A 112,782-nucleotide genomic window follows, 5' to 3' on the forward strand; every position below is an offset into this window, starting at 1 on the left:
GCGCTCGCCGACGCGATCGAGGAAGCCCGGGGCCGTGGCCTGATCCGCAAGGACGCGCAGCCGCTCACCGGGTCGGTGGCGGCGGTCAGCGTCGGCATGATCGACGGCCGGCCGGTGCTCGACCTGGACTACCCCGAGGACTCCACGGCCGGCACCGACATGAACGTCGTGATGACCGGCGAGGGGCAGTTCGTCGAGGTGCAGGGCACCGCCGAGGGGGAGGCGTTCGACCGCGCCGAGCTGGACGGACTCCTCGACATCGCCACCGCCGGCATCGCGGAGCTGACGAAGCTGCAGCAGGCCGCGCTCGCCGGCGAGGCTCGCGAGCGGGTGCTGTGATGGCCGACCGCCTCGTGCTCGCCACGCGCAACGCCGGGAAGGTGCGCGAGCTGCGCGGCCTGCTCTCGGGAGCGCCCGAGCTGGCGGGCGTCGAGGTGGTCGGCGTGGGCGACCTCGAGGGGTGCCCGAGGTCGCCGAGACCGGCGTGACCTTCGAGGAGAACGCCCGGTTGAAGTCCCAGGCGGTCGCGCGGGCCACGAATCTGCCTGTGGTTGCTGACGACTCGGGGCTCGTCGTGGACGTGCTCGGCGCCGCGCCCGGTGTGTGGAGCGCGATGTGGTCGGGGCGCACCGGTGACGACCAGGCCAACATCGACCTGCTGCAGGCGCAGCTCGGCGACGTCGACGAGGAGCGGCTGACGGCCTTCTTCACCAGCACGGTGGTGCTGACCCTGCCCGACGGGACCGAGCGGGTCGCGACCGGACGGGTCGACGGCCGGCTGACCCGGCAGCAGCGGGGAGCAACGGGTTCGGCTACGACCCGATCTTCCTGCTGCCCGACGGGCGCACCCTCGCCGAGCTGACCGACGCGGAGAAGAACGCGATCTCCCACCGCGGCAACGCTTTTCGCGCGTTGCTCCCCGCGCTCGTCGAGCTGCTGGGCTGATCCCCGTGGTCTGGGTGCTGGGCGGGCTCGCGGCGGGGGCGATCACGGCCGGCCTCGCCGAGCTGCTGGCCGGCCTGCTGACCCGGCTGGGCTGGGTCGGGGGCGAGCCGTCGCCGGTGCTGGCCGTGGGTGCGGCGTTCATCGACCTCACGCCGCCGTGGCTGAAGGACTTCGCGATCAGCACCTTCGGCACGCACGACAAGACCGCGCTGCTCGTGGGCATGGCCGTGGTGCTGGTCACGGCGTGCGTCGTGGTCGGGCTGCTGCTGCGCGCCCGTCCGCAGCTGGCGCTGGTCGTGCTCGCGCTGCTCGGGGTGGTCGGCCTCGCGGCCGTGCTGACGCGCCCGGGCGCGCAGCCGCTGGACGCGGTGCCGACCGTGCTCGGAGTGGCCGCCGGGCTGGCGCTGCTGACGGGCGTACGCCGAGCGCTGGTGCGCGAACCCGTCGCCGAGTCATCAGGCGCCACAAGGCGTTCCGCGCTCACCCTGGTCGGTCTGGGCGTGGCCGGTGGGGCGCTCACCGCGCTCGGCGGTCGCGCCCTCGCGGCGGGTCAGCGCACGGTGCAGGCCGCGCGCGAGCGGTTCGTCGTGCCGCGCGTCGCGCGTCCGGTGACGGTGCCTGCGGGCGCCGAGCTGGGGGTCCCCGGCATCACCCCGTTCGTCGTGCCGCAGCGCGACTTCTATCGCATCGACACCGCGCTGGTGGTGCCGCAGGTCGACCCCGCGACGTGGCGGCTGCGCGTGCACGGGATGGTCGACCGCACCGTCGAGATCGACTGGGAGACACTGCAGTCCAAGCCCATGCAGGAGGCGATGGTCACGCTGATGTGCGTGTCCAACGAGGTGGGCGGTGATCTCAACGGCAACGCGATCTGGACCGGCTGGCCGGTGCGCGAGCTGCTGCGCGAGGCGGGGTGCGGCCGGGCGCCGACATGGTGCTGTCGACCAGCACCGACGGCTTCACCGCGGGCACGCCGCTGGAGGCGCTCACCGACGAGCGCAACGCGCTGATCGCGATCGCGATGAACCGCGAGCCATTGACTCCCGAGCACGGCTTCCCGGCGCGGCTCGTCGTGCCGGGGCTGTACGGCTACGTCAGCGCGACCAAGTGGGTCACCGACCTCAAGGTCACCCGGTTCGCCGACGACGAGGGCTACTGGACGCCGCGCGGCTGGTCGGCGCGCGGCCCGGTCAAGATGTCATCGCGCATCGACGTGCCCGGCGGGGGAGACCGCATCGCGCCCGGCACGGTCGCCGTCGCCGGGGTGGCCTGGGCGCAGCACACGGGGATCCGTGCGGTGCAGGTGCGCGTCGACGACGGACCGTGGCAGGCCGCCCGGCTGGGGGCCGACGCCACGGTCGACGCCTGGCGGCAGTGGGTGTTCTCCTGGCGTGCGACGCCGGGGAGCACACCCTCGCCGTGCGCGCCCAGGACCGCACCGACGCCTGGCAGACCGAGGAAGAAGCGCCCCCGGCTCCCGACGGCTCCACCGGCTACCACCGGATCTACGTGGTCGTGCAGTGACCACGGAGCCCGCTGGTCGAGTAGCGGTGACCACGGAGCCCGCTGGTCGAGTAGCGGCGAGGGACGAGCCGCGTATCGAGACCGCCCGAGCCACGCTGGTCGAGTAGTGGCGAGGGACGAGCCGCGTATCGAGACCGCCCGAGCCACGCTGGTCGAGTAGCGGCGAGGGACGAGCCGCGTATCGAGACCACGACGACCGATCAGCGACCCTCCGGGCTGCCTCCGGCTCGCGGTGTGTACGCGACCAGCCGCTGACCGGGTGCTGCCGCCACCTCGAGGGTGACCCAGGCGAGCTCGATCTCCCGGTCGTCGAGGAGCAGCCGCTTGCACCCGTTCGTCCGCCGGCGCACGTCGGCACCAGCCCAAAGCCGGGCGAACTGGTCGCTCGCCGTGCTCAGCTCGCCGACGAGGGCGACCAGGCGCGGATGGCGTACGTCCGTGCCGCCGAGGGCGCGCAGGTTTCCCACCACTTCCTCGGCGATCTCGTCGTGGTCCTGGTAGACGTCCGTGGCGTGCTCGCCGAGGAAGAACGCCCGGGCCATGTTGTCGCCGGGGTGCAGACCGAGCGCGTCGTGCAGCCCGCGGCCGGCGTCGTTGACGGCGAGCAGGTCGAGGAACCGGTTCATCACGATGGCTGGGTGCGGCCAGGTGTCCATCAGCTCCAGCAGCTCCGCGGGGACCACGTCGGACTCGTCGGCCAGGTCGGCGCGCAGATCGGCCAGGGCGGCGAGGTGGGCGCGCGCGTCGTCGTCGAGCAGCAGCGCCCGCGACAACGACTCGACGACCGCGGGTGAGGGATGCCGGTCGCGGCCCCGCTCGAGCCGCACTAGGTACTCGACGCTGATGCCCGAGAGGGTCGCCAGCTCCTCGCGGCGCAACCCGGGCGTGCGTCGCAGCCCCACCGGGCGCAGCCCCACCTGCTGCGGCTCGACGCGCTCCCGCCTGGCTCGGAGGTAGGTCCCCAGCGCGTTCTCGCTCATCGTCGTCAGCGTAAGGCGATGCGCTGGGGCGTGACAGGTAGCCGCACTACCCCGGACTCGCGCGGTCTCCCGACCCTGCTGCGACGGTGCGGACAGTGGTGCCATGACGACGACATCGAGAGCACCAGACGAAGCATCGAACGCCACCGCGCCCCTGCAGGGCCGGACGGCCGTGGTCACCGGGGCGGGCACCGGAATCGGTGCAGCCACCGCGACGGCGCTCGCCGAGCGCGGCGCCCACGCGGCCGTGCTGGGCCGACGCCCCGAGCGGCTGGCGGCGACGGCGCAGTCCTTCGACGGGCTGGTGGTGCCGGCCGACGTCACGGATCCCGACTCGATCGTCGAGGCGGCCGGTCGCGTGCGAACAGCCTGGGGGCGGGTCGATCTGGTGGTCGTGAACGCTGGCTTCATGGCCGCCGCGCCCGTCACGGAAGCCGATCCGCGAGAGTGGCGGCAGATGCTGGACGTCAACGTCGCCGGGGCGCTGGAGACGACGCGCGTCTTCGTCCCGGACCTGTTGGCGGCGGCAGCCGACGGGCACGCCACCGACCTCGTGCTCGTCAGCTCGATCGGCGCTCACCTGGCGATGCCTGATCTGAGCGCCTACTTCGCGTCGAAGGCGGCAGTGACGCAGTTCGGTCGGTGCCTGCGCGCGGAGCTGGGGCCGCAGGGGGTCCGGGTGCGGGTGGTCGAGCCGGGCAACACCGCCTCGGACCTGGGCCAGGACATGGGGAACGGCGCCGCGCGAGGCCGGCTGGTGTCGTACGTCGAGCAGGCCCCGCCCATCCCGGCGGCGTCGGTCGGCGAGGCGATCGCGTGGTCCTGCGCGCTCCCGGCTGGCGTCAACCTCGCAGCCCTGGAGGTCCTGCCGACCGTGCAGGGCTGACGAGGGAGCGGCCGTGCGCGAGGCGGGACTTGAACCCGCACGCCCTCGCGGGCACCAGGACCTAAACCTGGCGCGTCTGCCGATTCCGCCACTCGCGCGCCGGGCCAGCGTACGGGGCGGGGCCCGCCCGGCCGGCGCGGCCGTGCGCCCCGGGCAGCCTCAGGCGGCGATCTTCAGCGCCTTGCTCAGCGAGGCGACGTGGCCGGTGGCCTTGATGTTGTAGCGGGCGAGCTCGACCTTGCCCTCGCCGTCGAGCACGATCGTCGACCGGATGACGCCGACCACCGTCTTGCCGTAGAGCTTCTTCTCGCCGTAGGCGCCGTACGCCTCGAGCACCTTCTTGTCCGGGTCGGACAGCAGCGGATAGGTGAGCGACTCCTGCTGCACGAACTCGCTCAGCTTCTCCGGCGAGTCGGGGGAGATGCCGACGACGGCGTACCCGGCCTGCTTGAGCGGCTCGAGCGAGTCGCGGAAGTCGCAGGCCTCCTTGGTGCAGCCGGGCGTCATGGCGGCGGGGTAGAAGAAGATCACGAGGCCGCTGCCGCGGAAGTCGGCGAGCGAGACGTCGTTGCCGTCCTGGTCGGGGAGCGTGAACTCCGGTGCGGTGTCGCCGGTCTCGAGTCGTGCCATGGGGCTGCCTCTCTACGCGCTGCGGGTGTGCTGGTGCTCGCCCTGCCTACGTTAGGGTCGCACCCAGGTCACGACACGAAGGAGACACCCCATGGCCGAGCAGCGTGCCCGGACTGCCAAGGAGATCGAGGCTGATCTCGCCGCTTCGCGGAACCGTCTCGCGGGGACCATCGACGAGCTGGCGTTCCGCGCCCAGCCCAAGGAGATCGCCAAGCGGCAGACCGAGAGCCTCAAGCTCGCGGTCAACGACGCGACGCACGACCCCGACGGTGAGCTCAACAACGAGAAGGTCGCGACCGTCCTCGGTGGCGTGTCCGGCTTCCTGCTCCTCCTGGGGTTGATCCGCCGCGCCCGTGGCTGAGCCCGCGACATCCGGCGACCTGCCGGTCCGGATGCTGCACGACCGGGTGCTCGTCTCCCAGGAAGGTGAGGAGGCGAGCGCCGCTCCGGTGGCGGCATCGTCATCCCCGCGACGGCCAGCGTCGGCCGGCGCCTCGCCTGGGCCAAGGTGGTCGCCATCGGCGCGCACGTACGCCAGGTGCGGCTCGGCGACCGCGTCCTGTTCGATCCCGAGGACCGTGCCGAGGTCGAGCTGCAGTCGCGCGACTACGTGCTGCTGCGCGAGCGCGACATCCACGCCGTCGGCGAGGACCGCCGCGCCGACTCGGGCAACACGGGCCTGTACCTGTAACCCCCGGGCGTCGCCCCGTCCTCGCCGGTCGCTACCTCGCGTGACTGTGCAGGACACGCGGTGCCGACGAGCGCGCGCACCGCGTGTCCTGCACAGTCACGGATCAGTTCCGGCTGCCGTGAGGTCGGCGACGAGGCGCCAGCCGTCGGAGTCGCCCTCGAGGACGGCGTACGCGCAGTTGCTGATCTCGGTCGTCTCGGCTCGCCGTCCGACGAGGCCGGCGAGCGTGGCGATCATGGCGGCGCCGTGGCTGACGACCAGGATCGCCTCTCCGCGGTGCACGTCGGCGAGCTCGTCGAGCACGCCGCGCACCCGGGCCACCACGGCCGTGCCCGTCTCGCCCTGCGGCGCGCGCCGCGTCAGGTCACCGGCGCTCCACGCCTCCATCACCGGACCCACGACCTCCAGGCTCGCGGGCTGTCCGACGAGGTCGCCGAGCCCGAGCTCGGCCAGGCCCTCGCGCGCCGTCGCCTCGGTGCCGAGCGCCGCGGCCGCCAGCTCGGCGGTCTGCACCGCGCGGGCGAGGGTGCTGGAGTAGACGTGCGCGATGCGCTCGTGCCGCAGCTGCTCGCCGAGCGCGCGCGCCTGCGCCCGGCCCGCCGGGGTCAGCGTGCCGCCGTGGTCGAGGAAGCGGTCGGTCTCGTATGCCGCCTCGCCGTGCCGCGCGAGGAACACCCGCACGGGGCACTGCAGATCGCTCACGCTGCCACCGTACGTCCGCGCCGGGGTCTCGATATGGCCGCTCGTCCCTCGCGGCCTACTCGACCAGCGTGGTGCCGACGCCATCGACCAGCGTCGGCCTACTCGACCAGCGTGGTGCCGACGACCTCGCCGCGCGCCGCCACGAACGCGTCGACGCACGCCCGCACGTCGTCCTCGCTGTGCGCCGCCGACAGCTGCACGCGGATGCGCGCCTGCCCCTTCGGCACGACCGGGTAGGAGAACGCGATGACGTAGACGCCACGTTGCAGCATCGCGTCCGCGACCTGGCCGGCCTGCCGAGCGCCGTCGTCGCCGGGGAACATCACCGGGACGATCGGGTGGCTGCCGGGCAGCAGCTCGAAGCCGGCCTCGGTCATCAGCGACCGGAAGAGCTCGCTGTTGCGCCGCAACGCATCCCGCTGCTCGGTCGAGGTGCTCGCCAGCTCGAGCGCCTTCAGCGAGCCCGACACCACCGACGGCGCCACCGCGTTGGAGAACAGGTACGGCCGCGACCGCTGACGCAGCAGGTCGACGATCTCCTGGCGCGCCGCGATATACCCGCCGGACGCGCCGCCGAGCGCCTTGCCCAGCGTCCCGCTGATGATGTCGATCCGGTCGAGCACACCCGCGAGTTCCGGTGTGCCACGGCCGTTCTCGCCGACGAACCCGACCGCGTGCGAGTCGTCGACCATCACCAGCGCCCCGAACTCCTCGGCCAGGTCGCAGATCTCGGCGAGCGGGGCGTAGTAGCCGTCCATCGAGAACACGCCGTCGGTCACGATCACCGTGCGTCGCGCGCCCCTGGCCGCCTCGAGCTGGGTGCGCAGGTCGGCCATGTCCGCGTTGGCGTAGCGGAAGCGCTTGGCCTTCGACAGGCGCACGCCGTCGATGATGCTCGCGTGGTTCAGGGCGTCGGAGATGATCGCGTCGTCGGCACCGAACAGCACCTCGAACAGTCCGCCGTTAGCGTCGAAGCACGACGAGTAGAGGATCGCCGCCTCCTGCCCGACGAACTCCGCGAGCCGCCGCTCGAGCTCGGTGTGCTGGGTCTGCGTGCCGCAGATGAACCGCACCGACGCCATGCCAAAACCCCACTGCTCTAACGCATCTCGCGCCGCGGCGAGCACGTCGGGGTGGTCGGCCAGGCCGAGGTAGTTGTTCGCGCAGAAGTTCAGCGCCTCGCCCGCCACGGTGCTGACGTGCGCCGCCTGCGGCGTCGTCAGCTCGCGCTCTCGCTTGAGCAGGCCGGCCTGCTCGATCTCCTCGAGCTCGCCCCGCAGGTCGTCCTTGATCGCGTACGTCATCGCCGGCTCTCCTCGGGGTCGCGTCCTCGTCGCTCCAGTCCATGATCACCTTGCCGCACTCGCCGCTGCGCGCCGCGGCGAACGCCTGCTCCCAGTCCTCGGCGGGGAAGCGGTGGGTGATCACCGACCGCACCGCCTGCTCCAGCTCGCGCGACGAGGCGAGCATCGCGCTCATGGCGTACCAGGTGTCGTACATCTCGCGGCCGTAGATGCCCTTGATCGTGAGCATGTGCGTGATGACCTTGCTCCAGTCCACCGGGAACGGACCGGCCGGCAGCCCGAGCATCGCGATGCGCCCGCCGTGGTTCATGTTGGCGATGAGTTCGTCGACGGCAGAAGGGTTTCCGCTCATCTCGAGGGCGATGTCGAAGCCCTCGACCATGCCGAGGCTGCGCTGCGCGTCGGCGATCCGCTCGCGGGTCACGTTGACCACGCGGTCGGCGCCGGCGGCCTTCGCGAGGTCGAGCCGGTAGTCGCTCACGTCGGTGACGACGACGTACCGAGCGCCGACGTGCTTGGCGATCGCGGCCCCCATCACGCCGATCGGGCCGGCGCCGGTCACGAGCACGTCCTCGCCGGCGATCGGGAACGACAGCGCCGTGTGCGTCGCGTTGCCGAACGGGTCGAACACGGCGCCCACGTCGGGGTCGAGGTCGTCGGGCTGCACCCACACGTTGCTCGCGGGGATCACGACGTAGTCGGCGAACGCGCCGTCGCGGTTGACGCCGAGCCCGATCGTGCGGATGCACAGGTGGCGACGGCCGGCGCGGCAGTTGCGGCAGATGCCGCACACGATGTGTCCCTCGCCGGACGCCTTCTGACCGACCCGGACGGACACCACGTTGGCGCCGACCTCGACCACCTCGCCGAAGAACTCGTGGCCGATGATCTGCGGCGGGTCGACCGTCGCGGCGGCCCAGGAGTCCCAGGCCTCGAGGTGCAGGTCGGTGCCGCACAGGCCCGCCCGGAGCACCCGGATCTTCACGTCGTCGGGACCGCACGTCGGCTCGGGAGCATCGATCAGCTCCAGACCAGCGGCGGCGGTGGTCTTGGCAAGGGCACGCACCCGGCCAGTGTGCCGGGTGGGGTGGTGGGTCGACCAACCGCCTGCCTGAGGCAGCGAGAAGCCCCTGGCGGTGAACCGCCAGGGGCTTCTAGGTGGTGCGCCATCAGGGACTCGAACCCCGAACCCGCTGATTAAGAGTCAGCTGCTCTGCCAATTGAGCTAATGGCGCGGAAGGTGGCTGCCTCGCGGCAACGAGAGGAAACCTTAGCAGCGGGGTGGCGAAGGTACGAAATCGGCGGACTCCGGTGGCGCGGGTGCTACCTGGCCACGCCGTCGTACGTCACCACCGGACCGCTGAAGGTGGACAGCTCGATGGTCAACGGTTCCCCTGGTTGGTAGCCGAACACCAGGTCGAAGCTGAGCGTGCGGCCGGGCAACAAGTTCCGGGCGGGCACGCCCTGGATGTCCCCGTCCCAGATGCCCTCGGTGGCGCGATCACCACTGGTCGCGGTCACGATGATCTCGTTGGTGTCGAAGGCCTCGGCGTGCTTGTTGATGAGCCGCACGGTCACGCGGGTGAACTTGGTGAAGCCGCCCTCGTCGGTGCCGACAGCAGCCTCCGTCGGCGTGTACGGCTGTGGCGTCGAGACAAAGATCTGACGGCCGCTCGGAGAGGTGTAGGTCTCCCCGTACTTCGCCGTTTCCGCCGCTGTGCCAGGAGCAGCGTCATCTTCGGGGGCGACATCGGTGGGGTCCTCGTAGCCCTCCGGGGGACGCCTCCAGCGCTGTCGTCGTCAGGGGTGAACTCGAAGTTCACGGTCGAGCCCACGACGCTCTTGACCGTTGCCGTGTAAGCGAGCGTCGCTCCGTCGACGGTGATCGTGCATGAGGTGGTGTCGTCCACTTGAGCGCGTAGGGGGCCGCAGTTGGCCGTCCCGTACTCGCGGTCAGGGGCGCTGCGCTTCAGCGCAGCTTCCAGTTGGCTACCGACCGAGTTCCCGGTGACGTACTTCCCCGAGGAGTCCTCTGGCGCTCGCGATGTGTCGGTGGTGGGGCTCGATTGGGCGCTCGTTGCGATGCGCCCTGTCGCACTCGGTGTGGGAGCGGCCCCGGTGGTAGTTGCGCCAGGCGTGCTGGGTGCGCCGGGCGAGGATGTGCTCCCCGCAGCTGTGGATGCACTGCCTCCGTCGTTGGTCGACGACGAGTTCGTGCACCCCGCGAGCGGGAGGATGAGGAGCAGGGCGCAGGCCCCAGAACTCGCGACTCTGATGTGCATCCCTGTTCCCCTGTCCGTCAGCCGGCAATGGCCTGTTGAGGAGGAGTATCAGCCGCGGCCAGCGCGCATGGGTGGTCTACGCCTGAAATCCCTCCGAGCCGTCCTGAGCCCTAGCAAGAGGTTCGGCGCCTTCCGGCCGACATGGCCGGGCCTCTCGCATGCGGACTACCGTCGGTCCCATGTCGCTGACCATCGGTTACAAGGCCTCCGCCGAGCAGTTCGGCCCCCGCGAGCTGGTCGACTACGCCGTCCGTGCCGAGGAGCTCGGCCTCGACAGCGTGTGGACCTCCGACCACTTCCTGCCCTGGCGGCACGAGGGCGGCCACGCGCCGTTCGCGCTGTCCTGGATGGCCGCGGTGGGGGAGCGCACCAGCCGGGTCAAGATCGGCACCAGCGTGCTGACCCCGACCTTCCGCTACAACCCCGCCGTGATCGCGCAGGCGTTCGCCACCAACGCGCTGCTCACCGACGGGCGCGTCATCCTCGGGGCCGGCACCGGTGAGGCGCTCAACGAGATCGCCGTGTCCGGGCGCGAGTGGCCAGACTTCAAGGAGCGGTTCGCGCGGCTGCGCGAGGCCGTACGTCTGATCCGCCAGCTCTGGACGCAGGACTCGGTCGACTTCGACGGCGACTACTACACGCTCGTCGGCGCGCACATCTACGACCGGCCCGAGGAGCCGGTGCCGGTCTACATCGCCGCGGGCGGGCCGCAGGTCGCGAAGTACGCCGGCCGCATGGGCGACGGCGTCATCTGCACCTCCGGCAAGGGCATGAAGCTCTACACGGACAAGCTGATGCCCGCCGTGACCGAGGGGGAGGAGCTGCGCGGGCGTGAACCCGGCACGGTGGACCGGATGATCGAGGTGAAGCTGTCGTACGACCGCGACCCGTCGGCCGCGCTGGAGAACTGTCGCTTCTGGGCGCCGCTGTCGCTGACCGCCGAGCAGAAGCACACCGTCGACTCCGCCGAGGAGATGGAGCGGCTCGCCGACGAGCTGCCCATCGAGCAGGTCGCCAAGCGCTGGATCGTCGCGTCCGACCCCGACGAGGCGGTCGCGCAGATCAAGCCGTACGTCGACGCCGGGCTCAACCACCTGGTGTTCCACGGTCCGGGCGCCGACCAGGAGCGCTTCCTCGACCAGCTCACGACCGATCTGGTGCCGCGGTTGCGGGAGCTGTGAACGATTCCACCCCAACGCGCCGGTAACCCGTGGCCTGACTCAGGGGCCCGGCGCCGATAGGTTGCCCTGCAGTGCAGTTGTCGGCGAATCAGGAGCAGGTGGCGAGCATGACCGTCCAGACCGAGCTCGAGCTCGATCGGCCCACGGAGATCCCCGAGGTCGATGCCAAGCCCGCATGGGGTGTCGCGGTGAAGCGTGCCGCGGGCAAGTTCTCCCGCGACGGGTGCACCGACATCGCGGCGATGCTCACCTACTACGGCCTGTTCTCGCTGTTCCCGGCGATCGCGGCCCTGGTGTCGCTGATCGGCGTGTTCAACGTCAACCCCGACACGATCATCCAGATCCTCGCCGACCTCACCGGCAAGCAGACCTCGGACCCGTCGTTCGAGACCCCGCGCAGCATCATCGAGCGGTTCAGCAGCAGCAGGGGCGCCGGGTTCGCCCTGGTCATCGGTGTGCTCACCGCGCTGTGGTCGGCCTCCGGCTACGTCGGCGGGTTCAGCCGCGCGATGAACCGCATCTACGACGTCACCGAGGGGCGCCCGATCTGGAAGCTGCGGCCGTGGCTCTACCTCGTCACGCTCGTCGAGATGCTGATGATCCTCGTCGTGGTGCTCGCGATGGCGCTGTCCGGCGGCGTCGCCCGCTCGATCGGCAACCAGGTCGGCGTCGGCGAGCAGGCCGTGCAGGTCTGGGACATCGTCAAGTGGCCGTTCGTCGCGTTCATCGTCGTGACGATCATCGGGCTGCTCTACTGGGCCACGCCCAACGTGCGCAAGCCGAAGCGGATGTTCTTCAGCTGGGGCGCGCTGGTGGCGTTCGTCGTGTGGGTGCTCGGCACGCTCGCCTTCGCGCTGTACGTCACGCTCTCCGCGGGCGCGACCTACCAGAAGACGTACGGCGCCTTCGCGGCCGCCGTGCTGTTCCTGTTCTGGCTGTGGCTGACCAACCTGGCCCTGCTCTTCGGCGCCGAGCTCGACGCCGAGCTGGAGCGCACGCGCCAGCTGAAGTCGGGGCTGCCCGCCGAGAACATGGTGCTGCTGCCGGTGCGTGACGAGTCGGGTCTGGAGAGCCGCGCAGAGAAGGTCGAGGAGGCCGTCGACACCGCGCACGAGCTGCGCCTGGAGTCCGGCAAGGCCGAGGAGGGCGAGATCGAGCTGGTCGGCGACACGGCCGGCGCGACGACCGCGACGGCCACCCGCCGCGGCACCAAGACCGGCGCGAGCGGCGTGCCCGCGCTGGTGACCTCCGACCGCACCGCCAAGGACGGCCTCGGCCGCCCGCAGCCGACCGCGACCCGCGACGACGAGGGGCGGCCCTCGCGCGGCGGCTCGGACGACAAGGGCAAGCGCGACCGCGACGGCGGTGCCAAGACCCAGGGGCAGGCCAAGCAGGCCCTGACCCCGGCCGAGCAGGAGGAGCAGATCATCCGCGCCCGCGGCGAGCGCCGGGAGGCCGCCCTCAAGGAGGCCTCGCACCAGCGCCGCGTGCGTGAGCGGCTCGAGGCCCAGGAGCGCAAGGCGGCCGCCGCGCGCAAGAAGGCCGAGCAGAAGCGCCAGGCGGAGCGCAAGAAGGCCCAGCAGGCCGCCCAGCCCAGCCGCGAGGAGCGCTGGGACCAGGTCGAGCAGGCCCGCTCGCAGTACGTCCCGCGCACCAGCCCCGCCCGCGACGACGTCGAGCGGCAGCGCGCCGAGCGGCGTGCCTCGTTCCGCGCCCAGCAGTCGGAGAAGGCGGCGGCGCCGCCCGCGCCGAAGCCGACCAAGGTGCCCATGCCCAGCCCGCTGCGCGACGAGGTCGAGCAGCAGCGCTACGGCCGGCGCACGTCGCACTTCGAGGCGCACCCGCCGCGCAAGCAGGAAGAGGTCCCGCTGAAGTTCCGCCGCGACCGCAAGAGCGAGTCCTAGAGCCCTCCTCGGGCTCGGCTCACGGGATCGGCGTGAGCATCCGGTGCGGGGTGCGGAGCGCGACGGCGACCGGGTCGCTGCGGCGACTGCCGTGCGGCCCGTCCGCCAGACGTACGACCAGGTCGGCGACGTCGGGCACCGTCCCGCAGGTGGGGCAGCGGCCGGCGTCGTCGAGGTCGGTGCCGCAGTCGGCGTGGCTGAACACCCGGGGCGGATGGTTGCCCGACAGGTGCTGCTCGCCCCACTTGCTCAGCGCATAGATGCTCGGCCACAGCGCGCGGCCGGCGTCGGTGAGGACGTACTCGACCGCCCGGCCCTGCGGCCGCCGCTCCAGCACGCCCGCGGCCACCAGCGCGTCGAGCCGCTCGGTCAGCACCCCGCGGGAGATGTCCAGGTGCGCCAGCAGGTCGCTGAAGTGCCGCACGCCGTAGAAGCAGTCGCGCAGGATCAGCAGCGTCCAGCGCTCGCCGACGACCTCCAGCGCCCGCGCGAGGAAGCACCCCTGCTGCTCGTACCCGTTGCCCAGTGCCACGTCCTGCAATCTACCCGATAAGTCTCGTCACGAGACTCATGGCGTGGTAGACAGGTCTGGTGACAAGACCGAACAGGCCGGGAGCGTACGGCGCGGTGCTGGCCCTCGTCGTGGCCAGCACCTTCTGGTCGATGGTCGCCTACGCCGGTCCGCTCGGGAACGCGGTGACGCTGTCCGCGGCGCTCGACGCGTCGGCCGCCGGCACCACCTGGGTGCTCGCGTCGATGAGCGTGGGCCTCGCGGTCACTCTGCTCGCCGCCGGAGTGGTCGCCGACGCGCTCGGCCGCGCTCGCGTATTCGCCCTGGGCGCAATGGTTTTCGCGGGGCCAACCTCGTGTGCGCCGTCGTCGGCAGCACTTGGCCGTTCGTCGTCGCGCGGGTGGTGGTCGGCCTCGGCGCGGCCGGGATGATCGCGACCGGGCTCGGTCTGCTCGCCGCGGCCGACGGCGACGGGCGCCACCGCTCGACGTCCGCCGTCTGGTGGAGCGCCGCGATGGGCGCCGGCATCGCGCTCGGCCCGCTGCTGACCGGCGTGCTCGACCTGGCCGGGGCGTGGCGCTGGTTCTACGTCGGGCTCGCGCTGGCCGGCACGCTGCTGTACGCCCTCGCCGGCCGGGTGCTGCCCGTCGAGCCACCCGCCGAGCGAGCCCGGCGGCTCGACCTGGTCGGGTTCACCCTGCTCACGGCGTTCCTCGCGCTGCTGGTCACCGCCATCGTGCAGGTGCGGGCGGGCGGGCCGGTGCTCGCAGCCGTGCTGCTCGGCGGGTCGGGGCTGCTGCTCGTGGCCCTCGGGCTCAGCCAGCGCCGACCGCAGCGCCTGGTCGACCCGGGCATCTTCACCCACCGCCCCTTCCTCGGCGCGACGATCGCCGGCCTGGGCACCGGGCTCGGCATCATCGCCGCCTCGTCGTTCCTGTGCACCGTGCTGGTGCGGGCAGTCGGGCTGAGCACGTTCCAGGCCGCGGGGGTGCTGGCCGCGTGGTCGGGCACCAGCGCCCTGGCCGCCCTGGCGCTCGTGCGGCACGGGCCGCGCATCCCCGGCCGCGTGCAGCTGACCGCGGGGCTCGTCGGCGTCGCGGTCGGGCTGGTGCTGCTCGCCGGCGTGGGCGACCCGGTCAGCGCGTGGCGGTTCGTGCCCGGCCTCGTGGTGTGCGGCTGCGCGTCGGGGCTGCTCAACGCCGGCCTCGCCCGGCAGGCGGTCGCGACCGTGCCGGGCGGGCTCGCCGCCACGGGCACCGCCGCCAACAACACCGCCCGCTATCTCGGCGCCGCGGTCGGCATCAGCGTCGCCAGCGTCACCGCCGGCACCGACCTGCTGGCCGGCTGGAACCGGGTGGCGCTGCTCGCTGCGGCCTGCTCGCTGCTCGCGGCGCTGGCCGTCGCCTGGCTCTCTCGCGGCGAGCGGGCGCCCGGGGTGGCGGGCGCACCGACCGGCTCCTGGCGTACAGCAGCAGAGTGATCCAACTCGATTCGGAGGAGCCATGACCGCACCCGTCCCCCTGCCCGACTTCGCGCTCGAGGTCGCCAGCCCGTTCGTCGCCGCGAGCGGCCTGCGGGTCGATGAGTACGACGGTGCCCACGTGCGCGGGCACGTCGACCTCGGCCCGACGCAGCACACGCCCTGGGGCGTCGTGCACGGCGGCGCCCACTGCAGCATCGTCGAGTCCGCCGCCAGCATCGGCGGGTCGGCCGCGGTGTCTGGGCGCGGCCAGGTCGCGGTCGGCGTGCACAACGCCACCGACCTGATCCGCTCCACCACGGGCGGCCGCGCCGAGGTCGAGGCGCTGCCGGTCCACCAGGGCCGCACCCAGCAGCTCTGGCAGGTCGAGGTCCGCCAGGAAGGCAAGCTGCTCGCGCGTGGCAACGTGCGGCTGCAGAACGTCGACGCGAGCCACCTTTCCTGACGCCCTCGGCTCGGAGCCCCCGTGTCGGTGGGCGCGGTCAGCGTGTGCGGGCATGTGTCGGGATCAGGGGAGGGCGCTGCGGAGCGGGTCATCGCCGCGATCGAGCGAAGCGTCTACGGCAGGGAGGAGCGGTTGGACCAGATCGTCGACGCTGGGATGACGACCGCGAAGCGGGGTCAGGCGTTCGCGATGGTCCTCGCCGTGACGCTGGTGGCGGCGGGGCTGGTCTTTCTGGTGTTGGGCAACAACGTCGCAGGGGCGATCTGCATCAGCACCCCGACGGTGCTGCTGGTTCAGACCTTCTGGCCACGCCGATCCCGTGACGACAACAGCTCCGACGGCGAGCCCGGGGCATGGTCGCCTGCTGCACCAGTTCGACTCCGTGCCAGTGGGCGGTGAGTCGCCGCGCCCGGGGAGCAGAACGACGAACGGCGGGCCCGGTTGCGGACCCGCCGTTCGGCTTGGGGTGAGTGACGGGACTTGAACCCGCGGCCCTCGCGACCACAACGCGATGCTCTACCAGCTGAGCTACACCCACCGTGCGCCGGAACCCTCCGGCACGGGGACTGCCTCCCCACGGGGAGGCAGCGCGGACCATCCTACAGGCTCACGGGCCGTGCTCCGAACCGGCAGGTCAGGCCCCGTCCTTGGGGACGGCGTGCCGGGCCGCGACCTTCTTGGCCGAGTCGGAGTCGGGGCCGGGCAGCGGCACGAACACCGTCTCGCGGTAGTAGCGCAGCTCGGCGATCGACTCCCGGATGTCGGCCAGCGCGCGGTGCCCGCCGACCTTCTCGGGGGCGGAGAAGTAGACCCGGGGGTACCACCGGCGCGACAGCTCCTTGATCGAGGAGACGTCGACGACGCGGTAGTGCAGGTATCCCTCCAGCTCGGGCATGTCCCGCGCCAGGAAGTTGCGGTCGGTGCCGACCGTGCTGCCGCCGAGCGGCGCCTTGCCGGCCTCGGGCACGAACTCGCGGACGTACGCCAGCACCTGGGCCTGTGCCTCCTCGAGCGTGACCCCGCCGTCGAGCTGGTCCAGCAGCCCCGACCTGGTGTGCATGTCGCGCACGAAGTCACCCATCTGCTCCAGCGCCTCGGCCGGCGGCTTGATGACCACGTCGACGCCGTCGCCCAGCTGGTTGAGCTCGAAGTCGGTGACGAGCGCGGCGACCTCGATCGTCGCGTCGCGCTCGAGGTCGAGCCCCGTCATCTCGCAGTCGATCCACACGATGCGGTCGGACTGGCTGCGGGCGGGGGAGTCGGGGTCTGGGCAGATTCGGTCACCACGCCACTCTATGGACTGGGTTAGCCTCCGGGGCCATGGCCTGGAACGCGACTCCCGACGTGCAGCCGGGTGGTGCACCCGGCGGCGGTGCACCCGGGCGGGCACCGGCGTACGTGCGGTTCCGGCCGATCCTGCGCCGGCTGCTGCTCCTCGGGGTGCTGACCGTGCTGTTCGGGTTCGGCGGGCTGGGCATGCTGGCGCTGGTCGGCGCCCAGGCCGGGCTGACCGCCACGGTGCTCGGCGTGACCCTGTCGGTCGTGGTCATCGGCATCGTCGTGCCGGTCTTCCTGTGGGTCGACCGGTTCGAGGCCGAGCCGCCGGGGATGCTGCTGTTCGCCTTCCTCTGGGGCGCGTGCATCGCCACGCTGGGCGCGGCCGTGCTCAACGACATCGGGGGCTACCTGCTCGGCGCCACCGACGAGGGCAACCCGTGGGTCGCGGTCGGTGTCGCCCCCGTCGTGGAGGAGTCGCTGAAGGGCCTGGCGCCGTTGCTGCTGCTGTGGTTCCGCCGCCGCGAGATCGACGGGGTGCTCGACGGCATCGTCTACGCCGGCCTCGCCGGCTGCGGCTTCGCCTTCGTCGAGGACATCCTCTACCTCGCCAACGGCTACGCCGAGTCCGGCGAGGAGGGTCTGCTCGGCACGTTCGTGCTGCGGGTGCTGATGAGCCCGTTCGCGCACCCGATGTTCACCATCTGCACGGGCATCGGCATCGGCGTCGCCGCGACCAGCCGCTCCTGGGCGGTGCGCATCGGCGCGCCGCTGCTCGGCTGGACCTGCGCGGTCGTGCTGCACGCCCTGTGGAACGCCGGAGCCCTCGTGTCCATGCGCGGCTGGCTCGTGGCGTACGCCCTCGTCCAGGTGCCCCTGTTCGTCGCCTTCGTCTCGCTCCTGGTCTGGGCGCGCCGGCGCGAGGGGCGCACGATCGGGCGCGAGCTGCGCCCGTACGCCGACCGCGGCTGGCTCACGCACGCCGAGGTCGCGATGCTCGCCTCGATGCCCGAGCGGCGCTACGCCCGGCAGTGGGCGGGGTCGCACGGGGGTCGCCCGGCCCGCCGGCGCATGCACGACTTCCAGGACGCCGCGAGCGAGCTGGCGCTGCTGCGAGCCCGGATGAACCGGGGCCAGGTCGACGAGCGCGCGCTGCGCGAGGAGCGCACCCTGCTCGACCTCATCGGCCGGCTGCGCCAGGAGTTCCTCGGCACCGCGATCTACCGCCGCTTCGAGGTGCTCGGGCACGTCTAGAACCGGGCCGTACGCCCGCGGCCGGGTCCGTAGAATCGTCTCGGCGGGCGCTGTCCGCCCCGCCCTCGTAGCTCAGCTGGACAGAGCAAGAGCCTTCTAATCTCTAGGTCGCAGGTTCGAGTCCTGCCGGGGGCGCCCTGCTCGATCGACGCGCGCGTCGGGCCCGGCGACACACGAAGGGGTGAGTTGTGCGGCGCTCCGGCGACAGGGAATGCTGGCCCCCGTGACCGACCACCCCGACACTGCGCCCCTGGTGGACGCGGTCCGACAGCTGCGGGGGCGGTTGCCGCGAGCTCGCTGCCGCTCCCGGTCGAGCAGGTCGCGGCCGAACGCACCAACCGCGTCGAGCTGCTCAACCAGCTCGACGACTACGTCCTCCCGCGCCTCACCTCCATCGACGCCCCGCTGCTGTGCGTGGTCGGCGGCTCGACCGGAGCCGGCAAGTCGACGCTGGTCAACTCCCTCGTCGGCGACGTCGTCAGCCGCTCCGGCGTGCTGCGCCCGACCACCCGCGCGTCGGTGCTGATCCACAACCCCGACGACACCCGGTGGTTCGCCGACCAGCGCGTGCTGCCCGGCCTGGCCCGCCTCACCGGCGCGCCCACGCAGCAGGACGACCCGGGCCAGCTGCGCCTCGTCGCCTCGCGCAACATCCCGCCGGGCCTGGCGCTGCTCGACGCCCCCGACATCGACTCGGTCGTCGAGGCCAACCGCGACCTCGCGCGGCAGCTGCTCGCGGCGGCCGACCTGTGGCTGTTCGTCACCACCGCGACCCGTTATGCCGACGCCGTGCCGTGGGGTCTGCTGCAGCAGGCCACCGAGCGCGGCACCTCGGTCGCGGTCGTGCTCAACCGGGTGCCGGTCGACGCGATGGAAGAGGTGCGCGCCGACCTCGCGGGCATGCTGATGCAGCAGGGCCTCGGCCAGTCGCCCGTCTTCGCGGTGCTCGAGAGCCGGCTGTCCGAGCAGGGCTGCTGCCCGCCGGTGAGGTCGAGCGGATGCGCAGCTGGCTGAGCTCGCTGGCCGCCGACTCCCGCGCCCGCTCGATCGTCATCCGCCGCACGCTCGACGGCGCCCTCGACTCCTCACCGGCCGCGCCTCCGCGCTCGCCGGCGCCGTCACGGCGCAGGAGATGGCCGCCCAGGCGCTCGCCCAGGCCGCCCACGAGCCGTACGTCCGCGCCCGCGGCGAGATCGAGGAGGGCATCAGCGACGGCTCGCTGCTGCGCGGCGAGGTGCTCGCCCGCTGGCAGGAGTTCGTCGGCACGGGCGAGTGGTTCCGCCAGCTCGACGAGGGCGTGAGCCGGGTGCGCGACAAGATCGCCTCCGTGCTGCGCGGCCGCGGACGCGCCGCGCCCGTCGAGGACCTCGGCGAGGCGCTGCACACCGGCGTCGCCGCCCTGATCGCCTCGCACGGCGAGTCGGCGGCGATGGGCGCCGCGCGCAACTGGCGCTCGCTGCCCGGCGGCAGCGAGCTGCTCGCCGACGACCGCTCGCTCGCGCAGGTGTCGCCGCAGTTCGACGAGCGCGTGCAGCGGCTCGTGCGCGAGTGGCAGGGCGACGTGCTCGAGATGGTGCGCAGCGAGGCCGGGGGCGGCGGACCACCGCGCGGTTGCTGGCGTTCGGCATCAACGGCATCGGCGTGATGCTCATGCTCGTGGTGTTCTCGGCGACCGGCGGCATGCTGGCCGGCGCCGAGATCGGCGTCGCCGGCGGCTCGGCCATCGTGGCCCAGCGGGTCCTCGAGGCCGTCTTCGGCGACCAGGCGGTGCGCTCGCTCGCCGCCAAGGCGCGCGAGCTGCTGCTGCGCCGGGTCGACGAGGTGCTCGCCGACGAGCGCGCCCGCTACGACCAGGCGCTCGGCCGCGTCGAGCTCGACCCCGGCGCCGCCGAGCAGCTCGACCGTGCGATCTCCCAGCTGAAGGCCGTCCGATGAAGCCTCTCGACAAGCTGCGCCGCCGCCAGGCGCTCCCGGCCGTCCCGCGCGAGGAGCTGCAGCGCCGCGGCGAGGCGCTGCGCACCGCGCTCGACACCGGCGGCCTGCACTTCCCGCCCGAGACGGCCGAGCGGGTCCGGGCGGTCGAGGCCAAGGTCGGGCAGCGTACGTCGCTGGCCGGCTCCCGCACGATCGCCGCCCTCGCGGGCGCGACCGGCAGCGGCAAGTCCAGCCTGTTCAACTACCTCGTCGGCGAGCCCGTGTCGCGCATCGGCGCCCGGCGCCCCACGACGTCGGCCACCAGCGCCGCGATCTGGGGCGAGGAGCCCAGCGCCGAGGTGCTCGACTGGCTGCAGGTCGACGCGCGCCACCACGTGTCCGACCGGCTCCCGCAGGCCGACGTGCTCGACGGCCTGGTGCTGCTTGACCTGCCCGACTTCGACTCCCGGGTCACTGCGCACCGCGCCGAGGCCGACCGGGTGCTGCGCCTGGTCGACGTCTTCGTCTGGGTCACCGACCCGCAGAAGTACGCCGACGCGATCCTGCACGACGAGTACGTCCGCGAGATGGCCTCGCACGCCGGCGTGACCATCGCGGTGATGAACCAGATCGACCGGCTCAGCGAGGCCGACGCCCAGGCCACCATCGAGGATCTCACCCGTCTGTTCGGGCGCGACGGCCTCACCGACGTGCGCGTGATCGGGACGTCCGTGGTCACCCACCAGGGGCTCGACGAGCTGGTCGCGGCGCTCGGCGAGGTGGTGCAGTCGCGCAACGCGGCCGAGCACCGGCTCCTCGGCGACCTGCGCGAGCAGGCGCGCGCGCTGCGCGCCCAGGTCGGTGACAGCGAGCCGCGGCTGCCGAAGAAGGTCGACGGCGAGCTGGTGGTCGCGCTCGAGAAGGCCGCCGGGGTGCCGGTCGTGCTCGACGCCGTCGAGCGCGACTACCGCCGGCACGCGGTCGAGGCGACCGGGTGGCCGTTCACCCGGTGGACCACCAAGCTGCGGCCCGCGCCGCTGCGCCGGCTCGGGCTGCAGGAGCTGATGCGCGACGAGGACATCCAGGGGATGAGCCGCTCGCAGGCCCGCGCCGCGACCGGACGCTCGTCGCTGCCGGCCCCGTCACCCGCCGCGCGCGCGGCGGTGGAGGTCACGACCCGGCGGCTGGGGGAGCGGGCCAGCGAGGGCCTGCCGCCGTCGTGGGCCGCCTCGGTGCAGGACGCCGCGACCCCCGACGATCGCTCGATGGTCGACGCGCTCGACCAGGCCGTCACCTCGACGCCGCTGGAGAGCAAGCGGCCCGCGTGGTGGGGCCTCGTCGGCTTCCTGCAGTGGGTGCTCGCCGCCGTCGCGGTCGCCGGCCTGGCCTGGCTGCTGCTGCTCATGGTGCTCGGCTGGGCCCAGATCGACGTGGGGGCTCCCACCTGGGGCCCGCTGCCGATCCCGCTGCTGATGCTGGTCGGCGGGCTGCTGCTCGGGGTCACCCTCGCCGCGCTGTCGCGGTGGTTGGCCGCCCGAGCGGCCCGCCGCCGCCGCCAGGCCCTGGCCAAGGAGCTGCGCGACAAGGTCTCCGGCGTCGCCCGCTCGCACATCCTGGCCCCGGTCGACGACGTGCTCGCCCGCCACGCGCGTACCCGCGAGGCGCTCGACACCGCCGCCGCCTGACGCGCCCCGACGCGCCACCGGGTCGATACCGACCCGTCCTGCCCGCTGTCGTACGCCCCGATGTCGGGGGTTGTGACGTGGGGTTGGTGCGGCGAGCCGTCACTTGCGCCGATATCGGGGGTTGTGACGTGGGGTTGGTGCGGCGAGCCGTCACTTGCGCTGATATCGGGGGTTGTGACGTGGGGTTGGTGCGGCGGGCCGTCACAAGGGCCGATGCCGGGGGTTGTGACGTACGGACGTCGGTCGTGCACAGGCATGTCGAGCGGCCGGGCGGGATCCACAGGTCGTCCTGCGGGTCTCGCGGCCGGGGTCGCGGTCCGGTGAACCTGGGGCCCGACCCGGCTCATCCGGAGCCGCGGACCTCGAAGGCGGGCAGACATGGCCAACAACAACAAGACGTACGTCACGATCCACGGCAACCTCGTGGCCGACCCCGAGCTGCGCACGACGCGCGACGGGGCGACCTACACGACCTTCCGCGTGGCGGTGACCTCACGCCAGTTCCTGCGCGAGGAGAACCAGTTCGTCGACGCCGAGACCAGCTACTACTCGGTGACGGCGTTCGGGGCTCTGGCGGTCAACGTGCTCAACTGCGCGAAGAAGGGGCAGCCGGTGATCGTGCACGCGGCGCAGACCATCAACGAGTGGCAGACCCGTGAGGGGGAGACCCGGCACGAGGTGCGGCTGACGGCTGAGCACATGGGGCACAGCCTGCGACTCGGGCGCAGCGAGTTCCGCAAGGACACCCGGCCGATCCTCGACGCCGTGGCGGCGCAGCAGCCGCAGGTCGACGACCGCCCGGCGGAGGCGTACGACCGGCCCGAGAGCGACGACACGGTCGCCTCGTCCGGGCCGCTGGTGCCGCCGGACGAGCACGACGTCCCCGACGAGGAGCCGGCGCCCGAGCGGGCCTACGAGGTGGTCAGCGCCTCCAGCTGAGGGCGGCGCCCGCGCCGGGCGGCGGGTGGGGCGGCTCGATTCGTGGGCAGGCCCGCCGCCCCGTTAGCCTGCGGCCATGGCGGAGTTCATCTACACCATGACCAAGGCCCGCAAGGCTGTGGGCGACAAGGTCATCCTCGACGACGTGAGCATGTCGTTCTTCCCGGGCGCGAAGATCGGCGTCGTCGGTCCCAACGGCGCCGGCAAGTCCACGATCCTGAAGATCATGGCCGGCCTGGACCAGCCCTCCAACGGCGAGGCGCGGCTCACGCCGGGCTTCAGCGTCGGCATCCTGCAGCAGGAGCCGCCGCTGGACGAGACCAAGGACGTGCGCGGCAACGTCGAGGAGGGGCTCGGGCAGATCAAGAAGGACCTCGACCGGTTCAACGAGATCTCCGAGCAGATGAGCGAGCCGGACGCCGACTTCGACGCGCTGATGGCCGAGATGGGCCAGCTGCAGGAGAAGATCGACGCCGCCGACGCCTGGGACCTCGACTCCCAGCTCGAGCAGGCGATGGACGCCCTGCGCTGCCCGCCCGGTGACGCCGACGTGAGCGTGCTCTCCGGTGGTGAGCGCCGCCGGGTCGCGCTGTGCAAGCTGCTGCTGAGCAAGCCCGACCTGCTGCTGCTCGACGAGCCCACCAACCACCTCGACGCCGAGTCGGTGCAGTGGCTCGAGCAGCACCTCGCGAGCTACGCCGGCGCCGTGCTGGCCGTCACCCACGACCGGTACTTCCTCGACAACGTCGCGGGCTGGATCTGCGAGGTCGACCGCGGCCGGCTCTACCCCTACGAGGGCAACTACTCGACCTACCTGGAGAAGAAGCAGGAGCGCCTGCAGGTCCAGGGCAAGAAGGACGCCAAGCTCGCCAAGCGGCTCAAGACCGAGCTGGAGTGGGTGCGCTCCAACGCCAAGGCCCGGCAGACCAAGAGCAAGGCCCGGCTGGCCCGCTACGAGGAGATGGCCGCCGAGGCCGAGCGCACCCGCAAGCTCGACTTCGAGGAGATCCAGATCCCGGCCGGCCCGCGCCTCGGCGCCCAGGTCATCGAGGTCACCGACCTCAAGAAGGGTTTCGGCGACCGCACCCTGATCGACGGGCTGTCCTTCACCCTGCCGCGCAACGGCATCGTGGGCGTGATCGGCCCCAACGGCGTCGGCAAGACCACGCTGTTCAAGACCATCGTCGGCTTCGAGGAGCCCGACGGCGGCGACGTGAAGATCGGCGAGACGGTCAAGATCAGCTACGTCGACCAGTCCCGCGCCGGCCTCGACGCCGAGAAGTCGCTGTGGGAGGTCGTCTCCGAGGGGCTGGACTTCATCCAGGTCGGCAACGTGGAGATCCCCTCGCGGGCGTACGTCTCGCAGTTCGGCTTCAAGGGCCCGGACCAGCAGAAGAAGGCCGGCGTGCTCTCCGGTGGCGAGCGCAACCGGCTCAACCTCGCGCTGACCCTCAAGCAGGGCGGCAACCTGCTGCTGCTCGACGAGCCCACCAACGACCTCGACGTCGAGACGCTCGGCTCGCTGGAGAACGCCCTGCTGGACTTCCCGGGCTGCGCCGTGGTCATCAGCCACGACCGGTGGTTCCTCGACCGTGTCGCGACGCACATCCTCGCCTACGAGGGCGACGAGCAGAACCCGGCCAAGTGGTACTGGTTCGAGGGCAACTTCGCCGCCTACGAGGAGAACAAGGTCGAGCGGCTGGGCCAGGAGGCGGCGCGGCCGCACCGGGTGACCTACCGCCGGCTCACCCGCGACTGAGCGGGACCGGGCCGCTCGGCTCGGAGCAGCACCGTCGGAGCGGGCGTGGCCTCAGGCCGCGCCCGCTCCGCGTTCGCTCGGCATCGAGTCGTGGTCGCCGGCGTGGTGCAGCGGCGAGCCGGCGGCCCCGTCGACGGTCTTGCCGTTGACGGGGGAGGCGTCGGCGCCGTTCTCGCTCGGCATGGAGCGCAGGCCGCCGGGGATCTGCATGAGGCAGCGCACGGCCTCGCGGGCCTGCGTGCGCGCGGCCGGCCAGCTGCCCCGGCGGGCCAGCTGGGCCGAGGTGCGGGTGGCGTACACGCTGGAGTAGACCAGCGCGCGCCGGATCGTGCTCGCACGCCGGTCGGCCGGGATGTACTGACTGATCAGCTTGATCGCGGTGACCCGCTCACGGATGTTGTCGCCGGTCTTGACCCGCGCCGCGGTGTCGGACGCCGCGTGCCGCCGGTATGCGGCCAGCACCTCGTCGACGAAGACGATCGGCCCGTTGGCGGCCAGCCGGGTCCAGGCCTCCCAGTCGGCGGCGTGCGGCAGGTCGGTGCGGAAGCCGCCGAATTCGGCGTAGGCGCCGGAGCGCACGACGATGCTGGGGGCGCGCACCCGGTTGGACACCGCGAACGACTCCAGCGCCTGCGGCCACACGCCCGTGCCGTGCCGGTATCGCCGGGACGTGCCGTGCGGGGAGCTGTCGCCGTCGATGTACTGGGTGCGGCACATGGCGCCGAGGGCCGGGGTGTCGGCCAGCGCGGCCTCCATCGCCTCGTAGAAGCCGGGCAGCACCAGGTCGTCGCCGTGCAGGATGTGCACCAGCTCGCCGTCGGCCAGCTCGAGGCAACGGTTGAAGGTGCCGATCGCGCCCAGCCGCGAGGGGTTGGGGGAGTAGCGGACCTGCTCGTGACCGAGCGCCCGGACGACCGACTCGGGGTCGTCGGTGGAGCCGTCGTCGACGACCACGATCTCGGCGTCGGGGCGGGCGCCGAGCTGGGAGACCACCTCGGGCAGGGTCTCGGCGAGATAGTCGGCGCAGTTGTGAGCGGGGATCATCACCGACCACCGCTTCGTGGGCTGAGCGGTCACGGTCGACTGGTCGGTCATGAGCTCTGGTCCCCTCCTTCGCGCCGGCCGCTGGGCCGCTGCGCACCTTCCCCACTCGGCATCGGATCTGGACGGGCCGTGCGGGGCCCTCCAAGGGTGACATGCCGCCCTCTGGGTGCGCGACTCGGCTCGCGACTAAGGTAGCCGCGTCCAGTCCGCACCGACCCGCAGAATCGGGGAGATCGAATGAAGTTCGGGATCGCCGGCGCCGGCTTCTCCGGCGCCGTCCTTGCTCGGGAGCTCGCCGAGGCGGGGCACAGCGCCGTCGTCTACGACAGCCGTGACCACATCGCCGGGAACTGCCACACCGAGCGCGACCCCGACACCGGGATCATGATCCACCGCTACGGCCCGCACATCTTCCACACGGGCAACGAGCGGGTGTGGGACTACGTCAACGGCTTCGGCACGATGCAGCCGTACAACCACCGGGTGCGCAGCACCGTGGGCGGGCGGGTCTACCTGCTGCCGGTCAACCTGCTGACGATCAACCAGCTGTTCGGCACCACCCTGAACCCGGCCGAGGCCAAGGAGTTCATCGCCGAGCAGGCCGACGACAGCATCGACGAGCCGCGCAACTTCGAGGAGCAGGCCCTGAAGATGATGGGCCGGCGTCTCTACGAGGCGTTCTTCGAGGGCTACACCCGCAAGCAGTGGGGCCTGCCGCCCACCCAGATCCCCGCGTCGGTGCTCAAGCGGCTGCCGCTGCGCTTCAACTACGACGACTCCTACTTCAACCACCCCTACCAGGCGATCCCGCGCGACGGCTACACCGCGATCGTCGCCAACATCCTCGACCACCCCGCGATCGAGGTCCGGCTCAGCACGCCGTACACCCCGGCCGAGCACGACGACTACGACCACTCGATCTGGACCGGCCCGCTGGACGCCTGGTTCGACTACCGCCACGGCCGCCTCGGATACCGCACCCTCGACTTCGAGGAGATCCGCGCCGAGGGCGACTTCCAGGGCTGCTCGGTGATGAACTACGGCGACCTGGACGTGCCGTTCACGCGGATCAGCGAGCACAAGCACTTCGCGCCGTGGGAGGAGCACGAGGGCACCGTCGCCTTCCGCGAGTTCTCCCGTCTCGCGGAGGAGGACGACATCCCCTACTACCCGATCCGGCTCGCCGACGACCGCACCCTGCTGGACCAGTACCTCCAGGCAGCGGCCGAGGAGCCGCGGGTCACCTTCGCCGGCCGGCTCGGCACCTACCGCTACATGGACATGGACGTCACGATCGCCGAGGCGCTGTCCGCGGCCGACCAGATCAAGTCGGCCATCGCGGGCGGCGAGAAGATCCCGGCGCTGTTCAACAACTGACGCCCCCGCGCAGACGACGTACGCCCTGGCGGGCTGCCCGCCAGGGCGTACGTGCGTCGTGGGGCGAGCACGCCCGTGCGGCCTCGCCGACGCGGCTCAGTCGCGCTCGTCGCGCCCGGATCGCTGCTGCGCCGCCTCGATGCGCGCGAGGCGCTGGTCGATCTGGTCCAGCTGCTGCTGCAGGATCGCGAGGCCGAACATCAGGTCCGCGTTGCTCTCGGTCGAGCGCCAGCTGAGCGGCCGCAGCTGCGACAGCCGGGTGCTGTCGCGCATCCGGTTGCGGGCGTAGTTGCGGGTGAGCTCGGCGGTCTTGCGCACGCCGGAGTAGCGCAGGTGGTGCACCGCGACCAGCGCCGGGTTGTTGGTCGCCGGGCGGCCGCCGATGACCAGCTCGTAGCGCGCGTAGTTCTGCTTGGCGATCGCGGTGGACAGGCGGCGGGCGTACTCGCCCTTGTTGCCCTCGTTGAGCGCCTGGATGATCAGCGGCAAGGTGTACTGGGCGAAGATCGGCTGCACGGTCTCGTACAGCGTCTTGCGCAGGTTCTGCGGGGTGCGCCGGGAGATCCACTCCAGCTGCGAGATGACCCACGACAGCAGCGTCGTCTGGTAGGTCTCCAGCAGCCCGCGGCTCTCCAGCCAGGCGTGGATCGTGTCGTGGTGGGCGAAGATCTTGAACAGCCGCTCGTCGGCGGTCGCCATCGTCTGACCGGCGCGCGCGACGCGGTGGTAGCACAGCACCTCGGGGACGATCGCGATCGACCCGGCGCTCACCAGCGAGAACCAGTGGAACGGGTTGTCCTCGTAGAAGTAGTCGCCCACCGGGAAGCGAATCCCGTTGTCCTCCAGCAGAGAACGGCGGTAGAGCTTGCGCCACGGCACGGCGATGAAGCGCAGGAACGTCTTGGTGCCCTCGGGGTCGAGCCGGTGCAGGCCGGGGCTCACCGAGTCCCAGCGGCGGGCGTCGGCCGGCTCCTTCGGCTGACCGGTGGCGTCGTCGACCTCGGAGTACTTGCACATCGACAGGTCGGCACCGGTGTCGGCCGCTGCGCGCAGCAGCTTCTCGAACATGTCGGGCTCGGCCCAGTCGTCGCCGTCGACGAAGCCGACCCACTCGCCGCGGGCGCGCTCGAGGCCGGCGTTGGCCGCGGTGGCCACGCCGCCGGGGCTGTTCTCCCCGAGCAGGACGGGGATGAATCGGCTGTCGCGGTCGGCGTACGCCTGGATCTTCTCGGGGGTGCTGTCGGACGAGCCGTCGTCGACGACCAGCGCCTCGAAGTCGGTGATCGTCTGGGCGGCGACGCTGTCGAGGCACTGCTCGATGTAGCTCTCGATGTTGTACGCCGTGACGATGATGCTGAGCTGGGGCATGGTTCCTCGTTCTGAGTTCGTTCTCGTCAGGCCAGGGCGCGGGAGGTGATCCGGTTGGCGAGGCTGGGGTCGCGTCGCTCCCGGATGCGCATGAACTCCACGATGCTCATCCGCAGCAGGTGCGCCTGCAGGCGGTATCGAGCCTCGTCGACGACCTCGGGGGAGATGCGGCTGATGGCCCAGTCGGTCACCCGCAGCGCGAAGTCCCAGTAGTGGTGGGAGTAGCGGTTCCGCAGCTCGGGGTTGCCGGAGATCATGTCGTACGTCTCGTCCAGCGCGTCGAACAGCGCGAGGCGCTCGCGGCCCATCCGGTTGGACAGGTTGGCGCCGCCCTCGCCGACGATGTGGGTGCAGATCTGCTCGTCCAGCAGCACGAGCTTGCGGGCCAGCAGCAGCGACATCCAGTGCCCGAGGATGTCGTTGTGCACGTGCACCTCGCCGAACCGCAGCCCGGCGTCCTGGTAGCGGTCGGTGCGCAGCACCTTGTTCCAGGGGTAGTTGGAGAAGCCGAGCAGGCGCGGGACCTCGGTGAGCGGCGCCACCCGGTCGCTCATGCCCGACATGTAGCTGCGCCAGACGACCTCGTCGAAGGAGTTCATCCCGGTGTACTCGGTGCTGTGCCCGCGGCGATAGCTGTACGGCATCATCGCCAGGTCCGCGCCGGTCGAGTCCAGCTCGGAGATCGCCGACTCCAGCGCCTCGACGTGGATCTCGTCGTCGGCGTCGAAGAAGAGGGTGTATCGGCCGGTCGCCTGCGCGAAGCCGACGTTGCGGGCGTATCCCGCGCCGTGGTTGCTCTCGAGCTCGATGACGCTGATCGCGTCGCTGCCGAGCGCGCGCAGGGCGTCGGGGGAGCCGTCGGTGGAGGCGTCGTCGATCGCGACGATCTGCACCTCGCGGTTGGGCAGCGACAGGATCTGCTGGGCCAGCCCGCCGACCGTGTCGGCGGCGTTGCACATCGGGATGACGACGGTCAGGTCGGGGGTGTTCGACGCGTTCTCGGGCACAGAACTGCTTTCTCGCAGACGACGGGGCGGGTGACCGGAGGGGGCCGCTCGACAGTACCCAACGGGAGGTAGCGCTCGGGAGTCGGCGCGCCGCGCCGGCCCGGGCGATCTGCGGGGGCCGGGGCGGACCTGAGCCGGTCGGGTCAGGCGCGGGCGCCGCGGCGGCGCAGCCGGTGCTGCAGCCCGCTGCGCACCGAGGGCCACTCGTGCGCCAGCACCGAGTAGACGCAGGTGTCGCGCAGGTCGCCGGTCTTCTCCAGCCGGTCGGCCCGCAGCACCCCGTCGAGCCGGGCGCCGAGGCGCTCGATGGCCTGCCGGGACTGCTGGTTGGACCAGCTGGTCTCGAACCGGACGCACCGCACGCCGAGCTGCTCGAAGGCGTGGGTCATCAGCAGCAGCTTCGACTCGGGGTTGGTGCCGGTGCCGTGCGCGGACTCCCGGTTCCAGGTGTAGCCGATCGACACGCGCGGGACGTCCGGGGAGATGTCGTAGATCGTGGTGACGCCGAGCACCTGACCGTCGCGAGGGCGTACGGCGGTGAAGGGCAGCATCGTGCCCGCGCGCTGCCGGGCAAGGCGCTGCTCGACCTGCTCGGCCATTTGCTCCGGCGGGGCGACCCCGGTGTACCACCGGTCGGCCAGGTCGCCGTCGGCGCTCGCCTCGCGCAGCCCCTCGACGTGCTCCAGCGACAGCGGCTCGAGGCGGACCAGGTCTCCGGTGAGGGTGACCGGCTGCAGCGGCAGCTCCAGGCTCATGGCGCCAGTGTGCCGTCGAGCAGCGGAACGGGGCACCCGCGGGGTGGCTACCGGACGCCTGGCGGGGTGGCCGTTATGCTCCCCGCGTGCCGCCGACCATTGCCGCCATCGTGCCGTGCTACAACGAGGAAGCGGCGGTCGGCAAGGTCGTCGCAGACCTGCGGGCCGCCGTGCCCGAGATGACGGTCTACGTCTACGACAACAACAGCACCGACGACACCGCCCGGGTGGCCGCCGAGGCCGGCGCGATCGTGCGCGCCGAGGAGCGCAAGGGCAAGGGCAACGTCGTGCGCCGCGCCTTCGCCGACATCGACGCCGACGTCTACCTCATCATCGACGGGGACGACACCTACGACGCCGCCGCGGCCCCGGAGCTGATCAAGGCCCTGCTCGACGGCCCGTACGACCACATCCTCGGGGTGCGCACCCAGGACGCCGACGTCGAGAGCGCCTACCGGCCCGGTCACGAGCTCGGCAACAAGGCGTTCAACCGGCTGGTGACGGGGCTGTTCGGCGAGCCGGTCACCGACATGCTCAGCGGATACCGCGTCTTCTCCCGGCGCTTCGTGAAGTCCTTCCCGGCGCTGTCGCGCGAGTTCGAGACCGAGACCGAGCTGGCCGTGCACTCGGCCAACCTGCGCATCCCGCAGAAGGAGGTCCCGGTCGGCTTCCGCGACCGGCCGGAGGGCAGCGAGAGCAAGCTGCGCACCTATCACGACGGCTTCCGGATCCTGCGCCTCATCCTGCGCCTGGTGCAGCACGAGCGGCCGCTGCTGGCGTACGGCACCGTGAGCGCCCTGTTCACCCTCGTGGCCCTGGTGCTCGGCCTGCCGGTCGTCGTCGACTTCTTCCGCACCGGGGTGGTCGAGCGGTTCCCGACCGCGTTCCTTGCCGCCTCGGTGATGATCCTGGCGATGCTGTCGCTGGTCGTCGGGCTGATCCTCAACGGGCTGCTGCACGCGCGCCAGGAGGCCGCCCGCCTCGCCTACCTGCGCTACAGCCCCGTCGCCCGCGAGACCGCGTGAGCAGCGTCGCCGAGCCGGGGGATCGGTGACCACCGCAGCGCGGCGGCGCTCCGCGGTCGCCGTCGTCGGCGGGCTGCTCGGCGCGGCGGCGGTCTTCGTGCGCCCCCGGGCACGAGCCCGGACGACCAGACGATCGGGACCGTCTCGATCACCACGGCGATCGTCGCGGTCGCCCTCGTGGTCGCCGGGCGCTGGCTGATCGGCGTCGTGCGGCCGCGCGTCTGGCGGCCGGCCCTGGCGCTGGGCGGCCTGTTCGCGCTGCTCGCGATCGTCGGCGACCTCATCGGCGGCGCCGAGCCGCAGCCCCTGTCCGACCTGACCCGCGTGCAGACCGCCCTGCTGCCCGTACGCCTGCTCGGCCTGACCTGGATCTTCGCCGCCGTGCTCGCGGGCGTCTTCGAGGGGACCCTGCGCCAGCGCGACGCCGCCGTGGTGAACGGGGCGGGGCGGCCCGGCGCGTTCCTGGCCGCGCTGCGCTCCGGCGCGTCGCGCCGGCCGGTGTGGCTGCTGTTCGCGGCGCTCGTGCTCGTGCGCGTCCCGGCGCTGGTCGTGTGGTTCCCCGGCGTCGTGCCGTTCGACACCTTCCGCAGCTACGCCCAGGTGCGTGGCACCGCCCCGTGGACGTCGTACGAGCCCGTCGGGCACACCGCGCTGGTGTGGGCGTACGAGCAGGTCGGCTCCGCGCTCTCGCTCGGCGACGTCGGCAAGGTCGCGATCGCCGTGATCGTGCAGATCGTCGCGATGGCCGCGGCCTGCACGTTCATGCTCGTGCGGATGGCCCGCTGGGGGTGCACCGGTTCGTCTTCTGGGGGTCGCTCGCCTGGGTGGCGCTGTCGCCGGTCTTCGGGCTGTTCTCGGTGATCCAGGTCAAGGATGTGCCGTTCGCCCTCGCCGCGCTCGTGTTCTGCGTCGCCGTCGCCGAGGTGACCGTGCACGACTCCACCCGCGGCGAGCGCTGGCCGTGGGTGGTCATGGCGCTCGCCGGTGTGGCCACGATCCTGTTGCGCAACAACGGCATCCACGTGGTCGCGCTCACGCTCGTCGTGCTGGTCGTCGCGCTGCGCGGGCTCCGCAAGCCGCTGCTGGCGGTGCTCGCTGCGTGCCTCGTGGGCTACGCCGCCTACACCGGCCCGGTCTACTCCGCGCTGGGCATCGGCGAGTCGCGCCAGGTCGAGATGTTCTCCGCCCCGATCCAGCAGGTCGCGCGCATCGCGCTGGCGCACGGCGACGAGCTGGACGCCACCGACCGGCAGTGGATCGCCGACAACTTCGACGGCATGACGCCGGCCGAGCTCGGCGACGCCTACGACGAGGGGGTCTCCGACCCGCCCAAGGAGGCGGCGCTGTTCTCCTGGGACGACCACACCACCGGGGAGTTCGTCGCCGGATGGGCCCGGCTGGCCCGGCAGTACCCCGAGACCGCCGTCGAGGCCTCGATCGCCGCCACCGTCGGGTACTGGTACCCCGACGCACCGCTGCGCGACGTGTTCTACACCTGGTCGCGCAACGACATCCGCGACATCCACCTGGAGATCCCGTGGGGACCGCAGCCGCCCGGGCTGCGCAAGGAGCTCGTCGACGCCTCGCTGCTCAGCACCAACCCCGAGGACACCCGGCGCGGCATGACCACCAACCCCGGCTTCATGGGCCCGCAGTTCCGCACCCTCCCGGTGGTCGGCCAGGTGATCTCGCCGGGGCTGACCGTCTGGGTGTGGGTGACCTCCATCGTCGGGGTGGCGCTGCTCGGCCGGCGCCGCCGCTGGGCGGTCATGGTGCCCGCGGCCGTGCTCTTCCTGACCCTGCTCGCGAGCCCGGTGTCGGGGTCGCTGCGCTACTCGCTGCTGCTGTTCGCGGCGCTCCCGCTGGCCGTCGCGATGATCAGCACGCCGCTGCGCGTCAGGCCGGACGCCGAGCCCGCAGCCAGAACCGACGCTGCGTGAGCGCGATCTCGCCGCCCGCGCTGCGCTCGTGCAGCTCCAGCAGCGCGTCGGCGTAACCGTCCACCGAGAAGTCCTCCGGCGCCTGCCACGGCACCCGCTGCAGGTAGGCCACGAGCGCGGCCACGTCGACGAACCGGTACGCGCCGGTGAACTCCTCGCCGTCGACCACGCGCAGACCCGCCGCCTTCGCGTCGGCGACGAACCCGTCGTACGTCACCGTCGGCTCCTCGGGCTCGGCACCCAGCAGCGCGTGCAGCTCCGGCAGCTCGCCGCTTCCGACCTGCTGGGTGAGCAGCACCCCGCCCGGGGCGAGCACCCGCGCGACCTCGCGCGGGCTGTACGCCTCGTGCCGGTTGAGCACCAGGTCGAACCGGCCCTCGGGGAAGGGCATGGGCGCCGAGTCGGGATCGTGGTCGGGCGCGCCGAAGTCGGTCACCTGGATCCCGTGCGGTTCCAACGCCTTTCGGGCGACCGGCACGTTGGGCGGCCACCCCTCGGTGGCTACGACGTCGGCCGGCAGCAGCGCGCGGAAACGCAGCAGGTGCTCGCCGCCGCCGGTGCCCATGTCGAGCACGTGCTGCGCTGCGCCCAGCGCCTCGCCCCAGATCGCGTCCAGATCCCACGGTGGCGGGTCGGCCCACATCCGCCCGTCGAGCGCGGAGAAGTCCCAGCCCTCGGGCTGCTCACTCTCCTCGGCTCGCCAGCGCGCCAGGAGCTCCTGGCGAGCCCCGGTCACGAGTCCTTCACGCGCAGCATGCCCTCCTGGGCGACCGTGGCGACCAGCGTGCCGTCGGAGGCGAACATCTTGCCGATGCCGAGACCGCGTCCGCCCGAGGCCGACGGCGACTCCTGCTGGTAGAGCACCCAGTCGTCGACCCGCACCGGGCGGTGGAACCACATCGCGTGATCCAGGCTCGCCGCGCGCAGCCGCGGGTCGGACCACGCCATCCGGTGCCGACGCAGCACCGCCTCGAGCAGGGTGTAGTCGGAGGCGTACGCCAGGGCCGCCGCGTGCAGCAGCGGGTCGTCGGGCATCTGGTCGCGCACCTTCAGCCAGACGTTCTGGTTGGCCGCGGCCTGCTGGCCCGGCGCGAGGTAGATCGAGTTCTCGACGTGCCGCACGTCGACCGCTCGGCGGTAGGCCCAGTGGCGCGCGACGGGGTGGTCGATGTCACCGATCTCCTGGGCGACCGTCGGCAGCCGCTCGGGGTCGGGCGCGGCGGGCATGGCGGCCTGGTGGTCGAGACCCCCGGCCGCCTCCTGGAAGGACAGGATCATCGACATGATGACCTTGCCGTTCTGCAGCGCGTGCACCCGACGGGCCGAGAACGAGCGGCCGTCGCGCATCCGCTCCACCGCGAACCGGATCGGCTGCATCGAGTCGCCGGCCCGCAGGAAGTAGCCGTGCAGCGAGTGCACGTGGCGGCTGCCGGTGCCGTCCTGGAGCCCCTCGACCGTCCGCCCGGCCGCCACGACGCACTGCGCCAGCACCTGACCGCCGAACACGCGCCCGTGCGGCTGCGGCTGGCTGCGGCCGACGAAGATGTCGACGTGGTCGCTGCCGAGGTCGACCGGGTTGTCCTCGCCGGGTGCGGACTCGACGGTGATCGTCGACTGTCCGGCCTCTTGCAGGTCGAGGACGTCGAGCAGGTCGGCGACCGGATCGCCCTCGGGCAGGGGGTGTCAGGACTCACGCGGTGGACTCTAGTGCGGCACCTGGCTGTTCGCGTCCCGAGCACCGCGGCCTCCCGGCATGTGGCCCTTGCCATGATGAGCGGTATGCCGAACCGCCCGTACTACGTCGACGTCCCGCTCCGCTGGTCCGACATGGACGCCCTGCGCCACGTGAACAACGTGCAGATCGTCCGCCTGCTCGAGGAGGCGCGCGTCGCCGCCCTGCGCGAGTGGTTCCGCGACAGCGAGGGGAGTCGCACCGCCCGGCCCTGCTGATCGCGCGCCAGGAGATCGACTACGTCGCGCAGCTGCACTACCGCCCCGAACCGGTCGTCGTCGCGATCTGGGTGTCGAAGATCAGCGGCGCCTCGTTCGACATCTCCTACGAGGTGCGCGACTCCCGCGACGACGACTCGCCCGTCTTTGCCGCCGCCGAGAGCACCCAGGTCGTGTTCGACATGGAAACCCAACGGCCGCAACGCATCTCGGCCGAGGACAAGGCCTACCTCGAGCGGGTCAGCGGTGACCCCGTCGAGCTGAAGCGTCGACCCGTCGGCCACCTGTGAACGCACCCGAGCTGCACCTGGGTGACGCCGAGACGGTCGCCGACCTGACGACGTACGTCGGGCGCGCGCGGGTGCTCGACCCCGACGGCGCCGTACGCCTGCAGGCCTCCGCGCGCACGCTCGCGGTGTGGGTGGGCGTGCTGCGGGGGAGGGGCCTGACCGGGGAGGGCACGGTGCTCGGGCTGCGGGTGCTCCCGCTGGCCGCCGACGCCGAGGTCGACGAGATCGTGCCGCTCGCAGGTGTCTCCGACCGTCTCGCACGCGGACTCGCGGGCGGCACGCGGCTGCCGGTGCCGCCGACCACCGTGCGCGCCGGGTGGGCGGCGGTGTCGCCGCCGCGCTCGGGGTGGCAGCCGCTCGGCGAGGTGAGCGCGACCGTGCTGGCCCAGGCCGCCCGTGACGGCATCGCCGAGGTCGCCCAGGGCGTACCCGACGGGGCCGGCAGCGCCGCGGTCGACCAGCTGCGCGCGCGGGTGTGGGGCAGGGCGCTGCCCACCGGCGGCGGCCCCGACGGGCTCCCGGCAGGTGTCGCGCTCGGCGCCCACGCCCTCGGCTTCCTGGTCGGCGACACCGCCCGGGTGTTCGCCGCCGGCCGCTGGTTCCGACTGAGCACCCCCGTCGGCCACGTCCTCGTCCGCTGAGCCTTCTCCTGCCCCTCCCTCCCGGGCATGAAACCGGGTTACGTGCGTTTGACCCTGATCGATCAAGGTCAAACGCACGTAACCCGGTTTCATGCGGGGAAGGGGCGGGGTGGGTCAGGCCGTGAACCACACCGCCGTGTCGGACGGGACCCGGGTGCCGTCGAGGTCGCCCGAGGCGACCAGCACCTGAGCGCCGTTGGGCAGGTCGACCGGGTCGGTGCCGAGGTTGGCGACGACCTGCACCCGGGCCTCGCGGGCGTCGTTGACCATGCGCACGACGTCGCCGGTCGACTCCTCCAGCAGCAGCGACCCCTGACCCATGCCGAGCTCGCGGCGCACTTGCAGCATCCGCCGGTACAGCTCCAGCGTCGACCCGGGCACCCCGGCCTGCCGGTCGGCGGCCAGCGCCCGGTAGCTCTCCGGCTGCGGCAGCCAGGTCTGCTCGCCCGGGCCGAAGCCCAGGCCCGGCCGGTCGGCCTCCCACGGCATCGGCACGCGGCAGCCGTCCCGCCCCTTCTCGGTGTGCCCGCTGCGCTCCCAGGTCGGGTCCTGGCGCACCTCGTCGGGCATCGTCGTGTGGTCGGGGAGCCCGAGCTCCTCGCCCTGATAGATGTACGCCCCGCCCGGCAGCGCGAGCATGAGCGTCGTCGCCGCGCGGGCTCGGCGCAGACCCAGCTCGGCGTCGGGCTGGGGGTCCTCGGCACCGATGCCGTTCGGTCGCGGCTGGTCGATCGGCAGCCCGAGCCGGGAGGCGTGCCGCACGACGTCGTGGTTGGACAGCACCCACGTCGTCGGGGCGCCCACCGAGTCGTTGGCGGCGTAGGACGCCCGGATGACCTCGCGCAGCTTGTCGGCGTGCCAGTGGGTCTCGAGGAAGTCGAAGTTGAACGCCTGGTGGAACTCGGTCTCGCGGACGTACCGCGCGGCCCGCTCGACCGGGGTCACCCACGCCTCCGCGCACATGATGCGGTCGCCCGCGGAGTCACCGGTCTCGTTGTAGGAGTTGAGGATCCGGCGCCAGGACTCGTACACCTCGTGCACGCCGTCCTGGTCCCACATCGGGGGACGGCGGTCGGTGCTCTCGCCCTTGAGGCCGGCACCCAGCAGGTGCAGCTCGGCGTCCCAGTCGGGCAGGCCCGCCTCCTTGATGAGGCCGTGCGCGACGTCGACCCGGAAGCCGTCGACGCCGAGGTCGAGCCAGAAGCGCAGGATCGACTCGAACTCCTCGCGCACCGCCGGCAGCTCCCAGTTGAGGTCGGGCTGCTTGGGGTCGAACAGGTGGAGGTACCACTGGCCGGGGGAGCCGTCGGGCTCGGTGACCCGGGTCCAGGCGCGACCGCCGAAGACGCTCTCCCAGTTGTTCGGCGGCTCGGAGCCGTCCGGGCCCTTCCCGTCGCGGAACATGTAGCGCTCGCGCTCCGGCGACCCCGGCGCGGCGGCGAGCGCCGCGCGGAACCACTCGTGCTCGTCGGAGGTGTGGTTGGGCACCAGGTCGACGATCACTCGCAGGCCCAGCTCGTGCGCGCGGGCCACCATGGCCTTGGCGTCCTCGAGCCGGCCGAACAGCGGGTCGACCGCCCGGTAGTCGGAGACGTCGTACCCCGCGTCGGCCTGGGGCGAGGCGTAGAAGGGGAGAGCCACACCGCGTCGACGCCGAGGTCACGCAGGTAGGGCAGGCGTGAGGTGATGCCGACCAGGTCGCCCATGCCGTCGCCGTCGTGGTCGGCGAACGAGCGCGGATAGATCTGGTAGATCACGGCGCTGCGCCACCACGCGTCGGCGTGGCGGCTCCCGTCGTGGACCAGCTGTGCGGCCGGTGCGGTCGAGGTCGGGGTGGTGGGGTTCTGCGTCACGGGCAACCAGTCTGGGGCAGACCGGGCCCGGGACGAAAACGTTTCAGCCCGTGGGCTCTTCGTGCCGGTTGACGAGCATGTACGCCGCGCGCGTCAGGTAGTCGCGCAGCGCCGCGTCGTGCGCCTCGTCCAGGTCGAGCGTGTCGACCGCGTTCATCATGTGCAGCAGCCACCGGTCGCGCATGTCGGGCGTGACGGCGAACGGCACGTGCCGCATCCGCAGCCGCGGGTGACCGCGCTGCTCGGAGTAGGTCTTCGGGCCGCCCCAGTACTGCTCGAGGAACATCCGCAGCCGGACCTCGGCCGGCCCGAGGTCCTCCTCGGGGTAGAGCGCGCGCAGCGGCGGGTCGCTCGCGACCCCGCGGTAGAACTCGCGCACCAGCTGCACGAACGTCTCGTGCCCGCCGACCTCGTCGTAGAAGGTGTTGCTCACACCCTCGATCCTCTCAGGCGCGCCCGCGCCCTCAGGCACCCGTGCCGCCGACCGGGGGCGGGCCGTACGGCGTGAGGGCCGGTCCGCGGATGCCGGCCGCGTCGAGCGCGACCTTGCTGCGCTCGCGCAGCTCGCGCGAGACCGAGAAGTTCTCGTTGGGTGCGCACTTGGCGATGATCCGCATCGTCATCACGCCGCCGCTCACCGACTCGACACCGGCGACCTCGGGCTCCTCGAGAAGCCTTTCGTCCCAAGGGGATTCGTCACGGATGTGCGCGGTCACCGTGCGCAGGACCGCCAGCACCTTCTCCACGGGCTGGTCGTAGGCGACGGGGATGTCGACCAGCGCGGTCGACCAGCCCTGCGAACGGTTGCCGATGCGGATGATCTCGCCGTTGCGGATGTACCAGATCACCCCGTTGGCGTCGCGCAGGCGCGTCACCCGCAGCGTGACCTCCTCGACGGTCCCGATCGCCTCGCCGGTGTCGATGACGTCACCGACGCCGTACTGGTCCTCCAGGATCATGAACACGCCGGACAGGAAGTCCTTGACCAGGCTCTGCGCGCCGAAGCCGAGGGCGACGCCGCCGACGCCGGCGGAGGCCATGAGCGGCCCGAGCGGCACCCCGAGGGTGGCCAGCACCGTGAGCACCGCGATGGTGCTGAGCACGATCGTCGTCGCCGACTTCAGCACCGATCCCATCGTCGCCGCCCGCTGCCGGCGTCGCTCCTCGTCGAGCCCGGTGGCCTCGCGCAGCATCCGGGTCGCCCGGCCGCCCTCGCCGGTGCGCTGCTCCATCGCGCTCACCGCCTTGTCGATCGCGCGGTGGACGAGCCAGCGGGCGACCATGGTCAGGGCGAGGACGAGCACGATGGTGAGCGGGGCGCCGGCGAACCACGTCCCGACCTGGTCCCAGGTCAGGTCGCCGACCGCCTGGGGGAGCGCGGCGAGCGTCAGGGCGAAAGACATGGCCCACATCCTCTCGTGCGCCGGGTGCTGGGCAGTGAGACAGTAGGGGCGACCTCGCCTCACCCGTGCCCGAAAGCAGGACTTGCCGGTGCCTTCTGCCCCCAGCTCGACCCTCCAGGACCTGGCGCACGCGCATGACATCGCCACGGAGTACTGGGACTGGAAGGGCAACCACGTCAAGGTCAGCGACGACACGCTGCGCAGCGTCCTCGCCGCGCTCGACGTGCCCGCCGAGGGCGACGAGCAGGTCGCGCAGGCGATGGCCCGCAAGCGCGACGAGGCGTGGCGGCGCACGCTGCCCCCGGTCGTCGTGCTGCGCGAGGGCTGGACCCCGTGGGTCGCCGTGCACGTGCCCGACGGCGCCGAGATCAGCGCCGTGGTGCGGCTCGAGGACGGCACCGAGCGGGGGTCACCTTCCCCGACAACCCGGTCCAGCCGCGCGACGTCGACGGCGCCCGGCTGGCCGAGATCACCGTCGAGCTGCCCGGCGACCTGCCGCTCGGCTACCACGAGCTGGTCGTCACCCGCGAGACCAGCGGCGGCTTCGCCCGCTGCCCGGTGATCGTGACCCCCGAGCGGGTCGCGCTGCCCGAGGCGGTGCGCTCCTCCCCGGCGTGGGGCCTGATGACCCAGCTGTACTCCGTGCGCTCCGAGCAGTCCTGGGGCATCGGCGACGCGGCCGACCTCGCCGAGCTGGGGTCGTGGGGCGCGCGGCAGGGCGCCGACTTCGTGCTGGTCAACCCGATGCACGCCGCCGAACCGGTCCCGACGATGGAGCCCTCGCCCTACCTGCCGACGACCCGGCGCTTCCTCAACCCGATGTACATCCGCGTCGAGGAGGTGCCCGAGATGGGGTACCTGTCCTCGGCCGAGCACCAGATGATCGAGTGGCACGGCGACGACGCCCGCCGCCTCAACGGCCTGGCCGACCTCGACCGCGACAGCAGCTGGGAGGCCAAGCAGGCCGCGCTGCGCATCGTCTTCCGGCAGCGGCGCACCCAGCGTCGGCACCGCGACTTCGAGGAGTTCTGCGAGCGGGCGGGGCAGGGCCTGGTCGACTACGCCACCTGGTGCGCGATCGTCGTCGACCGCGGGCTGCCGTGGTCCGACTGGCCCGAGGCGCTGCAGGACCCGCGCAGCCCCGAGACCGCCGCGGAGCGGCAGCGCCTCGCCGACGAGGTCGAGTTCCACAGCTGGCTGCAGTGGATCGTGCAGCGCCAGTTCGCCGACGCCCAGCGCGAGCTGACCGCGGCCGGGATGTCCGTCGGCGTCGTCCACGACCTGGCCGTGGGCGTGCACCCGGGAGGGTCCGACGCCTGGGCGCTCGCCGACGTGCTCGCCGGCGGGGTGCGCGTCGGGGCGCCGCCGGACGACTACAACGCGGCCGGTCAGAACTGGAGCCAGCCGCCGTGGCGACCCGACCGCCTGGCCGAGCAGGCGTACGCCCCCTATCGCGACATGCTGCGCACCCTGCTGCAGCTGTCGGGCGGACTGCGCGTCGACCACATCATCGGGCTGTTCCGGCTGTGGTGGATCCCGCTCGGGAAGTCGGCGACCGAGGGCACGTACGTCCGCTACGACCACGAGGCGCTCGTCGGGATCCTCGCGCTCGAGGCGCACCGCGCCGGCGCGATCGTCATCGGCGAGGACCTCGGCACGGTCGAGGACTGGGTGCGCGACTACCTCACCGAGCGGGGTCTGCTCGGCACCTCGATCCTGTGGTTCGAGCGCAAGGACGGCTCGGCCCCGCGCGCCCCGGAGACCTATCGCGAGCTGTGCCTGGCGTCGGTGACCACGCACGACCTGCCGCCCACCGCCGGATACCTGCAGGGCGAGCACATCACGGTGCGCGACGAGCTGGGGCTGCTGCCCGACAGCCTCGAGGAGACGATGGCCGAGGACGAGCGCCAGCGCGAGGCGGTGCTGAGCGACCTGCGCTCGCGCGGCCTCATCGGCGAGCAGGCGACGGTCGAGGAGCAGGTCAACGCCCTCTACCGCTACCTCACGTTCAGCCCTGCCCGGCTGCTCGGCGTCGCCGTGCCCGACCTGGTCGGCGACGTGCGCACGATCAACCAGCCCGGCACCGACGAGGAGTACCCCAACTGGCGGCTGCCGCTGGCCAACGCCGACCGCGAGCCGCTGATGCTCGAGGACGTCATGGTCAGCCGTCGCGCCAAGCGGTTGATCCGCGCCGTCGGCAGCCGCCGCTAGCGCGCACGCCCCGCCCCCGCCGTACGCCCTCGGCCCCGCCCGCAGACGTCGCGGACGGGGCCGATGGCTGGGTCAGCCGGGGACTGCCGAGGCCGGCTCAGGCGTCGCGCTGGGCGTCGCAGGCCTGCGCCCGCACCGCGCGCAGCACGCCGTCGCGGTTCTCCGCGACCAGGCGCCGCGCCCCGGCCGGGACCGCCGGGTCGCTGTCGAGCCAGGTCTGCGATGCGTCGGCCAGCTGCTGGTCGGCGAGCGAACCCGGATACATCAGCACCGTGACGTCGCCGGCGGTCGAGCTGGTGAGCTCGCGCCACACCGGCGTGAGCGCCTCGTGGTAGCGCGCGACGTAGGGCTGCAGCAGCGAACGGTCGTGCGCGACCTGGAACCCGTGGGCGGTCGCCCGCCGCGTCTGGTTGGGCGTGGTCGGGTCCAGCGCCCGCTGCCACGCCTCGTCCTTCGCCTCGGCGGTGGGCCGGGCCGCGAGCGCGCGTGCCGCCCGCTCGGCGCCGGTCGAGGTGCGGTCGCGCTGCAGCTCGGCGTCGATGTCGGCGGCCTGCGCGACACCGGCCGCGGCCAGCGAGGTCAGCAGGGTCCAGCGCATCTCGGTGTCGACCGCGAGCCCCGGCAGCGGGTCCTCCCCGGAGAGCCAGCCGCGCACGACCGCGGCGTGCTCGTCGCTGCCGGCCTGCCCGGCGAACGCCTGCACCAGCTGCAGCTGGGCGTCGCTGCCCGGCTCGGCGGACCGGGCCAGGTCGAGCAGGCCCGAGGCGAACCGCCCGCGCGTGGTGTCGCGGTGCTGCGGCGCGACGAATCGTGAGGCGGCCAGCGTGGCGTGCTGCAGCAGCGTGCGCACCAGGTTGGAGTCGGTCTCGCCGGGCAGCGTCGCCAGCGCCAGGTCGACGAAGTCGCGCGCCGGCAGCTCGGCGTCGCGCGTCATGTCCCACGCGGCGCCGACGAGGATCGCGCGGGGGAGCGGGTCGACGAAGCCGCGCGGGTTGGCCAGCGCCGTCGCGAGCGACTCACCGTCCAGGCGCACCTTGGCGTAGGCCAGGTCGTCGTCGTTGACCAGCACCAGGTCGCCGCGGCGCATCCCGACCAGCGCGGGCACCTCGGTGCGCTCGCCGTCCACGTCGGCCTCGACCCGCTCGCGCCGGACGAGCCGGCCGCCGTCGAGGTCGTACAGGCCGATCGCGAGGCGGTGCGGCCGCAGCGTCGGGTAGTCCGCAGGAGCGGTCTGCTCGACGGCGAGCGAGGTGATGACGCCGTCGGCGTCGGTCTCGATCAGCGGGCGCAGCGTGTTGACGCCGGCGGTCTCCAGCCACCGCTGCGACCAGGTGCTCAGGTCGCGGCCGCTGGTGGCCTCCAGCTCGGTCAGCAGGTCGGCCAGGCGGGTGTTGCCCCACGCGTGCTTGGCGAAGTACGCGCGCAGCCCGGCCTCGAACGGCTCGCGCCCGACGTACGCCACGAGCTGCTTGAGCACGGACGCGCCCTTGGCGTAGGTGATCCCGTCGAAGTTCTCCTCGACCGACTCCAGGTCGACCATGTCGGCGGCGATGGGGTGCGTGGACGAGAGCTGGTCCTGGTTGTAGGCCCACGCCTTCTCGCCCATCGCGAAGGTGGTCCAGCCGGTCTCCCAGCGGGTCGCCTCGGCCTGGCTGGTGATCGCGGCCCACTCGGCGAACGACTCGTTGAGCCACAGGTCGTCCCACCAGCGCATCGTCACGAGGTTGCCGAACCACATGTGCGCGAGCTCGTGCAGGATCGTGCCCGCCCGACGCTCGACGACCGCCTCGGGCACCTTGGCGCGGAAGACGTACACCTCGGAGAAGGTCACGCAGCCGGCGTTCTCCATCGCGCCGGCGTTGTACTCCGGGGTGAAGATCTGGTCGTACTTCGCGAACGGGTAGGGCGCGTCGAAGTGCTCCTCGAAGAACGCGAAGCCCTGCTTGGTCACCTCGAAGATGTTCTCCGGGTCCAGGAACTCCCGCAGCGAGCGGCGGCAGAACAGCCCGAGCGGCACCACGCCGGCCCGCGTGCTGACCTCGTCGCGCACGACGTCGTACGGCCCCGCCACCAGCGCGGTGATGTAGCAGCTGATCCGCGGGGTCGGCTCGAACGCCCACGTCGCGACCGGCTCGGACTCGCCGCGCTCGTTGGTCCAGGACCCCTCGGCCGGGGTCGGCTCGGGCGTCGGCTGGTTGCTCAGCATCGTCCACGCGGCCGGGGCGGTGACGGTGAAGGCGAACGTGGCCTTGAGGTCGGGCTGCTCGAAGACGGGGAACATGCGCCGGCAGTCGGCCACCTCGAACTGGGTGTAGAGGTAGACCTCCTGGTCGGTTGGGTCGACCATCCGGTGCAGGCCCTCGCCGGTGTTCATGTAGCGGCCGGTGCCGGTCACGACCAGCGTGTTCTCGGCGGCCAGGCCCGGGAGCCGGACGCGGCTGTCGGCGAAGTGCTCGGCCGGGTCCAGCGAGGTGCCGTTGAGCACGATCTCCTCGACGCTGTCGCCGATGAAGTCGATGAAGGTCTCGGCGCCGGGCTCGGTCGCGGTGAACCTGACCTCGCTGCGGGTGCGGAAGGTCTCCGGGCCGGTGGTCAGGTCGAGCGAGACGGAGTAGGACTCCACCTCGATCAGCTGGGACCTGGCCTGGGCCTCGTCGCGGGTGAGGTTCTGTCCGGGCACGACGGCTCCTTCGCGCGTCAGGGGTGGAAGCGGCCTCATCGTGGCACAGGGCCGGGTGGCAGGATGAGCGGGTGACGACTTCACCGAGCTCCACCAGCAGCGGCCGCACGTCGGCCGAGATGTTCTTCGACCCGCTGTGCCCGTGGGCCTGGATGACCTCCCGCTGGCTGATCGAGGCCGCGAAGGTGCGCGACCTCGACATCACCTGGACGGTCATGAGCCTCTCGGTGCTCAACGAGGGACGTGACCTCGACGAGAAGTACCGCGCGCTCATGGACCGCGGCTGGGGCCCGGTCCGGGTGCTCGTCAAGGCCGCCCAGGACCACGGCCCGGAGGTGCTGGGCGACCTCTACACCGCGATCGGCACCCGCCGCCACCCCGGTGGCCGCGGCGGTGACGACGCCGACATGAAGGCCGTCGTCGAGGAGTCGCTGGCCGAGGTCGGGCTCCCGGCCGAGCTCATCGAGGTCTGGGAGAACGTCCCGGGCGACGACGTCGACAAGGCGCTCCGGGCCAGCCACCAGCGCGCCATCGACCTGGTGGGCGACGACGTCGGCACCCCCGTGGTCGCCGTGGAGGGCGTCGCCTTCTTCGGCCCCGTGGTCACCCCGGCACCCAAGGGCGAGGCCGCGGGACGGCTCTGGGACGGTTGCCTGCTCGTCGCCGGGACGCCCGGCTTCTACGAGCTCAAGCGCAGCCGCGACGCCGAGCCCGACTTCAGCTGAGGGGCGGGCCGATGCGCGTTCACGTCGGTGGCGACCACGCCGCCTTCGAGCTGCAGCAGCACCTGGTGACCTGGCTCGCCGAGCAGGGCCACGAGGTCATCGACCACGGGCCGACCGAGCTCGACCCGCAGGACGACTACCCGGTCTACGTCCTGCGCGCCGCCGAGGCGGTGCGCGACGACCCGGGGTCGCTCGGCATCGTGCTGGGTGGGTCGGGCAACGGTGAGCAGATGGCCGCCAACAAGGTCGAGGGCATCCGCGCCGCGCTGTGCTCCACGGTCGAGCTGGCCCGGCTGTCGCGGGAGCACAACGACGCCCAGGTGCTCTCCATCGGCGGCCGCTTCACCGCCCCCGAGCTGGCCGAGGAGATGGTCGCGACCTTCCTCGGCACGCCGTTCACCGGGGAGGCTCGGCACCAGCGCCGCATCGACATGGTGCGGGCGTACGAGGCCGACGGCACCCTGCCGCCGCTGTCCTGACTGACCGGCTCGCTCCGCCCGTACGCCCGTGCGGGTGGAGCGTGGGCCCTTATACCCGCCTCGAATGCATAGGGTCGGGAAAGCATGCTTAAAGGGTTGGTAAAGACCTGACGGATCGACGCCCTCGCGTCGCTACGTTGCCCGCGTGAGCATCGATCTGACGGCCCGGGCCCGTCGCACCCGCCACGCGGTTGCGACGTCGAGCCTGCCCGAGCCGTTCCAGGCGGGCCTGCGCCGCGAGCGTTGGCTCACCACGCTCCTGCTCGCGCTCACCGCGCTGATGACGCTCGCGTTCGTGCTGCGCCCGGTCAGCCTGACCCTCGCGCCGGTCGTGCCGCTCGTCGTGGCGGCGGGGCTGTTCCTGCACGCCGCGCGGATGTACGTCGTCTTCGCCGCCGTCGCGGCCGGGATGCTCGTCACCTCGCTCAACGCGCCGGCGCCGCCGGTGACGCTCGCGGCCATCGCCGTCGTCATGCTGCTGATGCTCGCCGTCGAGCGCCGGCGGATGCGTGCGGGTATCCCGCAGGAGGTCGGCGTCAGCATCCTGACCGACCTGCGCGCCCAGCTCGAGCGCCAGGCGCAGGTCGGCGACGACCTGCCCGCCGGCTGGCACCTCGACAGCAGCGTCCGGGCGGCGCACGGCGAGGCGCTGTCGGGCGACTTCCTGCTCACCCACCGCTCCGAGGACGACCTGCTCGAGGTGCTGCTGGTCGACGTGGCCGGCAAGGGCCTGCAGACCGGCACCCGCTCGCTCATGCTCAGCGGCGCCTTCTCCGGGCTGCTCGGCTCGACCCCGCCCGAGGGTCTGCTCGCCGCCGCCAACCGCTACCTCGTCCGGCAGAGCTGGCCCGACGGCTATGCCACGGCCGTGCACCTCGCGCTCGACCTGGGCACCGGCGACTACTCGCTCGCCAGCGCCGGCCACCCGGCCGCGATGCACCACCACGCCGGCGCCGGGCGCTGGCAGGAGCGCAGCGACGCCCGCGGCGTGATGCTCGGCGTGCTCGACTCCGGGCTGGTGAGCTACGAGCGGGTCAGCGGCCGGCTCGAGCGCGGTGATGCGCTGCTGCTCTACTCCGACGGCATGATCGAGAGCCCCGAGCTGGACCTGGGACAGGGGATGGACCGGATGCTCGGCGCGGCCGACCGGGTCGTCGCCTGCGAGCCGGGCGCGGGGGAGGCGGCGCAGATCTGCGACTTCGCCTGCGCCGGCGAGGACGACGACCGCACCACGGTGCTGCTGCGCCGCGAGTGAGAGTGCGAGGGAGGGCCGGCGAGGTGCCGGTCCCTGCGGGAGCCGGCGAGGGCGTACGGCGGGACGGGAAAGGGCCGGGGCATGCGCCCCGGCCCTTCGTGATGTCAGCGGCAGTGCTTACTGCTGCTGGCCGCCGTCCTGCTGCTGCCCGTCCTGCTGCTGGCCGGCGTCCTGCTGTGCGTCACCGCCGAGGCGCTCGTTGGCGAAGTCCTGACCCTGGTCGACCTTGTCGGCGTACTGGCCGCCGGTCTTCTCGTCGATGAAGTCGCCGCCCTTCTCGACACCCTGGGACACCTTGTCCGGGTTGTTGCCGAGGGCGTCCTTGGCGTTGTCCATCAGACCCATGGAGATCACTCCTGTTGTTGGGGACACACATTGCAGCCGGCCGGTCCCGGCCGGCGTCGCCCAACCTACGCACGCGTCTACCGCCGGGACAAGGGTGGAGTCGGACTGCTCCGGCGCAGCGGGTACGATTGCCGCCGCACTGCGGATCGGCCGCCGACGGGCTCGGCCGGCACGAACGGGTGCACGCGGGTGTAGCTCAATGGTAGAGCCCCAGTCTTCCAAACTGGCTACGCGAGTTCGATTCTCGTCACCCGCTCCAGGTCTCGGCCACCCCTGCGACCGTGACTCGAGGGGGACACGACGGGGTATGGCGCAGCTTGGTAGCGCGTCCGCTTTGGGAGCGGAAGGCCGCCGGTTCGAATCCGGCTACCCCGACCGTTAGCATGGGCGCTCGTGCTGCGCCCGGACTGACGCGCGCGCAAGCCGCAAGATCCCCGCGATCCGAAGCATCGATCCCAAGCAATCTGGAGTGCAGGCAGTGAAGAGTGCCGTCGAGAACCTCAACCCGACCCGCGTCAAGCTGAGCGTCGAGGTCCCCTACGACGAGCTCAAGCCGAGCCTCGACGAGGCCTACGCCGCGATCGGCCAGCAGATCCAGATCCCGGGCTTCCGCAAGGGCAAGGTCCCGGCGCGGATCATCGACCAGCGCGTCGGCCGCGAGGCCGTGCTGCAGGAGGCCATCAACGAGGCGCTGCCGGAGTTCTTCGGCAAGGCCGTCGACGAGCACGACCTGCAGCCGCTCGGCCAGCCCGAGGTGGAGATCACCGAGGTGCCGACCGACGAGAGCTCGGAGCTGAAGTTCACCGTCGAGGTCGACACCCGCCCCGAGATCACCCTGCCCGACTTCTCCGCGATCTCCGTCGAGGTCGACCCGCTCGAGGTCTCCGACGACGACGTCGAGGAGGGCCTGACGACCCTGCGCGAGCGTTTCGGCACCCTCGTCGGCGTCGAGCGTCCGGCCGCCCAGGGCGACTTCGTCTCCATCGACCTGACCGCCAAGGTCGGCGACCAGGAGGTCGACTCGGTCAACGGCGTGTCCTACGAGGTCGGCAGCGGCAACATGCTCCCCGGCATGGACGAGGCCATCGAGGGCCTGTCGGCCGGCGAGAGCAAGGAGTTCACCGCTCCGCTGGCCGGTGGCGACTTCGAGGGCCAGGACGCCGACTGCGTCGTCACGGTCGTCTCCGTCAAGGAGCGTCAGCTGCCCGAGCTCGACGACGACTTCGCCCAGCTGGCCTCCGAGCACGACACCATCGACGAGCTCAAGACCGAGGTGCGCGAGCAGGTCGAGCAGCGCAAGAAGTTCGAGCAGGGCATCCAGGCTCGCGACAAGGTGCTCGACCAGCTGCTCGACACCGTCGAGATCGGCGTGCCCGAGTCGATCGTCAAGGCCGAGGTCGACTCCCACCTCGAGGGCGAGAACCGCATGGACGACGACGAGCACCGCGGCGAGGTCGACGAGAGCACCCGGCGTGCGCTGAAGACCCAGTTCCTGCTCGACGAGATCGTCAAGCGCGACGAGGTCCAGGTGTCGCAGGAGGAGCTCATCGAGTACCTGATCATGAGCGCCCAGCAGTACGGCATGGACCCGAACCAGTTCGCCCAGGCCCTCGACAGCCAGGGCCAGGTGCCCGCCGTCATGGGTGAGGTCGCGCGGCGCAAGGCGCTGTCGACCGTGCTGGAGCAGGTCGCCGTGACCGACACCAACGGCCAGACCGTCGACCTCGGCGAGCTCGACGTCGAGGACGAGGCCGACGACGACGTGGCCGACGACGACGTGGCCGACGACGAGGCTCAGCCGGCCGACGACGACGCCGCGACCGCCGAGGCGACCGACGCCGACGCGACCGCCGGTGACGACGACGCGACCGACGCGGAGACGACCAAGGCCTGACCCCGGGCAGGCGAGACGAAAGGCCCCGGTGCGCACGGCGTACCGGGGCCTTCGCACGTGCCGACGCCCTCCGGTCGACCGCGCGATTGCGCCGTGGGCGAACACCGCCCGGGGCCGGGAGTTTCGCGCGCAGCCGTGACGTTAGGGTCCGGTGAAGAGGTCACCTGAGCCGCCAGGGACGGCGGCACGAGGAGATGGAGACGCAGTGACATCGATGGAGACCCAGCGCCCGGTCGCGGGGCTGGACGACCAGATCTACAACCGCCTGCTCAAGGAACGCATCATCTTCCTGGGCTCCGACGTGCGCGACGACAACGCCAACGCGATCTGCGCGCAGCTGCTTCTCCTGGCGGCGGAGGACCCCGAGAAGGACATCTGGCTCTACATCAACAGCCCGGGTGGGTCGGTCACCGCCGGCATGGCGATCTTCGACACGATGCAGTGGGTGCCCAACGACGTGGCGACCGTGGCCATGGGTCTCGCGGCCAGCATGGGCCAGTTCCTGCTGTCGGCCGGCGCCCCCGGCAAGCGCTACGCCACGCCGCACGCGCGGATCATGATGCACCAGCCGCTGGGTGGCATCCAGGGCACGGCGTCCGACGTCAAGACCCAGGCCGAGCAGCTGCTGTTCATCAAGAAGCAGATGGCCGAGCTCATCGCCGAGCACACGGGTCAGTCGATCGAGCAGATCGAGGCCGACTCCGACCGTGACCGGTGGTTCAGCGCGACCGAGGCCAAGGAGTACGGCTTCGTCGACCACGTCTTCGAGCGCTCCACCGACCGCACCGACGCCACCGACGACGTCGACGCCGACGACGTCCGCAAGTGAGGAACGACATGACCAACCTGTACGACCACGCCGAAGGTCGCTATCGCGGCCCGCAGCCGACGAGTCGCTACATCCTGCCGCAGTTCGAGGAGCGCACCTCCTACGGCATGAAGCGGACCGACCCCTACACCAAGCTGTTCGAGGACCGGATCATCTTCCTCGGGGTGCAGGTCGACGACGCCTCGGCCGACGACATCATCGCCCAGCTGATCGTGCTGGAGAGCCAGGACCCCGACCGCGACATCCTGATGTACATCAACAGCCCGGGCGGTTCGTTCACGGCGCTGACCGCGATCTACGACACCATGCAGTACATCCGCCCCGACGTGCAGACGTTCGTCGTCGGGCAGGCCGCCTCCGCGGCCGCGGTGCTGCTCGGTGCCGGCGCGCCCGGCAAGCGGTTCGCCCTGCCGAACTCGCGCATCCTCATCCACCAGCCGGCGATGGAGGGTGCGGGCGGTCAGGCGTCCGACGTCGAGATCCAGGCCAACGAGATCTTCCGCATGCGCGAGTGGCTCGAGGAGACCCTGGCTCAGCACACCGGCCGCACCAAGGAGCAGGTCGAGCAGGACATCGAGCGCGACAAGATCCTCACGGCCGAGCAGGCCAAGGAGTACGGCCTCGTCGACCAGGTGCTCACCAGCCGCAAGGCATCCTTCGAGGACTGATTCCGCTCGTAGCGGACACGCCTGGCGCGGCGTGGAGCACGCCGGGTGTGATGGGTTTCAATGGGAGTCCGGTCGCTCTCGTGGCGACCGGGCTTCCCCACATCGGGGTAGCAGCCAGCCAGGCAGCACGAGCAAGCACAGCACGAGCACGGCACCACACTCGTACTTCAGGAGGACGACGCACATGTCACGCATCGGAGACGGCGGCGACCTGCTGAAGTGCTCCTTCTGCGGCAAGTCGCAGAAGCAGGTCAAGAAGCTCATCGCCGGCCCCGGGGTCTACATCTGCGACGAGTGCATCGACCTGTGCAACGAGATCATCGAGGAGGAGCTCGCCGAGTCCTCCGAGCTGGGGCTGGACCACCTGCGCAAGCCGCGCGAGATCTACGAGTTCCTCGAGCAGTACGTCGTCGGCCAGGACATCGCCAAGCGCGCCCTGGCCGTGGCGGTCTACAACCACTACAAGCGCATCCAGGCCGCCGAGAAGCCGGCGAAGAAGGATGCCGAGTCGATCGAGATCGCCAAGTCCAACATCCTGCTGATCGGCCCCACCGGCTGCGGCAAGACCTACCTGGCGCAGACGCTGGCGAAGATGCTCAACGTGCCGTTCGCGATCGCCGACGCCACCGCGCTCACCGAGGCCGGCTATGTCGGTGAGGACGTCGAGAACATCCTGCTCAAGCTGATCCAGGCGGCCGACTTCGACGTGAAGAAGGCCGAGACCGGGATCATCTACATCGACGAGATCGACAAGGTCGCCCGCAAGAGCGAGAACCCCTCGATCACCCGCGACGTGTCCGGCGAGGGCGTGCAGCAGGCGCTGCTGAAGATCCTCGAGGGCACCACGGCCTCGGTGCCGCCGCAGGGCGGGCGCAAGCACCCGCACCAGGAGTTCATCCAGATCGACACCACCAACGTGCTGTTCATCGTGGGTGGCGCGTTCGCGGGTCTGGAGAAGCTCATCGAGCAGCGCTCCGGCAAGCAGGGTCTGGGCTTCGGCTCCGAGCTGCGCGCCGCCAAGGAGGCCGCCGAGCACTTCGACGACGTGCTGCCCGAGGACCTGATGAAGTTCGGGCTGATCCCCGAGTTCATCGGCCGGCTCCCGGTCATCACGACCGTCGCGCCGCTCGACCGCGAGGGCCTGGTCTCGATCCTCACCGAGCCGCGCAACGCCCTGGTCAAGCAGTACGAGAAGATGTTCGAGATCGACGGCGTCGAGCTGGAGTTCACCGAAGACGCGGTCGGCGCCGTCGCCGAGCAGGCGATGCTGCGCGGCACCGGCGCCCGCGGCCTGCGCGCGATCATGGAGGAGGTCCTCCTCCCGGTGATGTTCGACGTCCCGAGCGACGACGACATCGCCCGGGTGGTGGTGACCCGCGAAGTCGTGCTCGACAACGTCAACCCCACGATCGTGCGCCGCGAGCAGCCGCCGGCCCGGAAGCGTACGCAGCGCAAGGAATCCGCCTGACCCCAGGTGGTTCGTGCGGGCTTCCCCAGCTGGGCGAGCGTCGCCCTGAGTAGCGCGAGGGACGAGACACCCCCAAGGTGGTCGAGTAGGCCGGAGCGAAGCGGAGGCCGTATCGAGACCCGTCACCACGGTCCTCGGTCACCGAACAGGCGCCGGGACGCGGGAGCGGGTGCCTGGTTGGCCCGGTCTGGCGGCTCGCGGTGGTGACGTTGCTGACAGAGCCGGACGTTGTTGACACGGACTGGCGTTGTTGACAGGAATGCGTGCTGTAGCAGCACTATGTGTCAACAACGCGGGGTCGTGTCGAGATCGTGGGGCCGGATCAGGACCCTCCCCGTCCGCGACCACTCTGGTGCCGTACGCCGTCGGCGACTCGCGAATCCGACGTCACCACAGGCGTACTCACGCCTCCCGGCGCCGTTCGGTCACCACAGATCAGAGGTGACTTGGTCTCGATACGGCCTGCGCTAGCGCTCCGGCCTACTCGACCGGCGTGGTTGGGTGACCTGGTCTCGATACGGCCTCGCCCAGCGGCTCGCCCTACTCGACCACCGTGGTGGGGGACCTGGTCTCGATGCGGCCTCCGCTAGCGCTCGACCACCTTGGGAGCGGGGGTCTCTGGGGGTGGGTCGGCGCGGACCAGGCGGGGGAGGGCCAGGGTCGTGGCGGCTACGGCGGCGAGGCCGAGGACGGTGAACGCCTCCAGACGCAGGTCACCCACCGCGAGGCCGCGGGTGAGCAGCCAGACGGCGGCGGGGGTGATCGCGACCAGGGCTACCCGGCGCACGTAGCGCCGCAGCACCACCGGCGCCGGCGGCGGGCCGTCGGGAGCGGCGTTGAGCAGCGCCTGCACCGCGAAGATCACCAGCAGCGCGCACGCCGCCGGGATGCTCCAGGCAGACAGCGGGTCGGGCTGGGCGAACCACCAGACCAGGGGCGAGGCCGGCACCAGCAGCTGCGCGGGCATGCTGGCGGGCAGCACCAGGACCACACCGAACAGGGCGAGCCAGGCGAGGGCGTACCACGAGGGGGAACCGGCCACGGTGAGCAGGGCCAGGAAGACGGTCCCGGCCAGCAGCAGCCAGGCCTCGAGCAGCAGCGCGCTCCGGTGGGCGGTGCGCAGCCGGTCGGCGACCTGCTCGGCCCACCTCATCGGGCCCTCACCCGCGGGCGGGGACGGGCGCTCAGCTGGCGCAGCACCTGGTCGAGCGAGCCGGGTCCGCGCCACGGCACGACGGGCAGCCCGAGCCGGCGGATCCGGTCGATCTCCAGCCCGCGCTCCAGCTGCCGCAGCCGCCAGGCGAGACCGACCAGCGGGTCGTCGGAGCGGCCGATGCGGGCGTCCGGAGGCAGGCAGTCGACCACGATCACGCTGTGCCCGTGCGCGGCCAGCCGCAGCACGAAGCCGGTGTGCTCCTCGTCGACGAGCGGCGTGAGCACGATGACGAGCGCGCCGGGCCCCGCGCGCAACGGACGCGGCCGGCGGGTACGTCTGCCGAGCCCGGCCACGTCGACGTGCACCCGGCTGAGCGTGTCCAGGATGCGGCGGTGCTGGCGCAGGCCCACCCCGAGCGGGACGTGCAGCGGGTCGGGTGCGTGCACGGTCAGCTCGACCCGTTCGCCGCGGCGCAGCAGGTGCTGGGCGAGCGCCGCCGCGGCCCGCACGCCCCGGTCGAGCGAGCTGGCCGCGCCGTCGACGCCCTCGCTGGTGCCGACGTCGGCCGAGGCGTCGAGCACCAGGTGGACCTCGGCGTCCTCCTCGGCATAGGTCGTGCGCACGTGCAGCTCACCGGTGCGCGCCGACACCGGCCAGTGGATGCGCCGCAGCCGGTCGCCCGCCTGGAACGGCCGGATGTCGGCGAACTCGCTCCCGTCGCCGCGGCGCCGACTGCGGTTCTGCCCGACGAGACCCTGTGGGTGCGGCGTCGTGGCGTCGAGGTCGAACAGCAGCGCACCTGGCGTCACCTGCAGGGTGGGCGGCGTCACGTCGATGGGGCCGAATCGATAAGCGTTCCAAGGAGATACGGCGGTCACCGCGGTGCCACCGAGGCGCTGAGCGCCCCACCGCAGCGCGCGGACGGTGATGTCCTGCCGCGCCGTGTCACCGTCCACCGGCGTGACGATCTCGCCGAACGGCGGGTCGGTGTCGAGGAACCGTCGGCCCTCGACGGTGGTGACCACCTGGTCGGCGTCGCCCACGTCGGTCAGCTCCATCGACCAGCGCGTCGACCCGCCCTCGTGCAGCACGGCCGGCTGCAGCTCGACGGTCAGCCGGGGCGCGCGGGTGGGGCGGGTGGCCAGCGACCACGCGAGCACGACGACGAACGGGGTGCCCAGCACGAGCAGGTCGACCCGTCGGGTCAGGGCAGCGGCCGCGCCGGCCAGCACCGCCGTCGCCAGCGCCTGCAGCAGCGTCGGGGTCGGACGCCAGCGCTGGATCGCCGTGCGCGACGCCGTGACGTCACGTCGGTAGCCGAGCGGCCCCGTCTGGCTCATGCCGACGCTTCACCTGCGTCGACGGTCGGCGGCGCGGGCACCTCGCCGACCAGCCCGCGGATCGCGGAGGTCGTGGTGTGCTCGCTCATCCACAGCTCCGGCCGCAGGCTCACCCGGTGGGCCAGCACCGGCACGGCGACGGCCTTGACGTCTTCGGGCACGACGTAGTCGCGGCCGCGCAGCACCGCGATCGCCCGGGCCATGAGCATCAGGGCGAGCGAGCCGCGCGGCGAGGATCCCAGCTGCAGCAGCGGGTGCTCACGGGTGGCCGCGGCGAGCCGCACGCAGTAGTCGATGACCGTCGGCTCGACGTCGACCTGCTCGACGGTGCGCTGCAGCGCCAGCAGCTGCTCGGCGTCGAGCAGCGCCGGCAGCGCGGTCTCCTCCTGGCGGCGCCGCACCCGCCGGCGCAGCACGTCGGACTCCTCCTCGAGCGTCGGGTAGCCGAACGACACCCTCGTGAGGAACCGGTCGAGCTGCGCCTCGGGGAGGGGTAAGTCCCTTCGTACTCAACGGGATTCGCGGTCGCGACGACGTGGAACGGCCGCGGGAGCGGGAAGGTGGTGCCCTCGACGGTGACCTGCCGCTCCTGCATCGCCTCGAGCAGTGCCGACTGCGTCTTCGGCGGGGTGCGGTTGATCTCGTCGGCGAGCAGCAGCCCGGTGAACAGCGGACCCTCGCGGAAGTCGAACTCGCGGCGCGACTGGTCGAAGACGTACGACCCGGTCAGGTCCGCGGGCAGCAGGTCGGGGGTGAACTGGGCGCGGGTGAAGCGCAGCCCGAGCGTCTGGGCGATGGAGCGCGCGGCGAGGGTCTTGCCCAGGCCGGGGAAGTCCTCGAGCAGCACGTGCCCGCCGGCCAGGATGGTCGCGAGCACCAGCTCGAGCGGGCGTCGCTTGCCCACGACCACCTGCTCGACCTGGTCGAGCACTGCTCCGGCCGTACGACTGGTGCTGGCGATGTCTGGTGTGTTCACAGGTCCTCGATCCTGGTGAGCAGGGTGTGCAGGCGGTCGGGCGGGACGATCGGGGCGGGGTCGGCGCGCAGGTAGGCGGCCAGGTCGCCGGGCAGCGACGAGGGCTCGCGCCACGACTCGGGGCCGGCGCGCTGCGCCACCGCACGGCGCAGCAGGTCCTGCACCTGGGCGGCGGCCGGCCGGCTCGGCGAGCCGTCCGTGGGCTGCTGGCCGGCCATCTCGACGAGCCGGCGGGTGCCCGTGACCTGCCACTCGGTGCGGGTGCGGGTGGGCGCGGGATGCCAACCGCGCCAGTCGGGCCGGGCGATCTCGTCGTCGCCGAGGTCGCCCAGCAGCCACACCAGCGCGAACAGCACGGTGAGCGACAGCAGCACGCCCGGCCACGACGGGGAGGTGTACAGCCACGCGAGCAGCGCGGTGAGCGCCACCCAGGTGACCAGCAGCGTGAGCACCCGGTTGCGCCACTGCATGCGCCGGGTGATCACGACGGCTCCCGCGCGGCGACGGGCAGAGTCGCGTGGACCCGGCGCAGGGCGACCTCGGCGCGCTCGCGGTCGGCGTTGGTGAGCGGGTGCTGCGAGAAGCGCGCCTCGCGGTAGAGCCCGGCGATCGTGCGCAGCGCGTCGGGGTCGACCGCGAGGTCGTCGAGCACGCGGACGGTCAGCTCCGACGAGGTCTCCGAGGGGCGCCGGGTCACCCCAGCCGCCGCGACCGACTGCTGCAGGGTGACCCACGCGCGCACGATCGCCTCGCGCGGCTCGCCCTCGCGCAGCGCGGCGAAGTGGCTCGCGGCGTCGCGGTGCAGCTGCTCGGGCAGGCTGGGCGGGGGCTCCACCGGCGTCGACTCCGGCGCGCGACGGCGGCTGCGCAGCACCCGGACGACGGCTGCGGTCAGCAGGAGCAGCAGGAAGACGGCGACGACGGCCACGACCCCGGTGAGCGCCATCCCCATCCAGGCCATCGGGGGCCCGGACGCCGCGGTCGGGCTGACCGACGCGGTCGGCGCCGTCGAGGTCGCGGTCGGCGGTTGCAGGGTCGCGCTCGGGAGCGCCCGGTCGCTGGAGGCCGGTTGCACGACGGGGGCTCCGTGGGTGGTCGCGAGCATCAGCGCGACGATGACGAGCGCGGCGGCCGCGGCGACGACCGTGCTGCGCGTCGACACCCCGCGCAGCCGTTCCCCCATGACGAGCGACTCTAACCGCGCGCGGCGGCCGAGGCGTGCAACTGCGCACCCCGCCACGGACCGGCCGCACCCGCAAGGGGTGGTGCGTGGGGCGTACGTGCGGGTGGGATGTGGGGGCCCCAGCCCAGACACAGGAGGATTCGTGGACATCACCGAGGAGATCCAGCGCCAGCACGACGAGCAGCGGCACGCGTTCGCCCTGCTCGAGGAGTGGCCGCGCGACGACACCGACGGCCTCGCCGCGGTGTGGGGGCGGCTGGCGATCCTGCTGGAGAACCACGCCGAGGCGGAGGAGCGCTACTTCTACCCGGAGCTGCTCAAGCTCGGCACCGGTGCGGGCGATGCGCCCGACGTCGAGGAGGAAGCCGAGGACGCGGTCCACGACCACAACAACATCCGCAAGGCGATCCGGCGCGCGCGCCGGGCCAAGACCGGGTCGAAGGCGTGGTGGACGGCGGTGACCGACTGCAACGTCGCCAACAGCACGCACATGGCCGAGGAGGAGCGGCAGGACCTCGCCGACTTCCGGCAGCAGGCGAGCCTGGAGCTGCGGCACGAGATCGCGGTGAAGTTCCTGCGCTACGAGGCGATCAAGGGGGCGACCGGCGAGGCGCCGGTGGACAAGGACCCCGAGGAGTTCATCGAGAAGCACAAGAAGAAGGGCCCGGTCGCCAAGGCGAAGAAGTCGGCCGGACGCCAGCGCAAGTCGGTGCAGGGGAGCGAGACGGAGTAGTCGCCCGGCATCGTCCACCCGCCCGGCATCGAACGACGGCGGCACAGGTCGTACGACGGCGGACCACGTAATAGGTGGGCCGCCGTCGTCGGCGGGGGCGGGGTCAGGCCGTCGGCTGCTTGGGCGGGGGCGGGACGAGCTCGGCGTCGCGGATGGCCAGCTCGTCGCCGGTGGCGTAGTCGAGCCCGACGATCTTGCCGGCGGCGCGCAGGTCGGCCTCGGCCGCGCGCACCAGCTCCAGCTCGGCGTCGGGGGCGGCGAGCGTCATCGAGGACACCTCCGCGCGCATGCCGAGCTTGGCATCGGACTTGGCCCGGCGCACCCCGGCCAGCGCCCGGCCGACGGTGTCGAGCAGCGCCGGGTCACCCTCGTGGTCCAGCTCGTCGGTCGTGGGCCACGACTGCCGGTGGACCGACCCCTCCTGCCACCACGACCAGACCTCCTCGGTGGAGTAGGGCAGGAACGGCGCGAGCAGCCGCAGCAGCACCCCGAGCGCCAGGCGCAGCGTCGCCCGCGCGCTCGCGGCCGCCTCGTCGCCCTGCCCGCCGTAGGCGCGGTCCTTGACCAGCTCGATGTAGTCGTCGCAGAACGTCCAGAAGAACGTCTCGGTCAGCTCCAGGCTGCGGGTGTAGTCCCACGTCTCGTAGCTGCGGGTCGCGTCGTCGACGACCTGGCGCAGACCGGCGATCACCGACCGGTCCAGCGGGTGGGTGATCTGCGCGCGCAGGTCGCCCTCGACCTCGCCCATGGTCAGCGCGAACTTGCTCGCGTTGAGCACCTTCATCGCCAGGCGACGGCCGACCTTCATCTGGCCGGTGTCGTAGGCCGCGTCCATGCCGAGCCGGCCCGAGGCCGCCCAGTAGCGCACGGCGTCGGCGCCGAACTGGCGGATGACGTCCTCGGGGGTCTCGGCGTTGCCCTTGGACTTCGACATCTTCTTGCGGTCGGGGTCGAGGATCCAGCCGCTGATCGCGGCGCCGGTCCACGGCACCGTGCCGTGCTCGAAGCTGCTGCGCACCACCGTCGCGAACAGCCAGGTGCGGATGATGTCGTGGCCCTGCGGGCGCAGGTCCATCGGGAAGATCTTCGCGAACAGCTCGGGGTCGTTGCGCTCGCCCGCGTCGCTCGCGAGCTCCCAGCCGCTCACGATCTGCGGCGTCAGCGACGAGGTCGCCCAGGTGTCCATCACGTCGGGGTCGGCGACGAATCCGCCTGGTACGCCTCGCTGCTCGGCGGTGTAACCCTCCGGCACGTCGGTGGTCGGGTCGACCGGCAGCGACTCCTCGGCCGCGAAGATCGGGTTCTCGTGGTCGGGCTCGCCCTCGGCGTCGAGGGGGTACCAGACCGGGAAGGGCACGCCGAAGAACCGCTGCCGCGAGATCAACCAGTCGCCGTTCAGGCCGGCGATCCAGTTGGCGTAGCGGCTGCGCATGAACGAGGGGTGGAAGTCGATGTCGTCACCGCGCGCGATGAGCTGCTCGCGCAGCTGCTCGTCGCGGCCGCCGTTCTTGATGTACCACTGGCGGCTGGTGACGATCTCGAGCGGCTTGTCGCCCTTCTCGAAGAAGTTCGCCTTGCGCTGGGTCGGCCTGGGGTCGCCGACCAGGTCGCCCGACTCGCGCAGCGCCTGCACCGTGCCCTCGCGCGCGGAGTGCACCGTCTTGGTGGCGAGCTGGTCGGCGTACAGACCGGCGCCGGGGCCACCGGCGATCCACTCGGGCGTCTCCTCCTGGAACCGCCCGTTGCGGGTGATGACCGAGCGGGTCGGCAGCTGCAGCTCGCGCCACCACATCACGTCGGTCAGGTCGCCGAAGGTGCAGCACATGGCGATGCCCTTGCCCTTGTCGGGCTCCGCCGCGGGGTGCGCGAGCACCGGCACCTCGACGCCGAACAGCGGTGTGGTCACAGTGGATCCGAACAACGACTGGTATCGCTCGTCGTCGGGGTGAGCGATCAGCGCGACGCACGAGACGACCAGCTCGGGGCGGGTGGTCTCGATCTCGACGACCTCGCCGCCGGGGCGGTGGAAGGTCAGCGTGTGGAACGCGCCGGGGTAGTCGCGGGCCTCGAGCTCGGCCTGCGCGACGGCCGTCTGGAACGTGACGTCCCACAGCCCCGGCGCGTCGGCCTGGTAGGCCTCGCCGCGGCGCACGTTGCGCAGGAACGCCTGCTGCGACACCGCGCGGGAGCGGTCGTCGACCGTGCGGTAGGTCTGGGTGAAGTCCACGGACGCGCCGAGCGTGCGGAAGAGCGACTCGAACGAGACCTCGTCCGCCTCGGTCAGCTCCTCGCACAGCTCCACGAAGTTCGCGCGCGAGATCGGCTGCTGCGCGGACGCCTTGCTGGACCTGCCCTCTCCGCCGCGCTGCGGCGGGGAGTAGTCACGGACGTACGGCTGGCTGTTGTCGCCGCGCACGCCGTAGTAGTTCTGCACGCGGCGCTCGGTCGGCAGGCCGTTGTCGTCCCAGCCGATCGGGTAGAACACCTCCTTGCCGCGCATGCGCATGTAGCGGGCGAGGCAGTCGGTGTGCGTGTAGGAGTAGACGTGACCCACGTGCAGGCTGCCGCTCGCGGTCGGCGGGGGAGTGTCGATCGCGAACACCTGCTCGCGCGGCAGCGACAGCGCCCGCTCGCGGTCGAAGCGGTAGGTGCCCTCGTCGTGCCATACCTGTCCCCACTTGTCCTCGAGCCCGTCGACGGTCGGCTTGTCGGGGACCCGCGCGGAGCGCGGTTCGGGGGTCGCAGTCATAGGCGTCATGGTCCCAGACGTGGCGGGGCGGACCGAACCGGGTTTCGCACCCGTCGAGTACCGTCTTACCTCGGCATCGACGACCATCGGCGTGCAGCGCGCAGGAGGAACCATGAGCGACCAGTTCGGCGGATACCCCCAGCAGGGGCAGCAGCCGGGCTACGCGCCCGCCCAGGGTGGCTACGGCCAGCCGGGCAGCTACCAGCCGCAGCCGGCATACGGCCAGCAGCAGGGCGGGTGGGGCGAGCAGCCCGCGCAGCGCGGCGGGCCTCCGGCGGCCAGCTCGCGGCCTTCGTCCAGCAGTACGCCCCCGACCAGGGCACCGAGGTCCCGGGCGAGGAGTTCCTGCGCTACGCCGAGGGCAAGGCGCCGGCCGCGCTCGTCGAGCTGTGGCGGACGTACGGCATCGGCTTCTACGGCGAGCAGCGGCTCGCCGTCGTCGACCCGGGCGAGTGGATCGACGTCCTGCAGACCTGGCTCGGCGAGGACGTCACGTCGTTCCCGATCGCGGTGACGAGCTTCGGGCACGTCTACCACTACGACAACCAGGGCGGCCGCGAGCGGATCCAGTGCCTCGACCCGCACTTCCAGACCAACACCGTGGTCGGCGACGACCTGGTGGCGTTCTTCAACCAGCACCTGCCCTCGCCGCAGTCGCACGTGTCGGACCTGGAGGGGCCGCGCGGCGGCGCCCGAGCCAAGCTCGGCCCGCTCGCCGAGGGGGAGCTGTACTACTTCGAGCCGATCCTGGCGCTCGGCGGCACGGTCAGCCCCGACACGCTGGCCAAGGGCGACGGCCCCACCCACCTGAAGCTGATCCACGAGCGGGTTCTCGCGGCCTGAGGGAGGGCGCACGGCCGGCTCGGCGACGATGCCGCGAGGCGCGACCGAAGCGAGCGGCTCGCGGAGGAGGAGCTGAGCCCAAAGGGATCAGTACGAGCGGCTCGCGGAGGAGGAGCTGAGCCCAAAGGGATCAGTACCAGCGGCTCGCGGAGGAGGAGCTGAGCCCAAAGGGATCAGTACGGGCGGCCGGGGTTGAGGATGCCCAGCGGGTCGAACAGCTGCTTGATCGCCCGCTGCCGGGCCATCTCGGTCTCGCCGAGCTCCTGCGGCAGCCAGCGGCGCTTGAGCGACCCGACCCCGTGCTCGCCGGTGACGGTGCCGCCCATGTCGAGCGCGGTGCGCACGATCTCGGCGAACGCCTCCTCGGCGACCTCGCGGCTGTCGTCGCCCTCGGTGAAGAACAGGCACGGGTGCAGGTTGCCGTCGCCGCCGTGCCCGGACAGCACGATCGGCACGTCGCGCCGCGCGCAGATGTCGCGTGCGGTGGCGATCAGGTCGCCGAGCCGCGTCACCGGCACGCAGACGTCCTCGATGAAGTGCGGCCCCTTCAGCTCCAGCGCCGGGGCGAGCGCCCGGCGGCCGGCCATGAGCGCGTCGGCCTCCTGCGCGTCGTCGGCGACGGCGACCTCTCCGGCGCCGCAGGCCTCGAGCAGCTCGGCATACCGCTGTACGTCCTCGCCGGCGTGACCAGGCTGGTCGGACTGGACGAGCAGCACCGCCTCGGCCTCCTCCGGGAAGCCGAAGTCCTCCATCGCCTGGATCGCCTGCAGCGACGTGCGGTCGAGCACCTCGATCAGGTTGGGGCCGTTGCGCTCGGCCCGCAGCTGCACCATCGCGCGCGTGGCGTCGTCGAGCGAGTCGAACGTCGCGAGCACGGTGAGCGCCGGGTCGGGCGCCGGCACCAGCCGCGCCACCACCTCGGTCACGACCCCGAGCTGCCCCTCGGACCCGACGAACAGCCCGGTCAGGTCGAGGCCGGCGACGCCCTTGGCGGTGCGGTGCCCGGTGCGGACGACCTCGCCGCCGGCGAGCACCACCTCCAGGCCGCGCACGTAGTCGCCGGTGACGCCGTACTTCACGCAGCACAGGCCGCCGGCGTTGGTGGCGACGTTGCCGCCGATGGTGCTCATCGGGCCCGACGCCGGGTCGGGCGGGTAGTACAGCCCCTCGGCCGCAGCTGCCCGCTTCAGGTCGGCGTTGATCACGCCGGGGCCGACGACGGCGTACTTCTCGGCGGTGTTGATCTCCAGCGCCTTCAGCGCCTCGACGTTGAGCACGATGCTGCCCTCGAGCGCGCTCGCGGCGCCGCACAGCGACGTCCGGGCGCCCTGCGGCACGACCGGGATGCGGTGCGCCTGCGCGTGCTCCAGCACCGCCACCACGTCGTCGCGGTCGCGGGCGCGCACCACCACGAACTCCTCGGGTGCGGCGGAGCCGAGCGAGGCGTCGGTGGCGTACGACGTCGCGACGTCGGGGTCGGTGACCACCCGGCCGTCGGGCAGGGCGGGCAGCGGGACGGCTGCGGTGGTGGTCATGGAGTCATCTTGCCTCCGACGACCCGGGGCATTCGTACATTCGGACAGGACGAAGCCCCGCCTGCCGGCGCCGTTGCGCGCGATGCGGGGGTGCCGATCGCGTTCGTCCTGTCCAGATGCACGCCGGCTGGGCCATGACGGCTGGGGCATAACCGGGTGGCGCCGCGGTGGCGTCCGGCGCGTAGAATCAGGGCACAGGCGCCTGAGCCGTCATCAGCGGCGAGCCTCCGGAAGAACGGTGCGTCAGCACTCACTAGACCCGGACGGGACGAGCCCGTCACAGCTCACGATCGAGCGGTCGCGCGAGCGGCAAGCGAGGTGGTACCGCGGTGCATCCCGGAGCGGGGGCACCGTCCTCGTGGCAGGCACGAGACAGGAAGCCACCGATGCCCTACCCCCAGGTCGACACCAGCGCAGGAGACGAGCGCGCCCATGGCGTGCCGCAGACCCCTGACCTGCCGCGCATCGAGCAGGGCGTCCTGGACTACTGGGACCGCGACGACACCTTCCGCGCCTCGGTCGAGCAGCGCGCCGCCGGCACCGACGGGGACAACGAGTTCGTCTTCTACGACGGCCCGCCCTTCGCCAACGGGCTGCCGCACTACGGCCACCTGCTGACCGGCTACGTCAAGGACCTCATCCCGCGCTACATGACGATGCGCGGCAAGCGGGTCGAGCGCCGCTTCGGCTGGGACACCCACGGGCTGCCGGCCGAGCTCGAGGCGATGCGCCAGCTCGGCCTGAAGACCAAGGACGAGATCCTCGAGATGGGCGTCGACCGGTTCAACGCGGCCGCCCGCGAGTCGGTGCTGCGCTACACCCAGGAGTGGGAGGCCTACGTCCGGCGGATGGGGCGCTGGGTCGACTTCGAGAACGACTACAAGACGCTCAACCCCGACTTCATGGAGTCGGTGCTGTGGGTGTTCAAGAGCCTCTACGACAAGGGCCTGGTCTACGAGGGCTTCCGCGTCCTGCCCTACTGCTGGAACGACGAGACCCCGCTGTCCAACCACGAGCTGCGGATGGACGAGGACGTCTACCAGATGCGGCAGGACCCGGCGGTCACCGTCGGGCTGCGCGCGACCGACGGCGACCTCGCGGGGGCGCTGCTGCTGATCTGGACCACGACCCCGTGGACCCTGCCGAGCAACCTCGCGATCGTCGTCGGCCCCGACATCGACTACGTCGTCGTGGAGTCGGACCTGCCGACCGGCACCACCGAGCGGTACGTCCTCGCGGAGTCGCGCGTGCCGGCGTACGCCCGCGAGCTGTTCGGCGACCCGAAGGCCGACTGGTCCGGCCGGGTCGTCAAGCGGCTCAAGGGCGCTGAGCTCATGGGCACGCACTACGACCCGCCGTTCTCCTACTACGCCGGGCGCGAGAACGCCTTCCGCGTCGTCGACGGCGACTTCGTCACGACCACCGACGGAACGGGTCTGGTGCACACCGCGGGCGCGTTCGGTGAGGACGACCTCGTCGTGACCAACCGCGAGGGCATCGAGGCCGTGATGCCGGTCGGGCCCGACGGGCGGTTCACCGAGCCGGTCGTGGAGTACGAAGGCATGCAGGTGTTCGACGCCAACCTGCACATCATCGACCACCTCAAGGCCGCCACCAAGGGCGAGCCGGCGGGGTCGGTCACGCCCGGCACGGTGCTGCTCAAGCGGGAGAGCTACGACCACTCCTACCCGCACTGCTGGCGGTGCCGGAACCCGTTGATCTACAAGGGCGTCAGCTCCTGGTTCGTCGCGGTCACCCGGATCAAGGACGCGATGCTGCGCACCAACCAGGAGATCACCTGGGTGCCCGACAACGTCAAGGAAGGGCAGTTCGGACGCTGGCTGGAGAACGCCCGCGACTGGTCGATCACGCGAAACCGCTTCTGGGGCAGCCCTGTTCCCGTGTGGGTGTCCGACGACCCGGCCTTCCCGCGGGTCGACGTCTACGGCTCGTTCGCCGAGCTGGAGCGCGACTTCGGCCGCCTGCCGCGCGGCGAGGACGGCGAGCCGAACCTGCACCGGCCGTACGTCGACGAGCTGACCTGGCCCAACCCCGACGATCCGTCGGGGAAGGCGACCATGCGCCGCGTCGAGGACGTGCTCGACGTGTGGTTCGACTCCGGGTCGATGCCCTACGGCCAGGTGCACTACCCGTTCGAGAACGCCGACTGGTTCGAGCACCACTTCCCGGCCGACTTCATCGTCGAGTACATCGGGCAGACCCGCGGCTGGTTCTACACGCTGCACGTGCTCGCGGCGGCGCTGTTCGACAAGCCGGCGTTCGGCTCGGTGATCTGTCACGGCATCGTGCTGGGCTCGGACGGGCAGAAGATGAGCAAGTCGCTGCGCAACTACCCCGACGTGTCGGAGGTCTTCCAGCGCGACGGCGCCGACGCGATGCGCTGGTTCCTCATGCAGAGCCCGATCCTGCGCGGCGGCAACCTGGCCGTGACCGAGGAGGGCATCCGGCAGGGCGTGCGCCAGGTCGTGATCCCGCTGTGGAGCAGCTGGTACTTCTTCAGCCTGTACGCCAACGCCGAGGGATACGAGGCGAACTGGTCGACCCGTTCGACCGATCCGCTCGACCGGTACGTCCTCGCCAAGCTTCGTGACCTCGTCGTCGACGTCGAGGGCCGGCTCGACCGGTACGACATCGCCGGCGCGTGCGACAGCGTGCAGGGCTTCGTCGAGGTGCTCACGAACTGGTACATCCGTCGCTCCCGCGAGCGGTTCTGGTCGACGGGCGGCGACGGCGCGGCGGAGGGCGCCTTCGACACGCTCTACACCGTGCTGGAGGTGCTGAGCCGGGTCGCGGCGCCGCTGCTGCCGTTCACCACCGAGCAGATCTGGCGCGGGCTGACCGGCGCACGGTCGGTGCACCTGACCGAGTGGCCCGAGGCCACCGACCTGCCGGCCGACGCCGAGCTGGTCGCGGCGATGGACCAGGTTCGCGCGGTCTGCTCGGCCACCCTCGCGCTGCGCAAGGCGGAGCGCCTGCGGGTGCGTCTGCCGCTCGCCGACCTGACGGTGGTGACGACGGATCCCGTTGCGTTGCAGCCGTTCTCGGACCTCATCGCCGACGAGGTGAACGTGCGTCAGGTGCGGTTGCTCGACGTCAACGACCCCGACGCCGACGAGTTCGGGGTGCAGCAGCGGCTGACCGTCAACGCGCGCGCGGCCGGCCCGCGGCTCGGCAAGGACGTGCAGCAGGCCATCAAGGGCTCCAAGTCCGGCGACTGGGCGGTCGACGCCGAGGGCGTGGTGACCTCCGGCGGGCTGACGCTCGAGCCCGGCGAGTTCACCCTCGAGACGGTCGTGGGGGAGCAGGCGAGCGCGGGACGCGCGGTGCAGATGCTGCCCGGCGGCGGGTTCGTCGTGCTCGACACCCGGGTCACCGAGGAGCTGGCCCGCGAGGGTCTGGCGCGAGACATCGTGCGCGCCGTGCAGGATGCGCGCCGCGGCGCCGGGCTCAGCGTGGGCGACCGCATCTCGCTCAGCCTGGTCGGCGACGACGAGGTGTGGCAGGCCGCGGTGACCCACCAGGCGCTGATCATGACCGAGACGCTCGCGGTGCAGTTCGGCGCCGGCGGCGAGGGCCACCAGCTCGAGGGTGTGACCACGGCGCTGGGCGACGGCCGGAAGGTGACGATCGCGATCAGCAAGGTGGGCTCATGAGCGGCGAGGAGCGCGCAGCGCAGGTTGGCGGCGAGGAACGAGCCGGCGGCCGGAGCGGAGTGCGACCGAGCGCGACAGAGAGTGCGAGCGGCGAGGAGCGCGCAGCGCAGGTTGGCGGCGAGGAACGAGCCGGCGGCCGGAGCGGAGTGCGACCGAGCGCGACAGAAGGCATGAGCGGCGAGGAGCGCGCAGAGCCGGACGTTGTCGTACGCCGGGCGGACGGGGACGATCTGGTCGCCGTCGTCGACATCGGGCGGCGCACCTGGCCGGTGACGTTCGGGCCGATCGCGGGGGAGGACTACGTCGCGATGGGCCTGGCGAAGTGGTGGACGCAGGAGGCGACGATCCCGGCGATCCGGCAGGGGCGGGTGAGCGTGGCCGAGCTCCGTGGCGAGGTCGTCGGGATGAGCAGCGTCGGGATGAACGACCACAAGCTGTGGATGTGGAAGCTGTACGTGCTGCCCGAGCACCAGGGGGCCGGTGTCGGCGGCGCGCTGATGCGCGCCGCGGTGCACAAGGCGGCCGCCGACGGCTACGACGAGCTGTGGCTGTCCTACCTCAAGGGCAACGACCAGGCCGCAGCGTTCTATCGTCACCACGGCTTCACCGAGGTCGAGGAAGAGCACGGTGGGTCGGGTCTGCCCGACAGCATCGTGGCCCGCCGCCCCATCACACCGGAGGACGCGACCGCATGACCCCCGCCCCGACGCCGCCCAGCAGGAGGCGGCGCGCCAGCTTGAGCTGCGTCAGCGGATGCGCGAGATCGAGGAGGCCATCCTCGCCCGCACGCCGGAGAGCAACCCCGAGCCGACGCTGCACCGGGTGGCCCGCTGCATGGAGCTGCTCGGCGACCCGCAGCGCAGCTTCCCGCTGGTGCACCTCACCGGCACGAACGGCAAGACCACGACGGCGCGCATCATCGAGCAGGTGCTGCGCGAGACCGGCCTGTCGACCGGCCGGTTCACCAGCCCGCACCTGCACGACATGCGCGAGCGAATCTCGTTGAACGGCAACGCGATCAGCCGCGAACGGTTCATCGACACATGGGATGACGTGCTCCCGTTCATCGAGATGGTCGACGCGGAGTCGGTCGCCGACGGCGGCCCGCGGATGACGTACTTCGAGGTGCTGGTGGTGGTGGCCTACGCCGCGTTCGCCGACGCCCCGATCGACGTCGCGATCGTCGAGGTCGGCCTCGGTGGGGTCTGGGACGCCACCAACGTGGCGGACGCCGCCGTCGCGGTCATCACGCCGGTCGCGATCGACCACGAGCGGCTGCTCGGTGACTCTCTCGAGCTCATCGCGACCGAGAAGCGGGGCATCATCAAGCCCGGCAGCATCGCCGTCGTGGCGCGGCAGGAGCCCGAGGTCGAGGAGCTCGTCCTGGAGCGCGCCGAGGAGGTCGCCGCGGTCGTACGCCGGGAGGACCGGGAGTTCGGCGTCACCGAGCGCGAGCCGGCCGTGGGCGGCCAGCAGATCACGGTGCAGGGGCTCGCGGCGACGTATCCCGACCTGTTCCTGCCGCTGTTCGGCGAGCACCAGGCGCACAACGCGGCCCTGGCCGTCGCGGCGGTCGAGGCCTTCCTCGGCGGGGGAGAGCAGCCGCTCGACGACGAGGTGCTGCGCGCCGGCCTGGAGGCGGTGACCTCGCCCGGGCGTCTGGAGATCGTGCGGCGGTCGCCGACGGTGCTGGTCGACGCCGCGCACAACCCGGCGGGCGCACGAGCCCTGCGCGACGCGATCAACGACTCGTTCACCTTCAACCGGCTGGTCGGTGTGCTCGCGGTGCTGCAGGACAAGGACGCCGGGGCCATGCTCGAGATCCTCGAGCCGGTGCTCGACCACGTGGTGGTCAGCCGCACGACCTCGCCGCGGGCGCTCGACCCGCAGGTGCTCGGCCGCGAGGCCGAGGAGATCTTCGGCGAGGACCGGGTCACGGTCGTGCGCGACCTGCCCGACGCGCTGGACCGGGCCGCCGAGCTCGCCGACGAGGGCGGCGTCGGCGGCGGTGTGCTGGCGACCGGGTCGGTGGTCACCGCGGCCGAGGTGCGGATGCTGCTCGGGGCCGACCCCGAGCGCGGGGCCGACGCGTGATCGGTCGGCTGCGCCTGGTCGGCGTCGGCGAGAAGATGACGCGGCGGCTCGCCGCCGTCGTGCTCGCCGGTCAGGCGTTCGCGCTGTTCTTCGGAGCGCTGTCCGCGTGGGGGATGAGCCGCACCCAGGAGGGGAGCCCGCGACGGCGTACCTGCTCGTGGGGCTGGGCCTCGCGATGCTGTGCGTCGCGGTGGCCGGGATGCAGCGCCGGCCGTACGGCGTGACGCTCGGCTGGCTGCTGCAGGCAGCCACCCTCGCGAGCTCGTTCGTGGTGCCTGCCATGCTGTTCGTCGCTCTGATCTTTCTCGCCCTGTGGGTGACCGCCCTGTTCCAGGGGCACAAGATGGACGAGCTCACCCGACGTCACACCCCTCTGACAGGAGTACTGCATGAGCTGGCTGGAGGCCGTCGTCCTCGGCATCGTCCAAGGACTCACCGAGTTCCTCCCGATCTCCTCGTCGGCGCACCAGCTGCTCGTCGCCCGGTTGTTCTTCGGCAACGACGGCGGTGGCTCGGCGTTCACGGCGATCAACCAGCTCGGCACCGAGGCCGCGGTGCTGGTCTACTTCCGGCACGACATCGTGCGGATCATCAAGCAGTGGTCGCTGTCGCTGGTCGGGCGGACCGACCGCAACGACCCCGACGCCCGGATGGGCTGGCTGGTCATCATCGGCACCATCCCGATCGGCCTGCTCGGCCTGCTGTTCCAGGACGCCATCGACTCCACGCTGCGCAACATGTGGATCACCGCGTCGATGCTGCTGCTGTTCGCGCTGGTCATCGCCGTCGCCGACTCCACCGCCAAGCAGCGCAAGGAGCTGGACCGCCTCGACGTGAAGACCGGTGTGGCCTTCGGTTTCTGGCAGGCGCTCGCGCTGATCCCCGGCGTCTCCCGCTCCGGCGGCACCATCGCCGGTGGTCTGTTCATGGGCTTCACCCGTGAGGCCGCCGCCCGCTACTCCTTCCTGCTGGCCATCCCGGCCGTGCTGGCGTCCGGGCTGTTCAAGGTCGCGACGATCTCCGAGACCGACCCCAACCCGCCGTGGGGCCAGATCCTGGTGGCGACGGTGCTGGCGTTCGTCATCGGCTACGCCGTGATCGCGTGGCTGATGCGCTACATCTCCACCCACGACTTCAAGCCGTTCGTGATCTATCGCATCGTGCTGGCGCTGGTGATCTTCGCGCTGCTGGCGTTCGGCGTGGTCGACGCGGCAGCCCCGCCGGTCTGATCTGCACCCCTGGATACAGTTGGCGCCGTGACCGAGCAGATCGAGCGTTCCCTCGTCATCGTCAAGCCCGACGGCTACCGCCGTGGACTCACCGGGGAGGTGCTGCGGCGCATCGAGGCCAAGGGCTACACCCTGGTCGCGCTGCAGGTGATGACCCCCGACCGTGAGCGCCTGGCCCAGCACTACGCCGAGCACGAGGGCAAGCCGTTCTACGAGCCGCTGGTGGAGTTCATGTCCTCCGGCCCGGCGACGTTCGCGATCATCGAGGGCCAGGGCTGCATCCCCGGCTTCCGCTCGCTCGCCGGCGCCACCAACCCGACCGAGGCCGCGCCCGGCTCCATCCGCGGCGACCTCGGCCGTGACTGGGGCCTGAAGGTGCAGCAGAACATCGTGCACGGGTCCGACTCGCCCGAGTCGGCCGCGCGCGAGATCGGGATCTGGTTCCCCGAGGCCTGAGCGGCGAGCGGGCTTGCGAGCCCCGCCCCCGACGTACGTCCGCTCGGGCTCAGCCCGCCTGCGCGGGCTCCGCGCGCTCGGCCATCGCGTCGTCGAGCCCGGCGATCGCGAGCTCCAGCAGCGAGGCGAGCTGAGCCTGCTGGTCGCGGCTGAGCCGGTCGAGCACGTTGCTCTCCATGACGTCGCTGCCGCGGATGACCCGGCGGAAGACCTGCCAGCCCTCCTCGGTGAGCGCGACCAGCACGCGGGTGCGGTTCTCCTCGTCGGGGGTGCGCGTCACCAGCTCGCGCTCGGTCATCCGGTCGAGCCGGTGGGTCATTGACGACGGCGCCACGGACAGCGCGTTCGCGAGCTGGCTCGGCGTGACCGACTGACCCGCCGGCGCGATCGCCAGGTGGGCGATGACGCCCCACTCGCCGGCGCTCAGGCCGACGTCGGTGAGCTGGTCGGTGTACCACTGCGACAGCCGCCGGGCGAGCGCGTTGACCGCGGTCACGACGCGCTGCACCGACTCGCTGCCGCCCGCTGAGACGTACGCCGCCACCTCGGCGTCGTAGCGGTCGCGGGAGCTTTCTCGGTCGGCCTTCGGGGCGCGGCTCATCCCCTAGCGTGCCAGTGCGCGCGGTCGAGCTCCCGTGCACCCCCGCCTGCCCGCCGCAGCGCGGCCACGCCGTTACCATCGCCGGGTGGCGGGCACAGCGAGCTTCACCGGGCGGGACCTGGCGATCGATCTCGGCACCGCCAACACCCTCATCTACGAGCGCGGCAAGGGCGTCGTGCTCGACGAGCCGTCGGTCGTGGCGCTCGAGGTCGGCACCGGGCGGTTGCTGGCCGCCGGGAGCCGCGCCAAGGAGATGCTCGGCCGCACGCCCGGGCACGTGCACGTCGTGCGCCCGCTGCGCGACGGCGTGATCGACGACGCCGAGACGGCCGAGCGGATGCTGCGCTACTTCATCGCGCAGGTACGCCCGTCGCGGCTCGTGCGCCCGCGCATGGTCGTGTGCGTGCCGAGCGAGGTGACCGGCGTCGAGCGCCGGGCCCTGGAGGACGCCGCGACGCGGGCGGGTGCCCGCAAGGTCTACGTCGTCGAGGAGGCGATGGCGGCCGCGCTCGGCGCCGAGCTGCCCGTCGAGGCGGCGGCCGGCTGCATGGTGGTCGACGTGGGCGGCGGCACCAGCGACGTCGCGGTGCTCAGCCTCGGCGGCATCGTCAACGCCCGCTCGGTGCGCATCGGCGGCGACGAGATCGACGAGGCGATCGTGTCGCACGTCAAGAGCGAGTACGCCCTGCTGCTCGGCGAGCGCAGCGCCGAGGACATCAAGACCACCGTCGGCTCGGCGTTCCCGATGCGCGAGGAGCTGTCGATGCGGGTGCGCGGCCGCGACCTGATCAGCGGCCTGCCCAAGACGGTCACCATCACCTCCCAGGAGGTGCGGCGGGCCATCGAGGGACCGCTGCTGCAGATCTGCGAGCTGGTGCGCGCCACCCTCGACGTGTGCCCGCCCGAGCTCGCCGGCGACGTGCTCGACAGCGGCATCGTGCTGACCGGTGGCGGCGCCCAGCTGCGCGGCCTGGCCGAGCGGATGGGCCACGAGCTCGGTGTGCCGGTGCGGGTCACCGACGACCCGCAGCGCTCGGTCGCCCTCGGCGCGGGCCGCTGCGTCGAGGACTTCGCCGAGCTGCAGCGGGTGCTCGTCGACTCCAAGCGGTACTGACCCATGGCCCTGACCCCGCGCACCCGGCGGCGCCTGGTCGTCGGCGGAGTGGTGGCCTCGCTCGCCGCCCTCGCGGTCGACACCGCGGCGCCCGCGGTCACCGACCCCGTGCGCTCCGCCGTCGCCCGGGCCGTGACGCCGGTGCAGGAGCGGCTCACCCTGCCCGCCGACAACGAGGCCGACCGGCTGCGCCGGCAGCGCGACGAGGCGCGGCGGGCCCTGGCCCGGCGCGGCGACGACGAGCAGCTGCGCCGCGGGCTCGGCGACCTGCTCGGCTCGTCCGCGGCGGCCGACCGGCGGGTGGTCCCGGCGCGGGTCGTGGGCTTCACCCCGGCGACCGCTGCCGGGGAGCGCCAGCTGGTGACGATCGACGCGGGGTCCCGCGACGGCATACGGGCTCATCAGACGGTGATCGCGACGCAGGGCCTCGTGGGCCGCACCGTCACCGTGCGCCCGACCAGCGCCGACGTGGAGCTGGTGACCTCGCCCGGCGCCGTCGTGGGTGCCCGGGTGACGCGCAGCCGCGCCATCGGGTCGGTCGCGGCGACGCCCGGGCCGGCGGTGCCGGCGCGGCGGCCGGGGAGGTGACGCTCACGCTGGTCGAGCTCGGCGACGTGCGCACGGGCGACCAGGTGCGCACGCTCGGCAGCGTCGACGACCGGCCGTACGTGCGTGACGTCGTGATCGGCCGGGTCGTCGGCGTCGACCCCGACCGCGGGCAGCTGGGGCGCACCGCCCGGGTCGAGCCGGCGGTCGACGTGGGGAGCCTCGACGTGGTGGGCGTCGTGCAGCCCGCGCCCGCCGACGGGCCGCGGCCGGCGGCGACCGGGACGGGGTCGTCGTGACGCTGCGGCTGCCGTCACGGCTGGCCACGGTGCAGGCCGCGCTGCTGGTGCTCGCCGCGCTGCTCGCGGCTGTCGTGCTGCCGCGGCTCGGCCCGGTGCAGCCCGACCTGCTGGTGCCGTTCGTCGTGGCCGGGGGCTGCGCGGCGGTCGCACCACCGGGCTGCTGCTCGGTCTCGCGGCCGGCTGGCTCGTCGACCTCGTCCCGCCCGGCACCGGTGCGCTCGGGCTCAGCCCGCTGACCTACGCCGGTGCCGGCCTGGTCGCCGGCGCCGCCCACCGCTCGTCGCGCCACTCGGCCGCCCTGCCCGCCGCGACGGTGCTCGCGGCCGCCGCGGTGGTGCTCGGGGTGCGGCTGGTGGTCACCCTGCTCGACGGGCGGCCGCTGGACCTGGTGGGGGCCGGCCTCAGCCTGCTCGCGACCACGGTGATCGGCGCGGCCCTCGTGCCGCCGCTCGTGCACCACCAGCGGCGGCTCGTCCACCGGGGGCGGGCATGATCGCCCGCTGGCGGCTGCGGCGGCGCTATCGGCGTCGTGACCGGCCCTCGCGACCGGCCCGGGTGACCCGGCTCGCGGTGCTGCTCGGGCTCAGCGTGGTCATGGTGCTGGCGATGCTCGGCCGCCTCGTCCAGCTGCAGGTCGTGCAGGGCGACGACTTCGCCGACCGGGCGGCGGCGCTCGGCACGCGCACGATCTCCACCCCGGCCATCCGCGGGCGCATCTTGGCCGCTGACGGAAAAGCGTTGGTGGCCAACGGTTCTCGTGCTGTTCTCACGCTGGACCCGACGACGCTCGCCGACCAGGACGACGACGGCGCGGGGCTGCTGCGCCGCGTGGCGCCGCTGGTCGGCCGCACCCCGGAGCAGCTGCTCGAGCGCACCCGGCCGTGCGGCACCGCGGGTGCGCCCCGCCCGCCGGTGTGCTTCAGCGGCGCGCCGTACGAGCCCATCCCCATCGCCGACGACGTGCCCGTCGAGCGCGCGCTCACCCTCCTCGAACGACCCGAGGAGTTCCCGGGGCTGGGGGTGGTGGCCGAGCCGACGCGGACGTACCCCGCGCTGGGGCAGCTCAACGCCGCGCAGGTGCTGGGCTACCTGGGGCGCACCAACGCCGACGACATCCGGCGCGACCCCACGCTGACCGCCCGCGACGGCCTCGGCCGGGCCGGGGTCGAGAAGCAGTACGACGCCGCGCTGCGCGGCACGCCCGGTCGCACGGTGGTGGCGGTGGACGCGCGCGGGCTGCCGCAGCGCACGCTGCAGAACGTCGCGCCGGTCCCCGGTCAGGACGTCGTCACCAACCTCGACCCCACCGTGCAGACGGCGGCCGAGCGCGCACTCGGCTCGGCCATGAGCTCCGCTCAGGCGCAAGGGAATCCGGCCACCGCCGGCGCGATGGTGGTGCTCGACGCGAGCGACGGTGCGGTCGTCGCGATGGCGTCCGCGCCGACGTACGACCCGAACGTGTGGAGCGGTGGGATCAACAGTCTGGAGTACGCCCGGCTCACCGACCCCGCGTCCGGTGCGCCGCTGCTCAACCGGGGGACGACGTTCGCGACGGCGCCGGCGTCGACGTTCAAGGCGGTGTCGGTGCCGGCGGCCATCGCGATGGGCAACGACCCGGACGCGAGCTACGACTGCGGCCCGTCGGTGCGCATCGGCGACCGCACCTTCCGCAACTTCGAGTCGGTCGCCTTCGGGCAGATCGACATGCGCAGGGCGCTGGAGGTCTCGTGCGACACCGTCTTCTACCGCTGGGCCTACAACGCCTGGCAGCAGTCGGGCGGGCTGCGCGCGCCGGTGACCGCCACCGACCCGTTCGTCGACACCGCCCGCTCGTTCGGCCTGGGCCGGCGCACCGGCATCGACCTGCCCGACGAGGCGGCCGGGCGCATCCCCGACCGGCAGTGGAAGCGGCAGCGCTGGCTCGACACCCGCGCCACGAGCTGCCAGCGGGCGCGCACGGGCTATCCGGAGGAGACCGACCAGGCGCGCGCGAGCTATCTGCAGCGCATCGCGCAGGAGAACTGCCGCAGCGGCTACGTCTACCGCGCCGGTGACGCGGTGAACTTCTCGATCGGGCAGGGCGACGTGGCGGTCACGCCGCTGCAGCTGGCCGTGGCCTACTCCGCCGTCGCCAACGGCGGCACCCTGTGGGCCCCGCAGGTGGCGGCGGCCACCCAGCGGCCTGGCGGCGGCGCCCGGCAGGACCTCGCGCCGCGGCGGATGGGGACCGTCGACTTCCCGGGCGACTCGCTGGCCGTCGACCGGGAGGGGATGGCCGCGGTGACCCGCACCGGCACGGCGGCCGCCGCCTTCCGGGGCTTCCCGCTGGACAGCTACGGCGTCTCGGGGAAGACGGGCACCGCCGAGATCTTCGGCAAGGAGGCGACCAGCTGGTTCGCGTCCTACGGCCCACGCACGGCCTCGGGCAAGCAGTACGTCGTCGTCGCCATGATCACCGAGTCCGGTACCGGCGCGACCTACGCTGCTCCCGCCGCCCGCAAGGTGTGGGACGTGCTGCGCACCCGGTGATGCACCGGCCGGCCCGCGATGGCGTACGGGCTCGGCTGGGTCAGCGGCTCCTGGGGCGCTGGGTCTCGGCTCAGCGGCCGCCGAGCAGCAGCACGGCCAGCGGGAGCGCGCCGGTGCGCGCGTGACCGCAGACCGCCCGCAGCCGCGCGTCGAAGGCGCCCCCGGTGGCGTACGCCGGGAGCCGGCGCTCGGCCGCGGCCAGCGACAGGCTCTGCAGCGCCGACCCGGCCTCGAGCAGCAGGAAGCGGCCGCCGCGCTCGCCGTACTTCTCGACCACGGCGGCCGGGTCGCCGAGCAGCACCACGGCCGCGGCGGGCGGGGTGGTCGTGTCCAGGCCGCCGAGCGCCTGCTGCTCCGCCTGCCAGTCGGGGGCGGGCCCGACGTCGGTCAGCGTGTGCCGCTCGGGGTCGTGCTGGGCGACGCGGCCCGCGAGCGGGTGGTCGGTGCGCCACAGGATCACGCTGGCGCGCACCGCTCGCAGGTCTCCGGCCGACGGGTGACCCCAGCCGGAGTCGGTGCGGGCGAGGGTGCCGAGGAGGGCGGACAGGTCGCCGCCGCAGCAGCGACGTGAGCCGGCCGCGCGGGTGGCCGAGCGGGTGAGCGGGGCCGGTGCGCTGCCAGGGGTGGACGGCGGGCGGGGCGGGGTCGAACCGGCCCAGCCGCTCGGCGAACCGGCCGACGGTGAGCGGGCCGAGCTCGGAGGCCCGCCAGAAGTCGTCGAAGTGCTCGGCGGGGTCGCTCATCGCGGCATCATCCCAGCGGGTGCGGGAACGGGCTGGGGAACGCCGTCGACGGCTCCGCCCCCGGGTATCGCTCGGCGACGGGCACGCGGGCGGCGGCCAGGTGCGGCCACCGGTGGTGCCCGTGGATCGGGACCAGGTCGGGGAGAGCACGCGCACGACCCGCACGCCGCGACGTCGAGCGTCGTCAGGTCGCGGTAGAACAGACGAATCCCGTTGCGGTGCAACGACATCACCAGCTCGTGCAGCTGCTCGGCCGCGTCGGTGGCGGTGCTGCTCGCGGGTGGTTCGGCGGGGGTGCCGCGGTGGATCGGGAGGGTGGCCCACAGGTCCGGCCGCAGCGAGTAGAACCGGGCGTGCTCGTCGAAGGAGACCACGTCGTGCGGCTCGGGGCGAGGGCGTCCGCCCGCGGTGACCCCGACGTACGTCATCGCCTGGGCCCACTCGAGCGTCGCCTTCTCGACGGCCTCGGCCCAGGTGGCCCGGCAGGCGATGCCGGCGCCGTGCCGCGGCCGGTCGGGCAGGGGTGCCGACCCGACGACCATCGCCACGGGGTGCGGGCTGTGCCGCGGGGTGAGGTCGAGCACCGTTGCCCCGCCGTCGACCTTGTCGACCAGCTCGGAGACGCGCACCGGGGCCGGGGTGGTGCGTGGCCGCAGCCCGTGCAGCCAGGTGACCATCAGCGCGTCCCGCTCGACCAGCTCCTGCGTGGCGCGCAGCAGCGCCGTGGTGACCGAGGCGCCGGCCGCGAGCCCGCTGGAGGTGGCGATGGCCCCGAAGCCCGGGTCGTTGCTGACGAGCGCCGCCGGCACCCACGCCGGCCGCTGGTCGAGCAGCGAGAACGTGCGGGTGAACCGGTCCTGGGCGTAGGTCGCCGCGGCGGGGAAGCCGGGGTCGGCGCGTTGCTCGGGGAGTGCAGCAGGAAGTCGTCGAACCCCAGCACCGTTGCGGTGGAAGGGATCCCCGCAGTGGACGGGATCTCGGCGCGCCGGAGGGTCGGCAGCGGGCAGTGGACGGCGGCGTAGCGCTCCAGCAGCTCCCCGACGGCGGCGCCTCGCGCAGCGTCCCGTTCCCAGCCGGCACCGCCGGCCACCGCGCTCTCACCGACCGGGCGGTCCGACGCCGCGGCCTGGTGCACCGGCGGGTCGGCGGTGGTGAGGGAGGCTCGGACAGGGTCACGCCGACCCCGGTGCGCCAGCCGATCGCCTTGTCCAGCAACGCTTCTCGTGACGGGATCCGCGCCTGCCCGGCTGTCACCACGGGAGCTCGACCCGGCCGTCGGTGACCAGCTCGCTGCACGGGCACCGAGGCGTGCGCAGGCACGGGCTCGTCGTCGAGCTCGCCGTGCGCAGGTCGACGGCGGCCGTGCGGTCGACCAGAGGAAGTCGCCCCGGGTTGCCTGCTCGAGCTGGCTCGCGACGAGCCCGGCCGCGACGCTCAGCCCGGCGGGCCGGGTCGCGCCCGGGCGGGCAGGAGGCTCGGGATCGCCCCAGCGGGCCATCACCCGGGCGGCGAGGCAGCCGGCGCAGGCGGTGTGGCCGGGCACGCAGAACGGGCCGACCGCGACCGTGTGCGCCGCGGCGAGGTCGACGACCAGGTGCAGCCGCCCGGTGCGCACCCAGGCGGCGGCAGCCTCGGCCACCTGCGCCCAGCGGGCGGTGGTGCGCACGGCCACGAGCACGTCGGCTGCGTCGGCCCCGCCGGCGGCGCCGGGTTCGTCTGTGGGGCCGGGTTCGTCTGTGGTGCCGGGTCCGCCGACGGCGCCGGGCTCGCCCGAACCTGCGCCGCCCGCTCCGGGTTCCGTTGTGCGCCAACCGGTCTCGCGCAACGCCGCCTCCAGGGCGGCGTCCCAACCAGGTTCCGGTGCGCCGAGCGCGACGGTCGCGACCTGGGCCTCGGCCGGCAGCTCGACACGCGGTCCGAGCGCACCCACGGAGCGCAGCTGCTCGACCGCGAGGCGCGCCTGCGGCGACAGCTGATCGGGCAGCGGCGGGGTCGGACCCCAGCAGGCCGCGAGCTCGGTGAGCACGGTGCCCGGGGCGTCGTCGACGACCCACACCTCGTCGCTCCCGGCGGTCGCGACGAGCCGTCCGTCCTGCTCCAGCAACCGCCAGGCCGGGTCGCCCACGACCGGACGGGACAGGCCGCTCACGGGGCCCCCGCCGGCCCGCCCGGACCGGCAGCCCTGTTCGTGCCCGCAGGCCCGCCCGGACCGGATGATCCACCCGGAGCAGCTGGCCCGCTCGTGCCCGGAGCCCCGCCCGGACCCCCGGCCCCATCCGGCGGCACCCGGGGCGAACGGTCCCAGGACAGCAACCAGCCCAGCGTGACCATGGTGACGAAGCAGGCCGCGGCGGCGAGGACGTACCTGCCCGTGCCGGTCGCCTCGTCGGAGTCGAACAGCGGCCCGCTCAGGTTCAGCTCGACGACGGCGACCAGCGCGGCCAGCACGAGCAGCAGGATCGCCACGCCCACCGCGCGCGGCCGGGCGCGGCACAGGCGCAGTCCCGCGGCGAGGCAGCCCACCCAGACCGCACCGCCGAGGAGTAGGGCGATCCGTCCCGCGACGGTCAGGAGGTCGGAGAGCAGCTCGTGCGCGGTGATCGCGACGAGCGCGCCGAGCAGCGGCGCCAGCGCGACCAGCCCGAGGCCCCACGGGCGCCCAGCCCGCGTCGGTGCGGGCCTGGCCGGGTCGGGGCTCAGCCGGGCGACCGCGAGCGGCGCCGCCACCGTGAAGCCGACCGCGGTGCCGACGCAGCAGCAGCAACAGCTGCAGCAGGTCGGGGTGGCGACGCCGTGGGTGACGCCAGGTCGGAACTGGTCGGGTGCCCGGGTGATCGCCACCTGCGTCATCGTAGGGAGGCGCGGGCCAGGCCCAGGGCGACTTGCGCCAACCTGGCGATTAGGCCCGGACTGACGGGCGCTGCTAGCCTGTGGGGTGCCGTGAACCGGCCGCGGATCCAGAGCGCCCTGGTGAACATGCCCAGGAGCACCGCGCAACGACCATCAGGATGGAGTCGCCCCCGTATGCCTCTCGACACTGCCACCAAGCAGAAGATCATGACCGAGTACGCCACCCACGAGGGCGACACCGGCTCGCCCGAGGTGCAGATCGCGATGCTGACGCAGCGCATCAAGGACCTCACCGAGCACTCGCGGCAGCACCCGCACGACCACCACAGCCGTCGCGGCCTGCTGCTCCTGGTCGGCCAGCGCAAGCGGATGCTGCGCTACCTGGAGTCCGTGGACATCGAGCGCTACCGCGCGCTGATCAAGCGGCTCGGTCTGCGGCGATAAGACTTGCGACCATCGAGGCGGTCACCTCATCGGAGGTGACCGCCTCGTGGCGTAGGAGGGTGCGCCAGGCGTACCCCGCCAGAAGAAACCGCGCACGGGCAACGACGATCCGGGCGCGACAGATGAGACAGAACAGGAGGGCCCGATGGAGGGTCCAGAGATCACTTTCGCCGAAGCCGTCATCGACAACGGCAGCTTCGGCAAGCGCACCGTCCGCTTCGAGACGGGTCGGCTGGCCAAGCAGGCCGCCGGCGCTGTCGTCTGCTACCTCGACGACGACACGACGCTGCTGTCCACCACGGCCGCGGGCAAGTCGCCCAAGGACCACTTCGACTTCTTCCCGCTGACGGTCGACGTCGAGGAGCGGATGTACGCCGCGGGCAAGATCCCCGGCAGCTTCTTCCGTCGCGAGGGTCGCCCCTCGACCGACGCGATCCTCACCTGCCGGCTGATCGACCGGCCGCTGCGCCCGGCCTTCGTCAAGGGGCTGCGCAACGAGGTCCAGGTCGTCATCACCGTGCTGTCGCTCAACCCCGACCACCAGTACGACGTGCTCGCCATCAACGGCGCGTCGGCCTCGACCCAGATCTCGGGCCTGCCGTTCAGCGGCCCGATCGGCGCCACCCGCGTGTCGCTGATCGACGGTCAGTGGGTCGCGTTCCCCAACTTCTCCGACATCGAGCGCTCGACGTTCGACATGGTCGTCGCCGGCCGCATCGTGGGTGACGACGTCGCCATCATGATGGTCGAGGCGGAGTCGACCGAGTCCACCTGGGACCTGGTGACCAACCAGGGCAAGCAGGCGCCGACCGAGGAGGTCGTCGCCCAGGGGCTCGAGGAGTCCAAGAAGTTCATCCGGGTGCTCTGCGAGGCGCAGCAGGAGCTGGCCGGGCAGGCCGCCAAGGAGGTCCAGGAGTTCCCGCTGTTCCTCGACTACGAGGACGACGCCTACCAGGCGGTCGAGCAGGCCTCCGAGGGCAAGCTGCGCGAGCTGCTGTCGATCGCCGACAAGCAGGACCGCGAGAGCCAGCTCGACGCGTACAAGGACGAGCTCAAGGCCGACCTGGCCGGCGAGGGCACCTCGTTCGAGGGTCGCGAGAAGGAGATCTCGGCGGCCTACCGCGCGGTGCAGAAGAAGCTCGTGCGCGAGCGGATCCTGCGCGAGCAGGTGCGCATCGACGGCCGCGGCCCCAAGGACATCCGGGCGCTGTCGGCCGAGGTCGAGGTGCTCCCGCGGGTGCACGGCTCGGCGATCTTCGAGCGCGGCGAGACCCAGATCCTCGGCGTGACCACGCTGAACATGCTCCGCATGGAGCAGCAGCTCGACACGCTGTCGCCGGTCACCCGCAAGCGCTACATGCACAACTACAACTTCCCGCCCTACTCCACCGGTGAGACCGGTCGGGTCGGGTCGCCGAAGCGGCGCGAGGTCGGTCACGGGGCGCTCGCCGAGCGCGCGCTCGTGCCGGTGCTGCCGACGCGCGAGGAGTTCCCGTACGCCATCCGTCAGGTGTCCGAGGCGCTCAGCTCCAACGGGTCGACCTCGATGGGTTCGGTCTGCGCCTCGACCCTGTCGCTGCTCAACGCCGGTGTGCCGCTGCGCGCGCCGGTCGCCGGCATCGCGATGGGTCTGGTGTCCGCCGAGATCGACGGTGCGACGCAGTACCTCGCGCTCACCGACATCCTCGGTGCCGAGGACGCGTTCGGCGACATGGACTTCAAGGTCGCCGGCACCCGCGAGTTCGTCACGGCCATCCAGCTCGACACCAAGCTCGACGGCATCCCCGCCACCGAGCTGGCCACGGCGCTGACCCAGGCCCACGACGCGCGGATGCACATCCTCGACGTCATGAACGAGGCCATCGACGCACCCGACGAGATGAGCCCGTACGCCCCGCGCGTCATCGCGGTGAAGGTGCCGGTCGACAAGATCGGCGAGGTCATCGGCCCCAAGGGCAAGATGATCAACCAGATCCAGGAGGACACCGGCGCCGACATCTCGATCGAGGACGACGGCACCGTCTACATCGGCGCCACCGACGGCCCGTCGGCCGAGGCCGCGCGTGCGGCGATCAACGCGATCGCCAACCCGCAGATGCCCGAGGTCGGCGAGCGCTTCCTCGGCACCGTGGTGAAGACGACGACCTTCGGGGCGTTCGTCTCGCTGCTGCCGGGCAAGGACGGCCTGCTGCACATCTCCGAGGTGCGCAAGCTGGTCGGTGGCAAGCGGATCGACGCGGTCGAGGACGTCCTCGGCGTCGGCCAGAAGGTCCAGGTCGAGCTCAAGGAGATCGACCCCCGCGGCAAGCTCTCGCTCGCCGTGGTGCAGGACGAGTCGGCCGCGCAGGGTGAGGGCGATGCCGCCGCCCCCGCGCAGGACCAGGCCCCGGCCGGGGACGCGCAGGAGTCCGGCGAGTCCGACGACTCCGACGGCTCCGGGGCGTCGGCTGACTCCGGCGAGTCCGGCGAGTCCGGCGACAAGCCGCGCCGCGAGCGCTCGCGCGACGACGAGGGCGGCGAGCGTCCGCGCCGTCGTCGCCGCGGTGGCCGTGGCCGTGGCCGCGGTGAGGGCAACGGTGACGGCAACGGCGAGGGCAACGTCTCCGCCGACGACTCCGCGGACGACAGCGACCGCCCGGCGGTCAGCTCCGACGACGTCGAGCCCGGCTCCGAGCCGGCCAACGTCGGCGGCGCCTCGTCCGAGGACGCCTGAGCCACCGGCACAGCGCACACCGGCGACCCGGTCCTTCCTTCGGGAGGGGCCGGGTCGCCGGCGTTTCGGGGCGGGCGCGGTCGGTCACGGTGCGGCGGTGGTCAGGCGGAGGGTGCGCTGGGGCGCACGGTTCGGCGGTGGTCCGCGAGGGCGTACGGCGTCGGGGGGCTTGTTCACGGTGCGGCGGTGGTCCGGCGGAGGGTGCGCTGGGGCGCACGGTTCGGCGGTGGTCCGCGAGGGCGTACGGCGTCGGGGGGCTTGGTCACGGCTCGGCGGTGGTCCGGTGGAGGGTGCGCTGGGGCGCACGGTTCGGCGGTGGTCCGCGAGGGCGTACGGCGTCGGGGGCTTGTTCACGGTGCGGCGGTGGTCCGGCGGAGGGTGCGCTGGGGCGCACGGTTCGGCGGTGGTCCGCGAGGGCGTACGGCGCGACATTCGGCGAATTCGTGCCTGTGGACAACGTTTTCGACCCCTTCGGGCGTGCCACGGTGAAGCTGCGTCACCCCGTCACCGACCCGAGGAGTCACCGTGCCCCGCGCCGTCCGCCTGCTGTCCGTCCCCCTGGTCCTTACCCTGGCCGCGTGCTCGGCCGGCGGGGAGACCCGACCGCGCCCGCCGAGAGCTCGACCACCGTCGCGACGACGACGACGACGACGACGGCCGGGCCGGGGCTGACCGTTCCGCAGGCGGCGGCGATGATGCGCGACTACGACGCGCGCAACAACCCCGCGATCGCGGCTGCGGGCGCGCCGAGGTTCGACGAGCGGCCGTGGGCGCGGGCCGACGTGGGTCCGGTGCTGGAGCAGGATGTGTTCCTCACCCGGGTGAGCCGGGCCGACCCGCCGAAGTCGGCCGAGGACGACCGCGCCCTCACCAGCCGCGCCACGGCCGTGGTCGGCGCAGCCCGGCACCGGTCGGGCACGGTCGCGGTGGTCGACTCGCCGGTGCAGGAGCAGGCCGGCACCTCGTCCGCGTCCGGCTCGTCGACCACCTCCCCGTCCACCACCTCCCCGTCCGGTGACCAGGCGCCGCGCACCGTGCTGCGGGTGATGCGCCGCGAGGGCACCGGCCCGTGGAAGCAGTGGGGCGCCGTCGACGCCCCGCGCGGCGCGCTCCCCGCACCGCTGCCGGCGTCGACCGACCCCACGCCGACGCCGGCCCAGGTGCGGGCGAGCCAGACGCTGGTGCCGCAGGTCGTCGGCAGCCTCCGCGAGGAGAAGGGCGCACCGTTCGCCCAGGCGAGCCCGACCCGCGACTTCCTCGAGGGGCTCTGGCCCGGGAAGCCGAACCCGTCGATCAAGCGCACGCTGCAGTGCGAGCCGTACGCCACCCGCGGCTCCTCGGACGTCGCCGACGCCCTGCTGGTGCTGCGGGCCCAGCGCACGACGCTGAACGTGGTGAGCCTGCGCTGCCGGGTCGACTGGCTCGCCGGCGAGGGCCGGGCGATCTTCTTCTCCAAGGGCTTCGCGCAGGTCAACCGGGTGTCGACCGAGGGCAGCCAGCAGGCGACCCTGTCGCTGGTGGTGACCGCGGTGGTGCAGCAGCCCGACGGCGGACGCCCGCAGCTGCTGGGCCTCGGCGGGGGATACGTCGTGCCCGACTGAGCCGCGAGCCGCCCGCGCGAGGCGTGACCTCGGTCGCAGCGCAGCGCGTCGCCGGAGTGCCTTCAGCCGGTTCGGAGGCGCGGGCGGCAAACTGTTGCGGTGACTCTCGTCGACCGCGTGGACGGCTTCCAGCGCAGGCATCCCGTCGTGGGGTTCCCGCTCGGTGTGGTCTACAAGTTCCTCGACGACCAGGGTGCCTACCTCGCCGCGCTCATCACCTACTACGGCCTGCTGTCGATCTTCCCGCTGCTGCTGCTCATGACCTCGATCCTGGGCTTCCTGGTGCAGGACAACGCGGTGCTGCGCGAGTCGCTCATCAACGGGGTGCTGGCCCAGGTGCCGGTCATCGGTGATGAGCTGCAGAGCCCGAGCGGTCTGCAGGGCAACCTCGTCGCGGTCATCGTCGGTTCGCTGACCGCGGCCTACGGTGGTCTCGGGGTGGCGCAGGCGCTGCAGCACGCGATGAACACCGTGTGGGCCGTGCCGCGCCACCGCCGCCCCAACCCGATCCTGGCCCGCGCCAAGAGCGCCGGCATCCTGGCCTTCCTCGGCATCTCGCTGATCGCCGCCGGCGTGATCCCGCGCGTGTTCGACTGGCTGGCCGGTCCGCCGTGGACGATCCTCAACACCGTGCTCGCCGTGCTCATCTTCTGGGTCGTGCTGCACGTGTCGACCCACCGCAGCCACGGCTGGTTGTCCCTGCTGCCGGGGGCGATCATCGTCGGCATCGTGTGGCAGCTGCTCGAGACTCTCGGTGCTGCCGTGGTCACCAGCATCATCGCCCGCAGCAGCGGGTCCTACGGCGTGTTCGCGGTGGTCATCGGTCTGATCGCCTGGATCTACCTGCTGGCCGTCACCGTGGTGATGGCGGCCGAGCTCAACGTCGTACGCGCTCGCCACCTCTACCCGCGGGCGCTGCTCACCCCGTTCACCGACGACGTCGACCTGACCCGCGCCGACCACGAGGCGTACAGCCACCTGGTCGAGATGAACCGGCTCAAGGGATATCAGCACGTGAGCGTGACGTTCGACAAGAACGAGGACGGCGTGCCCGACGAGCCGTGGGAGGACCGGCAGCCACCGGCCTGACGCCGGGCTGATCCGGGCGCGGCCGGAGCGGCCCGCACAGCGTGCGCTCGGGGAACCCCCAGGAAGCGGTCCGCGGGAGGTCATAGGCTGTCTCGTCGGGCACTCCCCGGTGCCCGCCGTCGTACGAAGGAGACCGTGCCGTGCCTGATCTGGTGCTGGGACCGCTGCTGCGCCACGTGGGGGAGCGCACCGCCAGCGTGTGGGTGGAGACCGCCGACTTCTGCACGGTGACGGTGCGCGCGGGGGAGCAGTCGTGGAGCATGCGCACGTTCCGCGTGCAGGACCACCACTACGCGCTCGTCCAGGTCGACGGGCTCGAGCCGGGCAGCGTGCAGGACTACACCGTGGAGATCGACGGGGAGCAGGTGTGGCCGCTCGCCGACTCGCCCTACCCGCCGTCGCGGATCGCGACGATCGAGCGCGACAAGCCCACCCGGCTCGCGTTCGGCTCGTGCCGCACGAGCGTGCCGCACGACGCCGAGCACACCCGCACGCACGGGGTCGACGCGCTGCGCGCGACCGCCGTTCACCTGGCGAACCACCCGGACAGCTCGCACTGGCCCGACATGGTCGCCTTCCTCGGCGACCAGGTCTATGCCGACGAGACCTCCGAGGAGATGCGCGCCTACATCGAGCAGCGCCGCGGCCTCGAGGAGCCGCCGGGGGAGGAGCTGAAGGACTTCGAGGAGTACGCCCACCTGTACTGGCTGGCGTGGACCGACCCGGCCAACCGGTGGCTGCTGTCGACGCTGCCGAGCGTGATGATCTTCGACGATCACGACGTGCGTGACGACTGGAACACCAGCGACGCGTGGCACGAGGAGATGAACGCCACCGACTGGTGGCACGAGCGTCTGATGGGGCGCTCATGTCGTACTGGGTCTTCCAGCACGCCGGCAACCTGTCGCCGGAGGCGCTGGCCGAGGACGAGGTGTGGCAGCGCGTGCTGGCGCACCAGGACTCCGAGGTCACCCACGAGCTCGACCTCACCGAGGTGCTGCACGACCTGTCGTACGAGGTCGACCGGCACCCGGAGCGGTACCGGTTCTCCTTCGCCATCGACCTCGGTGACGCGCGGCTGCTGATGATCGACTCGCGCGCCGCGCGCGAGCTGGAGCCCGGCAAGCGCAACATGCTCGACCCCTCCGAGCTGGAGTGGCTCGACGAGAACATGCGCGGCGACGTGGAGCATCTGCTGATCGGCACGTCGCTGCCGTTCCTGCTGCCGCCGGGCATCCACGACCTCGAGGCGTGGAACGAGGCGATGGCCGAGGGGGCGTGGGGCGAGCGCTTCGGACGCCTCGGCGAGAAGCTGCGCCAGGCGGTCGACCTCGAGCACTGGGCGGCGTTCGAGCACGGCTTCGACCAGATGACCGACTTCACGATGTCGGTCGCGCGGGGCGAGCGCGGCCGCCCGCCGGCCACCATCACGTTCCTGTCCGGCGACGTGCACAACTCCTACGTCACGCGCATCGACGACCCGGAGCAGTACGGCGCGCGCTCGCTGATCGTGCAGGCGGTGTGCTCGCCGATCCGCAACCCGCTGCCGCGGCACGTGCGCGTGCTGCAGGCCTCGCTGGCCCGGCAGCTGGCGCGGCCCATGCGGGCGCTCGCGGCCAGCTCGGAGAAGGTGCCCGACCCGCCCTACCCCTGGTCGATCACCGACGGTCCGTGGTTCGACAACAACCTCGCGGTGCTGCAGGTCGACGGCCCGCAGCTGGAGCTGACCTGGCACACCGGTGACATCTCGGCCGGCGACCCGCAGGAGCCCGAGCTGCGCACCGTGGCCACGGTGATCATCGACCGGCCGGGTGCCTCACCCGGCCCGGACCCGACGGGGCTCGTCGGCGCCGCGGACGCTCGCGCGGGCGACGGCCACGATCAGGGCTGAGACCACGAGCACGGTGGCGGTCGCCGCGGCGAAGCCTGCGGGGTTGGTGACGGCGAAGGTCGGCAGCAGCCGGTCGGGCACGGCGACCGCGCCGACGAACGCCCCGATCGAGCCGAGCCACGACCCGCGCATGGCGCCGAGGTGGGTGCGCACGTCGCCGCGTCTGACCGCCCAGATGCCGATCACCAGGCTGACGACGGTGACGGTCGACAGGATGTGCAGCAGGCTGAGCTGGCCGGGGCGGATGTCGCGAATCGCGTACGAGCTCAACGCCGTCCACATCATCAGCCCCGCCCAGACGCGGCCGACGATGCGGTGTTGCAGGTCGCCGCGGGGGCGCCGCCACAGCTGATAGGCGCCGAGCGGCATCGACACCGAGGCGGCGAGCACGTGGCTGACCAGCAGCGGGGTCCAGCCCGACATGTCAGGCCCCCAGACCTTCGCGCACGGTGCGCACGTCGGCGGCGAGCCGGTCGGGATCGAGCCCGAGCGAGCGTACGAGATCGTCGAGCTGGTCGCCGAGCGTGGCACTGGCGCGGTCGACCAGGTCGCGGCCGTCGGCGGTGAGCCGGACGAGCTTGCGGTGGCCGTTGCCGGCGTCGGGGGCGATCGTCACCAGCCCCTCGCCGGCGAGGGCGCCGAGCATGCGGCTCATCGCGGCCTCGCTGGTGTCGACCGTCTCGGCCACCTGGCGCTGGGTGCCGCCGTCGAGCTCTCCGACGAGCAGCAGGGTGAGGTAGCGCCGGTAGCTCAGGCCGAGCGGGACCAGCAGCCGGTCGGCCTCGCGGTCGAGCCGGCGGACCAAGGTGTGCAGGTCGTAGGCGAGCGTGCTTCCCATGAGGAGAACATTAACACTGCAACTTAATAATGCAAGTAGGGGGCAGTTGCGGGCGGCCGGGCTGGAGGCCCGGCCGCCCGCCGTCGGTGGGGAGCGCCTGGCGCCGTCACGCCGGCGCGGTGCCTGCCGGCCAGCTCACTCCCGGTTCCTCGCTCCCGGTCCGCTCACTCCTGGCGGGTCTGCTGCTCGGGGAGGGTGTTCCAGAAGTCGGTGGAGGTCGTGTCGATCGAGCCGTCGCCGATCGCGGTGCTGACGGCGGTGAGAGTCAGGAACGTCTGCTTGATCAGGTAGCCGTTGCTGCGCTGCCCGAGCACGTAGGAGGCGTACTCGTGGTCGCTCATGCCGCGCATCTCGAACAGCAGCGTGGCGATGCCGTACTGCGCCGCGATGCCGTTGCGCGCGATGGTGTCGGCGCTGCCGCCGACGTACTTGCCCAGGTGGCCCCAGCCGGTCGGCTCGATCGCGTTGTAGACCACGCCGCCGAGCCGCTGCGAGCGCTGCACCAGGTCGGGGCTGACCGAGCCGGTCGTCGGGTACAGGATCGAGCCCGACACCAGCTCGCCGCCCGCCTCGCTGCGGGTGCCCTGGTGGTGCAGGTCGACGGCATAGTCGATGGGGTACGCCTGCAGCACGTTCTCGTGCACCGCGCGCGTCTCGGGCTGGCTCTTGGCGACGTGGTCGCGGTTGAGGTCGACACCGCGGGCGTTGTAGCGGGTGAGGTTGCGGCCGCCGGAGGCGATGTAGTCGTCGAGCGGGAAGTCGACGTCGCCCATCGCGCCGTCGGGGTTGACCATCGGCACGATGAGGATGTTCACCTTGTCGAGGATGCGCTGGTTCTTGCCCTGCCCGAGGGACTTGATGAAGTCGAGGGCGCCCTCGGTGGTGAGCGCCTCGTTGCCGTGCTGCTGGGTCATGAACAGCACAGTCGGGTTGGCGGGGTTGCCGACGTACTTCACCAGCTTCAGGTCGCGGCCCTTGACGCTCTGGCCGATGGTCTCCAGCTGCATGCGCGGCTGGCGGGCGTCCTGCTTCTCCAGCTCCTTCACCATCGAGTCGTAGGTGTGCAGGATCGAGGTGTTGACGGTCCCGTTCGTGCAGCACTTTGGCCCCTCGCCGACGGCGGTCGCGGTCGGGGCGCTGGTGAGCGCGAGGCCGGTGGTGCAGGCGGCGGCGAGCACGGTGACGGCGGCTCGGGTGCGCAGGGAGGGCATCGGGGCTCCTTCGGGTCGGGGGATGCCACAGCCTGGCAAGCGCAGGGGGTGCTACGGCGCAGTAGCGCGCAGGGTTCGTAACCTGGCGCGGTGAGCAATCGGATCAAGGTGGCAGTGGTCGGCGCGTCGGGGCGGATGGGCAGTGCGGCGTGCGACGCCGTCGAGGGTGCCGACGACCTCGAGCTCGTCGCGCGGATCGACTCCGGGGACGACCTCGGCGACCTCGGTGGTGCACAGGTCGCGGTCGACCTGACCGTGCCCGACGCGTCGCCCGGCGTCGTGGCGCACTGCGTCGACCGCGGCGTGCACGCGGTGGTCGGCACGACCGGCTGGGACGACGCGCGGCTCGCGACCCTGCGCGAGCAGCTGGCCGAGCACCCCGACGTGGGGGTGCTCATCGCCCCCAACTTCGCCATCGGCGCGCTGCTGATGATGTCGTTCGCGCGGCAGGCGGCGCCGTTCTACGAGTCGGTCGAGATCGTCGAGACCCACCACCCCGACAAGGTCGACGCGCCCTCGGGCACCGCCGCCCGCACCGCGCGCATCGTCGCGGCCGCGCGCGAGGAGGCCGGGCTCGGCGAGCTGCCGGACGCGACCACGAGCGACCCGGACGGTGCCCGCGGTGCGTCGGTCGAGGGAATCCCGGTGCACGCGTTGCGGATTCGCGGTCACGTGGCGCACCAGGAGGTCACCTTCGGCGCGGTCGGGGAGGCGCTCACGATCCGGCACGACAGCTTCGACCGGGTGAGCTTCATGCCGGGAGTCTTGGAAGGCGTACGGCGGGTCGGGGGCACCCGGGACTCACCGTGGGGCTGGAGCAGTACCTCGGGCTGTAGTCGATGGGGTGCCGAGGCGGGGCGCGTCCTGTGGTCCTTCCTGCTCGGGCGGTCAGTGCTCGGGGCGGCCGGGCGTACGTGCTCGTGACGCCGTGCTCCCAGGCTCGGCACGGCCTCGCGACACCGGCTGTTCAACTCGGCGTCGCCGACCGCGCCTAGCGTGTCGCTGATGGAAGAGGCGATGTGATCGATCAGGTGCTGCTCTGGCTGGAGCACCTCATGGGCTCGCCGTGGGTCTATGCGGCGCTGTTCTCGATGTCGCTCGTCGACGCGGTGATCCCGGTGTTCCCGAGCGAGGCGCCGATCATCATGGCGGGGGTCTACGCCGCCTCGACCGGCACCCCGAACCTCGTCGGCGTCTTCGTCGCCGCCGCGCTGGGCGCGTGGATCGGTGACCACGTGACCTACTTCATCGGTCGCCGGCTCTCCGGCCGGGTGGACCGGTGGCCGCTCGAGACGCGACGGGGGAGGGCAGTCGAGGCCTCGCGGAGGCTTCTCGCGAAGCGCGGCGGGATGGCGCTGGTCGTCGCGCGGTTCATCCCGTGGGGCCGGATCGCGACGGCCATGGTGATGGGCGCGACGCGCTATCCGCTTCGCTCGTTCTCGGCGTACGACGCCCTCGGCACGACCGTGTGGGCGCTGCACGGCACGCTGCTGGGCTACATCGGGGGAGCGGCGTTCCAGGACCAACCGCTGAAGGGCATGCTGCTCGGGCTGGGGCTCGCCTTCCTGGTGTCGGTGCTGATCGAGGCGGGCCGGTGGTGGTGGGAGCGGCGCCGCACGCGGCGCGCAGCTGTGGGGCGGTCGACGTCCGCCGGGCCCGACGGGGTCGATGCCCCTGACGGGGCTGGCGGGGCCGACCGGGCTGACGGGGCGGGTGGTGCGGGCGGCGGTGCAACCGGCCCGGTGTCCGCCCGGGGCGGGGTCGCGCGGTAGTCGCCGCAGCACGGTGGCGCCTGGGCGCGGAACGGCGGGGTCGCGCGGTAGCCGTCGCAGCACGGTGGCGCCTGGGCGTCGAACGGCGGGGTCATGCGGTGTCGCTCAGGCGGGGTTGTTGGGGCATGCGGCCGGGGGTGAGGTCCCAGTGGATGCGGCCGTTGGTCAGGGTGCCGTGCAGGAGCTGGGTGTGGACGATGGTGTGGTGGCGGGCGCACAGCAGTGCGCCGTTGTCGAGGGTGGTGGGGCCGCCGGCCCACCAGGGCGTCAGGTGGTGCACGTCGCACCAGTCGGGGGTCGGTCGCAGCCGGGGAAGGTGCAGTGCTGGTCGCGCAGTACGACGGCGGTGCGCAGGTGGCCGGTGTAGAGGCGTTCTTCGCGGCCGAGGTCGATCAGCTGGCTGTTGCTGTCCAGGACGGCGGGGATGATCCCGGCGTTGCAGGCGATGGTGCGCAGGGTGGCGGGGGCGAGGAGCTCGCCGGTGAGGGTGCGTCCGGTGCCGGGCAGGGTCCCGGGCGGGCGAGGCAGGGCGCCGCTGCCGGGCGGTCGCAGCTTGTCCGGGACGAGGATGTCGGGTGGGTCGGCGTGGGCTTGCAGGGTTGCCAGGTCGAGGATGACGACGGCTTTGCTGCTGCCGGTGATCGATCCGCGGGCGGGTCGGGGGAGCTGGTCGGTGGCGTGCTGGATGAGCTCCATCAGGGCGTCGGCGCGGCGCTTGCCGGGGGTGCGGTCGTCGTAGAGCTTCGCCCCGGCATCGATAGCTGCTTGCGGCATCCGCGCCAGCGGCTGCAGCCCGGTCCCCGGCTCGGGCACGGTGCCGCCCGGCCGCCCAGTGGTGAACGCGCCCGAGACCGGCTCGGCGACTGCCTCGGCCGCGGTGTCGCCCGACTGCGCGGCGGTGAACCTCGCCGAATCAGGCCCAGCGACCGCCTCGGTGTTGTCGTCCGGCTGTGCAGTGGTGAAGGTGCCCGGGTCAGGTTCGGTGGCTGTCTCGCTCTCGGGCTCCGGCTCGGCTCCTGTCGGCTGCTGGTCGGTTGTCTCGTCCGTGTCGCGTGACGGCTTCTTCTGTCGTCGCTGTTCGTGCTCCGGCGCGCTGGCCCGCTCCGGGCGGGGCCCCGTCGTGCGAGGCGGCTGCCCCGCGTTGTCCTTCGTGTCCACGTGGTCGCAAGGGGTCGGGCGGGGTGCGGCGAGGTGGCTGATGGCTTGTTGCACGATCGCGGCGTTGCCGGGAGACAGCTCAGCGACGAGCCGGACGAGCCCGTTGGGCAGGTGCTGGAAGGTCAGGGTCTCCCGGGCCTGCGCGGCGGCCTCGGAACGGTCGAGGTCACCGGGTTCGAACCGGGCGATGAGCCGCCGGGTCAGGGCGCGGCGGTCCTTGTCGGTCGCGTCATCACCCAGGGCGAGGTACCACGACAGAGTCTCGGCCCGGGTCGCGGTCGGGATGAGGCGCTGCAGCCGGGGCGCGTGGTCCAGCGCGTGCGCGACGGCCCGGATGTTGACCAGCCCGGTGCGTACGACCTCGCGGATCAGAGCCCTGCCGGAAGGGTCACCCTCGACCAGGGCCGACCCTTCGCCCCCTTCACGGTCGTGGCCCGAGTCACCGGCGTGACCGTCACCGGCACCAGCGTCACTGTCGTCGGCGGCGTGCTCGCTGGCGGCGGCCTGGCTCTGCGGCCCCGCGCCGGCGTCCGGCCCGGTGGCGTCGAAAGGGGCCAGGGAGGCGTGCTGGGCCAGCTCGGTCGCGACGGTCGCGACGCGGTGCGCCTGGGCGGGTTCGATCCCCGAGCCCAGCTCGCGGACCCAGTGGGTGGGCGAGGCCGCGGTAGAGCCGGCGATCGTGCCGCGGGTCAAGGCCTCGGTGGTGACCTCGACCGCGAGCGACTCCCCGGCCCGGGTCAGGGCGATCGCGGCCCGGCCGAGGTCGACCAGGTCGTCCTCGCCGAGCTGGTGCAGCACCGAGGGGCGGCCCGCAGCGCGGTCAGGGTGTCACGGACCTGGCCCAGCAGCGCGGCACCGGCCCCGGGCTGCGCCGTTGCGGACGCGCCCGCCCCGTCACCGCCGTTGCCGGCGTTCCTGGCGTTGGCGGCTGCGTGGGTCAGCTGGGTGGTGATCGGCTGGTCCGGCGGTGTCGCGGTGTGCTCGATGCTCGACATCGTGGTCTTCCCCCTCTCGAGCCTCGCTCTGTCCCTGCCACCCATGCTCGTACACGTGTTCGAGTGAGTCAAGGGGTTCGGGGTGTGAATTGTGTTCGCTGTCAGCGGAATTCGCCGACCGGCGGCCCATACCATCGACCACCGACAACGCCTCAAACCTCCCACGCGTCGCACGGTGTGCCGGACCTCCGCCGAAGGGTGCGCTGTGCGCCGGACACGGTGTGCCGGACCTCCGCCGAACAGTGCGGCAGAGCGCACGTCCCAACGGTCCTCCGCCGAAGGGTGCGCTGCGGATGGTCACGGTGTGCCGGACCTCCGCCGACGGGTGCGCGGTGCGCCGGTTACGAGGTGCCGGTGCTCCGCCGAACAGTGCGGCAGAGCGCACGTCCCAACGGTCCTCCGCCGGGCAGTGCGCTGCGGCCGTCACGGGGCGCCGGTGCTCCGCCGAAGGGTGCGGCGCGGCGGGCGTACGGTCGAGGCGTGCCCACCCTGCTGCTGCTCAACGGCCCCTCGGGCGTCGGCAAGTCCACCCTTGCCGCGCTGTGGGCGCGGGAGGCGGACGCTGCCTGCCTCGATCCGGACCGGCTGCGTGCAGACCTGCCGGAAGCCGCCTCCACCGCCGCGATGCAAGCCGCTCGGGCTCGCACCCTTGAGCTGGCGGCGACCGCGCTGTCCAACGGTCGGGACGTGGTGGTCGCCCAGTTGTGCGCGCGCCCGGAGTTTCCGGATGCGTTGCGGGAGACGGCGATTCGCGCGCAGGCGAACTACGTGGAAGTGCTCCTGGTCGACAGCGTGGCGCATCTGCGCCGGCGGCTGGCCCAGCGTGCGACGAGCGCCGAGGCGCACCACCGGCTGGCCCACGCGGCGCTCGATCTCGACGAGCTGGAGAGCGTCCACGCGGCTCTGGTCGACCGCGCGGCTGCCGACCCGCGCGTCGAGGTGCTGCGCTGCGGGGAGGGGCAGGAGGACATCACGCTGCGCGCGATCGATCAGCTGGTCACGACGGCAGCTGTGCCCCACGCGCCGACGAAGCGCGCGCCGGGCTGATCGCGCACGCCTGGCCGATTCGCACGCACGCTCCCCGGGGCGCAGCCGTCGCCGCCTCGGTCAGCCCTTGCCGCCTCGGTCGGCCACGCCGCCTCAGTCGTCCGTCGCCGCCTCAGTCGTCGCTGAGCACGACGTGCAGCGTGCGCGGGCCGTGCACGCCCTCGACCCGGTCGAGCTCGATGTCGCTCGTGGCGCTCGGGCCACTGATCCAGGTCAGCGGTCGGCGCTCCCGCGCAGCGGTGTGCAGCGCGGCCACCGCGTGCGGAACGTCCGGCACGACCTGGCCGGCCCGCACGACGCACACGTGCACGTCCGGAACCAGGCTGATCGCGCGGCGCCCCTGGTCGGGCTGGTGGTCCAGCACGATCGTCCCCGTCGCCGCGATGCCCACCGCCGCGGCGGTGACGACGGCGTCGAGCCGGTCGAGGTCGTACGCGCTCAGTCCCTCGTCGACCACCACCTCCCCGGCGTACGCCGTCAGCCAGTCCGCGGGCAGGCCCGGCGGGCTGACGACGCGGCGGGCGGCGTAGCGCTGCAGCGCGGCGGCGACCCGGGCCGGGACCTCCGCCGCGGAGCAGCGCTCGACCACCGCCCGGTAGTCGGCCGTGGTCTCCAGGAACTCCTCGAGCATCGCTGCCGGGTCGACCGTGGCGAGCGCCGGCTGGGTGGCCACCGGTACGTCAGGACGGTCGGGCTCGAGCGCGCTGCGCACCCGCGCCAGGATCTCCTCGCGAGCCTCGCTCACCGCACACCCCCTGCAGCTCCAGGACCGCCGGATCCGGTTGTGCCTGTTGCAGATTCGCCGTGCGTGCGCACCCACCACTCGCGGAAGGTCTCGCGCGGCGGCACCGGCGCGTTGCGTGCCTCGGTCCAGGCCGACGCCGGCCACGGAAGCCGGTGGATCGACGTGCGCCGTCCGAGCAGCAGCGACCCGAGCGTCGCCGCGTCCTGCGCCTTCTCGAACCGGCGATGGTCGGCGAACATCCATGCAGCCGACCGCATCGCGGCGCCCTCGGCCGTCGGCAGACCGCCGCGCTTGCCGTCGATCACCTGCGTGCGCAGCCGCACCAGCAACCGTGGGATGTCGATGCGCACCGGACACACCTCGAAGCACGCGCCGCACAGGCTCGACGCGTACGGCAGCGACTGGTCGAGCTTGCTCGACGTCCCCCGCAGCTGAGGCGTGAGCACGGCGCCGATCGGCCCGGGATAGACCGAGCCGTACGCGTGCCCGCCCGCGCGCTCGTACACCGGGCAGACGTTGAGGCAGGCCGAGCAGCGGATGCAGCGCAGCGCCTGCCGGCCGACCTCGTCGGCGAGCACCGACGTGCGGCCGTTGTCGAGCAGGATCACGTGCACGTCCTGCGGGCCGTCGCCGGCCGCGGCACCGGTCCACATCGTCGTGTAGGGGTTCATCCGCTCGCCGGTGCTGGACCGGGGAGCAGCTGCAGGAACGTCGACAGGTCCGACCAGCTCGGCAGCACCTTCTCGATCCCGACCACCGAGATCAGCGTCTCGGGGAGCGTCAGGCACATGCGCCCGTTGCCCTCCGACTCCAGCACCACCAGCGAACCCGTCTCGGCGATCGCGAAGTTGGCGCCGGAGATCGCGACCTTCGCCCGCAGGAACTTCTCGCGCAGGTGCAGCCGCGCCGCGTCGGCGAGCTGGGTCGGCTCGTCGGTCAGACCCTCCGGCGCAGGACGGCCCGCGCGCGCCATCTCGCGACGGAAGATGTCGCGAATCTCGCTGCGGTTGCGATGGATCGCCGGCACCAGGATGTGACTCGGCCGGTCGTGCCCGAGCTGCACGATGAGCTCGGCGAGGTCGGTCTCCCAGGCCGCGATGCCCGCGGCCTCGAGCGCTTCGTTGAGCTCGATCTCCTGGGTGGCCATCGACTTGACCTTGACCACCTCGTCGACGCCCTTGGCGCGCACCAGGTCGATCGCGATGCGGTTGGCCTCGTCGGCGTCGCGCGCCCAGTGCACCGTCGCGCCGGCCTCGACGAGGTTCTCCTCCAGCTGCAGGAGGTAGTCGTCCAGGTGCGCGAGCATGTGGTCCTTCGTCTGAGAACCGTTCAGCCGCAACGCTTCCCACTGGGGGACCTCACCGACCACCGCCGCCCGCTTGGTGCGGATCGTGTGCGTCGCGTGCGCCAGGTTGCGCCGCTGCTGGGTGTTGTCGAGCGCCTCCCGCGCCATGCTCGGGAACGCGGGCATCCCGACGAACGTCGCCGTGGTCTCCGCCCGCGGCAGCGGCGTACGTCCTCGCGCGCGCTCCTCGCCGCTCATGCTGACTCCTCCGTCGCCGCCAGCACCTCGGCCAGGTGCATCGTGCGCACCCCGGCGCGCTCGCGCCCGAGCAGACCCCCGATGTGCGCCAGGCACGAGTTGTCGCCGGCGACGAGCACCTCGGCGCCGGTGTCGCGCACGTGACGGGCCTTGTCGGCTCCCATCGCGACCGACACGTCGGCGTTCTTGACCGCGAACGTCCCTCCGAAACCACAGCATTCGGCCGCAGCAGGCAGCTCGACGAGGTCGATCCCGCGCACCTCGCGCAGCAGCCGCAGCGGCCGGTCGCCGACGTGCAGCATCCGCAGGCTGTGGCACGTGGGGTGATAGGTCACCCGGTGCGGGAAGTAGGCGCCGACGTCGGTGATGCCGAGCACGTCGACGAGGTACTCCGACAGCTCGTAGACCCGCGGCGCGACCTCACCGACGGCTTCCTGCAACCCGCTGTCGCCGGAGCGGGTGGCGAGGTCGGCATACTGCTCGCGCACCGACCCCGTGCACGACCCCGAGGGGGCCACGACCGCGTCGTACCGACCGAACACCTCGACGAACGAGCGCACCAGGGGGATGGCCTCGTCGGCGTACCCGGTGTTGGTGAACATCTGTCCGCAGCAGGTCTGCTCGACCGGGAACTCCACGGTGACCCCGAGCCGCTCCAGCAGCCGCACGACCGCCTTGGGCGTCTCGGGCCACATCGTGTCGTTGAAGCACGTCGCGAGCAGCGCCACCCGGGTGCCGGGCGGGGCCTGGGTGCGGGCGCCGGCCGTCACGGGAGCATCCACGACAGGACGGTGCTCTGCAGGCCGACGAGCAGGCACATGACGGCGACCAGGCCGATGCTCCACAGCACCACCCGCCGGAAGATGTCGGACTCGCGCCCGAGCAGCCCCACCGCCGTCGCGGCGATCGTGAGGTTCTGCGGGCTGATCATCTTGCCGACCACGCCGCCGCTGGTGTTGCCCGCGACGAGCAGCGTCGGGTCGATGCCGGCCTGCTGACCGGCCGTCTGCTGCAGCGTCGCGAACAGCGCGTTGGCGCTGGTGTCGGAGCCGGTGACGGCCGTGCCCAGCCAGCCGAGGATGGGCGACAGGAACGCGAACGCCGCGCCGGTGCCCGCGATCCACGTGCCGATGGTGATCGTCTGGCCCGACAGGTTCATGACGTACGCCAGCGCCAGCACCGACGCCACGGTCAGGAAGGCGAAGCGCAGCTTCACGGCGCTGCCGGCGAACTCCTTGGCCCAGGCGCCGAGCGAGACCTTGTAGATCATCGCCACGACGAGCGAGCACAGGATCAGCAGGGTGCCGGGGGAGGACAGCCACTGGAAGTTGTAGACCGTCGAGCTGTTCGGCTTGCCCGCGTGGTTGAGCACCTCCCCGTCCAGCCCCGGCCAGGGGATCTTGCGGTCGGTGCCGGCGAGCCAGTCGGTGATGGGCGTGACCAGCTTGGCCGCGGCGAACACGGCGATGACCAGCAGGTAGGGCAGCAGCGCCATCCCGATCCGGCCCGGGGTGAGCGAGCGGGCCCGCTCCTCCAGCTCGGCCCGCGAGGTGTGCGCGGGGTCGCCCGCCTGCGCGTCGTCGGCGTCCGTGCCGGCGCTCCCGCCGACCGGTGAGCCGTCGGGCCCGACCGTGGCCAGCTCCTTCTCGCGCTCGGCGGCCAGCGACTCGTGGGCGGCGTCCTTGCCCTCCGGGCTCCAGAACCGCAGCAGGATCACGGCGGCGGCCAGACCCACGAGCGAGGCGACGATGTCGGTCAGCTCGACGGTCATGTACGTCGCGGCGAACCACTGCGCGATCGCGAACGCGATGCCGACGACGAGTGCGACCGGCCAGGTCTGGCGTACGCCGCGCCAGCCGTCGACGAGGAAGACCAGCAGCAGCGGCACGATGAACGCGATGATCGGGGTCTGGTGCCCGACGTAGGCGCCGATCTCCTGGTAAGGGGATGCCGGTCAGGCGGCCCGCGGTGATGATCGGGGTGCCGACCGCGCCGAACGCGACGGGGGCAGTGTTGGCGAGCAGCACCACGGCCGCGGCGCGCAGCGGGGCGAACCCGAGCGCCATCAGCATCACGCCGGTGATGGCGACGGGGGCGCCGAACCCGGCGAGCGCCTCGAGCAGGCCGCCGAAGCAGAACGCGATGATGATCGCCTGCACGCGCGGGTCGTCGGAGATCAGGTGGAAGCTGGCGCGCAGGTCCTCGAACCGGCCGCTCACCACGGTGATCTGGTAGAGCACGATCGCGCCGAAGACGATCCACATGATCGGGAAGAGGCCGAACACGGCGCCCTCGGTGGCGCTGAGCAGGGCGAGGTCGGCGGGCATCCCGAAGGGCAGCACCGCGACGAGGATGGCGACGGCCAGCGCCGCGAGCCCGGCCCAGTGCGCCTTCCAGCGCAGGGCGCCGAGCGTGACGAAGATCGTGAGCAGGGGAGCATCGCGACCAGGGAGGACAGCACGAGCGAGTTGCCGACCGGGTCGATGTCTGGGCGGAAGACGGTGGGCATGTGACGGCTCCGGTGGGGGAAGAGAGCGCTAAAGGTCTGACCAAAAGGTGACCCACACCATAGCGGCGTCGCCACCCCTGGATGGGCGAGTTCGGCCGACCGGGCGCATCGGCGTCTACAGTCGCGAGGTGACCAGCGCGACCGCCGGGCAGGAGCCCGGGTCCTCCGACTCACCCGCCACCGCGGGCGGCTCCCGCAGCCTGCGCGCCTGGGAGCAGGTCGTGGAGTGGGTCGAGCAGCGCATCCTCAGCGGCCAGATCCGCGTGGGTGACCAGCTGCCCGCCGAGCGCGAGCTGGCCGCGCAGCTGGGGCTGAGTCGCTCGGCGGTCCGCGAGGCGGTGCGCACCCTGCAGGCCAACGGCGTCGTGCGCTCCTCGGTCGGCGCCGGCCCCTCCGGCGGCACCACCGTCACCGCGGTGCCGCACCACGCCCTCACCCGGCTGCTGCGCCTGCACGTGGCGCTCGCGAACTTCCCCATCGACGACGTCACCGAGGTGCGCGTGGTGCTCGAGCGTCTGTCGGCCAGCCTCGCGAGCCGGCACGCCGGGCTGACCGCGCTGCGCCGGATGCGCGAGACCGTTGAGCGGATGGACGCCGAGGGTCTCAGCCGCGAGGACTTCAACGCCCTCGACACCGACTTCCACGTCGCGATCGCCGAGGCGGCCGGCAACTCGCTCGCGACCGACCTCACCGTCGCGATCCGCGAGTCGCTGCGGCTACCGATCCTGGCCGGCTTCAAGGCGTCCGACGACTGGGACTCCTCAACGCGATGCTCCGGCGCGAGCACCACGCGATCCTCGACGCGGTCGAGGCCCGCGAGCCCGACCGCGCCGCCGAGCTGGTCGAGCAGCACATCCGCTCGGCGTACGAGCGCATGCCCTCGCTGCACGGGCAGTGGCGGGGCGTGGCCGACGCCTGAGCCTGACGCCGCGAGTCAGCCGATCCCGAACGCGCGCAGGGCGGCCGCGGTCGCCGCGGCCAGGACCACCACGACGATGAACGGCGCCCGCAGCGCGATCGCCACGATCGCGACGGCCAGGGCGGCGGTGCGCGCATCGACCACCAGCGCCCCGCCCTCGCCCGCGAACGTCTGCACCGCGACCAGGGCGGCGAGCAGCGCGACGGGCAGCAGCCGCACCATGCGCGACACGACGGGGCCGTCGAGCAGGTGCTGGGGCACCAGGAATCCGAGCAGCTTGAGCAGGTAGGCCAGCCCGCTCGCGAGCAGCACGGTGGTCCAGGTGCTCATGCGGCGGCCGCCCGTCGACGTGTCGGGATCGCGCCGGCGACCAGGGCCGCGCCGGCCGCGGCCAGCACCGGCACGCCGGGCGGGCTGAGCGGCGAGAGCACCAGGGCGACGAGCGCGGCGGCCACCGCGACGACCCGCGTGACCGGCCGGTCCAGCCGCGGCCACAGCAGCGCGCAGAAGGCGGCGACCGCCGCAGCGTCCAGGCCGTACGTCCGCGGGTCGCCCATCGCCGAGCCCACCAGCGCCCCGACGAGGGTGGTGAGGTTCCACAGCGCGAAGACGCCGAGCCCGGTGGCCCAGAAGCCGACCCGCGCCAGGCGCGTCTCGGGCTGGCCGACGGCGACGGCCGTCGACTCGTCGATCGTCAGCTGGGCCGCGACGAGCCGCCGCCACCCGCGCGCCTCGAGCAGCCGGGCGACCTGGAGGCCGTACAGCCCGTTGCGCACGCCGAGCAGCGTCGAGGTGGCGACGGCCGCGGCGCCGCCACCGCCGGCGCCCAGCACCCCGGCGAGCGCGAACTGCGACCCGCCGCTGAACAGCAGGAGCGACAGCAGCACCGTCTGCGGGAGGGTGAGCCCGGAGGCGACGGCGAGGGCGCCGAAGCTGATGCCGTACGACCCGGTCGCCAGCGCGACCGACAGCGCCTGCCGCAGGACGGCCGTGCGTCTGGGGTCGTCGGGCTCACTCACTCGTTGACGATGCCGGCGACGAGGCGCACCTCGCGCAGCAGGTCCGGGGAGCTCCCGAGCTCGCGGTCGCGGAACGCCCCGTCGGGGGCGACCCCGGCGGCCTGCAGGAACGTGCGGGTCTGCTCGTCGGTCGCCGGGACCCACGCGCGGATCTCGCGAAAGTCGTTGGCGCGCAACGTGTCCACGGCCGCGTTGAGCAGGCGCGAGCCGTGGCCGCGACGCCGAGCGGACGGGTCGACGGTCAGCACGAGGAGCTCGCCCACGCCGGGCTCGTCGGTGGGGCCGATGGCCGCGAGGCCCACGACGCGATCGCCCTCGGTGGCGACCAGCGCGCGGTGGACGGTGCTCGGCGGGTCCTGCAGCGAGGCCTGCCAGGTGGCGGTGAACAGGTCGGGGGACAGCTCGGCGAGCACGTCCTGCGGGAGGGTGCCGGAGTAGTCGTGGTGCCACGCCTGCGCCTGGAGCACGCCCATGTCGGGGGCGTCCGTGACGCGCGCCGTGCGCACGGCCGCGTCGGGGGTCGGGGTGACGTCGCTCATCCGTCGAGTCTCCCAGCGATCGCAGCGTGTGACACTCTGGCTGCAGATTTGCAGGATCGTGTAACAGTCGGCATCCTGGTGCCATGTACGGCAACGACTTCGTCGACCCCGACGTGCCGCTCAACGCGGCCGAGACTGCCGACCTCGACGGGCTGTCCGCGACGGGTGATCCGCGGCGGGGCGCGGCGGGCGACTTCGACGCGCTGATCGCGGCCGAGCAGCGCATCGAGCCGCGCGACGCGATGCCGCAGGACTACCGCCAGACGCTGATCCGGCAGATCGCCCAGCACGCGCACTCGGAGATCATCGGGATGCAGCCCGAGGGCAACTGGATCAGCCGCGCGCCGTCGCTGCGCCGCAAGGCGATCCTGATGGCCAAGGTGCAGGACGAGGCCGGTCACGGGCTCTACCTCTACTCCGCGGCCGAGACGCTCGGGGTGGACCGCTCCGAGCTGCTCGACAAGCTGCACACCGGCAAGCAGAAGTACTCCTCGATCTTCAACTACCCCACGCTCACCTGGGCCGACGTGGGCGCGATCGGCTGGCTGGTCGACGGCGCCGCGATCATGAACCAGGTGCCGTTGTGCCGGTGCTCCTACGGGCCGTACGCCCGCGCGATGATCCGCGTCTGCAAGGAGGAGTCGTTCCACCAGCGGCAGGGCTTCGAGATCCTGTGGACCCTCGCGCGCGGCACCGACGCGCAGCGCGCCATGGCCCAGGACGCCGCCGACCGCTGGTGGTGGCCGGCGCTGATGATGTTCGGCCCGCCCGACAGCGGCGAGGCCGCGACCAGCGGGCACACCGCCCAGTCGATGGCCTGGGGCATCAAGCGGTTCAGCAACGACGACCTGCGGCAGAAGTTCGTCGACATGACCGTGCCGCAGGCCGACAAGCTCGGCCTGGTGCTGCCCGACCCCGACCTGCGGTGGAACGAGGAGCGCGGGCACTACGACTTCGGCGAGATCGACTGGGACGAGTTCTGGCGGGTGCTGAAGGGCGACGGCGCCTGCAACAGCCAGCGCATGGCGCACCGGGTCGGTGCGCACGAGGAGGGGGCGTGGGTGCGAGAGGCCGCGACGGCGTACGCCGGGAAGCAGGCCGAGCGGGCGAAGGGGGCCGTGGCGTGAGCGAGAGCGAAGCTGGTCGAGTAGCCGCGAGGGACGAGCGGCGTATCGAGACCCAGGGCTGGCCGCTGTGGGAGGTGTTCGTCCGGGCCAAGCGGGGTCTGTCGCACGTGCACGCCGGGTCGCTGCACGCCCCCGACGCGCAGCTCGCGCTGCGCAACGCGCGCGACCTCTACACCCGCCGCCAGGAGGGCGTGTCGCTGTGGGTGGTGCGCGCGGACGACATCACCGCGAGCAGCCCCGACGAGCGCGACTCCTTCTTCGACCCGGCGGGCGACAAGGTCTACCGGCACCCGACGTTCTACGACGTGCCGGACGACGTGGAGTACCTGTGAGCGGCGAGGAGCGCGTAGCGCAGGTTGCGGGCGAGGAACGAGCCCGCGGCCGGAGCGGAGTGCGACCGAGCGCGACAGAAGGCATGAGCGGCGAGGAGCGCGTAGCGCAGGTTGCGGGCGAGGAGCGGGCGGCGCAGGTGGCGGCGTACTGCCTGGGTCTGGGCGACGACGCGCTGGTCTACGCCCAGCGGCTGGGGAGTGGATCTCGCGGGCGCCGCAGATCGAGGAGGACATGGCCCTCGGCAACGTGGGGCTGGACCTGCTCGGGCAGGCGCGGGCGCTGCTGACCCACGCCGGTGAGCTCGACGGCAGCGGCCGCAGCGAGGACGACCTGGCCTACTTCCGCGACGAGCGGGAGTTCCGCAACGTGCATCTCGTGGAGCAGCCGCGCGGGGACTTCGGGTTCGAGATGGCGCGGCTGCTGTGGTTCGCCTCATACCAGTGCGAGCTGTACGCCCGGCTCACCACGTCGAGCGACCCGGTGCTCGCCGGGGTGGCCGAGAAGGCGGTCAAGGAGACCACCTATCACCGTGACCACGCGGAGCAGTGGGTCGTGCGGCTGGGCGACGGGACCGACGAGTCGCACCGCCGCATGCAGGATGCGCTTGTCGCGGTATCCCCTTATGTGGCAGAGCTTTTCGACGACGACGCCGTATCGGTGGCGGCGGCCGAGGCGGGCGTCGGCGTGCTCCTCGACCCTGCGCGAGCCGGTGCTCGAGCGCGTCACGCAGGTCGTCGAGCTGGCCACGCTGACCATGCCCGAGCAGTCGCGCTGGCGCTCCCGCGGCGGCCGCGAGGGCATCCACTCCCAGGTCATGGGCTACCTGCTGGCGGAGATGCAGCACATCGCCCGCTCCCACCCGGGGGCGACGTGGTGAGCGCGCAGCTGGCCACGAGCCCGCTGCAGGAGGTGGCGCAGATCCCCGACCCCGAGGTGCCGGTCGTGACGATCGCCGACCTCGGCATCCTGCGCGAGGCGAGCGTGTCCGACGGGGTGCTGCGCGTGGTGATCACCCCGACCTACTCCGGCTGCCCGGCGATGGACGCCATCCGCAGCCGCATCGAGCACGTCGCCCGCAAGCACGGTCTGGGCGCCGAGGTCGAGACCCGGTTGAGCCCGGCGTGGACCACCGACTGGATGAGTGACGAGGGGCGAGAAGCGTTGTCGCGCTTCGGGATCGCGCCTCCCGGCGAGAAGCCGGGCGGGCCGGTGGCCCTGTCGCTGAGCGTACGTCGGGTGGTGTGTCCGCAGTGCGGGGGCGACGACACCGAGGAGCTGTCCCGGTTCAGCGGGACCGCGTGCAAGGCGCTGCGGCGCTGCCGGTCCTGCCGTGAGCCGTTCGAGGAGTTCAAGGCCATCTGATGTCGCTGCTGAGCACTGCGCCGAAGCGCACCCGTCCCCGTTTCCACGACCTCACGGTGGTCGACAAGCATCCGTTGACCGACTCGGCCGTCGCGGTCACCTTCGCCGTGCCCGACGACCTGGTCGAGTCCTTCGCGTTCGAGCCGGGCCAGCACCTCACGCTGCGCGCGCAGATCGGCGATCGCGAGGAGCGCCGGTCGTACTCCATCTGCCTGCCTCGCTCGGAAGCGTTGCGCCGCAACGTCGTTCGCGTCGGGGTGGCGAAGGTGCCCGGTGGTGCGATGTCCACCTGGGTGCACGACGAGCTGCAGGTCGGCGACACGGTGCAGGTGATGGCGCCGCTGGGCGGCTTCACCTGCCCGACCCGGCCCGACCTGGCGCGCCACCACGTCGCGATCGCCGCCGGCTCGGGCATCACGCCGGTGCTGTCGCTGCTCGCGACGGCGCTCGAGGAGGAGCCGCGGTCGCGGGCGACGCTGCTGTTCGGCAACCGGCGCACCGACTCGGTGATGTTCCTCGAGGAGCTCGAGGACCTCAAGAACGCCTACCCCGGCCGCTTCCACCTGATCCACGTGCTGTCCCGCGAGCCGCAGGACGTCGAGCTGTTCACCGGCCGCATCGACCGGGAGCGCCTCGAGCGGATCACCTCGCTGCTGGTGCCGGTCGAGTCGGTCGACGAGTGGTACCTGTGCGGCCCGTTCGGGATGGTCGAGGACGCCCGCGGGCTGCTCGAGGAGCGGGGCGTGCCGCACGACCACGTGCACCACGAGATCTTCCACGTCGACGACGCCGGGCTGCCCACGGCGCCGCCGGCGGTGGTCGAGGACCCGTCCGCGCCGCCCGAGGCGACGGTCACGGTCAACCTGGACGGACGGCGTACGACCATCCCGATGCCCTCGAAGCAGGAGACGATCCTCGCGGCCACGCTGCGCGAGCGCCCCGACGCGCCGTTCTCGTGCACCGGCGGGGTGTGCGGCACGTGCCGGGCGCGCGTGGTCGACGGCGAGGTGCGGATGGACCGCAACTACGCCCTCGAGCCGGAGGAGGTCGACGCCGGCGTCGTGCTCGCCTGCCAGTCGCACCCGGTCAGCGAGAAGGTGACGCTCGACTACGACGCCTGACGGCACACTGGCGCGGTGACCGCCGCCCAGGACCGCGCGCTCGAGGCCGTCCGCGCCCGCGCGGCCGACGCCGACGCGGCCGTGCCCGGTGCGCCGACGCTGACGATCAACCTGCACCCCGACCGGCTCGACCGGCGGGGACGCCCGGTGCTGGAGGCGCTGGTCGCCGACGGCGAGGTGCACAACCAATTCGTGACGGGCATCTCCGCCGGCGGGCTCGACAGCGTCATGCGCGGCGCCCGAACCCGTTGGGAGCAGGCGATGTTCGGCGACGCGTACGACCACGCGGACCCGCACGAGCGGCCCCGTTATGCCGGTCTCAGCCTGGTGCGCGACCCGTGGGGTGCCTGCCCGCGGTTCGGGTCGGGGCACCTGCGGCTGCGCCCCGAGCTGCTGGAGCGCACGACCTTCACCTGGGGCGACAGCGTGACCGACCCGACCGCCGCCGGTGTCTGGGGGCGGATGGGCGCGGTGCTGCGGGCCGCGGAGGCGGACGGCTGGAGCGAGCTCACCGGTGCGCCGCGCAGGGCCGCCGACCTGCTCGACACCTACGTCGAGGCGCAGGTGCACGCGCCGGTGCGCCTGGCCGGCGACGTCGAGGCGCTGGTGCTGGACGAGTCGTTCCGGGGCAGCGCGGTCGAGCAGGTGGCCGGCGCCGCGGCGACCTCGTGCGGCTTCGACCTGGAGTGGGCGCCCGCCCGGTCGCTCGACCCGGACGCGCTCGACCCCGCGTTCCGCACCGAGCTCACGCCGCGGCTGGCACGCGAGGTGCACGCGCGGCTGGCGCGACCCGGGCAGCCGTTGGACGCCGAGCTGGTCGGCCGCGCCGCCCAGGAGGTGGTGCGCTCGCGCGGGGAGGGGTGGCAGGCGTACGGCGATGTCGGGCAGACGCTGCAGGAGGTGAAGTACCTCTGGCACCACCTGGTGCGGTTCGGCACTCCCGGCACGGATCGGTGAGCGGCATCGGTGAGCGGCATCGGTGAGCAGGCGTGCGGCTGAGCGCACGGGCGGTCACCGATCCGGGTCACCGATGCGGGCGGTGCGCCCCGGCGGTCACTCCCAGGTGGTGGCGTGCTGCGCGAAGGCGTCGCCGGTCTGCACCGGCACCACGCAGAACAGCAGGCCGCCGGGGTCGGCCAGGATCACGTAGCCCTCGCGCCGCTCGTGCACCGTCGCGCCGAGCGCGGTGACCCGGGCGATCTCGGCCTCGACGTCGTCGGTCTCGATGTCCAGATGCACGCGCGGGGAGTGCCGGCTCCCGTGCGCTGCAGCTCCAGCATCACCTCGCCGGGCAACCGGTCCAGCGACTCGTAGGGCTCCGCGCCGGGGGCCTCGCTCGAGCGCCGCGCACCACCGCGCGCCCCGGCCCAGAACGCGGCCGCGGCGTCGTAGGAGTCGTCGGGGTGGTCGATGAGGACGACGCCGATGCGGGAACGGTGCATGGGGCGAGGCTAGGCCGCTCGTCGCGCCCGCGGGCCGGGACGGGCGCACTCGAGGGGCGGCGGGCGTACGCCTCCCGGGCGGGCGCTGAGGTCGATCGCGACAATGGTGCGGTGATGACTCCCTACGTGACCGGAGGCGCGGCGATCGCCTGCGCCGTGGCGCTGGTCGTGAGCTGGCGGCAGGACCCGCGCCGGCTGCGCAACGGGGTCTTCGCCGTGCTGGCGCTGGCCCTCGGGGCGATCGCGGTGCTCACCGCGCAGCAGGACGACCCCGGCCCGCTGGCCCAGCTGATCGCCGTCGTGGCGCTGGGCGTGCTGCCGCTGGGCTATCTCGTGCTGTCGGTCTTCCTGGTCGCCAACGGGCTGGTCATGCTGCGCCGCGAGGGACGCTCGCTGGGCAACCTGATGTCCTTGCTGACCGGGCTCGCGATGGCCGCGCTGCCCGTGCTGCTCGTCGTGGTCACCCAGCGGGAACGGCCGACCTGGTTCGTCTCGTTCGTGCTCGCGCTGCTGCTGCTCGGGGGCTACGTCGGGTGGGTGTTCGCCTGCTTCGCGGCCTACTGCCTGACCTATCGGTTCGCGCCGCGCACGCGCCGCGCGGACGCCCTGGTGGTGCTCGGGTCGCGGGTCATCGACGGGCGGGTGCCGCCGCTGCTCGCCGCGCGCCTCGACCGGGCGGTGGGGATCTATCAGCGGCAGCGCGGCGAGGGGCATGCCCCGCTCGTGGTGCCCTCCGGCGGGCAGGGCCCCGACGAGTCGGTGCCCGAGGGCGTCGCCATGGCGGAGTACGCCCGCGGCAAGGGCGTCGACCCCGCCCACCTCGTCGTGGAGGACCGAGCGCGCACCACCGAGGAGAACCTGCTGCTCAGCCGCGCCCTGGTGCAGGAACGGCGGCCCGGCGGCCGGATGCTGGTGGTGACCAACGACTACCACGTGTTCCGCACCGCGCTGCTCGCCCGGCGGCTGGGCACCGGCGCGCACGTCGTCGGGGCGCCGACGGCGAGGTACTACGTGCCGTCGGCCTACCTGCGTGAGTTCGTCGCGGTCGTGCGGGAGCACTGGCGGCTGCACGCCGTCGTCGCCGCGATCATCCTCGCGATCGTCGCCGCCGGCATGTGGGTGTCGCTGCAGGACACCGGCCTGGTCGACGCGCTCGCGGTCTGAGCCGCGTCAGCGCCGCACGTAGGTGACCCAGTCGAACCCCTCGCGCTGCTCGCGGGAGACCTCGCGCCACTGCTGCAGGTCGACCTCGGGGAAGGTCGTGTCGCCCTCGGGCTCCGCGTCGATCTCGGTGAGCTCGAGGGTGTCGGCGAGGTCGATCGTCTCGCGGTAGATCTGCCCGCCGCCCCCGATGAACACCTCGCCGTCGGGCGCCATCGTGAGCGCCTCGGCCAGCGAGTGCGCGACCAGCGCGCCCTCGGCCGACCAGTCGCGGTCCCGCGTCAGCACGATGCTGGTGCGGCCGGGCAGTGGGCGGCCGATGGCGTCCCACGTGCCGCGACCCATGATCAGCGTGCCGCCGAGCGTCATCCGCTTGAACCGTTTGAGGTCCTCCGACAGGTGCCACGGCATGTCGCCGTCGGCGCCGATGATCCGGTTGCGGCCCATCGCCGCGACCAGGGTGAGGGACTGGGCGAAGCCGCGCGTGACGTACGCCGGGATGTCGCCGCCGGCCGCCACCAGCTCCAGCGCCTGACGCTCGTGCGGCACGGTGCGCTCGGGCAGCTCGTCCAGCGGGAACCAGCGGATGCCTGCGCTCTTCGCCGGCTCCATCACCCGCGGCTCGCCCGACCAGCGGCTGCAGGTGAAGAAGATGTCGGCGCGCTGCTCGACCGGCAGCCGCGTCAGGCTGTAGCGCTGCAGCGTGGTCACCGGCACCAGGTCGCCCGGCGACACCTCGACACCGAGCTCCTCGCGCGCCTCGCCGACCGCCGCGTCGAACGCCGACTCACCGGCCTCGACGTGCCCGGCGGCGCCGCAGCCCCACCAGCCGTCCATGAACCCGGTGCCGCGCCGCTCCTGCAGCAGCACCTCGCGCCGCCCGCCCTGCTCGCGCAGCAGCGCGACGTACGCCGCCGGCACCAACGGCACCCGCGGCGCCCCGTCGCGCACGGCCGGGGAGCTCGCCGGCGTGGTGCCGATGCGTGGCTCGGCCAGCGCCTCGCCACTCCTCGACCGGCTTGGTGCGCGCTCCTCGCCGCTCATACTTTCTGTCGCGCTCGGTCGCACTCCGCTGCGGGCGCGTGCTCGTTCCTCGCCCGCACCCTGCGCTGCGCGCTCCTCGCCGCTCATACGGCGATCGGGGCCTTGATCGTCGGGTCGGCCACGTAGCCCTCGAGCGTGATGTCCTCCAGCTCGAAGGCGTCGAGGTCGCGCACCGCTGGGTCGAGCCGCAACGTCGGCAGCGGCTTGGGGTGCGGGTCAGCTGCTCGCGGGCCTGGTCGACGTGGTTGGAGTACAGATGCGCGTCGCCGAGGGTGTGCACGAACTCGCCGGGTGCCAGGTCGGTGACCTGGGCGACCATCGAGGTGAGCAGCGCGTAGGAGGCGATGTTGAACGGCACGCCCAGGAAGATGTCGGCCGAGCGCTGGTAGAGCTGGCAGGACAGGCGCGCCGGGCGGTCGTCGGTGGCCGGGCTGACGTAGAACTGGAACATCGTGTGGCACGGCGGCAGCGCCATGTCGTCGACGTCGGCGACGTTCCACGCGGACACGATGTGCCGGCGCGAGTCGGGGTTGGTGCGGATGCTGTCGACCACCCGCGCGATCTGGTCGACCGTGCCGCCGTCGGGCGTCGGCCAGCTGCGCCACTGGTGGCCGTAGACCGGGCCCAGGTCGCCGTTCTCGTCGGCCCACTCGTCCCAGATCGAGATGCGCCGATCGTGCAGCCACTGCACGTTGGTGTCGCCCCGCAGGAACCACAGCAGCTCGCCGAAGATCGACCGCAGGTGCAGCTTCTTGGTGGTCAGCACCGGGAAACCCTCGGCCAGGTCGAACCGCATCTGGTGCCCGAAGACCGACAGCGTGCCGGTGCCGGTGCGGTCGGACTTGGGGGTGCCCTCGTCGAGCACGCGCGAGAGGAGGTCGAGGTACTGGCGCATGCCGACGAGGGTAGAGGGGCCACCGACAGCACCGCGCGCGACGGGACGCCTCGCCCGGGCCAGCCGGTCGGCGCGCGACCCGGGGTGACGGCTAGCCTTGAGCACCATGACCTCCACCCCGTTCGGCCGCGTCGTCACCGCGATGGTCACGCCCATGCGCGAGGACGGCCGGCTCGACCTGGACGGCGTGCAGCGCGTCGCCACCTACCTCGCCGACCACGGCCACGACGGGCTCGTGGTCAACGGCACCACCGGTGAGTCGGCCACGACCACCGACGAGGAGAACTTCGCGACGGTCAAGGCCGTCGTCGAGGCGGTCGGTGACCGCGTCCAGGTGACCGCGGGCGTCGGCACCAACGACACCGCCCACTCGGTGCGCGCCGCCGAGGCCATGGCCGGCCTGGGCGCCGACGCCGTGCTCATCGTGACGCCGTACTACAACAAGCCGACCCAGCCGGGCATCGTCGAGCACTTCCGCACGGTGGCGCAGGCGACGGGTCTGCCCGCGATGGCGTACGACATCCCGGGCCGCACGGCCACGGCGCTCGCCACCGACACGATCCGCCGGCTCGCCGAGATCCCCGAGATCCAGGCCGTCAAGGACGCCAAGGGCGACTTCTTCGAGGCCAGCCGCCTGATGGCCGAGACCGACCTGCTGTGGTTCTCCGGCGACGACGTGGTCAACCTGGCCCACCTCGCGCAGGGCGCGGTCGGGGTCGTCTCGGTCGTCGGGCACGTCGCGGGCGAGCAGTACGCCGCGATGGTCCGCGCCGTCGACGCCGGCGACCTGGCCACCGCCCGCGAGATCCACACCCGACTCATCCCCGTCGTCGACGCCGTGATGCACACCAGCCAGGGGGCCATCCAGGCCAAGGCTGCGATGAAGCTGCTCGGCGTCATCGACTCCGACTTCTGCCGGCTGCCGCTGCTGCCGGCGCCCGACGAGCACCGCGCGCTCCTGCGCGATGCCCTGACCACCTCAGGACTGATGTGAGCCACCCGCACCCCGAGCTCGGACCGCCCCCAGCACTCGCGAAGGGGGTGTGCGGGTCGTCGCCCTCGGCGGCCTCGGCGAGGTCGGCCGCAACATGACGGTCATCGAGTACGACGGGCGCCTGCTGATCGTCGACTGCGGCGTGCTCTTCCCCGACGACCACCCGGGCGTCGACCTGATCCTGCCGGACTTCGAGTACATCGCCGACCGGCTCGACGACATCGACGGCATCGTGCTGACCCACGGGCACGAGGACCACATCGGGGCCGTGCCCTACCTGCTGCGCATGAAGCGCGACATCCCGCTGATCGGCTCCCAGCTGACCCTCGCGCTCGTCGAGGCCAAGCTCAAGGAGCACAAGATCACCCCGCTGACCCTGCAGGTCAAGGAGGGGCAGCGCGAGCAGATCGGCCCGTTCGACTGCGAGTTCGTCGCGGTCAACCACTCGATCCCCGACGCGCTCGCGGTGTTCATCCGCACGCCCGGCGGCAACCTGCTGTGCACCGGCGACTTCAAGATGGACCAGCTGCCGCTGGACAAGCGGATCACCGACCTGCGCGCGTTCGCGCGGATGGGCGAGGAGGGGTCGACCTCTTCCTCACCGACTCGACCAACGCCGACGTGCCCGGCTTCACCACGCCCGAGCGCAACATCCTCCCGGCGATCGAGACCGTCTTCGAGAAGGCGCAGCGCCGGATCATCGTCGCCTGCTTCTCCTCCCACGTGCACCGCGTGCAGCAGGTGCTGGACACGGCGTACGAGTTCGACCGCAAGGTCGCCATGGTCGGCCGGTCGATGGTCCGCAACATGACGATCGCCCAGGAGCTGGGCTACCTGAAGGTGCCCGACGGCGTGCTCATCGACGCCAAGAAGCTCGACCAGTACCGCGACGACGAGGTCGTGCTGATCTGCACCGGGTCGCAGGGTGAGCCGATGGCGGCGCTCTCGCGGATGGCCAACCGTGACCACAAGATCGACGTCGGCCCCGGCGACACGATCCTGATGGCCAGCTCGCTCATCCCCGGCAACGAGAACGCGGTCTACCGGGTGATCAACGGGCTGATGCGCCTCGGCGCCGACGTGGTGCACAAGGGCAACGCGCTGGTGCACGTCTCGGGGCACGCCAGCGCCGGCGAGCTGCTCTACTGCTACAACATCGTCAAGCCCAAGAACGTCATGCCGATCCACGGCGAGTGGCGTCACCTGGTCGCCAACGGCAAGCTCGCCGAGCAGACCGGGGTGCCCGCGAAGAACGTCGTGCTCGCCGAGGACGGCGTGGTCGTCGACCTGGTCGACGGCAAGGCCTCGATCGTGGGGGCGGTGCCGTGCGGCTACGTCTACGTCGACGGCTCGCTGGTCGGCACGACCGACGAGACGATGCTGAAGGACCGGCGCATCCTGCGCGACGAGGGCTTCGTGACGATCATCGTGGTGCGCGACGCCGCGACCGGGAAGATCGCCGCCGGCCCCGACATCCGCACCCGCGGTTTCGCCGAGGACGAGCAGGTCTTCGAGAAGGTGCTGCCCAAGCTGGAGGAGGCCCTGGAGGAGGCGCGCCGCAAGGGCGTGACCGACTCCCACCAGCTGCAGCAGATCATCCGCCGCACGGTGGGCGGCTACGTCGGCGGGAAGCTGCGGCGACGGCCGATGATCATTCCGATGGTGATCGACGCCTGACGAAGGCGCTGCCCGGTGGTGGGATCACGCGCAGCGTCGGCACCGGGCAGGGACGAGGAAGGCGTCGAGAGAGTGCGCGCCTGACGAAGGCGCTGCCCGGTGGTGGGATCACGCGCGGCGTGGCGTGCCGCCTGAGGAGTTGCGTACATCTCGACAGGACGAACCCGTGGCGGCCACCGGGTTTGCGCCGTCTCCGGCGTCGGGTCCTCGTTCTTCCTGTCCGTCTGCCCGCCGTACGCCTCACGCACCCTGGGAGCGGAACGCGCGCCGGTAGGCCGTGGGGCTGGTGCCCAGGCGGGCGCGGAAGTGGTGGCGCAGGGTGATGGGGGTCGCGAATCCCGTTGCGGCACAGATCTGTTCGACGCTCAGGTCGGTCGACTCGAGCAGCTCCTGGGCGCGGTGCACGCGTCGCTCGGTGAGCCACCGGGCGGGGCTGGTGCCGGTGGCGGCGGTGAACCGGCGCTGGTAGGTGCGCAGCGACATCGACGCCCGGGCGGCGAGGGTCGCGACGTCGATCGCCTGGTCGAGGTGGGCGGTGGCCCAGTCGATGCTGGCCGAGACGCGGTCGTCGTCGGGGTCGCGGGGGAGCGGCTCCTCGATGAACTGGGCCTGCCCGCCGGCGCGGTGCGGCGGCACGACCATCCGGCGGGCGATGCGGCCGGCGACCTCGGCGCCGTGGTCGAGCCGGACCAGGTGCAGGCACAGGTCGAGCCCGGCCGCCGACCCGGCGCTGGTGAGCACGTCGCCGTCGTCGACGAACAGTGGGGCGCGCTCGACGCGCACCCGGGGATAGGTGTCGCGCAGGCGGTCGGCGTACTGCCAGTGGGTCGTGGCGGGGCGTCCGTCGAGCAGCCCGGCGCCGGCGAGGGCGAACGCTCCGGAGCAGATCGAGACCATGCGTGCGCCGCGGCGCGCGGCGGTCTGCAGGGCGGCCACGACGGCCGGGGACGGTGGCTGGGTGACGTCGCCGACGCTGGGCACGATCACGGTGTCGGCGCGGGCCAGGTCGTCGAGGTCGTGGTCGGTGCGCAGCTGCCCGCCGCCGATCGTGCTCGCGCGCCGGCCCTCGGCGCACAGCCGCAGGGAGTACCACGGCTGCGGCAGGCCGGGCCAGGGGTAGCCGAACACCTCCATCGCCGCACCGGCCTCGAAACCGGTCATGCCGTCGTAGGCCAGGACCGCCACGACGTGCGGGCGGGAGCGAGCGGTGCGCGCCATGGCGCGATCTTATCGAAGGGCGTCATTCATGCCACTCGTGCCCGGCCGTACGCCGGCGCAGGCTGGGCGCATGGACGAGACGAGGACGGGGCGCACCGGGTGGCGCGCGCTGCGGGAGCTGGTGGCCGACCTGGCGGCCGGGGTGCACGCGGGCCACGGCCTGCGGCACGGGATCGAACCGTCAGCCGACGATCGTGCGCGCGAGCGCGGCGCAGGCGCAGGCC

Annotated in this window: 104 protein-coding genes, 6 tRNA genes and 13 pseudogenes (2 of these 123 cut by a window edge); 72 read left to right on the forward strand and 51 right to left on the reverse strand. The window is 72.4% G+C overall.

The genetic code is table 11. The features are described from left to right. From rph to QUE40_RS18905, 4 genes and pseudogenes are all read left to right on the forward strand, one after another. Positions 1-339: the 3' end of a ribonuclease PH gene (gene rph, locus QUE40_RS04905; RefSeq protein WP_289232469.1), read on the forward strand. The gene continues 423 nt to the left of window position 1, outside the view; 339 of the gene's 762 nt are visible here — the last part of the coding sequence; the start codon falls outside the window, past its left edge; the stop codon is at positions 337-339. Continuing rightward, positions 339-945, forward strand: a pseudogene (gene rdgB / locus QUE40_RS04910) (RdgB/HAM1 family non-canonical purine NTP pyrophosphatase). Before rph ends, rdgB begins: the two are co-directional and overlap by 1 nt. Positions 946-950: 5 nt before the next feature. Next, positions 951-1,955, forward strand: coding sequence for a molybdopterin-dependent oxidoreductase (locus tag QUE40_RS04915; RefSeq protein ID WP_350227074.1), 1,005 nt, complete (start codon positions 951-953; stop codon positions 1,953-1,955). Continuing rightward, positions 1,877-2,629 (forward strand): molybdopterin-dependent oxidoreductase, encoded by a 753-nt coding sequence (locus QUE40_RS18905; RefSeq protein WP_350227075.1) that lies wholly within the window; start codon positions 1,877-1,879, stop codon positions 2,627-2,629. The genes QUE40_RS04915 and QUE40_RS18905 overlap by 79 nt, the downstream gene beginning before the upstream one ends. Before the next feature lie 40 nt (positions 2,630-2,669). Here the strand turns inward: QUE40_RS18905 and QUE40_RS04920 are convergent, their stop codons facing one another. Continuing rightward, positions 2,670-3,449 carry a helix-turn-helix transcriptional regulator gene (locus tag QUE40_RS04920; protein WP_289232470.1) on the reverse strand — a complete coding sequence of 260 codons (780 nt, stop codon included), beginning with the start codon at positions 3,447-3,449 and terminating at the stop codon, positions 2,670-2,672. A 103-nt stretch (positions 3,450-3,552) separates the two neighbouring features. Here QUE40_RS04920 and QUE40_RS04925 point away from each other — a divergent pair, with 103 nt between their 5' ends. After that, positions 3,553-4,335: an SDR family oxidoreductase gene (locus QUE40_RS04925; RefSeq protein WP_289232471.1), complete on the forward strand. Its 783-nt coding sequence runs from the start codon at positions 3,553-3,555 to the stop codon at positions 4,333-4,335. Positions 4,336-4,349: 14 nt separating this feature from the next. Here the strand turns inward: QUE40_RS04925 and QUE40_RS04930 are convergent. Further along, positions 4,350-4,433, reverse strand: a tRNA-Leu gene (locus QUE40_RS04930). Positions 4,434-4,494: 61 nt separating this feature from the next. Then, on the reverse strand, positions 4,495-4,965 hold the full coding sequence (bcp, locus tag QUE40_RS04935) for a thioredoxin-dependent thiol peroxidase (protein WP_142004660.1): 471 nt from the start codon (positions 4,963-4,965) through the stop codon (positions 4,495-4,497). 91 nt (positions 4,966-5,056) lie between these two features. On the opposite strand from bcp, the gene QUE40_RS04940 reads away from it, so the two are divergent. Further along, positions 5,057-5,326 (forward strand): DUF3618 domain-containing protein, encoded by a 270-nt coding sequence (locus tag QUE40_RS04940; RefSeq protein ID WP_142004661.1) that lies wholly within the window; start codon positions 5,057-5,059, stop codon positions 5,324-5,326. Between the two features lie 31 nt (positions 5,327-5,357). Further along, positions 5,358-5,656: pseudogene (locus QUE40_RS04945) on the forward strand (GroES family chaperonin). A gap of 96 nt (positions 5,657-5,752) precedes the next feature. On the opposite strand, the gene QUE40_RS04950 reads toward QUE40_RS04945, so the two are convergent. From QUE40_RS04950 to QUE40_RS04970, 5 genes and pseudogenes are all read right to left on the reverse strand, one after another. Continuing rightward, a complete protein-coding gene (locus QUE40_RS04950) occupies positions 5,753-6,358 on the reverse strand; it encodes a histidine phosphatase family protein (RefSeq protein ID WP_289232472.1) in 606 nt (201 codons plus the stop codon). 98 nt (positions 6,359-6,456) lie between these two features. Further along, positions 6,457-7,662 carry a glycine C-acetyltransferase gene (locus QUE40_RS04955; protein WP_289232473.1) on the reverse strand — a complete coding sequence of 402 codons (1,206 nt, stop codon included), beginning with the start codon at positions 7,660-7,662 and terminating at the stop codon, positions 6,457-6,459. A gap of 31 nt (positions 7,663-7,693) precedes the next feature. After that, positions 7,694-8,728, reverse strand: a pseudogene (gene tdh, locus QUE40_RS04960) (L-threonine 3-dehydrogenase); the annotation flags it as partial. A 93-nt stretch (positions 8,729-8,821) separates the two neighbouring features. Continuing rightward, positions 8,822-8,897: transfer RNA gene (locus tag QUE40_RS04965), tRNA-Lys, on the reverse strand. Between the two features lie 88 nt (positions 8,898-8,985). Continuing rightward, entirely contained in the window at positions 8,986-9,240 is a 255-nt protein-coding gene (locus tag QUE40_RS04970) for a hypothetical protein (RefSeq protein WP_289232474.1), read from the reverse strand. An 883-nt stretch (positions 9,241-10,123) separates the two neighbouring features. Here QUE40_RS04970 and fgd point away from each other — a divergent pair. Further along, positions 10,124-11,125, forward strand: coding sequence for a glucose-6-phosphate dehydrogenase (coenzyme-F420) (gene fgd / locus QUE40_RS04975; RefSeq protein ID WP_289232475.1), 1,002 nt, complete (start codon positions 10,124-10,126; stop codon positions 11,123-11,125). Between the two features lie 107 nt (positions 11,126-11,232). Continuing rightward, positions 11,233-13,029, forward strand: a complete 1,797-nt coding sequence (locus QUE40_RS04980) for a YihY/virulence factor BrkB family protein (RefSeq protein WP_142004666.1) — start codon at positions 11,233-11,235, stop codon at positions 13,027-13,029. 19 nt (positions 13,030-13,048) lie between these two features. Here the strand turns inward: QUE40_RS04980 and QUE40_RS04985 are convergent, their stop codons facing one another. Continuing rightward, positions 13,049-13,561: a winged helix-turn-helix transcriptional regulator gene (locus tag QUE40_RS04985; protein WP_289232476.1), complete on the reverse strand. Its 513-nt coding sequence runs from the start codon at positions 13,559-13,561 to the stop codon at positions 13,049-13,051. A gap of 131 nt (positions 13,562-13,692) precedes the next feature. Here QUE40_RS04985 and QUE40_RS04990 point away from each other — a divergent pair, with 131 nt between their 5' ends. From QUE40_RS04990 to QUE40_RS05005, 4 genes are all read left to right on the forward strand, one after another. Further along, complete coding sequence (locus QUE40_RS04990) at positions 13,693-13,971, forward strand: hypothetical protein (protein WP_289232477.1); 279 nt, start codon at positions 13,693-13,695, stop codon at positions 13,969-13,971. Then, positions 13,896-15,020 (forward strand): MFS transporter, encoded by a 1,125-nt coding sequence (locus tag QUE40_RS04995; RefSeq protein ID WP_289232478.1) that lies wholly within the window; start codon positions 13,896-13,898, stop codon positions 15,018-15,020. Before QUE40_RS04990 ends, QUE40_RS04995 begins: the two co-directional genes overlap by 76 nt. 22 nt (positions 15,021-15,042) lie before the next feature. After that, complete coding sequence (locus QUE40_RS05000; RefSeq protein ID WP_289232479.1) at positions 15,043-15,465, forward strand: PaaI family thioesterase; 423 nt, start codon at positions 15,043-15,045, stop codon at positions 15,463-15,465. A gap of 132 nt (positions 15,466-15,597) precedes the next feature. Continuing rightward, positions 15,598-15,864: a hypothetical protein gene (locus QUE40_RS05005; protein WP_433997043.1), complete on the forward strand. Its 267-nt coding sequence runs from the start codon at positions 15,598-15,600 to the stop codon at positions 15,862-15,864. Between the two features lie 63 nt (positions 15,865-15,927). Here QUE40_RS05005 and QUE40_RS05010 read toward each other — a convergent pair. Both QUE40_RS05010 and orn read right to left on the reverse strand, forming a co-directional pair. Continuing rightward, positions 15,928-16,003, reverse strand: a tRNA-His gene (locus QUE40_RS05010). Between the two features lie 96 nt (positions 16,004-16,099). Further along, entirely contained in the window at positions 16,100-16,675 is a 576-nt protein-coding gene (orn, locus tag QUE40_RS05015) for an oligoribonuclease (protein ID WP_433997044.1), read from the reverse strand. A 110-nt stretch (positions 16,676-16,785) separates the two neighbouring features. Here orn and QUE40_RS05020 point away from each other — a divergent pair, with 110 nt between their 5' ends. The 8 genes from QUE40_RS05020 to ettA all read left to right on the forward strand — a co-directional run bounded on the left by QUE40_RS05020 (position 16,786) and on the right by ettA (position 24,291). Next, the gene (locus tag QUE40_RS05020) at positions 16,786-17,994 is read left to right on the forward strand and encodes a PrsW family intramembrane metalloprotease (RefSeq protein ID WP_289232480.1); all 1,209 of its coding nucleotides are present in this window, start codon (positions 16,786-16,788) and stop codon (positions 17,992-17,994) included. Positions 17,995-18,055: 61 nt separating this feature from the next. Beyond that, a tRNA-Arg gene (locus QUE40_RS05025) sits at positions 18,056-18,129 on the forward strand. A gap of 51 nt (positions 18,130-18,180) precedes the next feature. Further along, positions 18,181-19,008: a dynamin family protein gene (locus QUE40_RS05030; RefSeq protein ID WP_289232481.1), complete on the forward strand. Its 828-nt coding sequence runs from the start codon at positions 18,181-18,183 to the stop codon at positions 19,006-19,008. A 118-nt stretch (positions 19,009-19,126) separates the two neighbouring features. Next, positions 19,127-19,639, forward strand: coding sequence for a hypothetical protein (locus QUE40_RS05035; protein WP_289232482.1), 513 nt, complete (start codon positions 19,127-19,129; stop codon positions 19,637-19,639). Next, a complete protein-coding gene (locus QUE40_RS05040) occupies positions 19,606-19,929 on the forward strand; it encodes a hypothetical protein (RefSeq protein WP_289232483.1) in 324 nt (107 codons plus the stop codon). Before QUE40_RS05035 ends, QUE40_RS05040 begins: the two co-directional genes overlap by 34 nt. After that, positions 19,926-21,593, forward strand: a complete 1,668-nt coding sequence (locus QUE40_RS05045; protein ID WP_142004670.1) for a GTPase — start codon at positions 19,926-19,928, stop codon at positions 21,591-21,593. The genes QUE40_RS05040 and QUE40_RS05045 overlap by 4 nt, the downstream gene beginning before the upstream one ends. 378 nt (positions 21,594-21,971) lie before the next feature. Beyond that, a complete protein-coding gene (locus tag QUE40_RS05050; RefSeq protein WP_289232484.1) occupies positions 21,972-22,532 on the forward strand; it encodes a single-stranded DNA-binding protein in 561 nt (186 codons plus the stop codon). A 76-nt stretch (positions 22,533-22,608) separates the two neighbouring features. After that, positions 22,609-24,291, forward strand: a complete 1,683-nt coding sequence (gene ettA / locus QUE40_RS05055) for an energy-dependent translational throttle protein EttA (protein WP_142004672.1) — start codon at positions 22,609-22,611, stop codon at positions 24,289-24,291. Between the two features lie 51 nt (positions 24,292-24,342). On the opposite strand, the gene QUE40_RS05060 is transcribed toward ettA, so the two are convergent. Next, complete coding sequence (locus tag QUE40_RS05060) at positions 24,343-25,386, reverse strand: glycosyltransferase family 2 protein (protein WP_289232485.1); 1,044 nt, start codon at positions 25,384-25,386, stop codon at positions 24,343-24,345. A gap of 186 nt (positions 25,387-25,572) precedes the next feature. Here QUE40_RS05060 and glf point away from each other — a divergent pair, with 186 nt between their 5' ends. Continuing rightward, positions 25,573-26,712 (forward strand): UDP-galactopyranose mutase, encoded by a 1,140-nt coding sequence (glf, locus tag QUE40_RS05065; protein WP_142004674.1) that lies wholly within the window; start codon positions 25,573-25,575, stop codon positions 26,710-26,712. A 96-nt stretch (positions 26,713-26,808) separates the two neighbouring features. Here the strand turns inward: glf and QUE40_RS05070 are convergent, their stop codons facing one another. The 3 genes from QUE40_RS05070 to QUE40_RS05080 form a co-directional block, all read right to left on the reverse strand. Continuing rightward, positions 26,809-28,080 carry a glycosyltransferase family 2 protein gene (locus QUE40_RS05070; protein ID WP_289232486.1) on the reverse strand — a complete coding sequence of 424 codons (1,272 nt, stop codon included), beginning with the start codon at positions 28,078-28,080 and terminating at the stop codon, positions 26,809-26,811. Positions 28,081-28,106: 26 nt separating this feature from the next. Beyond that, positions 28,107-29,087 carry a glycosyltransferase family 2 protein gene (locus QUE40_RS05075; RefSeq protein WP_289232487.1) on the reverse strand — a complete coding sequence of 327 codons (981 nt, stop codon included), beginning with the start codon at positions 29,085-29,087 and terminating at the stop codon, positions 28,107-28,109. Positions 29,088-29,230: 143 nt separating this feature from the next. Beyond that, positions 29,231-29,842 (reverse strand): GNAT family N-acetyltransferase, encoded by a 612-nt coding sequence (locus QUE40_RS05080; protein WP_289232488.1) that lies wholly within the window; start codon positions 29,840-29,842, stop codon positions 29,231-29,233. Positions 29,843-29,928: 86 nt separating this feature from the next. Between QUE40_RS05080 and QUE40_RS05085 the strand changes: the two genes are divergently transcribed. The 3 genes from QUE40_RS05085 (at position 29,929) to QUE40_RS05095 (ending at position 32,807) form a co-directional block, all read left to right on the forward strand. Continuing rightward, a complete protein-coding gene (locus QUE40_RS05085) occupies positions 29,929-30,867 on the forward strand; it encodes a glycosyltransferase family 2 protein (protein WP_142004677.1) in 939 nt (312 codons plus the stop codon). Between the two features lie 177 nt (positions 30,868-31,044). Further along, complete coding sequence (locus QUE40_RS05090) at positions 31,045-31,728, forward strand: hypothetical protein (RefSeq protein ID WP_289232489.1); 684 nt, start codon at positions 31,045-31,047, stop codon at positions 31,726-31,728. After that, positions 31,656-32,807: a DUF6020 family protein gene (locus QUE40_RS05095; protein WP_289232490.1), complete on the forward strand. Its 1,152-nt coding sequence runs from the start codon at positions 31,656-31,658 to the stop codon at positions 32,805-32,807. Before QUE40_RS05090 ends, QUE40_RS05095 begins: the two co-directional genes overlap by 73 nt. On the opposite strand, the gene QUE40_RS05100 is transcribed toward QUE40_RS05095, so the two are convergent. Together QUE40_RS05100 and QUE40_RS05105 are read right to left on the reverse strand one after the other, a co-directional pair. Then, entirely contained in the window at positions 32,764-33,543 is a 780-nt protein-coding gene (locus QUE40_RS05100; protein ID WP_289232491.1) for a class I SAM-dependent methyltransferase, read from the reverse strand. The genes QUE40_RS05095 and QUE40_RS05100 overlap by 44 nt on opposite strands. Beyond that, complete coding sequence (locus QUE40_RS05105; protein ID WP_350227076.1) at positions 33,540-34,313, reverse strand: acyl-CoA thioesterase; 774 nt, start codon at positions 34,311-34,313, stop codon at positions 33,540-33,542. Before QUE40_RS05105 ends, QUE40_RS05100 begins: the two co-directional genes overlap by 4 nt. 6 nt (positions 34,314-34,319) lie before the next feature. Between QUE40_RS05105 and QUE40_RS05110 the strand changes: the two genes are divergently transcribed. The 3 genes from QUE40_RS05110 to QUE40_RS05120 are packed head-to-tail and all read left to right on the forward strand — an operon-like array spanning position 34,320 to position 35,688. Next, the gene (locus QUE40_RS05110) at positions 34,320-34,757 is read left to right on the forward strand and encodes an acyl-CoA thioesterase (protein ID WP_289232492.1); all 438 of its coding nucleotides are present in this window, start codon (positions 34,320-34,322) and stop codon (positions 34,755-34,757) included. Continuing rightward, entirely contained in the window at positions 34,712-35,047 is a 336-nt protein-coding gene (locus tag QUE40_RS05115) for an acyl-CoA thioesterase (RefSeq protein WP_289232493.1), read from the forward strand. Before QUE40_RS05110 ends, QUE40_RS05115 begins: the two co-directional genes overlap by 46 nt. After that, on the forward strand, positions 35,044-35,688 hold the full coding sequence (locus tag QUE40_RS05120) for a DUF8185 domain-containing protein (RefSeq protein WP_289232494.1): 645 nt from the start codon (positions 35,044-35,046) through the stop codon (positions 35,686-35,688). The genes QUE40_RS05115 and QUE40_RS05120 overlap by 4 nt, the downstream gene beginning before the upstream one ends. A gap of 114 nt (positions 35,689-35,802) precedes the next feature. On the opposite strand, the pseudogene QUE40_RS05125 reads toward QUE40_RS05120, so the two are convergent. The 3 genes and pseudogenes from QUE40_RS05125 to QUE40_RS05135 form a co-directional block, all read right to left on the reverse strand. Further along, a pseudogene (locus tag QUE40_RS05125) lies at positions 35,803-37,394 on the reverse strand (glycoside hydrolase family 13 protein). 190 nt (positions 37,395-37,584) lie between these two features. After that, a complete protein-coding gene (locus QUE40_RS05130) occupies positions 37,585-37,974 on the reverse strand; it encodes a globin (RefSeq protein ID WP_142004682.1) in 390 nt (129 codons plus the stop codon). Between the two features lie 31 nt (positions 37,975-38,005). Beyond that, positions 38,006-38,944, reverse strand: coding sequence for a mechanosensitive ion channel family protein (locus QUE40_RS05135; RefSeq protein ID WP_289232495.1), 939 nt, complete (start codon positions 38,942-38,944; stop codon positions 38,006-38,008). A gap of 88 nt (positions 38,945-39,032) precedes the next feature. Here QUE40_RS05135 and QUE40_RS19820 point away from each other — a divergent pair, with 88 nt between their 5' ends. Together QUE40_RS19820 and malQ are read left to right on the forward strand one after the other, a co-directional pair. Then, positions 39,033-39,506, forward strand: coding sequence for a hypothetical protein (locus QUE40_RS19820; RefSeq protein ID WP_289232496.1), 474 nt, complete (start codon positions 39,033-39,035; stop codon positions 39,504-39,506). Beyond that, positions 39,413-41,155, forward strand: coding sequence for a 4-alpha-glucanotransferase (malQ, locus tag QUE40_RS05145; RefSeq protein ID WP_350227130.1), 1,743 nt, complete (start codon positions 39,413-39,415; stop codon positions 41,153-41,155). Before QUE40_RS19820 ends, malQ begins: the two co-directional genes overlap by 94 nt. 97 nt (positions 41,156-41,252) lie before the next feature. Here malQ and pepN read toward each other — a convergent pair whose 3' ends face one another. Next, positions 41,253-43,835: an aminopeptidase N gene (gene pepN, locus QUE40_RS05150; protein ID WP_289232497.1), complete on the reverse strand. Its 2,583-nt coding sequence runs from the start codon at positions 43,833-43,835 to the stop codon at positions 41,253-41,255. Between the two features lie 119 nt (positions 43,836-43,954). Between pepN and QUE40_RS05155 the strand changes: the two genes are divergently transcribed. The 3 genes from QUE40_RS05155 to QUE40_RS05165 all read left to right on the forward strand — a co-directional run bounded on the left by QUE40_RS05155 (position 43,955) and on the right by QUE40_RS05165 (position 46,294). Further along, positions 43,955-44,560, forward strand: coding sequence for a mycothiol-dependent nitroreductase Rv2466c family protein (locus tag QUE40_RS05155; protein ID WP_142007409.1), 606 nt, complete (start codon positions 43,955-43,957; stop codon positions 44,558-44,560). Positions 44,561-44,571: 11 nt separating this feature from the next. Further along, a complete protein-coding gene (locus tag QUE40_RS05160) occupies positions 44,572-45,039 on the forward strand; it encodes a ribose-5-phosphate isomerase (protein WP_142004686.1) in 468 nt (155 codons plus the stop codon). Positions 45,040-45,184: 145 nt separating this feature from the next. Continuing rightward, positions 45,185-46,294 (forward strand): PP2C family protein-serine/threonine phosphatase, encoded by a 1,110-nt coding sequence (locus tag QUE40_RS05165; protein ID WP_289232498.1) that lies wholly within the window; start codon positions 45,185-45,187, stop codon positions 46,292-46,294. Positions 46,295-46,411: 117 nt separating this feature from the next. Here the strand turns inward: QUE40_RS05165 and QUE40_RS05170 are convergent, their stop codons facing one another. Next, positions 46,412-46,639 carry an antitoxin gene (locus QUE40_RS05170; protein ID WP_142004688.1) on the reverse strand — a complete coding sequence of 76 codons (228 nt, stop codon included), beginning with the start codon at positions 46,637-46,639 and terminating at the stop codon, positions 46,412-46,414. A 185-nt stretch (positions 46,640-46,824) separates the two neighbouring features. On the opposite strand from QUE40_RS05170, the gene QUE40_RS05175 reads away from it, so the two are divergent. The 6 genes from QUE40_RS05175 (at position 46,825) to clpX (ending at position 51,498) form a co-directional block, all read left to right on the forward strand. Further along, positions 46,825-46,898, forward strand: a tRNA-Gly gene (locus QUE40_RS05175). 42 nt (positions 46,899-46,940) lie between these two features. After that, positions 46,941-47,014: transfer RNA gene (locus QUE40_RS05180), tRNA-Pro, on the forward strand. A 103-nt stretch (positions 47,015-47,117) separates the two neighbouring features. Then, positions 47,118-48,533, forward strand: a complete 1,416-nt coding sequence (gene tig / locus QUE40_RS05185; RefSeq protein WP_289232499.1) for a trigger factor — start codon at positions 47,118-47,120, stop codon at positions 48,531-48,533. Positions 48,534-48,747: 214 nt separating this feature from the next. Continuing rightward, on the forward strand, positions 48,748-49,362 hold the full coding sequence (locus QUE40_RS05190) for an ATP-dependent Clp protease proteolytic subunit (protein ID WP_142007410.1): 615 nt from the start codon (positions 48,748-48,750) through the stop codon (positions 49,360-49,362). Between the two features lie 8 nt (positions 49,363-49,370). After that, entirely contained in the window at positions 49,371-50,030 is a 660-nt protein-coding gene (locus tag QUE40_RS05195) for an ATP-dependent Clp protease proteolytic subunit (protein ID WP_142004690.1), read from the forward strand. A 184-nt stretch (positions 50,031-50,214) separates the two neighbouring features. After that, a complete protein-coding gene (gene clpX / locus QUE40_RS05200; protein WP_289232500.1) occupies positions 50,215-51,498 on the forward strand; it encodes an ATP-dependent Clp protease ATP-binding subunit ClpX in 1,284 nt (427 codons plus the stop codon). Positions 51,499-52,084: 586 nt separating this feature from the next. Here clpX and QUE40_RS05205 read toward each other — a convergent pair. From QUE40_RS05205 to QUE40_RS05225, 5 genes and pseudogenes are all read right to left on the reverse strand, one after another. After that, positions 52,085-52,651 carry a hypothetical protein gene (locus tag QUE40_RS05205; protein ID WP_289232501.1) on the reverse strand — a complete coding sequence of 189 codons (567 nt, stop codon included), beginning with the start codon at positions 52,649-52,651 and terminating at the stop codon, positions 52,085-52,087. Beyond that, the gene (locus tag QUE40_RS05210; protein ID WP_289232502.1) at positions 52,648-53,994 is read right to left on the reverse strand and encodes a DUF58 domain-containing protein; all 1,347 of its coding nucleotides are present in this window, start codon (positions 53,992-53,994) and stop codon (positions 52,648-52,650) included. Before QUE40_RS05210 ends, QUE40_RS05205 begins: the two co-directional genes overlap by 4 nt. Next, positions 53,991-54,970 (reverse strand): annotated as a pseudogene (locus QUE40_RS05215) (AAA family ATPase). The gene QUE40_RS05210 and the pseudogene QUE40_RS05215 overlap by 4 nt, the downstream one beginning before the upstream one ends. Continuing rightward, positions 54,967-55,455, reverse strand: a complete 489-nt coding sequence (locus QUE40_RS05220) for a hypothetical protein (RefSeq protein WP_142004695.1) — start codon at positions 55,453-55,455, stop codon at positions 54,967-54,969. The pseudogene QUE40_RS05215 and the gene QUE40_RS05220 overlap by 4 nt, the downstream one beginning before the upstream one ends. Then, positions 55,452-56,153 (reverse strand): DUF4129 domain-containing protein, encoded by a 702-nt coding sequence (locus QUE40_RS05225; RefSeq protein ID WP_289232503.1) that lies wholly within the window; start codon positions 56,151-56,153, stop codon positions 55,452-55,454. The genes QUE40_RS05220 and QUE40_RS05225 overlap by 4 nt, the downstream gene beginning before the upstream one ends. A gap of 142 nt (positions 56,154-56,295) precedes the next feature. Between QUE40_RS05225 and QUE40_RS05230 the strand changes: the two genes are divergently transcribed. Further along, the gene (locus QUE40_RS05230; RefSeq protein ID WP_142004697.1) at positions 56,296-56,886 is read left to right on the forward strand and encodes a hemerythrin domain-containing protein; all 591 of its coding nucleotides are present in this window, start codon (positions 56,296-56,298) and stop codon (positions 56,884-56,886) included. A 103-nt stretch (positions 56,887-56,989) separates the two neighbouring features. Here the strand turns inward: QUE40_RS05230 and valS are convergent, their stop codons facing one another. After that, the gene (valS, locus tag QUE40_RS05235; RefSeq protein WP_289232504.1) at positions 56,990-59,635 is read right to left on the reverse strand and encodes a valine--tRNA ligase; all 2,646 of its coding nucleotides are present in this window, start codon (positions 59,633-59,635) and stop codon (positions 56,990-56,992) included. Between the two features lie 237 nt (positions 59,636-59,872). Between valS and QUE40_RS05240 the strand changes: the two genes are divergently transcribed. Further along, positions 59,873-60,478 carry a GAD-like domain-containing protein gene (locus QUE40_RS05240; RefSeq protein WP_289232505.1) on the forward strand — a complete coding sequence of 202 codons (606 nt, stop codon included), beginning with the start codon at positions 59,873-59,875 and terminating at the stop codon, positions 60,476-60,478. Positions 60,479-60,651: 173 nt separating this feature from the next. Here the strand turns inward: QUE40_RS05240 and QUE40_RS05245 are convergent, their stop codons facing one another. Next, entirely contained in the window at positions 60,652-62,013 is a 1,362-nt protein-coding gene (locus tag QUE40_RS05245; RefSeq protein ID WP_289232506.1) for an FAD-binding oxidoreductase, read from the reverse strand. A gap of 386 nt (positions 62,014-62,399) precedes the next feature. Between QUE40_RS05245 and ileS the strand changes: the two genes are divergently transcribed. The 7 genes and pseudogenes from ileS to ndk all read left to right on the forward strand — a co-directional run bounded on the left by ileS (position 62,400) and on the right by ndk (position 69,466). Further along, positions 62,400-65,687, forward strand: a complete 3,288-nt coding sequence (gene ileS, locus QUE40_RS05250; protein WP_289232507.1) for an isoleucine--tRNA ligase — start codon at positions 62,400-62,402, stop codon at positions 65,685-65,687. 170 nt (positions 65,688-65,857) lie between these two features. Further along, positions 65,858-66,382, forward strand: coding sequence for a GNAT family N-acetyltransferase (locus QUE40_RS05255; RefSeq protein ID WP_289232508.1), 525 nt, complete (start codon positions 65,858-65,860; stop codon positions 66,380-66,382). Positions 66,383-66,440: 58 nt separating this feature from the next. Further along, positions 66,441-67,781, forward strand: a complete 1,341-nt coding sequence (locus tag QUE40_RS05260; RefSeq protein WP_289232509.1) for a bifunctional folylpolyglutamate synthase/dihydrofolate synthase — start codon at positions 66,441-66,443, stop codon at positions 67,779-67,781. Next, positions 67,778-68,005 (forward strand): hypothetical protein, encoded by a 228-nt coding sequence (locus QUE40_RS05265; RefSeq protein WP_289232510.1) that lies wholly within the window; start codon positions 67,778-67,780, stop codon positions 68,003-68,005. Before QUE40_RS05260 ends, QUE40_RS05265 begins: the two co-directional genes overlap by 4 nt. Continuing rightward, positions 67,981-68,076: pseudogene (locus QUE40_RS05270) on the forward strand (DUF4233 domain-containing protein); the annotation flags it as partial. The gene QUE40_RS05265 and the pseudogene QUE40_RS05270, both read left to right, overlap by 25 nt. A gap of 94 nt (positions 68,077-68,170) precedes the next feature. Next, entirely contained in the window at positions 68,171-69,010 is an 840-nt protein-coding gene (locus QUE40_RS05275; protein WP_142004704.1) for an undecaprenyl-diphosphate phosphatase, read from the forward strand. Between the two features lie 27 nt (positions 69,011-69,037). After that, positions 69,038-69,466: a nucleoside-diphosphate kinase gene (gene ndk, locus QUE40_RS05280; protein WP_289232511.1), complete on the forward strand. Its 429-nt coding sequence runs from the start codon at positions 69,038-69,040 to the stop codon at positions 69,464-69,466. Between the two features lie 49 nt (positions 69,467-69,515). On the opposite strand, the gene QUE40_RS05285 is transcribed toward ndk, so the two are convergent. Beyond that, positions 69,516-70,067 (reverse strand): MarR family winged helix-turn-helix transcriptional regulator, encoded by a 552-nt coding sequence (locus QUE40_RS05285; protein ID WP_142004706.1) that lies wholly within the window; start codon positions 70,065-70,067, stop codon positions 69,516-69,518. An 85-nt stretch (positions 70,068-70,152) separates the two neighbouring features. On the opposite strand from QUE40_RS05285, the gene QUE40_RS05290 reads away from it, so the two are divergent. From QUE40_RS05290 to mrdA, 6 genes are all read left to right on the forward strand, one after another. Then, on the forward strand, positions 70,153-71,181 hold the full coding sequence (locus QUE40_RS05290; protein WP_142004707.1) for a rod shape-determining protein: 1,029 nt from the start codon (positions 70,153-70,155) through the stop codon (positions 71,179-71,181). 3 nt (positions 71,182-71,184) lie between these two features. Beyond that, on the forward strand, positions 71,185-71,769 hold the full coding sequence (mreC, locus tag QUE40_RS05295) for a rod shape-determining protein MreC (RefSeq protein WP_289232512.1): 585 nt from the start codon (positions 71,185-71,187) through the stop codon (positions 71,767-71,769). Then, the gene (locus QUE40_RS05300) at positions 71,766-72,026 is read left to right on the forward strand and encodes a rod shape-determining protein MreC (RefSeq protein ID WP_289232513.1); all 261 of its coding nucleotides are present in this window, start codon (positions 71,766-71,768) and stop codon (positions 72,024-72,026) included. Before mreC ends, QUE40_RS05300 begins: the two co-directional genes overlap by 4 nt. Further along, a complete protein-coding gene (locus QUE40_RS05305) occupies positions 72,023-72,265 on the forward strand; it encodes a hypothetical protein (protein WP_289232514.1) in 243 nt (80 codons plus the stop codon). The genes QUE40_RS05300 and QUE40_RS05305 overlap by 4 nt, the downstream gene beginning before the upstream one ends. Before the next feature lie 77 nt (positions 72,266-72,342). After that, the gene (locus QUE40_RS05310; RefSeq protein WP_289232515.1) at positions 72,343-72,522 is read left to right on the forward strand and encodes a hypothetical protein; all 180 of its coding nucleotides are present in this window, start codon (positions 72,343-72,345) and stop codon (positions 72,520-72,522) included. Continuing rightward, positions 72,519-74,558 (forward strand): penicillin-binding protein 2, encoded by a 2,040-nt coding sequence (mrdA, locus tag QUE40_RS05315; protein WP_289232516.1) that lies wholly within the window; start codon positions 72,519-72,521, stop codon positions 74,556-74,558. Before QUE40_RS05310 ends, mrdA begins: the two co-directional genes overlap by 4 nt. Positions 74,559-74,628: 70 nt before the next feature. Here the strand turns inward: mrdA and QUE40_RS05320 are convergent, their stop codons facing one another. The 3 genes from QUE40_RS05320 to QUE40_RS05330 all read right to left on the reverse strand — a co-directional run bounded on the left by QUE40_RS05320 (position 74,629) and on the right by QUE40_RS05330 (position 78,142). Then, the gene (locus QUE40_RS05320; protein WP_350227131.1) at positions 74,629-75,105 is read right to left on the reverse strand and encodes a nitroreductase family protein; all 477 of its coding nucleotides are present in this window, start codon (positions 75,103-75,105) and stop codon (positions 74,629-74,631) included. Between the two features lie 192 nt (positions 75,106-75,297). Then, complete coding sequence (locus QUE40_RS05325) at positions 75,298-76,374, reverse strand: YcaO-like family protein (protein ID WP_350227132.1); 1,077 nt, start codon at positions 76,372-76,374, stop codon at positions 75,298-75,300. Between the two features lie 1,072 nt (positions 76,375-77,446). Further along, positions 77,447-78,142, reverse strand: coding sequence for a hypothetical protein (locus tag QUE40_RS05330; protein ID WP_289232518.1), 696 nt, complete (start codon positions 78,140-78,142; stop codon positions 77,447-77,449). Between the two features lie 183 nt (positions 78,143-78,325). Here QUE40_RS05330 and rpsO point away from each other — a divergent pair, with 183 nt between their 5' ends. From rpsO to QUE40_RS05355, 5 genes are all read left to right on the forward strand, one after another. Next, a complete protein-coding gene (gene rpsO / locus QUE40_RS05335; protein ID WP_142004714.1) occupies positions 78,326-78,595 on the forward strand; it encodes a 30S ribosomal protein S15 in 270 nt (89 codons plus the stop codon). Positions 78,596-78,740: 145 nt separating this feature from the next. Then, positions 78,741-81,308: a polyribonucleotide nucleotidyltransferase gene (locus QUE40_RS05340; protein ID WP_289232519.1), complete on the forward strand. Its 2,568-nt coding sequence runs from the start codon at positions 78,741-78,743 to the stop codon at positions 81,306-81,308. A gap of 578 nt (positions 81,309-81,886) precedes the next feature. After that, positions 81,887-82,909: a hypothetical protein gene (locus tag QUE40_RS05345; RefSeq protein WP_289232520.1), complete on the forward strand. Its 1,023-nt coding sequence runs from the start codon at positions 81,887-81,889 to the stop codon at positions 82,907-82,909. 99 nt (positions 82,910-83,008) lie between these two features. Then, positions 83,009-83,998 carry a YihY/virulence factor BrkB family protein gene (locus QUE40_RS05350; RefSeq protein WP_142004717.1) on the forward strand — a complete coding sequence of 330 codons (990 nt, stop codon included), beginning with the start codon at positions 83,009-83,011 and terminating at the stop codon, positions 83,996-83,998. A 140-nt stretch (positions 83,999-84,138) separates the two neighbouring features. After that, positions 84,139-85,083: a DUF7800 domain-containing protein gene (locus QUE40_RS05355; RefSeq protein ID WP_289232521.1), complete on the forward strand. Its 945-nt coding sequence runs from the start codon at positions 84,139-84,141 to the stop codon at positions 85,081-85,083. Positions 85,084-85,814: 731 nt separating this feature from the next. Here QUE40_RS05355 and QUE40_RS05360 read toward each other — a convergent pair. The 3 genes from QUE40_RS05360 to QUE40_RS05370 form a co-directional block, all read right to left on the reverse strand. Next, the gene (locus tag QUE40_RS05360; RefSeq protein ID WP_289232522.1) at positions 85,815-86,312 is read right to left on the reverse strand and encodes a DUF2306 domain-containing protein; all 498 of its coding nucleotides are present in this window, start codon (positions 86,310-86,312) and stop codon (positions 85,815-85,817) included. A 1-nt stretch (position 86,313) separates the two neighbouring features. Continuing rightward, the gene (locus tag QUE40_RS05365) at positions 86,314-86,727 is read right to left on the reverse strand and encodes a MarR family winged helix-turn-helix transcriptional regulator (RefSeq protein ID WP_289232523.1); all 414 of its coding nucleotides are present in this window, start codon (positions 86,725-86,727) and stop codon (positions 86,314-86,316) included. A 164-nt stretch (positions 86,728-86,891) separates the two neighbouring features. Further along, positions 86,892-87,938, reverse strand: a complete 1,047-nt coding sequence (locus QUE40_RS05370) for a M14 family zinc carboxypeptidase (protein WP_289232524.1) — start codon at positions 87,936-87,938, stop codon at positions 86,892-86,894. A 135-nt stretch (positions 87,939-88,073) separates the two neighbouring features. Here QUE40_RS05370 and dapB point away from each other — a divergent pair. Together dapB and QUE40_RS05380 are read left to right on the forward strand one after the other, a co-directional pair. Further along, positions 88,074-88,774: pseudogene (dapB, locus tag QUE40_RS05375) on the forward strand (4-hydroxy-tetrahydrodipicolinate reductase). A gap of 183 nt (positions 88,775-88,957) precedes the next feature. Further along, positions 88,958-89,710 (forward strand): DedA family protein, encoded by a 753-nt coding sequence (locus QUE40_RS05380; RefSeq protein WP_289232525.1) that lies wholly within the window; start codon positions 88,958-88,960, stop codon positions 89,708-89,710. Between the two features lie 91 nt (positions 89,711-89,801). Here the strand turns inward: QUE40_RS05380 and QUE40_RS05385 are convergent, their stop codons facing one another. Genes QUE40_RS05385 through QUE40_RS05395 form a run of 3 tightly spaced genes read right to left on the reverse strand, consistent with a single transcriptional unit; the run spans position 89,802 to position 91,863 of the window. Beyond that, positions 89,802-89,990, reverse strand: a complete 189-nt coding sequence (locus QUE40_RS05385) for an HNH endonuclease signature motif containing protein (RefSeq protein ID WP_289232526.1) — start codon at positions 89,988-89,990, stop codon at positions 89,802-89,804. Beyond that, positions 89,978-91,666, reverse strand: coding sequence for a DUF222 domain-containing protein (locus QUE40_RS05390; protein WP_289232527.1), 1,689 nt, complete (start codon positions 91,664-91,666; stop codon positions 89,978-89,980). Before QUE40_RS05390 ends, QUE40_RS05385 begins: the two co-directional genes overlap by 13 nt. Continuing rightward, on the reverse strand, positions 91,606-91,863 hold the full coding sequence (locus tag QUE40_RS05395; RefSeq protein ID WP_289232528.1) for a hypothetical protein: 258 nt from the start codon (positions 91,861-91,863) through the stop codon (positions 91,606-91,608). The genes QUE40_RS05390 and QUE40_RS05395 overlap by 61 nt, the downstream gene beginning before the upstream one ends. A gap of 480 nt (positions 91,864-92,343) precedes the next feature. Between QUE40_RS05395 and QUE40_RS05400 the strand changes: the two genes are divergently transcribed. Further along, positions 92,344-92,910 carry a P-loop nucleotide/nucleoside kinase family protein gene (locus tag QUE40_RS05400; protein WP_170206773.1) on the forward strand — a complete coding sequence of 189 codons (567 nt, stop codon included), beginning with the start codon at positions 92,344-92,346 and terminating at the stop codon, positions 92,908-92,910. 112 nt (positions 92,911-93,022) lie between these two features. On the opposite strand, the gene QUE40_RS05405 is transcribed toward QUE40_RS05400, so the two are convergent. From QUE40_RS05405 to QUE40_RS05420, 4 genes and pseudogenes are all read right to left on the reverse strand, one after another. Beyond that, positions 93,023-93,655 carry a LutC/YkgG family protein gene (locus tag QUE40_RS05405; protein WP_289232529.1) on the reverse strand — a complete coding sequence of 211 codons (633 nt, stop codon included), beginning with the start codon at positions 93,653-93,655 and terminating at the stop codon, positions 93,023-93,025. Continuing rightward, positions 93,652-95,198 (reverse strand): annotated as a pseudogene (locus QUE40_RS05410) (LutB/LldF family L-lactate oxidation iron-sulfur protein). The gene QUE40_RS05405 and the pseudogene QUE40_RS05410 overlap by 4 nt, the downstream one beginning before the upstream one ends. Beyond that, positions 95,195-95,893, reverse strand: a complete 699-nt coding sequence (locus tag QUE40_RS05415) for a (Fe-S)-binding protein (RefSeq protein ID WP_142007412.1) — start codon at positions 95,891-95,893, stop codon at positions 95,195-95,197. Before QUE40_RS05415 ends, QUE40_RS05410 begins: the two are co-directional and overlap by 4 nt. Before the next feature lie 71 nt (positions 95,894-95,964). After that, a pseudogene (locus tag QUE40_RS05420) lies at positions 95,965-97,707 on the reverse strand (L-lactate permease). 263 nt (positions 97,708-97,970) lie between these two features. Between QUE40_RS05420 and QUE40_RS05425 the strand changes: the two are divergent. Further along, positions 97,971-98,366, forward strand: a pseudogene (locus QUE40_RS05425) (FadR/GntR family transcriptional regulator); the annotation flags it as partial. Positions 98,367-98,641: 275 nt separating this feature from the next. On the opposite strand, the gene QUE40_RS05430 reads toward QUE40_RS05425, so the two are convergent. The 3 genes from QUE40_RS05430 to QUE40_RS05440 are packed head-to-tail and all read right to left on the reverse strand — an operon-like array spanning position 98,642 to position 100,184. After that, entirely contained in the window at positions 98,642-98,956 is a 315-nt protein-coding gene (locus QUE40_RS05430) for an AzlD domain-containing protein (protein ID WP_142004729.1), read from the reverse strand. Beyond that, entirely contained in the window at positions 98,953-99,645 is a 693-nt protein-coding gene (locus QUE40_RS05435; protein ID WP_289232530.1) for an AzlC family ABC transporter permease, read from the reverse strand. The genes QUE40_RS05430 and QUE40_RS05435 overlap by 4 nt, the downstream gene beginning before the upstream one ends. After that, positions 99,642-100,184 carry a GNAT family N-acetyltransferase gene (locus QUE40_RS05440; RefSeq protein ID WP_289232531.1) on the reverse strand — a complete coding sequence of 181 codons (543 nt, stop codon included), beginning with the start codon at positions 100,182-100,184 and terminating at the stop codon, positions 99,642-99,644. The genes QUE40_RS05435 and QUE40_RS05440 overlap by 4 nt, the downstream gene beginning before the upstream one ends. An 83-nt stretch (positions 100,185-100,267) precedes the next feature. Here QUE40_RS05440 and paaA point away from each other — a divergent pair, with 83 nt between their 5' ends. From paaA to QUE40_RS05475, 6 genes and pseudogenes are all read left to right on the forward strand, one after another. Then, positions 100,268-101,311 (forward strand): 1,2-phenylacetyl-CoA epoxidase subunit PaaA, encoded by a 1,044-nt coding sequence (paaA, locus tag QUE40_RS05445; protein WP_289232532.1) that lies wholly within the window; start codon positions 100,268-100,270, stop codon positions 101,309-101,311. Positions 101,312-101,355: 44 nt separating this feature from the next. After that, positions 101,356-101,643, forward strand: coding sequence for a 1,2-phenylacetyl-CoA epoxidase subunit PaaB (gene paaB, locus QUE40_RS05450; protein ID WP_142007413.1), 288 nt, complete (start codon positions 101,356-101,358; stop codon positions 101,641-101,643). Positions 101,644-101,726: 83 nt separating this feature from the next. Next, positions 101,727-102,521, forward strand: a pseudogene (paaC, locus tag QUE40_RS05460) (1,2-phenylacetyl-CoA epoxidase subunit PaaC). Positions 102,522-102,586: 65 nt separating this feature from the next. Next, complete coding sequence (gene paaD / locus QUE40_RS05465) at positions 102,587-103,006, forward strand: 1,2-phenylacetyl-CoA epoxidase subunit PaaD (protein ID WP_433997070.1); 420 nt, start codon at positions 102,587-102,589, stop codon at positions 103,004-103,006. After that, complete coding sequence (paaE, locus tag QUE40_RS05470) at positions 103,006-104,127, forward strand: 1,2-phenylacetyl-CoA epoxidase subunit PaaE (protein ID WP_289232534.1); 1,122 nt, start codon at positions 103,006-103,008, stop codon at positions 104,125-104,127. Before paaD ends, paaE begins: the two co-directional genes overlap by 1 nt. A gap of 15 nt (positions 104,128-104,142) precedes the next feature. Beyond that, positions 104,143-105,084: a DUF3626 domain-containing protein gene (locus QUE40_RS05475; protein WP_289232535.1), complete on the forward strand. Its 942-nt coding sequence runs from the start codon at positions 104,143-104,145 to the stop codon at positions 105,082-105,084. Positions 105,085-105,180: 96 nt separating this feature from the next. Here the strand turns inward: QUE40_RS05475 and QUE40_RS05480 are convergent, their stop codons facing one another. Next, complete coding sequence (locus QUE40_RS05480; protein ID WP_289232536.1) at positions 105,181-105,618, reverse strand: VOC family protein; 438 nt, start codon at positions 105,616-105,618, stop codon at positions 105,181-105,183. A 65-nt stretch (positions 105,619-105,683) separates the two neighbouring features. On the opposite strand from QUE40_RS05480, the gene QUE40_RS05485 reads away from it, so the two are divergent. After that, the gene (locus tag QUE40_RS05485) at positions 105,684-106,733 is read left to right on the forward strand and encodes a YdcF family protein (protein WP_289232537.1); all 1,050 of its coding nucleotides are present in this window, start codon (positions 105,684-105,686) and stop codon (positions 106,731-106,733) included. A gap of 6 nt (positions 106,734-106,739) precedes the next feature. On the opposite strand, the gene QUE40_RS05490 is transcribed toward QUE40_RS05485, so the two are convergent. Both QUE40_RS05490 and QUE40_RS05495 read right to left on the reverse strand, forming a co-directional pair. Next, entirely contained in the window at positions 106,740-107,660 is a 921-nt protein-coding gene (locus QUE40_RS05490; RefSeq protein WP_289233018.1) for a dihydrofolate reductase, read from the reverse strand. 197 nt (positions 107,661-107,857) lie between these two features. Continuing rightward, positions 107,858-108,669, reverse strand: a pseudogene (locus QUE40_RS05495) (thymidylate synthase). A 106-nt stretch (positions 108,670-108,775) separates the two neighbouring features. Between QUE40_RS05495 and dapA the strand changes: the two are divergent. Together dapA and QUE40_RS05505 are read left to right on the forward strand one after the other, a co-directional pair. Further along, on the forward strand, positions 108,776-109,663 hold the full coding sequence (gene dapA, locus QUE40_RS05500) for a 4-hydroxy-tetrahydrodipicolinate synthase (RefSeq protein WP_142004740.1): 888 nt from the start codon (positions 108,776-108,778) through the stop codon (positions 109,661-109,663). Further along, positions 109,660-111,340 (forward strand): annotated as a pseudogene (locus QUE40_RS05505) (ribonuclease J). The gene dapA and the pseudogene QUE40_RS05505 overlap by 4 nt, the downstream one beginning before the upstream one ends. 240 nt (positions 111,341-111,580) lie before the next feature. Here QUE40_RS05505 and QUE40_RS05510 read toward each other — a convergent pair. After that, positions 111,581-112,558 carry a helix-turn-helix domain-containing protein gene (locus QUE40_RS05510; RefSeq protein ID WP_289232538.1) on the reverse strand — a complete coding sequence of 326 codons (978 nt, stop codon included), beginning with the start codon at positions 112,556-112,558 and terminating at the stop codon, positions 111,581-111,583. Between the two features lie 181 nt (positions 112,559-112,739). Then, positions 112,740-112,782, reverse strand: the 3' end of a protein-coding gene (locus tag QUE40_RS05515; RefSeq protein ID WP_289232539.1) for a hypothetical protein. The gene runs 191 nt beyond the window's last position; only the last 43 of its 234 coding nucleotides appear in the window; its start codon lies beyond the right edge, outside the window; it ends in the stop codon at positions 112,740-112,742.

The sequence above is a fragment of the Barrientosiimonas endolithica genome (assembly GCF_030296655.1).
In the GTDB taxonomy this organism is placed as follows: domain Bacteria; phylum Actinomycetota; class Actinomycetes; order Actinomycetales; family Dermatophilaceae; genus Barrientosiimonas; species Barrientosiimonas humi.

Coding starts and splice junctions, on each gene's coding strand:
- QUE40_RS18905 (WP_350227075.1), top strand. CDS start 1,877: ATGGTGCTGTCGACCAGCACCGACGGCTTCACCGCGGGCACGCCGCTG.
- QUE40_RS04920 (WP_289232470.1), bottom strand. CDS start 3,449: ATGAGCGAGAACGCGCTGGGGACCTACCTCCGAGCCAGGCGGGAGCGC.
- QUE40_RS04925 (WP_289232471.1), top strand. CDS start 3,553: ATGACGACGACATCGAGAGCACCAGACGAAGCATCGAACGCCACCGCG.
- bcp (WP_142004660.1), bottom strand. CDS start 4,965: ATGGCACGACTCGAGACCGGCGACACCGCACCGGAGTTCACGCTCCCC.
- QUE40_RS04940 (WP_142004661.1), top strand. CDS start 5,057: ATGGCCGAGCAGCGTGCCCGGACTGCCAAGGAGATCGAGGCTGATCTC.
- QUE40_RS04955 (WP_289232473.1), bottom strand. CDS start 7,662: ATGACGTACGCGATCAAGGACGACCTGCGGGGCGAGCTCGAGGAGATC.
- fgd (WP_289232475.1), top strand. CDS start 10,124: ATGTCGCTGACCATCGGTTACAAGGCCTCCGCCGAGCAGTTCGGCCCC.
- QUE40_RS04980 (WP_142004666.1), top strand. CDS start 11,233: ATGACCGTCCAGACCGAGCTCGAGCTCGATCGGCCCACGGAGATCCCC.
- QUE40_RS04990 (WP_289232477.1), top strand. CDS start 13,693: ATGGTCGCCTACGCCGGTCCGCTCGGGAACGCGGTGACGCTGTCCGCG.
- QUE40_RS05000 (WP_289232479.1), top strand. CDS start 15,043: ATGACCGCACCCGTCCCCCTGCCCGACTTCGCGCTCGAGGTCGCCAGC.
- orn (WP_433997044.1), bottom strand. CDS start 16,675: ATGACGGGGCTCGACCTCGAGCGCGACGCGACGATCGAGGTCGCCGCG.
- QUE40_RS05020 (WP_289232480.1), top strand. CDS start 16,786: ATGGCCTGGAACGCGACTCCCGACGTGCAGCCGGGTGGTGCACCCGGC.
- QUE40_RS05035 (WP_289232482.1), top strand. CDS start 19,127: ATGGCCGCCCAGGCGCTCGCCCAGGCCGCCCACGAGCCGTACGTCCGC.
- QUE40_RS05045 (WP_142004670.1), top strand. CDS start 19,926: ATGAAGCCTCTCGACAAGCTGCGCCGCCGCCAGGCGCTCCCGGCCGTC.
- QUE40_RS05050 (WP_289232484.1), top strand. CDS start 21,972: ATGGCCAACAACAACAAGACGTACGTCACGATCCACGGCAACCTCGTG.
- ettA (WP_142004672.1), top strand. CDS start 22,609: ATGGCGGAGTTCATCTACACCATGACCAAGGCCCGCAAGGCTGTGGGC.
- QUE40_RS05060 (WP_289232485.1), bottom strand. CDS start 25,386: ATGACCGACCAGTCGACCGTGACCGCTCAGCCCACGAAGCGGTGGTCG.
- glf (WP_142004674.1), top strand. CDS start 25,573: ATGAAGTTCGGGATCGCCGGCGCCGGCTTCTCCGGCGCCGTCCTTGCT.
- QUE40_RS05070 (WP_289232486.1), bottom strand. CDS start 28,080: ATGCCCCAGCTCAGCATCATCGTCACGGCGTACAACATCGAGAGCTAC.
- QUE40_RS05080 (WP_289232488.1), bottom strand. CDS start 29,842: ATGAGCCTGGAGCTGCCGCTGCAGCCGGTCACCCTCACCGGAGACCTG.
- QUE40_RS05135 (WP_289232495.1), bottom strand. CDS start 38,944: ATGTCTTTCGCCCTGACGCTCGCCGCGCTCCCCCAGGCGGTCGGCGAC.
- QUE40_RS05155 (WP_142007409.1), top strand. CDS start 43,955: ATGTTCTTCGACCCGCTGTGCCCGTGGGCCTGGATGACCTCCCGCTGG.
- QUE40_RS05160 (WP_142004686.1), top strand. CDS start 44,572: ATGCGCGTTCACGTCGGTGGCGACCACGCCGCCTTCGAGCTGCAGCAG.
- QUE40_RS05170 (WP_142004688.1), bottom strand. CDS start 46,639: ATGGGTCTGATGGACAACGCCAAGGACGCCCTCGGCAACAACCCGGAC.
- QUE40_RS05190 (WP_142007410.1), top strand. CDS start 48,748: ATGGAGACCCAGCGCCCGGTCGCGGGGCTGGACGACCAGATCTACAAC.
- QUE40_RS05195 (WP_142004690.1), top strand. CDS start 49,371: ATGACCAACCTGTACGACCACGCCGAAGGTCGCTATCGCGGCCCGCAG.
- clpX (WP_289232500.1), top strand. CDS start 50,215: ATGTCACGCATCGGAGACGGCGGCGACCTGCTGAAGTGCTCCTTCTGC.
- QUE40_RS05205 (WP_289232501.1), bottom strand. CDS start 52,651: ATGAGGTGGGCCGAGCAGGTCGCCGACCGGCTGCGCACCGCCCACCGG.
- QUE40_RS05210 (WP_289232502.1), bottom strand. CDS start 53,994: ATGAGCCAGACGGGGCCGCTCGGCTACCGACGTGACGTCACGGCGTCG.
- QUE40_RS05225 (WP_289232503.1), bottom strand. CDS start 56,153: ATGGGGGAACGGCTGCGCGGGGTGTCGACGCGCAGCACGGTCGTCGCC.
- valS (WP_289232504.1), bottom strand. CDS start 59,635: ATGACTGCGACCCCCGAACCGCGCTCCGCGCGGGTCCCCGACAAGCCG.
- QUE40_RS05245 (WP_289232506.1), bottom strand. CDS start 62,013: ATGACCACCACCGCAGCCGTCCCGCTGCCCGCCCTGCCCGACGGCCGG.
- ileS (WP_289232507.1), top strand. CDS start 62,400: ATGCCCTACCCCCAGGTCGACACCAGCGCAGGAGACGAGCGCGCCCAT.
- QUE40_RS05255 (WP_289232508.1), top strand. CDS start 65,858: ATGAGCGGCGAGGAGCGCGCAGAGCCGGACGTTGTCGTACGCCGGGCG.
- QUE40_RS05260 (WP_289232509.1), top strand. CDS start 66,441: ATGCGCGAGATCGAGGAGGCCATCCTCGCCCGCACGCCGGAGAGCAAC.
- QUE40_RS05275 (WP_142004704.1), top strand. CDS start 68,171: ATGAGCTGGCTGGAGGCCGTCGTCCTCGGCATCGTCCAAGGACTCACC.
- QUE40_RS05285 (WP_142004706.1), bottom strand. CDS start 70,067: ATGAGCCGCGCCCCGAAGGCCGACCGAGAAAGCTCCCGCGACCGCTAC.
- mreC (WP_289232512.1), top strand. CDS start 71,185: ATGGCCCTGACCCCGCGCACCCGGCGGCGCCTGGTCGTCGGCGGAGTG.
- mrdA (WP_289232516.1), top strand. CDS start 72,519: ATGATCGCCCGCTGGCGGCTGCGGCGGCGCTATCGGCGTCGTGACCGG.
- rpsO (WP_142004714.1), top strand. CDS start 78,326: ATGCCTCTCGACACTGCCACCAAGCAGAAGATCATGACCGAGTACGCC.
- QUE40_RS05340 (WP_289232519.1), top strand. CDS start 78,741: ATGGAGGGTCCAGAGATCACTTTCGCCGAAGCCGTCATCGACAACGGC.
- QUE40_RS05360 (WP_289232522.1), bottom strand. CDS start 86,312: ATGTCGGGCTGGACCCCGCTGCTGGTCAGCCACGTGCTCGCCGCCTCG.
- QUE40_RS05365 (WP_289232523.1), bottom strand. CDS start 86,727: ATGGGAAGCACGCTCGCCTACGACCTGCACACCTTGGTCCGCCGGCTC.
- QUE40_RS05370 (WP_289232524.1), bottom strand. CDS start 87,938: ATGCCCTCCCTGCGCACCCGAGCCGCCGTCACCGTGCTCGCCGCCGCC.
- QUE40_RS05395 (WP_289232528.1), bottom strand. CDS start 91,863: ATGTCGAGCATCGAGCACACCGCGACACCGCCGGACCAGCCGATCACC.
- QUE40_RS05415 (WP_142007412.1), bottom strand. CDS start 95,893: ATGTGGCCCGAGACGCCCAAGGCGGTCGTGCGGCTGCTGGAGCGGCTC.
- QUE40_RS05430 (WP_142004729.1), bottom strand. CDS start 98,956: ATGAGCACCTGGACCACCGTGCTGCTCGCGAGCGGGCTGGCCTACCTG.
- QUE40_RS05440 (WP_289232531.1), bottom strand. CDS start 100,184: ATGAGCGACGTCACCCCGACCCCCGACGCGGCCGTGCGCACGGCGCGC.
- paaA (WP_289232532.1), top strand. CDS start 100,268: ATGTACGGCAACGACTTCGTCGACCCCGACGTGCCGCTCAACGCGGCC.
- paaE (WP_289232534.1), top strand. CDS start 103,006: ATGTCGCTGCTGAGCACTGCGCCGAAGCGCACCCGTCCCCGTTTCCAC.
- QUE40_RS05485 (WP_289232537.1), top strand. CDS start 105,684: ATGACTCCCTACGTGACCGGAGGCGCGGCGATCGCCTGCGCCGTGGCG.
- dapA (WP_142004740.1), top strand. CDS start 108,776: ATGACCTCCACCCCGTTCGGCCGCGTCGTCACCGCGATGGTCACGCCC.
- QUE40_RS05510 (WP_289232538.1), bottom strand. CDS start 112,558: ATGGCGCGCACCGCTCGCTCCCGCCCGCACGTCGTGGCGGTCCTGGCC.